This window comes from Rhodococcus sp. 14-1411-2a, from assembly GCF_002259485.1.
Taxonomy (GTDB): domain Bacteria; phylum Actinomycetota; class Actinomycetes; order Mycobacteriales; family Mycobacteriaceae; genus Rhodococcoides.
This window is the reverse complement of record NZ_NPGA01000022.1, coordinates 57,672-168,908: the sequence shown is the minus strand read 5'-3', so window position 1 is coordinate 168,908 and position 111,237 is coordinate 57,672. Positions and strand designations below refer to the sequence as shown.

General features: G+C 63.6%; 124 protein-coding genes and 1 pseudogene (1 of these 125 cut by a window edge). 65 read left to right on the top strand and 60 right to left on the bottom strand.

Features of this window, described 5'->3' with window-relative positions; genetic code table 11:
* The first annotated feature begins 195 nt into the window (after positions 1-195).
* The 8 genes from CH291_RS27015 to CH291_RS26395 all read left to right on the top strand — a co-directional run bounded on the left by CH291_RS27015 (position 196) and on the right by CH291_RS26395 (position 5,099).
* Complete coding sequence (locus CH291_RS27015) at positions 196-369, top strand: hypothetical protein (RefSeq protein ID WP_179276683.1); 174 nt, start codon at positions 196-198, stop codon at positions 367-369.
* Between the two features lie 77 nt (positions 370-446).
* A complete protein-coding gene (locus CH291_RS26420; RefSeq protein WP_094689065.1) occupies positions 447-1,301 on the top strand; it encodes a hypothetical protein in 855 nt (284 codons plus the stop codon).
* The gene (locus CH291_RS26415; protein WP_094689064.1) at positions 1,298-1,642 is read left to right on the top strand and encodes a hypothetical protein; all 345 of its coding nucleotides are present in this window, start codon (positions 1,298-1,300) and stop codon (positions 1,640-1,642) included. The genes CH291_RS26420 and CH291_RS26415 overlap by 4 nt, the downstream gene beginning before the upstream one ends.
* Positions 1,639-1,887 carry a hypothetical protein gene (locus CH291_RS26410; RefSeq protein ID WP_094689063.1) on the top strand — a complete coding sequence of 83 codons (249 nt, stop codon included), beginning with the start codon at positions 1,639-1,641 and terminating at the stop codon, positions 1,885-1,887. Before CH291_RS26415 ends, CH291_RS26410 begins: the two co-directional genes overlap by 4 nt.
* Before the next feature lie 357 nt (positions 1,888-2,244).
* Positions 2,245-3,081: a restriction endonuclease gene (locus CH291_RS26405; protein WP_094689062.1), complete on the top strand. Its 837-nt coding sequence runs from the start codon at positions 2,245-2,247 to the stop codon at positions 3,079-3,081.
* Positions 3,082-3,582: 501 nt separating this feature from the next.
* The gene (locus CH291_RS26400) at positions 3,583-3,861 is read left to right on the top strand and encodes a hypothetical protein (RefSeq protein ID WP_032382539.1); all 279 of its coding nucleotides are present in this window, start codon (positions 3,583-3,585) and stop codon (positions 3,859-3,861) included.
* Between the two features lie 35 nt (positions 3,862-3,896).
* Complete coding sequence (locus CH291_RS27010) at positions 3,897-4,037, top strand: hypothetical protein (protein ID WP_155289018.1); 141 nt, start codon at positions 3,897-3,899, stop codon at positions 4,035-4,037.
* A gap of 51 nt (positions 4,038-4,088) precedes the next feature.
* Positions 4,089-5,099 carry a DUF4192 domain-containing protein gene (locus CH291_RS26395; protein WP_094689061.1) on the top strand — a complete coding sequence of 337 codons (1,011 nt, stop codon included), beginning with the start codon at positions 4,089-4,091 and terminating at the stop codon, positions 5,097-5,099.
* A 185-nt stretch (positions 5,100-5,284) separates the two neighbouring features.
* Here the strand turns inward: CH291_RS26395 and CH291_RS27005 are convergent, their stop codons facing one another.
* Entirely contained in the window at positions 5,285-5,455 is a 171-nt protein-coding gene (locus tag CH291_RS27005) for a hypothetical protein (RefSeq protein WP_179276682.1), read from the bottom strand.
* 480 nt (positions 5,456-5,935) lie between these two features.
* Here CH291_RS27005 and CH291_RS26390 point away from each other — a divergent pair, with 480 nt between their 5' ends.
* The 4 genes from CH291_RS26390 to CH291_RS26380 all read left to right on the top strand — a co-directional run bounded on the left by CH291_RS26390 (position 5,936) and on the right by CH291_RS26380 (position 7,962).
* The gene (locus CH291_RS26390; RefSeq protein ID WP_008719967.1) at positions 5,936-6,178 is read left to right on the top strand and encodes a glutaredoxin domain-containing protein; all 243 of its coding nucleotides are present in this window, start codon (positions 5,936-5,938) and stop codon (positions 6,176-6,178) included.
* A gap of 27 nt (positions 6,179-6,205) precedes the next feature.
* A complete protein-coding gene (locus CH291_RS27315) occupies positions 6,206-6,337 on the top strand; it encodes a hypothetical protein (protein ID WP_256980986.1) in 132 nt (43 codons plus the stop codon).
* An 87-nt stretch (positions 6,338-6,424) separates the two neighbouring features.
* Positions 6,425-7,021, top strand: coding sequence for a DnaB-like helicase N-terminal domain-containing protein (locus CH291_RS26385; RefSeq protein ID WP_094689060.1), 597 nt, complete (start codon positions 6,425-6,427; stop codon positions 7,019-7,021).
* Between the two features lie 86 nt (positions 7,022-7,107).
* Complete coding sequence (locus CH291_RS26380; RefSeq protein ID WP_094689059.1) at positions 7,108-7,962, top strand: hypothetical protein; 855 nt, start codon at positions 7,108-7,110, stop codon at positions 7,960-7,962.
* A gap of 85 nt (positions 7,963-8,047) precedes the next feature.
* Here CH291_RS26380 and CH291_RS26375 read toward each other — a convergent pair whose 3' ends face one another.
* Genes CH291_RS26375 through CH291_RS26355 form a run of 5 tightly spaced genes read right to left on the bottom strand, consistent with a single transcriptional unit; the run spans position 8,048 to position 10,245 of the window.
* Positions 8,048-8,377 (bottom strand): hypothetical protein, encoded by a 330-nt coding sequence (locus tag CH291_RS26375; protein ID WP_094689058.1) that lies wholly within the window; start codon positions 8,375-8,377, stop codon positions 8,048-8,050.
* Positions 8,374-8,793 carry a hypothetical protein gene (locus CH291_RS26370; protein ID WP_094689057.1) on the bottom strand — a complete coding sequence of 140 codons (420 nt, stop codon included), beginning with the start codon at positions 8,791-8,793 and terminating at the stop codon, positions 8,374-8,376. The genes CH291_RS26375 and CH291_RS26370 overlap by 4 nt, the downstream gene beginning before the upstream one ends.
* Positions 8,790-9,602 (bottom strand): methyltransferase, encoded by an 813-nt coding sequence (locus CH291_RS26365; protein WP_094689056.1) that lies wholly within the window; start codon positions 9,600-9,602, stop codon positions 8,790-8,792. The genes CH291_RS26370 and CH291_RS26365 overlap by 4 nt, the downstream gene beginning before the upstream one ends.
* A gap of 37 nt (positions 9,603-9,639) precedes the next feature.
* Entirely contained in the window at positions 9,640-9,822 is a 183-nt protein-coding gene (locus tag CH291_RS26360; protein WP_042940224.1) for a hypothetical protein, read from the bottom strand.
* A 3-nt stretch (positions 9,823-9,825) separates the two neighbouring features.
* On the bottom strand, positions 9,826-10,245 hold the full coding sequence (locus CH291_RS26355; RefSeq protein WP_094689055.1) for a hypothetical protein: 420 nt from the start codon (positions 10,243-10,245) through the stop codon (positions 9,826-9,828).
* Between the two features lie 192 nt (positions 10,246-10,437).
* Here CH291_RS26355 and CH291_RS26350 point away from each other — a divergent pair, with 192 nt between their 5' ends.
* Together CH291_RS26350 and CH291_RS26345 are read left to right on the top strand one after the other, a co-directional pair.
* Positions 10,438-10,833 carry a hypothetical protein gene (locus CH291_RS26350; protein ID WP_094622086.1) on the top strand — a complete coding sequence of 132 codons (396 nt, stop codon included), beginning with the start codon at positions 10,438-10,440 and terminating at the stop codon, positions 10,831-10,833.
* Entirely contained in the window at positions 10,833-11,186 is a 354-nt protein-coding gene (locus CH291_RS26345; RefSeq protein WP_094653182.1) for a helix-turn-helix domain-containing protein, read from the top strand. Before CH291_RS26350 ends, CH291_RS26345 begins: the two co-directional genes overlap by 1 nt.
* A 35-nt stretch (positions 11,187-11,221) precedes the next feature.
* On the opposite strand, the gene CH291_RS26340 is transcribed toward CH291_RS26345, so the two are convergent.
* The gene (locus CH291_RS26340; protein WP_094662916.1) at positions 11,222-12,562 is read right to left on the bottom strand and encodes a pentapeptide repeat-containing protein; all 1,341 of its coding nucleotides are present in this window, start codon (positions 12,560-12,562) and stop codon (positions 11,222-11,224) included.
* Positions 12,563-12,949: 387 nt separating this feature from the next.
* On the opposite strand from CH291_RS26340, the gene CH291_RS26335 reads away from it, so the two are divergent.
* From CH291_RS26335 to CH291_RS26325, 3 genes are all read left to right on the top strand, one after another.
* Positions 12,950-13,330, top strand: a complete 381-nt coding sequence (locus tag CH291_RS26335) for a plasmid mobilization protein (RefSeq protein WP_032393565.1) — start codon at positions 12,950-12,952, stop codon at positions 13,328-13,330.
* A 26-nt stretch (positions 13,331-13,356) separates the two neighbouring features.
* Positions 13,357-15,057, top strand: a complete 1,701-nt coding sequence (locus CH291_RS26330) for a relaxase/mobilization nuclease domain-containing protein (RefSeq protein ID WP_179276681.1) — start codon at positions 13,357-13,359, stop codon at positions 15,055-15,057.
* Positions 15,058-15,157: 100 nt separating this feature from the next.
* The gene (locus tag CH291_RS26325; protein WP_179276680.1) at positions 15,158-17,917 is read left to right on the top strand and encodes an SEFIR domain-containing protein; all 2,760 of its coding nucleotides are present in this window, start codon (positions 15,158-15,160) and stop codon (positions 17,915-17,917) included.
* Here the strand turns inward: CH291_RS26325 and CH291_RS26320 are convergent.
* The 22 genes from CH291_RS26320 to CH291_RS26210 all read right to left on the bottom strand — a co-directional run bounded on the left by CH291_RS26320 (position 17,909) and on the right by CH291_RS26210 (position 38,616).
* A complete protein-coding gene (locus CH291_RS26320) occupies positions 17,909-19,009 on the bottom strand; it encodes a hypothetical protein (RefSeq protein WP_094689053.1) in 1,101 nt (366 codons plus the stop codon). The genes CH291_RS26325 and CH291_RS26320 overlap by 9 nt on opposite strands.
* 138 nt (positions 19,010-19,147) lie before the next feature.
* A complete protein-coding gene (locus CH291_RS26315) occupies positions 19,148-19,585 on the bottom strand; it encodes a hypothetical protein (RefSeq protein WP_094689052.1) in 438 nt (145 codons plus the stop codon).
* Between the two features lie 40 nt (positions 19,586-19,625).
* Positions 19,626-20,492: a hypothetical protein gene (locus tag CH291_RS26310; protein ID WP_094653187.1), complete on the bottom strand. Its 867-nt coding sequence runs from the start codon at positions 20,490-20,492 to the stop codon at positions 19,626-19,628.
* A gap of 50 nt (positions 20,493-20,542) precedes the next feature.
* The gene (locus tag CH291_RS26305; RefSeq protein WP_256980985.1) at positions 20,543-21,154 is read right to left on the bottom strand and encodes a DUF4913 domain-containing protein; all 612 of its coding nucleotides are present in this window, start codon (positions 21,152-21,154) and stop codon (positions 20,543-20,545) included.
* On the bottom strand, positions 21,151-23,058 hold the full coding sequence (locus CH291_RS26300) for a type IV secretory system conjugative DNA transfer family protein (RefSeq protein WP_094689051.1): 1,908 nt from the start codon (positions 23,056-23,058) through the stop codon (positions 21,151-21,153). The genes CH291_RS26305 and CH291_RS26300 overlap by 4 nt, the downstream gene beginning before the upstream one ends.
* A gap of 33 nt (positions 23,059-23,091) precedes the next feature.
* On the bottom strand, positions 23,092-23,331 hold the full coding sequence (locus CH291_RS26295) for a hypothetical protein (protein WP_094653189.1): 240 nt from the start codon (positions 23,329-23,331) through the stop codon (positions 23,092-23,094).
* Entirely contained in the window at positions 23,328-23,921 is a 594-nt protein-coding gene (locus tag CH291_RS26290; RefSeq protein WP_094653190.1) for a hypothetical protein, read from the bottom strand. The genes CH291_RS26295 and CH291_RS26290 overlap by 4 nt, the downstream gene beginning before the upstream one ends.
* The gene (locus CH291_RS26285; RefSeq protein WP_094689050.1) at positions 23,918-25,576 is read right to left on the bottom strand and encodes a peptidoglycan DD-metalloendopeptidase family protein; all 1,659 of its coding nucleotides are present in this window, start codon (positions 25,574-25,576) and stop codon (positions 23,918-23,920) included. Before CH291_RS26285 ends, CH291_RS26290 begins: the two co-directional genes overlap by 4 nt.
* A 4-nt stretch (positions 25,577-25,580) precedes the next feature.
* Positions 25,581-25,889, bottom strand: coding sequence for a transposase (locus CH291_RS26280; protein WP_094689049.1), 309 nt, complete (start codon positions 25,887-25,889; stop codon positions 25,581-25,583).
* On the bottom strand, positions 25,886-27,595 hold the full coding sequence (locus CH291_RS26275) for a hypothetical protein (protein ID WP_179276679.1): 1,710 nt from the start codon (positions 27,593-27,595) through the stop codon (positions 25,886-25,888). The genes CH291_RS26280 and CH291_RS26275 overlap by 4 nt, the downstream gene beginning before the upstream one ends.
* Positions 27,596-27,623: 28 nt before the next feature.
* The gene (locus CH291_RS26270) at positions 27,624-29,111 is read right to left on the bottom strand and encodes an SCO6880 family protein (RefSeq protein WP_094689048.1); all 1,488 of its coding nucleotides are present in this window, start codon (positions 29,109-29,111) and stop codon (positions 27,624-27,626) included.
* Between the two features lie 68 nt (positions 29,112-29,179).
* A complete protein-coding gene (locus CH291_RS27000; RefSeq protein ID WP_094689047.1) occupies positions 29,180-30,751 on the bottom strand; it encodes a hypothetical protein in 1,572 nt (523 codons plus the stop codon).
* Entirely contained in the window at positions 30,748-31,617 is an 870-nt protein-coding gene (locus CH291_RS26260; protein WP_094689075.1) for a hypothetical protein, read from the bottom strand. Before CH291_RS26260 ends, CH291_RS27000 begins: the two co-directional genes overlap by 4 nt.
* Positions 31,617-32,291: a hypothetical protein gene (locus CH291_RS26255; protein WP_094689046.1), complete on the bottom strand. Its 675-nt coding sequence runs from the start codon at positions 32,289-32,291 to the stop codon at positions 31,617-31,619. Before CH291_RS26255 ends, CH291_RS26260 begins: the two co-directional genes overlap by 1 nt.
* Positions 32,292-32,338: 47 nt before the next feature.
* The gene (locus tag CH291_RS26250) at positions 32,339-32,575 is read right to left on the bottom strand and encodes a hypothetical protein (protein WP_094622026.1); all 237 of its coding nucleotides are present in this window, start codon (positions 32,573-32,575) and stop codon (positions 32,339-32,341) included.
* A gap of 10 nt (positions 32,576-32,585) precedes the next feature.
* Entirely contained in the window at positions 32,586-32,870 is a 285-nt protein-coding gene (locus CH291_RS26245; protein ID WP_094622027.1) for a hypothetical protein, read from the bottom strand.
* Positions 32,867-33,517: a DUF6668 family protein gene (locus CH291_RS26240; protein WP_256980984.1), complete on the bottom strand. Its 651-nt coding sequence runs from the start codon at positions 33,515-33,517 to the stop codon at positions 32,867-32,869. The genes CH291_RS26245 and CH291_RS26240 overlap by 4 nt, the downstream gene beginning before the upstream one ends.
* A complete protein-coding gene (locus CH291_RS26235; RefSeq protein ID WP_094689045.1) occupies positions 33,514-34,401 on the bottom strand; it encodes a MinD/ParA family ATP-binding protein in 888 nt (295 codons plus the stop codon). Before CH291_RS26235 ends, CH291_RS26240 begins: the two co-directional genes overlap by 4 nt.
* Entirely contained in the window at positions 34,398-35,174 is a 777-nt protein-coding gene (locus tag CH291_RS26230) for a hypothetical protein (protein ID WP_094689044.1), read from the bottom strand. Before CH291_RS26230 ends, CH291_RS26235 begins: the two co-directional genes overlap by 4 nt.
* Before the next feature lie 58 nt (positions 35,175-35,232).
* Entirely contained in the window at positions 35,233-36,795 is a 1,563-nt protein-coding gene (locus tag CH291_RS26225; protein ID WP_256980983.1) for a cutinase family protein, read from the bottom strand.
* A complete protein-coding gene (locus tag CH291_RS26995) occupies positions 36,792-37,874 on the bottom strand; it encodes a hypothetical protein (RefSeq protein ID WP_179276678.1) in 1,083 nt (360 codons plus the stop codon). Before CH291_RS26995 ends, CH291_RS26225 begins: the two co-directional genes overlap by 4 nt.
* Before the next feature lie 493 nt (positions 37,875-38,367).
* Positions 38,368-38,616: a hypothetical protein gene (locus CH291_RS26210; RefSeq protein WP_143545975.1), complete on the bottom strand. Its 249-nt coding sequence runs from the start codon at positions 38,614-38,616 to the stop codon at positions 38,368-38,370.
* A gap of 181 nt (positions 38,617-38,797) precedes the next feature.
* Between CH291_RS26210 and CH291_RS27310 the strand changes: the two genes are divergently transcribed.
* Together CH291_RS27310 and CH291_RS26205 are read left to right on the top strand one after the other, a co-directional pair.
* Entirely contained in the window at positions 38,798-38,920 is a 123-nt protein-coding gene (locus CH291_RS27310) for a hypothetical protein (protein ID WP_256980982.1), read from the top strand.
* A 225-nt stretch (positions 38,921-39,145) separates the two neighbouring features.
* The gene (locus tag CH291_RS26205) at positions 39,146-39,592 is read left to right on the top strand and encodes a helix-turn-helix transcriptional regulator (protein WP_094622034.1); all 447 of its coding nucleotides are present in this window, start codon (positions 39,146-39,148) and stop codon (positions 39,590-39,592) included.
* Between the two features lie 142 nt (positions 39,593-39,734).
* Here CH291_RS26205 and CH291_RS26200 read toward each other — a convergent pair whose 3' ends face one another.
* A complete protein-coding gene (locus CH291_RS26200; protein ID WP_094622035.1) occupies positions 39,735-40,754 on the bottom strand; it encodes a GAF domain-containing protein in 1,020 nt (339 codons plus the stop codon).
* 71 nt (positions 40,755-40,825) lie between these two features.
* On the opposite strand from CH291_RS26200, the gene CH291_RS26195 reads away from it, so the two are divergent.
* Positions 40,826-42,124 (top strand): cytochrome P450 family protein, encoded by a 1,299-nt coding sequence (locus CH291_RS26195; RefSeq protein ID WP_094689041.1) that lies wholly within the window; start codon positions 40,826-40,828, stop codon positions 42,122-42,124.
* Between the two features lie 94 nt (positions 42,125-42,218).
* Positions 42,219-42,440 carry a hypothetical protein gene (locus CH291_RS26190; RefSeq protein WP_143536251.1) on the top strand — a complete coding sequence of 74 codons (222 nt, stop codon included), beginning with the start codon at positions 42,219-42,221 and terminating at the stop codon, positions 42,438-42,440.
* A 1,545-nt stretch (positions 42,441-43,985) separates the two neighbouring features.
* Here the strand turns inward: CH291_RS26190 and CH291_RS26180 are convergent.
* On the bottom strand, positions 43,986-44,819 hold the full coding sequence (locus CH291_RS26180) for an SDR family NAD(P)-dependent oxidoreductase (protein ID WP_094689040.1): 834 nt from the start codon (positions 44,817-44,819) through the stop codon (positions 43,986-43,988).
* Positions 44,820-45,549: 730 nt separating this feature from the next.
* Between CH291_RS26180 and CH291_RS26175 the strand changes: the two genes are divergently transcribed.
* The 4 genes from CH291_RS26175 to CH291_RS26160 all read left to right on the top strand — a co-directional run bounded on the left by CH291_RS26175 (position 45,550) and on the right by CH291_RS26160 (position 48,624).
* Positions 45,550-46,464: a ParA family protein gene (locus tag CH291_RS26175; RefSeq protein ID WP_094689039.1), complete on the top strand. Its 915-nt coding sequence runs from the start codon at positions 45,550-45,552 to the stop codon at positions 46,462-46,464.
* Complete coding sequence (locus CH291_RS27480) at positions 46,461-46,859, top strand: ParB family protein (protein ID WP_094622039.1); 399 nt, start codon at positions 46,461-46,463, stop codon at positions 46,857-46,859. Before CH291_RS26175 ends, CH291_RS27480 begins: the two co-directional genes overlap by 4 nt.
* A gap of 111 nt (positions 46,860-46,970) precedes the next feature.
* Positions 46,971-47,897 carry a DUF2637 domain-containing protein gene (locus CH291_RS26165; RefSeq protein WP_094689038.1) on the top strand — a complete coding sequence of 309 codons (927 nt, stop codon included), beginning with the start codon at positions 46,971-46,973 and terminating at the stop codon, positions 47,895-47,897.
* Positions 47,898-48,384: 487 nt separating this feature from the next.
* Positions 48,385-48,624 carry a hypothetical protein gene (locus tag CH291_RS26160; protein ID WP_094689037.1) on the top strand — a complete coding sequence of 80 codons (240 nt, stop codon included), beginning with the start codon at positions 48,385-48,387 and terminating at the stop codon, positions 48,622-48,624.
* A gap of 310 nt (positions 48,625-48,934) precedes the next feature.
* Here CH291_RS26160 and CH291_RS26155 read toward each other — a convergent pair whose 3' ends face one another.
* Complete coding sequence (locus CH291_RS26155) at positions 48,935-49,222, bottom strand: hypothetical protein (protein ID WP_143545972.1); 288 nt, start codon at positions 49,220-49,222, stop codon at positions 48,935-48,937.
* Between the two features lie 200 nt (positions 49,223-49,422).
* Between CH291_RS26155 and CH291_RS26150 the strand changes: the two genes are divergently transcribed.
* A complete protein-coding gene (locus CH291_RS26150; RefSeq protein ID WP_094689035.1) occupies positions 49,423-50,619 on the top strand; it encodes a TRAFAC clade GTPase domain-containing protein in 1,197 nt (398 codons plus the stop codon).
* Positions 50,616-50,975 (top strand): hypothetical protein, encoded by a 360-nt coding sequence (locus CH291_RS26145; protein ID WP_094689034.1) that lies wholly within the window; start codon positions 50,616-50,618, stop codon positions 50,973-50,975. Before CH291_RS26150 ends, CH291_RS26145 begins: the two co-directional genes overlap by 4 nt.
* Positions 50,976-51,305: 330 nt before the next feature.
* On the opposite strand, the gene CH291_RS26140 is transcribed toward CH291_RS26145, so the two are convergent.
* Positions 51,306-51,563 carry a hypothetical protein gene (locus tag CH291_RS26140; protein WP_094689033.1) on the bottom strand — a complete coding sequence of 86 codons (258 nt, stop codon included), beginning with the start codon at positions 51,561-51,563 and terminating at the stop codon, positions 51,306-51,308.
* Positions 51,564-52,020: 457 nt separating this feature from the next.
* Between CH291_RS26140 and CH291_RS26135 the strand changes: the two genes are divergently transcribed.
* Positions 52,021-53,085 carry a GmrSD restriction endonuclease domain-containing protein gene (locus CH291_RS26135; RefSeq protein WP_094689032.1) on the top strand — a complete coding sequence of 355 codons (1,065 nt, stop codon included), beginning with the start codon at positions 52,021-52,023 and terminating at the stop codon, positions 53,083-53,085.
* 336 nt (positions 53,086-53,421) lie between these two features.
* On the opposite strand, the gene CH291_RS26125 is transcribed toward CH291_RS26135, so the two are convergent.
* The 3 genes from CH291_RS26125 to CH291_RS26115 form a co-directional block, all read right to left on the bottom strand.
* Positions 53,422-53,820, bottom strand: coding sequence for a hypothetical protein (locus CH291_RS26125; protein WP_094689030.1), 399 nt, complete (start codon positions 53,818-53,820; stop codon positions 53,422-53,424).
* A gap of 796 nt (positions 53,821-54,616) precedes the next feature.
* On the bottom strand, positions 54,617-56,542 hold the full coding sequence (locus CH291_RS26120) for an AAA family ATPase (protein ID WP_179276677.1): 1,926 nt from the start codon (positions 56,540-56,542) through the stop codon (positions 54,617-54,619).
* A gap of 240 nt (positions 56,543-56,782) precedes the next feature.
* Positions 56,783-57,688: a DUF5677 domain-containing protein gene (locus tag CH291_RS26115; protein ID WP_094689072.1), complete on the bottom strand. Its 906-nt coding sequence runs from the start codon at positions 57,686-57,688 to the stop codon at positions 56,783-56,785.
* 253 nt (positions 57,689-57,941) lie between these two features.
* Here CH291_RS26115 and CH291_RS26110 point away from each other — a divergent pair, with 253 nt between their 5' ends.
* Positions 57,942-58,541 (top strand): recombinase family protein, encoded by a 600-nt coding sequence (locus CH291_RS26110; protein ID WP_094689029.1) that lies wholly within the window; start codon positions 57,942-57,944, stop codon positions 58,539-58,541.
* A 24-nt stretch (positions 58,542-58,565) separates the two neighbouring features.
* Entirely contained in the window at positions 58,566-58,688 is a 123-nt protein-coding gene (locus CH291_RS27475) for a helix-turn-helix domain-containing protein (protein ID WP_143545977.1), read from the top strand.
* 14 nt (positions 58,689-58,702) lie between these two features.
* Here the strand turns inward: CH291_RS27475 and CH291_RS26100 are convergent, their stop codons facing one another.
* From CH291_RS26100 to CH291_RS26080, 6 genes are all read right to left on the bottom strand, one after another.
* A complete protein-coding gene (locus CH291_RS26100) occupies positions 58,703-59,368 on the bottom strand; it encodes a DUF4357 domain-containing protein (RefSeq protein WP_256980981.1) in 666 nt (221 codons plus the stop codon).
* The gene (locus CH291_RS27305; protein WP_256980980.1) at positions 59,350-59,634 is read right to left on the bottom strand and encodes a hypothetical protein; all 285 of its coding nucleotides are present in this window, start codon (positions 59,632-59,634) and stop codon (positions 59,350-59,352) included. Before CH291_RS27305 ends, CH291_RS26100 begins: the two co-directional genes overlap by 19 nt.
* On the bottom strand, positions 59,634-64,604 hold the full coding sequence (locus tag CH291_RS26095; protein WP_094689028.1) for a DEAD/DEAH box helicase: 4,971 nt from the start codon (positions 64,602-64,604) through the stop codon (positions 59,634-59,636). Before CH291_RS26095 ends, CH291_RS27305 begins: the two co-directional genes overlap by 1 nt.
* Before the next feature lie 217 nt (positions 64,605-64,821).
* Positions 64,822-65,490: a hypothetical protein gene (locus tag CH291_RS26090; RefSeq protein ID WP_094689027.1), complete on the bottom strand. Its 669-nt coding sequence runs from the start codon at positions 65,488-65,490 to the stop codon at positions 64,822-64,824.
* 81 nt (positions 65,491-65,571) lie between these two features.
* Positions 65,572-66,213, bottom strand: a complete 642-nt coding sequence (locus CH291_RS26085; protein WP_094689026.1) for a hypothetical protein — start codon at positions 66,211-66,213, stop codon at positions 65,572-65,574.
* Positions 66,214-66,375: 162 nt separating this feature from the next.
* Complete coding sequence (locus tag CH291_RS26080; RefSeq protein WP_094689025.1) at positions 66,376-66,885, bottom strand: hypothetical protein; 510 nt, start codon at positions 66,883-66,885, stop codon at positions 66,376-66,378.
* Positions 66,886-67,449: 564 nt separating this feature from the next.
* On the opposite strand from CH291_RS26080, the gene CH291_RS26075 reads away from it, so the two are divergent.
* The 7 genes from CH291_RS26075 (at position 67,450) to CH291_RS26980 (ending at position 70,335) form a co-directional block, all read left to right on the top strand.
* Entirely contained in the window at positions 67,450-67,686 is a 237-nt protein-coding gene (locus CH291_RS26075) for a hypothetical protein (RefSeq protein ID WP_094689024.1), read from the top strand.
* Between the two features lie 54 nt (positions 67,687-67,740).
* The gene (locus tag CH291_RS26070; protein ID WP_032393543.1) at positions 67,741-68,040 is read left to right on the top strand and encodes a hypothetical protein; all 300 of its coding nucleotides are present in this window, start codon (positions 67,741-67,743) and stop codon (positions 68,038-68,040) included.
* A 66-nt stretch (positions 68,041-68,106) separates the two neighbouring features.
* Positions 68,107-68,436 (top strand): hypothetical protein, encoded by a 330-nt coding sequence (locus CH291_RS26065; protein ID WP_032401360.1) that lies wholly within the window; start codon positions 68,107-68,109, stop codon positions 68,434-68,436.
* The gene (locus tag CH291_RS26985; RefSeq protein WP_179276676.1) at positions 68,433-68,597 is read left to right on the top strand and encodes a hypothetical protein; all 165 of its coding nucleotides are present in this window, start codon (positions 68,433-68,435) and stop codon (positions 68,595-68,597) included. Before CH291_RS26065 ends, CH291_RS26985 begins: the two co-directional genes overlap by 4 nt.
* Positions 68,598-68,994: 397 nt before the next feature.
* On the top strand, positions 68,995-69,603 hold the full coding sequence (locus CH291_RS26060; RefSeq protein ID WP_094689023.1) for a hypothetical protein: 609 nt from the start codon (positions 68,995-68,997) through the stop codon (positions 69,601-69,603).
* A 196-nt stretch (positions 69,604-69,799) separates the two neighbouring features.
* Entirely contained in the window at positions 69,800-70,105 is a 306-nt protein-coding gene (locus CH291_RS27350) for a hypothetical protein (protein ID WP_094689022.1), read from the top strand.
* A gap of 74 nt (positions 70,106-70,179) precedes the next feature.
* Positions 70,180-70,335 carry a hypothetical protein gene (locus CH291_RS26980; RefSeq protein WP_179276675.1) on the top strand — a complete coding sequence of 52 codons (156 nt, stop codon included), beginning with the start codon at positions 70,180-70,182 and terminating at the stop codon, positions 70,333-70,335.
* A gap of 1,214 nt (positions 70,336-71,549) precedes the next feature.
* Here the strand turns inward: CH291_RS26980 and CH291_RS26045 are convergent.
* Together CH291_RS26045 and CH291_RS26040 are read right to left on the bottom strand one after the other, a co-directional pair.
* Positions 71,550-72,014 carry a VOC family protein gene (locus tag CH291_RS26045; protein WP_094689020.1) on the bottom strand — a complete coding sequence of 155 codons (465 nt, stop codon included), beginning with the start codon at positions 72,012-72,014 and terminating at the stop codon, positions 71,550-71,552.
* 147 nt (positions 72,015-72,161) lie between these two features.
* Positions 72,162-72,485, bottom strand: coding sequence for an alkylmercury lyase (locus CH291_RS26040; RefSeq protein ID WP_094689071.1), 324 nt, complete (start codon positions 72,483-72,485; stop codon positions 72,162-72,164).
* 145 nt (positions 72,486-72,630) lie between these two features.
* Between CH291_RS26040 and CH291_RS26035 the strand changes: the two genes are divergently transcribed.
* The 3 genes from CH291_RS26035 (at position 72,631) to CH291_RS26025 (ending at position 75,856) form a co-directional block, all read left to right on the top strand.
* Positions 72,631-73,380 carry an ImmA/IrrE family metallo-endopeptidase gene (locus CH291_RS26035; protein WP_256980979.1) on the top strand — a complete coding sequence of 250 codons (750 nt, stop codon included), beginning with the start codon at positions 72,631-72,633 and terminating at the stop codon, positions 73,378-73,380.
* Between the two features lie 364 nt (positions 73,381-73,744).
* Entirely contained in the window at positions 73,745-74,032 is a 288-nt protein-coding gene (locus CH291_RS26030) for a hypothetical protein (RefSeq protein ID WP_037106629.1), read from the top strand.
* A 99-nt stretch (positions 74,033-74,131) separates the two neighbouring features.
* On the top strand, positions 74,132-75,856 hold the full coding sequence (locus CH291_RS26025; protein ID WP_094689019.1) for a ParB/RepB/Spo0J family partition protein: 1,725 nt from the start codon (positions 74,132-74,134) through the stop codon (positions 75,854-75,856).
* Positions 75,857-75,894: 38 nt separating this feature from the next.
* Here the strand turns inward: CH291_RS26025 and CH291_RS26020 are convergent, their stop codons facing one another.
* Positions 75,895-76,080, bottom strand: coding sequence for a hypothetical protein (locus CH291_RS26020; protein ID WP_032382549.1), 186 nt, complete (start codon positions 76,078-76,080; stop codon positions 75,895-75,897).
* Positions 76,081-76,242: 162 nt separating this feature from the next.
* Between CH291_RS26020 and CH291_RS26015 the strand changes: the two genes are divergently transcribed.
* The 3 genes from CH291_RS26015 to CH291_RS26005 all read left to right on the top strand — a co-directional run bounded on the left by CH291_RS26015 (position 76,243) and on the right by CH291_RS26005 (position 79,360).
* Positions 76,243-76,755, top strand: a complete 513-nt coding sequence (locus CH291_RS26015; protein WP_143545969.1) for a hypothetical protein — start codon at positions 76,243-76,245, stop codon at positions 76,753-76,755.
* Between the two features lie 156 nt (positions 76,756-76,911).
* The gene (locus tag CH291_RS26010; RefSeq protein WP_027494143.1) at positions 76,912-77,142 is read left to right on the top strand and encodes a heavy-metal-associated domain-containing protein; all 231 of its coding nucleotides are present in this window, start codon (positions 76,912-76,914) and stop codon (positions 77,140-77,142) included.
* Between the two features lie 34 nt (positions 77,143-77,176).
* Complete coding sequence (locus CH291_RS26005) at positions 77,177-79,360, top strand: heavy metal translocating P-type ATPase (RefSeq protein WP_094662895.1); 2,184 nt, start codon at positions 77,177-77,179, stop codon at positions 79,358-79,360.
* Between the two features lie 106 nt (positions 79,361-79,466).
* Here the strand turns inward: CH291_RS26005 and CH291_RS26000 are convergent, their stop codons facing one another.
* Positions 79,467-80,093, bottom strand: coding sequence for a DUF305 domain-containing protein (locus CH291_RS26000; protein WP_094689017.1), 627 nt, complete (start codon positions 80,091-80,093; stop codon positions 79,467-79,469).
* An 85-nt stretch (positions 80,094-80,178) separates the two neighbouring features.
* The gene (locus CH291_RS25995; RefSeq protein ID WP_032370903.1) at positions 80,179-80,601 is read right to left on the bottom strand and encodes a hypothetical protein; all 423 of its coding nucleotides are present in this window, start codon (positions 80,599-80,601) and stop codon (positions 80,179-80,181) included.
* 296 nt (positions 80,602-80,897) lie between these two features.
* On the opposite strand from CH291_RS25995, the gene CH291_RS25990 reads away from it, so the two are divergent.
* From CH291_RS25990 to CH291_RS25970, 5 genes are all read left to right on the top strand, one after another.
* Positions 80,898-82,577 carry a Mu transposase C-terminal domain-containing protein gene (locus tag CH291_RS25990; RefSeq protein ID WP_032386874.1) on the top strand — a complete coding sequence of 560 codons (1,680 nt, stop codon included), beginning with the start codon at positions 80,898-80,900 and terminating at the stop codon, positions 82,575-82,577.
* A 138-nt stretch (positions 82,578-82,715) separates the two neighbouring features.
* Positions 82,716-83,519 (top strand): TniB family NTP-binding protein, encoded by an 804-nt coding sequence (locus tag CH291_RS25985; protein ID WP_255122989.1) that lies wholly within the window; start codon positions 82,716-82,718, stop codon positions 83,517-83,519.
* Entirely contained in the window at positions 83,516-84,748 is a 1,233-nt protein-coding gene (locus CH291_RS25980) for a TniQ family protein (RefSeq protein WP_176456963.1), read from the top strand. The genes CH291_RS25985 and CH291_RS25980 overlap by 4 nt, the downstream gene beginning before the upstream one ends.
* Before the next feature lie 205 nt (positions 84,749-84,953).
* The gene (locus CH291_RS25975; protein ID WP_094689016.1) at positions 84,954-86,120 is read left to right on the top strand and encodes a site-specific integrase; all 1,167 of its coding nucleotides are present in this window, start codon (positions 84,954-84,956) and stop codon (positions 86,118-86,120) included.
* 368 nt (positions 86,121-86,488) lie between these two features.
* Positions 86,489-87,232 (top strand): recombinase, encoded by a 744-nt coding sequence (locus tag CH291_RS25970; RefSeq protein WP_255175797.1) that lies wholly within the window; start codon positions 86,489-86,491, stop codon positions 87,230-87,232.
* Between the two features lie 137 nt (positions 87,233-87,369).
* On the opposite strand, the gene CH291_RS25965 is transcribed toward CH291_RS25970, so the two are convergent.
* Complete coding sequence (locus CH291_RS25965) at positions 87,370-88,395, bottom strand: helix-turn-helix domain-containing protein (RefSeq protein ID WP_094689015.1); 1,026 nt, start codon at positions 88,393-88,395, stop codon at positions 87,370-87,372.
* A gap of 109 nt (positions 88,396-88,504) precedes the next feature.
* Here CH291_RS25965 and CH291_RS25960 point away from each other — a divergent pair, with 109 nt between their 5' ends.
* The 6 genes from CH291_RS25960 (at position 88,505) to CH291_RS25935 (ending at position 94,595) form a co-directional block, all read left to right on the top strand.
* Positions 88,505-88,825 carry a 2Fe-2S iron-sulfur cluster-binding protein gene (locus tag CH291_RS25960; protein ID WP_024793405.1) on the top strand — a complete coding sequence of 107 codons (321 nt, stop codon included), beginning with the start codon at positions 88,505-88,507 and terminating at the stop codon, positions 88,823-88,825.
* A 24-nt stretch (positions 88,826-88,849) separates the two neighbouring features.
* Positions 88,850-90,238: a cytochrome P450 gene (locus tag CH291_RS25955; protein ID WP_032370839.1), complete on the top strand. Its 1,389-nt coding sequence runs from the start codon at positions 88,850-88,852 to the stop codon at positions 90,236-90,238.
* Positions 90,235-91,443 (top strand): NAD(P)/FAD-dependent oxidoreductase, encoded by a 1,209-nt coding sequence (locus tag CH291_RS25950; protein ID WP_094689014.1) that lies wholly within the window; start codon positions 90,235-90,237, stop codon positions 91,441-91,443. The genes CH291_RS25955 and CH291_RS25950 overlap by 4 nt, the downstream gene beginning before the upstream one ends.
* Positions 91,444-91,512: 69 nt before the next feature.
* Entirely contained in the window at positions 91,513-92,253 is a 741-nt protein-coding gene (locus tag CH291_RS25945; protein ID WP_094689069.1) for a transglutaminase-like domain-containing protein, read from the top strand.
* Positions 92,254-92,647: 394 nt separating this feature from the next.
* Entirely contained in the window at positions 92,648-93,484 is an 837-nt protein-coding gene (locus CH291_RS25940; protein ID WP_027498262.1) for an SDR family oxidoreductase, read from the top strand.
* A gap of 46 nt (positions 93,485-93,530) precedes the next feature.
* On the top strand, positions 93,531-94,595 hold the full coding sequence (locus CH291_RS25935) for a BtrH N-terminal domain-containing protein (protein WP_032382558.1): 1,065 nt from the start codon (positions 93,531-93,533) through the stop codon (positions 94,593-94,595).
* Between the two features lie 55 nt (positions 94,596-94,650).
* Here CH291_RS25935 and CH291_RS27295 read toward each other — a convergent pair.
* Positions 94,651-94,770, bottom strand: a pseudogene (locus tag CH291_RS27295) (transposase); the annotation flags it as partial.
* Between the two features lie 242 nt (positions 94,771-95,012).
* On the opposite strand from CH291_RS27295, the gene CH291_RS25925 reads away from it, so the two are divergent.
* Positions 95,013-95,567, top strand: coding sequence for a PaaI family thioesterase (locus tag CH291_RS25925; protein WP_032364186.1), 555 nt, complete (start codon positions 95,013-95,015; stop codon positions 95,565-95,567).
* A gap of 16 nt (positions 95,568-95,583) precedes the next feature.
* Here CH291_RS25925 and CH291_RS25920 read toward each other — a convergent pair whose 3' ends face one another.
* Positions 95,584-97,059 (bottom strand): MFS transporter, encoded by a 1,476-nt coding sequence (locus CH291_RS25920; protein ID WP_373455169.1) that lies wholly within the window; start codon positions 97,057-97,059, stop codon positions 95,584-95,586.
* A 203-nt stretch (positions 97,060-97,262) separates the two neighbouring features.
* Between CH291_RS25920 and CH291_RS25915 the strand changes: the two genes are divergently transcribed.
* Positions 97,263-97,967: a TetR/AcrR family transcriptional regulator gene (locus CH291_RS25915; protein WP_032364248.1), complete on the top strand. Its 705-nt coding sequence runs from the start codon at positions 97,263-97,265 to the stop codon at positions 97,965-97,967.
* Between the two features lie 38 nt (positions 97,968-98,005).
* Here the strand turns inward: CH291_RS25915 and CH291_RS25910 are convergent, their stop codons facing one another.
* The 3 genes from CH291_RS25910 to msrB all read right to left on the bottom strand — a co-directional run bounded on the left by CH291_RS25910 (position 98,006) and on the right by msrB (position 99,468).
* Entirely contained in the window at positions 98,006-98,350 is a 345-nt protein-coding gene (locus tag CH291_RS25910) for a TetR/AcrR family transcriptional regulator (RefSeq protein WP_170949169.1), read from the bottom strand.
* Between the two features lie 87 nt (positions 98,351-98,437).
* Entirely contained in the window at positions 98,438-98,998 is a 561-nt protein-coding gene (gene msrA / locus CH291_RS25905) for a peptide-methionine (S)-S-oxide reductase MsrA (RefSeq protein ID WP_032385464.1), read from the bottom strand.
* On the bottom strand, positions 98,995-99,468 hold the full coding sequence (gene msrB, locus CH291_RS25900) for a peptide-methionine (R)-S-oxide reductase MsrB (protein WP_032385463.1): 474 nt from the start codon (positions 99,466-99,468) through the stop codon (positions 98,995-98,997). Before msrB ends, msrA begins: the two co-directional genes overlap by 4 nt.
* A gap of 409 nt (positions 99,469-99,877) precedes the next feature.
* Here msrB and CH291_RS25895 point away from each other — a divergent pair, with 409 nt between their 5' ends.
* Complete coding sequence (locus CH291_RS25895) at positions 99,878-100,471, top strand: molybdopterin-dependent oxidoreductase (protein ID WP_032385462.1); 594 nt, start codon at positions 99,878-99,880, stop codon at positions 100,469-100,471.
* A complete protein-coding gene (locus CH291_RS25890) occupies positions 100,468-101,199 on the top strand; it encodes an FAD-binding oxidoreductase (protein ID WP_170949168.1) in 732 nt (243 codons plus the stop codon). Before CH291_RS25895 ends, CH291_RS25890 begins: the two co-directional genes overlap by 4 nt.
* Here CH291_RS25890 and CH291_RS27470 read toward each other — a convergent pair.
* Both CH291_RS27470 and CH291_RS26975 read right to left on the bottom strand, forming a co-directional pair.
* Positions 101,126-101,374 carry a hypothetical protein gene (locus CH291_RS27470; RefSeq protein ID WP_371828738.1) on the bottom strand — a complete coding sequence of 83 codons (249 nt, stop codon included), beginning with the start codon at positions 101,372-101,374 and terminating at the stop codon, positions 101,126-101,128. The genes CH291_RS25890 and CH291_RS27470 overlap by 74 nt on opposite strands.
* A 27-nt stretch (positions 101,375-101,401) precedes the next feature.
* Positions 101,402-101,731, bottom strand: coding sequence for a DUF1003 domain-containing protein (locus CH291_RS26975; RefSeq protein ID WP_176456964.1), 330 nt, complete (start codon positions 101,729-101,731; stop codon positions 101,402-101,404).
* Between CH291_RS26975 and CH291_RS26970 the strand changes: the two genes are divergently transcribed.
* Positions 101,730-101,873 (top strand): hypothetical protein, encoded by a 144-nt coding sequence (locus CH291_RS26970; protein ID WP_176456965.1) that lies wholly within the window; start codon positions 101,730-101,732, stop codon positions 101,871-101,873. The two genes, CH291_RS26975 and CH291_RS26970, sit on opposite strands and share 2 nt — an antisense overlap.
* Before the next feature lie 471 nt (positions 101,874-102,344).
* The gene (locus tag CH291_RS25875; RefSeq protein ID WP_052056700.1) at positions 102,345-102,974 is read left to right on the top strand and encodes a hypothetical protein; all 630 of its coding nucleotides are present in this window, start codon (positions 102,345-102,347) and stop codon (positions 102,972-102,974) included.
* A 202-nt stretch (positions 102,975-103,176) separates the two neighbouring features.
* On the opposite strand, the gene CH291_RS25870 is transcribed toward CH291_RS25875, so the two are convergent.
* Entirely contained in the window at positions 103,177-103,548 is a 372-nt protein-coding gene (locus tag CH291_RS25870; protein ID WP_032385460.1) for a histone-like nucleoid-structuring protein Lsr2, read from the bottom strand.
* Between the two features lie 198 nt (positions 103,549-103,746).
* Between CH291_RS25870 and CH291_RS25865 the strand changes: the two genes are divergently transcribed.
* The 5 genes from CH291_RS25865 (at position 103,747) to CH291_RS25845 (ending at position 106,495) form a co-directional block, all read left to right on the top strand.
* Positions 103,747-103,947 (top strand): type II toxin-antitoxin system HicA family toxin, encoded by a 201-nt coding sequence (locus tag CH291_RS25865; protein WP_008720157.1) that lies wholly within the window; start codon positions 103,747-103,749, stop codon positions 103,945-103,947.
* Positions 103,944-104,330: a hypothetical protein gene (locus CH291_RS25860; RefSeq protein ID WP_032385459.1), complete on the top strand. Its 387-nt coding sequence runs from the start codon at positions 103,944-103,946 to the stop codon at positions 104,328-104,330. Before CH291_RS25865 ends, CH291_RS25860 begins: the two co-directional genes overlap by 4 nt.
* A 71-nt stretch (positions 104,331-104,401) precedes the next feature.
* Positions 104,402-105,181 (top strand): DUF6924 domain-containing protein, encoded by a 780-nt coding sequence (locus tag CH291_RS25855; protein WP_052056699.1) that lies wholly within the window; start codon positions 104,402-104,404, stop codon positions 105,179-105,181.
* Positions 105,182-105,377: 196 nt separating this feature from the next.
* The gene (locus CH291_RS25850) at positions 105,378-105,578 is read left to right on the top strand and encodes a hypothetical protein (protein ID WP_094689011.1); all 201 of its coding nucleotides are present in this window, start codon (positions 105,378-105,380) and stop codon (positions 105,576-105,578) included.
* 65 nt (positions 105,579-105,643) lie between these two features.
* Positions 105,644-106,495 carry a hypothetical protein gene (locus tag CH291_RS25845; protein ID WP_052056697.1) on the top strand — a complete coding sequence of 284 codons (852 nt, stop codon included), beginning with the start codon at positions 105,644-105,646 and terminating at the stop codon, positions 106,493-106,495.
* A gap of 359 nt (positions 106,496-106,854) precedes the next feature.
* On the opposite strand, the gene CH291_RS25840 is transcribed toward CH291_RS25845, so the two are convergent.
* The 4 genes from CH291_RS25840 to CH291_RS25825 all read right to left on the bottom strand — a co-directional run.
* Positions 106,855-107,352 (bottom strand): hypothetical protein, encoded by a 498-nt coding sequence (locus tag CH291_RS25840; RefSeq protein ID WP_008720607.1) that lies wholly within the window; start codon positions 107,350-107,352, stop codon positions 106,855-106,857.
* A 160-nt stretch (positions 107,353-107,512) separates the two neighbouring features.
* Positions 107,513-108,622, bottom strand: coding sequence for a matrixin family metalloprotease (locus tag CH291_RS25835; protein WP_094610794.1), 1,110 nt, complete (start codon positions 108,620-108,622; stop codon positions 107,513-107,515).
* A 711-nt stretch (positions 108,623-109,333) separates the two neighbouring features.
* Positions 109,334-109,768: a hypothetical protein gene (locus tag CH291_RS25830; protein ID WP_094610795.1), complete on the bottom strand. Its 435-nt coding sequence runs from the start codon at positions 109,766-109,768 to the stop codon at positions 109,334-109,336.
* Positions 109,765-111,237, bottom strand: the 3' portion of a protein-coding gene (locus CH291_RS25825; RefSeq protein ID WP_032386825.1) for a hypothetical protein. The gene runs 621 nt beyond the window's last position; 1,473 of the gene's 2,094 nt are visible here — the last part of the coding sequence; the start codon falls outside the window, past its right edge — the gene reads right to left on this strand; the stop codon is at positions 109,765-109,767. The genes CH291_RS25830 and CH291_RS25825 overlap by 4 nt, the downstream gene beginning before the upstream one ends.

Genomic DNA, 111,237 nt, shown 5'->3' with positions numbered 1-111,237 from the left:
ACCTGCCGAGAGGCGCACTGGCGAACACCGTCACCCAACATCGAACAGGGCCACGCATCACAGATGCGTGGCCCTGGCTCGTTCGAAACGACCCGTCGACGCGGCCACCGCCGCGCCTCCGAACCTTCTCGTCCAGTCATTCGAGTAAATGACTGTTGCCGGAACCGCCGAGCTGCCCCGTGCGTCCAATAAGACATGGACGACGACGAGCGCGCAGCCATCCGATCGGAAGGCCACGACCCCGACCACCCGGCCGTCTCGCACGCCCTCGACCAGGTCAAACACGTCCTCCACAGGTACCGGCACCTCGCCTGGACCTTCACCAAGGATGACCTCGACGGAGTCTCCGTTCCCCGCCGAAAGAGCTGACCAGCACATTCGACAGTCGAACACACGTTCGATACGCTGGCGGTAGTTCCTACCGGCACGGCGAAAGGTCGATCCCCATGGCCACCGCCGACGCCATCCCCGACCTCACCGGACTCGACAAAGCCACCCAACTCGATGTCCTGCGCCGCCGTATGGCCACCGTCCCCGGCGGCCGCCGCGACCACGCACCCACAGACCTCCCCACCATCACCGCACCCGAACCAGCGGCACCCGCCACGGGCAGTACGGACCTCGCGGGCGAGCCCGACGACTCGGACCCGCTCAACGCGGCTGTACGCGGCAAAACCCTCCGCACCATGCCCGTACCGCCACCGCTCGCCGCGCTGCTCCCACGCCGAGCCCTGGCCCGCGGAACCGCCGTCACCGTCACCGGCGCCGGGTCCATGCTCATCGCGCTCGTCGCCGAAGCATCCGCCGCCGGCCACCACGTCGCCCTCATCGGCCAACCCCGCCTGAGCCTGCTCGCCGTCCACGAACACGGCGGCGACCTCGCGAAAGTCCACCTCGTCGATCCAGGGGCAGGGGACCCGCTCGACGCCGCCTCGATCTGTCTCGACGGGCTGGATCTGGTCGTCACCACCGTGCACGGCCGAGACGTACCCCCAACGCGCGCAAGGGCTTTGCTCGCACGCAACCGTCGCCACGCCAGTGTGCTGCTGCTGACGGATGGACACATGCCCGGTACCGATCTCACGATCGCCTCCACCGTCTGCGGTTACGGCGGAATCGAACAGGGCCGAGGGCGCATCAAATCGATCACCCTCGAAACCACCGTCCACGGCCGCGGAACACCGCACCGCACCGGCCGCTACACCCTCACCGCCCCCACCTTCGGCGAGACAGGCCTGCGCTGGACACCCGAACCCGCCGACGACCTCACCGTCCACCGGCCCGTCGCCGTCGCGCAATGACCACCGACAACGAGGCCGGCATCTTCGATGCCTGGCCCACCACCTTCGAGCCACCCACCCGCCGCATCGTCGAACCACCCAAATCGGTGAACGTCAATATCGCGCTCGCCATCGGACGATCCGGAGGCGGAGGATTCCGCGACACCACACCCCTGAAAGTCCGGGCCGAGGGCCTGGCCATGGACAGCATCGTCGAGGGAACCCTGTACGCATGGGCACGGACCGGGACCGGCGATTGGCTTGCGCGCGTGTCGTTCTCGATCCCCACCGGCAACAAGAAAGGCCGACTCGACCTCGACCGGCAATGGTGCCCCGCCGCCGCCATCACACCCATCACATGACCGACACCACCACCGCAGTGGCCACCCGACAGATGGCCGATCACCGACAATCAACACACACCCGCAGCACAGGAGACACCGTGAACGTCGGCGACCGCTACCACCTCGCACCCGGCGCACCCGGCATCGTCGTCGTACGCGAAATCCAACCCGAGGGCCTCATCCTCGTCGAAAACGAAACACCAGGCCCCGGCGTCTACCCCTACCTCGTCAAACCCGACACCCTCGTACCCGCCACCACCTGACCGCTCTAACCACGACGCCGACGGAGCCGCCGAAGGTTCGCAGCATGAAGCCTCGCCGCCCGCTCCTCCGAATCGACCCGCAACGGATACCTACACTGAGAACAGAAGTTGTCCAGCGGCAACGGAATCGGGTTACTGCACCGAGGACAGTCATCGAAATGCGACCGATTCGTCAGCGCCGCGACAGTGGAGTCTTTTTCCATGAACCGCGACCCTGCCACAGGCCACCGACACCAACCGAACCCATCGCAAGCCGCCACCGCCGCACAGTCCGATACGGTGACCAGCGCCAGTAAGCTGCCGCGCAACGGGGCGCGCCTTGCGGGTCCTTGAACGGCCGAAAAGGAGCGTAGACCGGTGGCAGGCTTCATCAAGAATGCGCGCGACGCCGAACACGCTGCCGCCCGGTCAATGAAGTCGCTCGGATTCACCGACGCCACGGTCACACCCATCGGCCCCGACGCCGGAATCGACGTCACCTCCCGCACCGCCCTCGCCCAGGTCAAGTGGAAGGGCGGTGCCGCCGGCCGCCCAGACCTGCAACGCCTATACGGAGCATCCGCAGGCCAACACCACAAAACCATGCTGTTCTACTCCGCCTCCGGATACAGCAAATCAGCCGTCGAATACGCAGACCAATTCAAAATCGCACTCTTCGACTACGACCCCCACGGCACAGCCGAACCCCAAAACTCAGTCGCCGCGAACCTCGTATCCAAGCCGCCCCAGACCGAACCCGCCGAACAATCCAAACCCACAACGCCACCCTTCCGCCCCAAATCCACACGGGCGCAAAACAGCACTGGAGAGCCCCGCCTCTGGACGTCCCCAGCAAGCGCACTCATCACCCCGAAAGCGAAAGACGAACGGCCAGGCGGCTGGAATGGCAACCGTCCGCAGCGAATCACCGGACCGAAGAAGCCAGTGGAGAGCTGGCGCGATGAGGTCAAAATGCGGAACGCTGAACCACCAGGACCCATCGCGAGCATGGTCCTGGGTGCCGCAACGATTGTGCTCTTCCTGAGTCTCGCCGTGCTTGCAGGATGGCTATCGTTTGAGCTCTACAGCAGCACATTCCCCACGGCAGTGAAAATCATCCTTGGAACAATCCTTGCACTGGGCGGCCTGACCTCGTTCGCGATCGCGTGCGTAGGAGTCCGCGAAATCCGCACCCCGGCGACGCCATCGGCCTGACCACGACAAACTGCAACACCAGCGCTACCGCGACACCGAGCGGCGTCACCCTCCGTCGCTCCCGCACAATCACCAACCAGCCGTACCCCACTACCGCGCCGCCGTAGAGCGCCAGCTCCGGCGGCGTTCCGCGTCCCACCACCCGAAGCCGCCACGTACACAGGCAGGCCCTTGGCGGGCCACACGCACCCCTACGGGCTACACCGAAACGAACTCCGCAGCGCTCCGCACTCAAAAGAGCGAAAAGAATCAATTTCTTTGTGACGTAGGTGGCTTCTCCGAGCATTCATCACCCGTGACCTCCGCATCAACCGCCGGCGTCCGCTGCGCTCCCGGCCCAAGGGCTCCGAAAACTTTTCAAAACGCCTCCGGCTGAAAACTTTTCGGCCCGACCCTTGACACTCCGGCCCCGTGCGCTGACTTCTCTCCCCAGCCACCACGGCACAAAGAAATTGGCAGGGCAGCAGGTCCGGCCACCAGTCGAGAGGGAAGAGGCCCGTCATGCACGAGGACTACTACGCAGCAATCAAGAACAACCGGCTCTACGCAGGCGCGCTATGCGACTGCCGCGACTACAACTGCCCCGCAGGTGCCATCCCCGACCTCCCGTGCATCAACGAAGACACACGCGGCGCTCCCGACAGCTCGCCATGCGAAGACCACGACTGCCCCACCTGCTACGAGCACACCATCGACTGGTTCGACGTAACCGTCCCCGGCCCGCCGTCCATCACCGAAAGAATCCGCCGCTTCCTGCGCAACCTCACCCGCACACGGTGAGACCCAGCAGCAACCAACCACAGGGAAGGACCGTCATGCGAGCACAACACCCCACCACCGCCGACGAAATCGACATCATCGTCCACCGCCACGGCAGCCGGAAAGTTCGCCGCACCGTCAAACGCGCCAGTGCACGGCGCGACCGCCGCACCGCACGCCGCGAACTCCGCCACTGAAAACCGCGCTACCCCAACCCATCCCGCACACACTCTCGAAAGGCTTTCGCCATGACCCAACACCGCATGTCCCTCACCACCGCCGCCGACACCCTCGCAGCCATCCCCGCCCTGCTCGGTTTCACCCCCGACAACTCCGTCGTCATCATCGCCCTGGCCGACGACGGCAACGGCTCCCACCTCGTCGCGCCCACCGCCCGCGTCGACGCCCACCAGGCCGAAGCCGCCGCAGGCATCATCACCGACGCGCTCACCCGGCAGGACACCCCCGTCACCGCCGTCATCCTCGCCGCCATCGCAGACACCACCCACGCAGGCGCAGCCCTGATCGGACTCGACGCCATCCGCGACGCGCTCGCCGCCGCCGGAATCCGCACCATCCGCGCCCTGCACACCTACAGTCTCACCGCAGGAACGACCTTCACCGACCTCGACCGCTTCACCGACGGCACCATCCCCGACCCCGCCACCACCGCACTCGCGACCGCCCGCACCGCAGACGGAGCCGTCATCGCCGCATCACGCGCCGACCTCGAGGACCGATACGCCCCCAGCACGGAGATTCCCGAATCCCTCGCCCTCGCCGCCGCCGCCACGATGGGTACCGACTTCCTGCCCGTCACCTTCGACGAGCTCGCCGCCGTCATCCACGCCCGCGAAATACCCAGCGCCGACCTCACCGCCCGCGTCGGCCTGGCACTGGCCACCGGGCACCTCGAAGTCCGAGACGCGTTCCTGGCCATGTCCATCCACGGAGACGCCGACGCAGCCGACGCGTTCACCCGCATCGCTGCCCCGCTACGCGGCACCGCCCGCGCGAACGCCCTCACCATCGCCGCCTACTTCGTGTACTGCACAGGCGACGGCGCAGCAGCTCACGCAGCACTACAGGCCGCCGAACGCACCGCCGAACGAGCCAACGTCCCGCTGCCGAGCCTGACGGGAATTCTCCTCCGCGTCCTCAACGCCGGAATGCCACCGGAAGAGGTCAAGGGGATCGGCGCAGTCATCACCCCCGACTACATCGCCGCCCACATCGGCACAGTGCAGAGCTACACCTGACAGCCGCCGCCGAGCGTGGCCACCGGTTCGAGGTGGCCACGCCCGGCAATCGCAGGTCGCGGGCGCGGGGCCGGTGCATCGGGCATCGAGCCCTCACACCGACAAACGCGCCACCCGCAGCAACGACAGAAGAGCAGGCGGGTGGCGGTGAGGTCAGGCGTGGCAGAGAAAGAGCGGAACAGCGCTCAGAGGGACGTCGGATCGGCCGGCCACGCCATATCGACGTCGGCGGCGGGTGGACGAGTGTCCTCGACCGGAACACCGGCGACGATCGCATCGAGCGCCAGCTCCGACGGCGGCGGCTCAGCGTTCACCACAGCTTTGGACAAGACATGTTCGATCCGCGAGCGCTCCATACCGCAGCACCCTACCGACCAGCACGAACACAGCCACCGCTACGAGTGCAGCGACACCGAGAGGGAGAGGTTCTTTTCGATCCGTCTGACTGCGCAACGAGAATGCATCACCCGCCCTCTCCCGGATCAACCCCTGACTCCACTCACGCTTCGGCCCACAGGGCCCAGCACGACTGTTCGCCCGACCCGCACTCGCTGCGCTCCCCGGCGAACACTCGCACAGGCCAGGCATTGACCGTCGACGCCGTGCGCCGCCGTCTCTTCTCCGCGCCACCCGGAAGCGAAAAGAACGCAATAAAGGCAGCCCGATACACGTATCCACACCCGTTTTCGAGGGGCCCGTCGGGCACAGTGCTGAGTAAGTACAAAACACCGAAAACCGTTATAGCGCAACATAAAGGAAAGTATTTACGCCTGGTGCAAAAGCTATTTGTGACGTAGAATAGAAGCCAATAGAACAATTCCGAGAAGGAGGCAACCATGTCCATCACCGTGTACACAAAACCGAATTGCGACCAATGCGATGCAACGAAACGACGGCTCGACAAGCACGGTCTCCAATACCGAATCGTCGACATCACCGAAGACGACACCGCCCGCCACTTCGTCACCTCCGAGCTCGGCTACCTCCAAGCACCCGTCGTGGTCGTCGACCGAAGCGACGGTGACCGCGAAGACTGGTCCGGTTTCCGAATCGGCCGACTCGACGCACTCGCAGCCTGACACCCCCACCGACACAGGAGAACCACCATGCACCTCGTCCCCGCCTACATCCCCGACGCCGACTACATCGACCGCCAGATCGATGCCGAACTCGCAGCAGAGCGCGACACCGAACAGAACGACACCCCGTACGGCGACCCCGAGCAAGTCGCATCGTGACCACCCCCGAAGGCGCGGCCGCCAGCAATCCCGCACCCGTTCACGACGACTTCTGACCCGACACCGACACGAACGCGAGGCCCGACGATGAACGCACTACGCGCAGTCCCCACACCCGGCGACGACCCGGCAGCGCAGGCACGCGCGGACCTCGCACCCGTCGAGGACCTCGACACAGCGGTCGAACCCGGCTACGACCCGGCCACCGACCCCGAAGCGATGCTCCTGTGCGCACTGATGGACGTCCGTAACCAGAGCGCCAACGGAACCGACATCGAACGGATCACCAGCACGCTCACCACGGCGGACTTCGAGGATCCCGCGCACGCACGCATGTACGGCCACATCGTCGACCTCATCGCCGCCGGCCAACCCCACGACTTCGCCTCCGTCACCGGCGCACTCATCCGATCCGGAGCCGACGGAGCCAAAGACGCTCCGCTACGCAAACGCCTCATGGGCATCGTCACCGCCGGCGCGCACTCCGTCGCCGCCGTGCACTACGCCGACAACGTCCTGTCCCAGTCCTACCGCCGTAGCTTCCATGTCGCCGGCCAACGACTGACCCAGGCCGCCGAAGAGGCACCCGAAGCTGATCTGTTCGACTACATGGTCGAACTAGGCACCCGGCAGCGTGCAGCATTCAACCGGCTCAACAGCTTTCGGCAACCACCGACCTCCTGAACAAACCCGCAGGGACACCGGTGAGCGCGTCGACGACGCCCAGGGCACTACGGTGCACTGCGGGCCACAATCGAAAGACGAGGACAGTGACAGAGACAGGTGAGCATGCCGGACGGCCGCCACACGACGCGCCGGACCGCACGACCGCACCGACGACCGGTGCCGCTGTCGATGCGGGTCTGCCCGTGCACGTCCGCGAGCAGATCGCTGCTGTCGTCGACGCGTCCGGCGACCTCGAGCGCGTCCCGACCGGTAGCGGCGCACTGACTGTGCAGGTGTGCTCGGCATCGGAAACCTCGTACGACGCCGCGACGTGGAGCACCCTGGGCACCTACCGCGCCGCTGACGCCGCAACCCTGGCCGAACGACTGCTCGACGCTCTCGGGGACAGTGCGAACATCGGCACCGACCTCGGTGTCCTCATCGTCACCCACACCCACACCGACACCCTGGAGGCACCGGCCATGACCGCACCCACCGCCGACGGAACCCGCGCGCCGGCCGCCCCGCTACTCACCCTCGACCTCGCCAAAGCCGACGTGCTCGACGACGACTTCGAGTGGCCCGAACCCGGTACCCCACAAGCACTGTGGACACCGCACTGGCTGCTGCAGGCCGCGATCAACTCCGGGGCCGTCACCTACGACCGGCGACTATGGGGCGAGCTCGCACTGTCGGCCGAGTTCACCGCCCCGAACCGGCACGAGCTCCAATTCGTGATCACCTACGAAATCGACGGCGCACCGAACATCGTCGACGGCGACACCACCGACTACCCCGCCGACTTCAACGAACTCTCCGACGAGGAACAGAACGCCGTCCCCTCCACACTGGTCCCAAACCCGGAGACCGCCACCTCGTGGCTGACATACCTCGTCGACGCCTTCAACGCCGTGCACGCGAGCACCGACAAGCTCGTCCGCGGCTGGCCCCAGCACTAGTTACCCGCCGAACAGCAGAAAGCCCCGACCATCATGCGTGGTCGGGGCTTTCTGATGTCTCGCGGACCGATGCAGGTGGCGTAGGTCAGTCCTGGCGGATGGTGCGCAACAGCTGAGCGAGCGCGAGCGCGGTGATCGGATCGTCGAGCGTGGGCGCGGCCGCGACGACCAACGCGAGGTCGCCCGAGTCCTGCACCGCGTCGAGCAGGTTCAACGATGCCTCGACGGAAAAGTTCGGGCCCGAGATGTCGTTGATGATCGCCAGCAGCTCGGCGAACCGCGACCCGGTCTCCACCGGAACGGCGGCGTGCAGCATCTCGAACGCGGCCACCGCTTCCGGTGAGCGCAGTTCGGCGAGGATCGCGAGTTCGATGCTGCCCAGGTCGGACAGGGCGGGGGAGTCGGGTGTGCTCATGGTGTGGGTCCTTCGGTCGGTGCGTCGCCGGTGGGCGGCGAGGTGGGAGGGACGAGAGACAGTAGGGCCACCGCGGCTTCGGCGATCCCGAGATGTCCGGCGACGGTGTCTATGGGGTGGGTGGCCACCAACCCGGTGATCAGATCGCGATGGATCAGGGCAGCGAGGCGGTGCTGATGGGACAGGTAGGCGAGCAGTTCGGCGGTGAGCAGTGCCGCACCGGTAGGTCCGCCGTAATCGTGCGCCCAGTCCTCGCCGTCGCGTTCGGGGGCGTACAGCAGCGAGTCCGGGGCGCTGAGAACCTTGTCGAGGATCTCCGAGGTGATCCCGCACGCCTGCAGGCGCTCGATCACACCGGGGATCTCGGCGGCGGTTCGGTGCCCGACCAGGCTGAGGTGCCACTGGATATCGATCACGCCACTGCGCCCGATTCGTCGTCGAACGACCGGCGGGTATGGCTTTCCAGGACATGCAGCTCGGCAGTGAGGCCGACTGCGCATTCGGCGTCAGCCACCGGATCGAGGGCCGCGATGTTCGCCCGCAGTTGCGTGATCCTGGTGTAGCGGGCGACAGCGGCGGCATCGGCGTCGTCGACCTCCACCGGGTGTTCGACGACGAGCCTGCGTTGCCCGGGCACTGTCTTCACGGTCGCGTCGCTGTGGCCACCGCTGCGCATCGTGATCTCGCGGGCGAGAGCGCCGGCGAAGATGTGCGCCGAGTGGGCGGGGAAGTCGCCGGCCACCGTGTTCGAGTCCGGCAACGGATCGGGCCGGGTCGAGCGGACGGTGACGTCGATCAGGTCGGCCGGGTCGACGCCGGGAAGCGGCTCGATCGGTGTGGCGGTCCAGACCTTGATTGCGGTGGTGACGTAGCCCGGTGGCGGCAGTTCCGCCGAGCGGACACCCGCTGCGTAGGCCGGCATCGACGCCAGAGCACACGCAATCTCGCCGGGGGTCCCGATGAGGCAGAGCGAGTCGTCGACGGTCTGGGTGAACGTCGCGGCGACGGTATCGACCTGGTGGAGGTCCGCGACGGTTTCGGCTTGGCTCACCGCGAACCGTGCCGCCGTGGAGGGGGAATGGAAGTGCCCGCGGGTGTGTACGAACCCGGGATCGCCGTGCTGGTCGAGAGTCGAGATCTCGACCTCGATCAGCGTACGAGTCGAGGGCGCGGCTGAGGGGGACTCTGCGGCCGGCTGGAGTGAGTGGGGATCGGTGGTGTCCATGAAGGTCTGCCTTCGAGAGGTCCGGGCAAGGAAGCGGTTATGCGAGGGCGACGAGCGCGGGTGCAGCGAGTCCGCACACCGCAGCGGCCGCAGACAGGGCGGTGGTGGTTCGATCCATCGGCTCGCAGCTATCGGCGAGAGCCAGTCGTAGCCCGGCTGCTCCTGCTGCGATGACACCGACGAACACCAGAACCCAGGTAGAGCCGACCAGGTACGTCATCGGTCAGCTCGCGTTCGGGTAGCTCTCACCCGGCGAGTTCTGCTCGGCGTCCGTACCGGTCGACTCGGCAGCGTCGGGCTCGAGCTTCGCCGGTGACGACGGCTGCAGCCGCGGGGGCCGAGGCGACGTCTTGGTAGCCGCAGTGGTGGCGGTCTTCTTGCCGGCGACGGCGGAGGTGGGGACTTTCAGTCCGGCCTTGCGGAGCTCGGGGGCGGACCAGCCGCCGTCGAGCGCGGCTTTGATCGCGGCAAGCTCAGTCGCGGCAGCGGTGCGTTCGGCGGCTTGCGCTTCGGCGACCTTCGCGGCGGCGACGGCTCGCTCGTTCTGCGCTTGGACAATCGCGTCGATCAAACCGAGACGGGCATCGAGAGCAGCCTGTGCAGCGGCGCGAACAGTGTTGGGATCGAGAGGGGTGAGCGACATGTGCGGGACCTTTCGGAGACGGCGTGCAGCGCGCGCGAGAGAGTGGCGCAGCGCTGAGTGACAACGCGGTCTCGGGCGGCCCACACGCCGTCCGATATCCGAGGGCAACGTTATCGAATCGGCCCGACAGATGCACGCCACAGACGGCGCTATACCTTGCGCGGTATATGCCGTGCGCGGTATACTCGGGTGGTGGATGTTGATGCACCGGAAGAGTTCTTCGACTGGCTCGATCGAGTGGAGGCGAAGGCCGACGCCGGGGATGCTGCGTCGGTGCGGGTCCTCGCTCGGGTGACCGATGCATTGGTGCAGTTGCGTGAGCTCGACGGCGTTCCGGTGGAGGATCGGCCGGACCTCAAGCGGGTGCGGCAGTCGAAGAAGTTTCCGGTGTGGCGGACGGCGCATCCGTTCGATGCGCAGATCGCGCTCAGGTTGATCTGTTGGTTCCCGCCCGGCAGTAGCTCGGTGGTGGTGGCGTTGTTCGCGGCCGACAAGGCGCGGATGGGTGATGTGTTCTACGACGGTGTCGGCGCGAGGGCCGATGTCGCGATCGAGCGTTGGTTGCGCGAGACAGAAGGGGAGCAGTGATGAGCGAGAGCGAGAAGAAGTCGTTCCGGCGTGCGAACGACCGGATCGAGCAGTTGCGTACCAAGCCTGCGATTGCGGAGACGGTGCGTGAGTTCGCGGCCGAGCGGGAGACGATGAACCGGGTGTACGCCGAGGGGTTGGCGGACATTCGTAAGGCCGGCAACCTCACGCAGGTTCAGATGGCTGCGTTGCTCGGGACCAATCAGGGTGCGGTGTCGCGGATCGAGGGCCGCGACGATCTGTTGCTCTCGACGTTGCGGCAGTACCTCGCTGCGACCGGTGCTGTGCACCCGAAGATCGTTGTGGAGAAAGATGGCGTCGAAATCGCGTTGGACCTCGACGCCTTCGCCTGACGGCTGCGGTGCTCGACCAGGCTCGGGGTCGGCGGTCAGTCTCCCGGTGTGGTGTCTGCTCGTAGCGTGACGAAGCCGGGGAGGTTATTGCTCCCGTCGGGCCACGTTGTTTCGGCATCGACCTGCACGTCATGGAATGTCGTCGTGTCCGTGAATCGAGCGCGGGAAAAGTTGGTGCCACGTAGGTCCGCGTTGTCGAAGCAGACCTCGTTGAGGTTGCATCCGGAGAAGTCTGCTCCGCCCAGTCGTGCGCCGGCGAAGTCCGCGAAGTCGAGGTCGGCTCCGACGAACTTTGCACCGATCAGCCGCGCCCGATGGAACACCGCTGCGCCGCAGGTTGTGCCGCGAAAATCAAGGTCCCTCATCCGAGCGCCAGCAAAGTTGACGCCGTCGAGGTGCGCACCGGTAAGGGTGGCTCCGATTAGGTTCGCGGTTGTCAGGCGTGCGCTGTTCAGCCACGCATTTGTGAGTACTGCATCGCTCAGATCGGCGCTGTGCAGCCGGATGCCCTTGAGGTCAGCGTCGATCAGGTCGGTGCCGACGAGGAACGCTCCAGCGAGGTCGACTGAACCCAGCGATGCGTTGGGGAGTTTGGCTGCGGAGAGGTCGAATTTCGATCCCTGCCAGGTTGGGTTGTTCTGATACTCGGGAAGGAACGTTGTGTGTGTCTGGATGAGCTCCACGATCGCCGTGCGGACACGCACCTCTTCGTCTCGCAAGACATCGGCGAGGGCGGGAAGGTCCTCCGGCGAAATACGCGAGAGCATGGTGAGTTCGTTCGCGGTGTCGTTGCGTAGGTAGGCGCACAGCAGGTCGATGCAGACCTGCCGTTCGGTGATCGCGGCGGTGAGCGGGTGAAGGGCGGCCCAGTCGTCTGCGAGTGATCCGAGTGAGAACACACCTGCCAGCCGTACAGGTGCGGCGGCGTCAGCGAGTTGCGCGGCGGCCGTGGCGAAGCGGGCGCGGAGGTCGTGGATCGTCTCCCGGAGATGGGCTTGTTCGCGTGCAGTAAGCAGTTCATCCATGCGGGCGCGTTCGGCATCCGACGTCGCGATTCGTGAGGTGGTCAGTTCATCGAGTCGAGCTAGCTCGTATTTGTCGGTCTGCTTGCGGTCGAGCGCTGCATCGTCTCGTCTGTCGCGTTCGATCGCGATGTTGTGCTTGCGTTCGAGATGACCGTTGAGAAAGGCGAGCCCTGCGCTGAACAGAACGGCCGCCCCGCCGAGGCCGGCGACTGTCCCCGGTTGGGGTGAGGCAAGCGCGATCCAGAGCACCAGGCCGACTGCGATCGATATAGCGGCGATGACCACGGCGACGGGAAACGTCGCTCCTGCCGGCGATGGCCGGCGATCGGGATCGGTGGGCTCGATGCTCATCTGTTCATCATGCTCGGATTTCAGGCGCGGTTGCCCCCAACTGTGGATCGGACTTTCGTCCTCATGTGGATGTCCGAGAGTTCCCAGGCCGCTCCGCTCGATCTCAGGCACCCACAATCGGGTCCGAGTCCACAACCGGGGACAACCGCCGGCCGCGCACCGTCGGCGCGGGAAATCGGAACTCGCGGCGCTCGTCCTGAGCGTCTTTGCTGGTGACCCACTGCGCAGGCTCCGCGAGCCACCAGCGTGCCTTCGGCGGAGCAAGCTATAACTTAGGTGCCCTAAGTGTGGATTTCCTGACGGAAATCTGACACGCTGATCGCGTGGTCCCCAGGTCTGGGGTCGCTGCGCTGGGCCGAGGTGAGGTACGGACGGGAGGAGCGGGTGATGGCAGAACGCAAAGCGGGGTGGCTGCGCACCCGTCAGTCGAACGTCGTCGGCGGCCGGGAGTACCGGCACGTGGTGAAGCTGACCGCCGAGCAGGAGATGGCGGTCCAGGCGGCTGCCCGCGTGCAGGGTGTGACGGTGGCCCGTCTGTTGATCGACTCCGCTCTCAAAGCCCCACGTTCGACTGTGTCGCGTGAGGATCTGACGGAGTTGTTCGCCGCGACCAAGCTCATCGCAGCTCTCGGACGGAACCTGAACCAGCTCGCGAAAGTAGCGAACGCGACGGGAGAGGTGCCACCGGAAACGACGGCGGCGATCGCGGCTGTGCGGCAGGTGTTCGATCGGGTCAACCGGTTGCCGCGCGATCTGGTGGGACGTTGATACCGAACATCACTCGGGGCGCGAAGATGACCGGGCTGGTGGTGTATCTCGCCGGTCCTGGCAAGTCGAACGAGCACGAGAACCCGCACGTGGTAGCCGGGCACGAGAGCATCGTGTTCGCCGCGCCGGCGGGCGAGCTGTCGCACGAGGACGCCATCGCGTTGGCGGGTGAACTGGACACTGCGCGTGTGGTGTTCGGTACCGAGGTGTCGGTGACGAGTCGACGCAAGATGAACGCTGCCATCGACGACGGTGTCCCGCGATCGGTGGCGTTGGCCGACGCGACATCGGATCAGAACGTGTGGCACTGCTCCCTCTCACTCAGTCCCGAGGAGGGCGAGCTCTCGGACGAAAAGTGGGCGACGATTGCGGCCGACTTCATGAAGGAAATGGACTTCGACAATGCGGACTCACCGCGCGCACCGGCTCGCTGGGTGGCGATCCGCCACGGCAAGACCACAGCCGGCGGAGACCACATCCACATCGCGGCATCCGCTGTCCGCGAGGACGGTACGAAGGTCAACACGTTCAACGACTTCAAGCGTGCCCAGGCTGCGTGCAACACCCTCGAACACCGGTACGGTCTGGACGTTCTGCAATCCCGCGAACAGCAACTCGGCGGGCGTGGAACCAAGCCTGCTGAGCAGGGTCGTGCTGACCGCGCGCACCTGCCAGAGACCGGTCGTGATGTGTTGGAGCGTCGCGTGCGTGCTGCGGCTACCGCGTCGAAGACCGAAGCCGAGTTCGTGCGTCGACTACGGGGCAGTGGAGTGTTGGTGCGGCCACGTTTCACCAAGGGAACCACCGACACTGTCGAGGGCTATTCGGTGGCGTTGCGACCCAATCAAGGCGAAGGCCCGGTCGCCCCTGTTTGGTACGGCGGAGGAAAGCTGTCGAAGGATCTGACGCTTCCACGTCTGCGCAGCGAATGGGATACCTCCACCGAAGAATCGGCGAACGCCGTAGACGAATGGACTGCGGCCAAGACCGGGAATCCTGCAAAACGGAGCGGACCGGAAGCTGTCGTGGCCGATCCGAAATTGCTCGCGCGAGCAGCAAAAGACCTCGAACGGTGGAACGACTACCTCACGAGCATTCCGGTCACCGATCGCGCGCAATGGGCGCGCGCGGCCGGCCGCACTTCGGGGGTGTTCGCGGCGTGGTCGGCGAAGGTCGAGACTCGTCCGGGGCCGCTCGCGCACGCGTCGAAGCAGCTCGCCCGCGCGGCGCAATTGCCGGCGTATCAGCGCGCCGCAAAGCCAGCCGGTGTGGTGTCGGCCGGCGGCGCGGCACTGATCGTCATGGCGTGCAAACCAGGCCTGGACGCCACCACCGGATACGTCCTGTTGCTGCGGCAGTTGATGAAAGCAACCGAAGCGATCGCGGCAGCGTCACGCGCGGCCGGTGACGCCGCGTACGCGCACGATCTCGAAGTCGTCACCCGGGAACGGCTCAGTGCGGTGCACGCCCGACTCGAAGCGGCGCAGTCGCCCTCAATGACGCAGACATCGGCAATCGTTGGCGATCGCGATGCTCATGTAGCAAGTGAGTCGTCGGGGTACACCGCGGCTGAACTCGCTGATGCTGAAGAGGCCGCACACGTGGCTGAGACGATGCGGCCAGCTCAGACATCGAGGAATCAGATCGAGGATCCAAATGGTGGACTTAATCGAGTCGCGCACCCGAAAGCGCCTCATCGCAGCCGCGACGGCAAAGGCGGTCGTTGATCCGGCGTGGCTTCCCGATTAGCTCTCGGTGTTCTTGCGTAAGTCACTGTCGAAGGCTTGTTGTTAGTGTTGCTCCGTGCCTGCCCCTGACTCCCCGAAGGTGTTCATCACCTGGGCGCACGAGAATACTGACTGGAAGCCCGAGCAAGTGCGGGAATGGAAACACCTAGTTGGGCAGTTCGCCGATGTGTTGATGACCGGGTGCGGCATCGACACCGAAATCGATCTGTGGCAGTCAGAGCCAACCGATTGGACCCGCTGGGGGCCGTCCGAGATTCGGAAGGCCGACTACGTCATTATCGTGACGAGCACTGCTTGGAAAGAACGATTCGACGGAGAGAACAAGCCCACAGAAGGTGCCGGTGCAGCAGCCGAGGCCGATGAGCTCCTGGGTATCTACAACACCAGCCAAGCGGTATTTCGAAGCAAGGTCGTCCTGGTGCAACTTCCAGGTGTGGACAAGGCCGCCATCCCCGGCCGACTCCACGGAATCAGTAGATTTCGAATTAGCGATGTGACTGTCTCGGGCCTCGAGGAGCTTGTTCGTCACCTCACCGGCCAACCACGGTATCTGCGGCCCACCCGCGGGCGTGTACCTACTCTGCCTGCAGAACAGCTCAGCCCGACCGTCGAAAGTCCGCGCGATCAAGCGGACACACCGCAGGCTGTGTACGACACGCTCACACGCGGTGCGTACCTAGAACGAAGCCAGTCCACGTCCGACGCGCGTCATCGCTTTCGCCGACGTGGTGTCGGACTGGACGACGCTCAGATAGAGAGGACCCTCGCACACCCCGCGACGGTCCCGGCCGACATCATCGACTGCGCGGCGGGCGAAATGAGATTGCTGACCGCGGCTCTAGGTGCAGGAAAGTCTGATGTGGCCGAACAGTGGCACCAGGCGAATATCGAACGAGCCCTGGACGACCCAGACGCAGCTATTCCGGTGTGGTTCTCCGTGGACGATCTCACCGAGCCGCTCGAACGAGCAGTAGTCGATGAGGTCGGACGACCCACGCTCGCTCGCCTAGGCGTCGACGTCGTGATCGACGGTCTCGACGAACGAACTGACAGGGCCCCGAATGCCCTGAGACAGGCAACGGAGTTCTTAGCTCGATGGCCTCTCTCTCGGATCGTCCTGACCTCCAGAGCGACGCTCGCCGCCAAATCTTCAGACGTCGTCAGGTTGGGGCCGATCACACCCGATGACGGTCTCGCCCTCGCCAGCACCGTCGCCGGGCGATCTCTTTATGGCGCAAACATCGACCAAACTTTGCTGCAACGTCCCTTGTTCGCGTTGCTCGTCGGACAACACATCGACATCGACGACGGCGTGGCCGGGGTTGCGGAACTCATAGACACTGTCGTGGGCCGAGTCGTCGAATCCGATTCCTTCGACCTCTACGTCGAGCTCAAACGACTCGCTGTTGAGACGACTCGTAACGGTGGACCGGTCGATCCATCGACGTTCACGACCGCCGCCGCAGCAGCACAGATCCGCAAGTCGCCCATGATCACCGTTTCCGACCGTGCCTGCGCTTTCTCACTTGCAACGTTCGAGCAATGGTTTGCGTCAAAAGCTTTGCTCGAAGGGGACATCGACACCGCAGAGTTGCTGAGTTCCTTGGTGTCTTTCAACCGCTGGAAGTACGTGTTTGCGAGCGTGTTCGCCGCAGGCGACCCGGTCAAGGTCGACCCGATCATGACCACATTGGTCGGGTGGAACCCGGGTGCTGCGGCGTGGGTGATCAAGGAGGCGCGCGACAGCGGCTTAATTCGGCCTCGCCCTGTGCTTGATGCGGATGATTGGGAGCGGGTTGGCTGGCGGCTGCGTACAGCAACATCAGGATGGTTGAAAGGTCTAGGACCCCTGTCATCTGCGTTCTGTATGTTTGCGCACGGTGCCGCTAGCACGTTCGACGACACTGCCCTTGCAGTGGACATCGACAAGAATTTCCTTCATGTCACTTGGCTCGGTGCGTCGCAGGTTCCGGATGCGTTGCTGCCACCCGTATTGAGAGAAGTGCCTAGTGGTCCCGATGGGCAGTACAACAGAACTCTTTTACGGCGTTCGGGTCCGCTGCCGGTCGGAGTTAATTGGGTCTGGGAAACGGCACAAAAATTCTTGGCCGACGACCTGAAGGATCGCTTCAAGGCGCTCGTCGATCAATCGGGCATCTCGAACGAGGGAGTAGTCCGAGACGAGTTCGTTGACGATCGTCGACAAAGATTCAACACGTTCGGTGCAGGGGACGGTAAGGCAGACCCGGACAACGTGGCTCTGTATCCGGGTCCGGATCGGCCCCCGACTGCCACCGCACCGTTCGGTGCGTACTCGAGCGCTGGAATGAAACACCGAGTCGAGCTAATCCTGAGCGCGGCAATGAAGTGCTATGTCGAACTGACCGAGCTACTCACTCCATCTTTCGGTAAGACTCTTGCCCACCGGGGGATGATGCCACTGGAGTTCTACGGTGTCATGTTTCATGATCCTGATACCGTTGCCACCGGCCACAACTGGGGTTACGGGGAGCCAGGTTTTCGCTGGCTGCTGAAACCGATCGCCACGGCAACTCCGAGCGAAGCTGTCGAGCCTTCGAATCGAGTTTCTCTCGCACTCAACGACAACAGCCGTTCAGAAGAGATCAATGATCAGCGCGCGTCGCTTTACCGCGAGTTCCGATCGTACGTGGAAGCCAACCCGGCCTACGAACCCTTCGCCGGCAGTTTCACCACAACCTCGGGGCAAATCGATGTGTTGAAGCAGCGGCCAGCAACACGGATCGCGGCCGGCTGGTTAGCGGAAGATCTTGCGCGCCTTGGTTTTCTGCCGGAGTCTTTGCGCACCACTTCATGGTGACTTGGGCGATTCGCCCGTCTTAGGCGGCGGTGGCACTATGTTGACGCGACGTCGCACGACAAGCGGTGCGCCGTCAGGGCCTTTGAAGTGGGACTCGACCCAGCGCCGTCGTCGCTCCTGCCGGTCCGGCCCGTAGCGGTAGGTGTGCCAGTGGCCGCGAACAATGTGTCGATTCTTGAGTCGGCTTCCCTGTCCGACCGAGTCGGCAGTAGTGGCCGATCCGCGGTAGCTGAGGTGGCGTACGACTGTTTCTACTCTGCGCCTTCGACTGTGGGTGCGTTTGGACAGAACGGTTTCGTCGCTGATGGTCAGGTTGGATCGTTCCATCCGAAGTAGGTCCGTGAACGCCATCAGGACGCGGATGAACAGAGCTGGATCGTCCCAGCAGAAGGTGTTTCGGAAGCCTTCGGGGGCTTGGGGAACATGCGGTGGCTGGGTGAGGAACCCCCAGCCTGCGCTCAGACCGGGCGGAGCATCGTCGGCAGGCTCACCGATGTCCATGGTCATGGATTGAAGGGGCATGTGGAGAGCGCGATCGGTGCCCCACCCTGCTTCACCGTTCTGGAGCAGGAATGCTTCGAGGCCGGCGGCCGTGGCCATCTGGATGCCGACGCTGTTGGAGGACGTGGGATCACTGTCTGTGTGCCAGAGCAGGTAGAACGATTCCTCGGGTACGGCCGCACCGAAATACGTGAACCCGCTGGGGGACGGTAGATCGGCCACTGTCGCGGGGACGAGGTCGGCAGGCTGTGCCGATGCCTCCTGCACGAGGGCCGACGCTTCAGGCGATGCGTAAAAAGTCTCGCCACTGACTGCGCCGGAGGTAACCGAAAGCGCCAGCCGTACAGCGAAGTTGCTGTACCGCTCGAATCGTTCTTCCTCGCTCAGCTGTGGTTGCGGGTGGTCCCATCTGGGTGCCATCTGCTGGTGGTAGCGCAGCACATCGTCCAGCCGCGGTCGTACAACCGCGTCGAGGCCGTCGAGTAGTGCCGGCACGTGCTTGGGCAGCGGCGATCGAACCGCCCGCACGGCAGCTTGGGGCGGGGACGGGAACACATCATCGTTCGGACGACCGATGAAGTAGCCGGTCATGGTGGTACCTCCGCTGGTGAGCAGTCGAACCGAGAGTTGATACGCGCGTTGCGATGAAGATTGTGGCAAAGCGCTCTGACACGAGACTGCCCACTTCGAAGCTCGAAGTGGGCAGTCGTGTTCGTTCCGAGTTCGCGTCTACGGAGCGATCCAGATGTAGTTCGATACGGCGAATGCTCGCTGGGGGAGTACGGAGACGGTCACCCAGCTTGCGCCGAGTCCGGCGTCGACGGTGATGGTGGCGGGGCCTCCGTCGAGGGGGAGTTGTGCGGAGTGGGTGAACGGGGCGATGCCGTTGACCCAGTCGACCTGGATAGTTGTTCCGCAGCCCGGACGTGCTCCGAGGTCTCCGCGGGGTGTGGCGGTGATGGTCAGCTGGCCTGGGTGGGCTCGGTCGGTGGTGCGCTCGATGTGGATGGGTCCGTTGCAGCCGGCGTTGTCTCCGACGGTGACGATGTCGTCGCCAGTCAGGCTCGGGGTTGCAGGTGGCACGTCCGCTGCTGCGAGACCGGTCCCGCCGATCAATGCTGCGGCGGTGATGGCTGCGGTGGCGACAGTGCGGGTGATGGAGTTCATGGGTTCTCCTGTGTTGGATGGGTGTTGGGCGTGAAGAGGGTCAGCGGCCGGAACGTTCGCGGTCGGTGTGCTTTCCGTTGCCGGGACGTCCTTTGCGCGCTCGAGGTGATTTCGACGAAGGCACTGTAATGGCACCGGCGGGTGCGCCCTGGCAGATGTCTGCGGAGATCCGCGCGGCTATCGCTTCGTCGTCGACGCCGGCCGCGCGCATGTCTGAGGCGAACTGCTCGCGGCGTGCGGCGCTGTCGTAGCTGTGATCGGCCTCAGCACGTCCGTTTGTTTCCTGCGATCGCTCAGCGTGCTCTGAGCTCTGGTCCCGGGCCTCACGTTCGTTCGTCGGCTGGGCCTCTGCGTCTTCTATACCAGGGCCGGATCCGTAGCCGTCCTGTGCGAGCCGCTGCGTTTCGGCGTCCTGGTGCTCGGCGTCCGCGATGAGTGCTGCGGCTTGGGCGCGATCGAGTCCTGCCGCTCTGTCGGAGTTCTGGGCGAGGGCATGTTTACGCTGGCCGTCGTCGATGAACGCTCGGGCCCCGCGGTCATCGGTGATGTCGACGCCGTATCGACGATGAACTTCGCTGCGGACCGTTGCTGCGGCTTGCGTGGCGATCTCCGACTCGCTTTCCCATGCCTTGGCCTGCTCGTAGACGGTCGTGATGTCGTGAGGTGTCGCCCGGTCCCACCACTGAGGGTCGAGAGGCCTGCGGAGCTGGGTTTCGGCGACGATCCGTTCGGTGCGGAGCCGTTCGCTGTATTCGCGCGCAGCTTGGTTGCTGTGCTGTTCGGCCTCGCGTGACTGCTGTTCACGTCGGCGGGCGCTCTGTTCGGCGAAACGGGATGCGAGCTGCATCCCGACGCGGAACACCATCCCCACTTCTCTACTGGCGGAGCCGAGCTCGTCATCGGACATGGGTGTCACCTTTCAATTGACGGTCCGGCTCGTTACCGGATCGGTGGGGGTCAGCGCTGTCGTTGGTCGGGGAACATCGCTGGCGGCGCGGGGTCCACGGGCAGCGGATGCAGCCGGTCGGAGTGTCCGGTGCGGGTATCGCAGTTCTGGAAGGGGCCGTCGGAGGCGAAGAGCTTTTCCATGTGGTGGTCGGCGTGATCGCGCAGCCACACGCTCATGCCGGTGTGTGGGTCCTTGCGCAGGTGCTCGAACGATCGCCACAGCGCTTCGAGGCGGGCGACGGCTTCGGCGTGCCGCCACCACTGCGGGCACCAGCACCGGTGCGGTACGTCTTCGACCTCGCGGCGGTAGAGGACGGCGAGGTGGTCGCGCACGAACTCCTCGACCGACCCGAACTTGAGCGGTTCGGGCTCGTTGCCGGCCGCGTCTATCGCGGCGTCGAGCTCGGCTTCCATCCGAGCCCGTGTCGCCTCGGCGAGCTGGTGGTGCAGCTCGGGGGTCAGGAGCTCCTCGAACTGTGCGGCGGCGATCGCGTCGACTTCGGCGCTCAGACGTCGGTCGACGCCCGCCTGGACCCGGGCCCGCATCGGCTCGCTCAACGATCCGGTGGCAGCTTCGGTGGCGGTGTCGTCGAGGCCGTCGAAGCTGAAATCCTCGCTCACGCTGCACCTTCCTTGGTCAGGTCGACGCTCCCGACGAGGGTGACTGCGCCGGCGAGGGTGCGATCGGCCTCGGGGTCGTGGACTCTGATGGACGCGACGACGGCGGCCTGGTTCGGTCCTTCCCACCACGGCACGGTCCGCACGAGAACCGGTGTGTTCCCCGATGACCGGACGATGGCGCGTCCGCGGGGGAGGGCTTCGAGTTCGGCTTCGGTGAAGGTGCGTTGTTTGGTGCGCGAGCGTGAGACGCTGCGGCCGTGATCGCTCGTGGAGACCGATCCGCTGATTTCCCAGTGATCACCGATCGCGGTGGACATGTTGCGGAGGAATTCGCCGTCGTCGATCGCGACGCCGCCGCCGTAGACCCGGACGTTGGCAGCGGACCAGAGCTTGCGCATTCCTTCTGTGCCCCAAACATTTACACCTTGGGACCAGGACTGGAGGACGGCCATGATGATGATGCCGCGGGAGCCGTAGTGGCTGTAGAGGCCGGGTAGTTTCGCCCAGCGCACGACGTTGGCGACCTCGTCGAGCGGTGCGAGGAGAGGGACGGGGAGACGGCCTTTGGGGGAGGTGGTGGCGAGCTGTTCGGCGGCGTCGATGATGGCCACGGTCAGGGCGGTGACCAGGGGACCGGCGGAGCCGTTTCCTTCGCGGGAGAGGCTGTACATCGTGCCGCCCTCGGCGACGAACGCCCGCGGGTCGAAGTGCGGGCGAGTATCGCCGGGTCCGCTCGCACGGATCCACGGGTGCACTGCGGAGAGCTTGAGCGATCGAATCATCTTCTTGGCGGTGGTGAAGACGCCGGATCGTTGCTTCTCGGTCTGGTTGTACTGTGCGGCAAGGCCATCCGCTTGCAAGCGGTATCGGCCGTCGGCGGTGCCTCGGAGGATCTCGACGGGCTCCTTGTTCTTTTCCTGCGTTGCCCAGGTGTAGACGTCGGTGATCGGGCGCCCCGCCACCGCGGCGGCGAGGATCAGCCCGGCGAGCAGGTCCTGGCCCTCGGGGTCGAAGAACGGGTCCTTCTTGGCTTCGACCCCGTCGTCGCCGGAGGCGAAGTGTTCGGCGAGGTCGGCGGCCTTGACTTCGTCGGTGACCCAGGTCAGCGGGTTCCACCACCAGCTGGGCTGTTCGTCGGCGACCTGCTGCGGGTCGAACACCCACACCGGGCGCCGCTCGAGGGACTCGACGGACACCATGCCCTTTGCCGGGACGGCCTTACTGTCGCCGTAGGTGCTCCAGTCCACCGCCGCGGCCTTGACCGGTTCCCCGGTGACGCGGTCGAGAAGACGCACGCTGCGCCAGAGCCGCGTCGCGTCGACGACGTCGCGTTTGTTGGAGGTGGTGATCACCCCGCCCGGGGCGTCGAGAATCGCCGGGATGACCCGCGAGGAGGACTTACCGGTCCGCGGCCCCCAGATGTCGCAGTGCAGGTCCTCGTAACTGCCGCGCAGCATCTGCTTGGAGAGCAGGTGACGGCCGACCTGGACGCCGGGTACCTGTGTGGGTGTCAGCTCGATCGCCAGGTCCGCTGCTTTGCGTCTGCATCCTTTCTCGCTGAGCGATTCGATGTCGCGGCCACGGCCGAGGTGGCGGGCCTTGTCGTCGACGCGGGTTTTCTTGCTCCGGTAGCGACCGAGCAGCACCAGCGCTCCGACCGCCGCCGCGAGCAGCACCAGTGCGGCGAGGACGACGACGATCGTCGAGCCGGTCTGCCATACGAGATCGCCGCGGAAGAGGCGTTTGGCGATGGCGATGGGATTGTCCGGGGCGGGTTGGTCGGTGCCCAGGTGAATGCCGGCCCACAGTCCGCCTCCGGCGAGGGCGGCGACGGCGGCACCGAAGCCGAGCAGGACCAGGGAGCCGTCGGTGGTGGCGGGGTCTTTGACGCTGCGAGTGCTCATGTGTGGAGTCCTTCTCGTTCGTGGGCGGGTGTGTCAGGAGACTTCGACGATGGCGGTGATGGTGACGGTGAAACCGGGGGCGGTGCGCGATCCCGGTGGATCGGCTACCTGGAGCGGTGTCACGGCGTGCGAATGGCCCTGTACGGCAACGAATGTGTGGTCTCGTTCGAGCTCGTCGATGTAGCCGATCATGCTGTCGGCTGCGATCTGCAGGGCGGGGGCGGGAGAAGGTCCGGCGGCGGTGCCGTGGCCGTAGAGGACCAGGAAGCTCATCGCACAGCCACCGCGTTGATGCGCCACACGCCGAGTTTGGTGGCGGTGAAGTAGGCCGCGAAGGTGTTGGTTCCCAGTGTCTTTCCGTCGGGGGTCGTGGCGTTTTGGTTGACGGTGACTACACGTGAGATTCGGCCGCTCTGATCGGCGGGATGGTCGTCGCCGCCGATCGCGGCGACCGCGGTGATGCGGGCACCTGCCTGTGCCCAGTCCTGCCACTGGTTGCCGGTGATCGGGGCGAGGGCGATGAACGAAGCGGCGTTGTCGGCGTAGTAGCGCTCGTCGAACAGCGGCTGCGCCCGCTTCGCTGCGGCGAGCTGGTTGGGCTCGTCTGCCGGGGTGTAGGAGAACAGAGTGGTCGCGGCGGCGAGCATGACCTGCTCGGGATCGGTCTGGTCGACCCCGGCGAAGGCTTGTGGCAGGTCCGGGGTCGAGGGCGCGGGTAGCGAGGTCGTCGGTCCGCCGGAATCGAGAGGATGGTCGCCGGTGTCCTGACCGGAGTCGTCGCTGCCGCAGCCACCGATGACCAAGGTGAGGGCCGCCAGCAGGGCCAAAGCGGCGCGTCGGTGGGTGCGTGGTGTGGTGTTCATCCGAATCTCCTGACGTACATGTCTTCTCCGGCCCAGCCGGAGAGCGGCATGATCGAGACGGTTTGGCCGGACTGAGGGGCGTTGAGGAGCATGTCCTGGCCGCCTTCGGTGCCGGTGTAGATACCGACGTGGTGGGTGTTGCCTCCGGAGCCGAAGTAGATGAGATCTCCGGGTTGCTTGTCCTCGAACGGGATCTGTTGTCCCCGTGGATCGCCTAGCTGTCCGGGGTTGGAGGTGTCGCCGGTGTAGTGCGGGAGCGTGATCTTTCCGCCCGATGCTTGGAAGACGGCGTAGAGGGTCAATCCGGAGCAGTCGAACCCGGTTTTGGAGGTGTCGCCGTTCGCGTCGGCTGCGCCTCCGCCGTCGCTGATTCCTCGGGTCGGACCGCTCGAATCTCCGCCTCCCCATGCGTAGGGTGTGCCGATCCATCTCGACGCTGCGGCAATGACATTGGCTCCGAATGGGCCGCCGGGGACGAAGGTCGGTCCTCCGCTCGTTCCGCTGGCAGGAGGGGTGCAGGCACCGGGGGCGGTGCCGCCGTCGACGACGGCGGTGGCCACCGCGCCGGTGCCGTTGTTGGCGATCGCTGCGAGGTCGTCGGCGGTCAGGTCGGCGCGGGCACCTTTGAACTGTGCGTAGAGCTGGCGGGCGAGTGGTTCGTCGTCGGCGTAGGCCCCGGGGTGGCCAGACCCTTGCACTGCTTGGGCGGCGTCGGTGACAGCCATCGACTGCCAGCCGGGGATCTTGAGCAGGGCGGTGTAGAACTTGATGTTCGCGGTCACTGGATTCATCAGCTCTTCCGTCGTGCCCCAGATCGTGACTTGTTGCTGAAATTGGTTGACCGACAGGTGATCCGATCCAATGCCGTCGTGGGGGTAGTTCGTGGAGTCCGGGACGTTCGAGCTGGCGAGCATCCGATAGGTCGACTCCTGGCCTTCGGTGGCGAGCGCGACGACGATGCCCTGTTCGGGTACCCCCATTGCCTCGCCGATGGCTACGGTCTGTTTCGCCAGTGCGAGTTGTGCGGCATTGAGGCCGCCCGTTCCTGCACCGGGGGAGCTCGAGGTCTGTGGTTGGGCGGCGGTGCCGGGCTCGGCGGCCTTGGCGACCCACGGCGCGGGGTCGACTGCGGTTCCAGCACCGTCGGGGAGCCGCGCGCCCTCCCACACCTCGAAATGTAGGTGTGCGCCCGTCGATTCGCCGTCGTTGCCGATCTTTCCGATCTCCTGGCCGGCCGAGACGTGCTGGCCGGCAGAGACGAGGACACCGTCGGCGAACATGTGACCGTAGACGGTGGAGTAGGTCCGGCCGTCGATCTCGTGGTCGAGGATGATCCAGTGCCCGAATCCGGCGGCCTCCCCGGCTTCGGCGACACGTCCGTCTGTGAAGGCGTAGATCGGGGTGCCGACCGGGCCGGCGCGGTCGATCCCCTGGTGGACGGTGCCCCACCGGGGGCCGAAACCGGAGCTGTCGGTGGTGGTGTCGCTGGCGGTGGGCTTGACCAGCGTCCCGGCCGGCGCGATCGCGCCGGCCGCGGCACCGGACGGGGGAGCGCAGGCGATGGTCGTCGACGCCGGAGCGAGGATGACCACCACGATCAGGACCAGCCCGAGAAGTGTCGCGGCGGTGGCGACGAGGAGTTTCTTGGCGTCCACGTCGCTATGCGCGCCGACCGGTGTGCGGGCCGATTCCTGCGGTCAGGGTGGCGATCAGCTCCGTCGCGGCCGCGAGCTGGACTTTGTGTTCGCGGGCGCGGCGCTCGGCTTCTTCGGTGGTGACGGGGGCGGCGTCGCGGCCGGCGGCTACGACCCAGTTGCGCAGGGTGTTCGGGTGGACCTCGAGGGTTTCGGCGACGAGCTCGATCGCTCTCCACCGGGAGGACACCTCGGTGGCGACCTTGGCGACGGTCTGTACTGCTGCTGCCCGCAGTTCCGGGGTGAGGCGCTTGTACTTGCGTTCGGCGATCATGCGGGCGCTCCTGCTTGCTCAGGGGCGGCGATGTCGGCTTCGATGACCTCGCGGACGAGGTTCGCGTCGGCGAACTCACTGAACCGGGAGTTGGTGTCGTGGATGCCGGCGTCGATCTCGGCGGCGGAGAAGATCAGCTGTACCGGGATGCCGGGGCTCAATTCGCTCTCGCCGATCTTGATCAAGAACTTGCCGAGTCCGGATGGGGGCTCGATCGGCTCATCGTGTTTGCGGCGATCTCCGGTCATGGGCGGCGGCGCGGACCATCCGCTGACCATGTCGGATTCGGTGGCCGTGAACTTGACGATGCCGGCCAGGCGTTCGACTTCTTTTTCCGGGATCGGGCCGATGACCTTGACGCGGGCGCGTTCGAGGAAGCCCAGGGCTTTGTTCGCCGATCCGGTCGTCGACTGCGATTCGAGGTCGGTGATGGTGTGGGTGATCATCCACAGCGCGGTGGCGATGGCTCGGTTCAAGCGGGTGAGGGCGTTGACGCGGTCGACCATGAAGTCGCCCAGTCCCAGGACCTGCCAGAGCTCGTCCATGATGGCCTGGAAGTAGCGCTGCGGTCCCAGCCCCGCGTCGGCGAGGGCGTGTGCGGCTTCGATGGCGGCGAAGCCGTCGGACCAGCACACGAGCATCACGGCCGCTTTGAGTTTGGTGTCGCCTTCGGCAATGTGCGAGACATCTATGCAGATGGCGACGGCGTCGATATCGATCTCGGTGGTGGTGTGTCCGTTGAACACTTCACCGAACCGGCCTTTGATCAGCCCGCGAAGTGATTGCCGGAGGCGTTTGGTCGAGCGCCGGTACTCCTCGACGGTGTCTTCGCCGGCGTCGGCGATCAGTTCGGGGTGTCCGTCGATGACGAGGGCGAGCAGGTCGCCGAGCAGGGGCGGGCGATCGGGGGTGTAGCCCATCTCGCCGTAGAGCAGGTTCAGCGAGGTCGCGAGGATGGTTTCCTCGAAGTCCTGCACGGGGCCGCCGCGGGAGAGTTCGATCAGTCCCGAGACGACCTGGACCTGGCGGCCGCGGAGCTCGGCGAGCATGCGGCGCTGCAGGTCGGGGAATGCCGAGAGCGTGGGGATCACCGATCCCAGGACCCCACCGGCGAGCGGGTTGATGCGTCCGTATCCGTAGCCGAGGTCGATCACCTGGCCCCCGACGGCTTCGATTTCCTTGCGGTAGTCGGGCTTGACGTCGGCCAGGACGAGGGTGGTGACGTTCTGTGCGATACCGCCCAGGACCACGCGTCGTACGAACGAGGACTTGCCGTAACCGTTGAGTCCGAGCACGAAGCCCACCGGTGCGGTGATCAGCCCTTCGATGAACCAGTTGAGCAGGTCGAAGCAGACCGCGGCGCGGGTGAGCAGGTGTTGCCCGATCGGGGTCCCGATCAGTGGGGCTCCGGCACCGACCGACCACGGCCACAGTCCGGCAGCTTGGACGGAGGTGGCGCGGTACTCGATCTGTCGGCCGACGGTGTTGGTGCGCCCGCCCCCTGGACCGGCGAATCCGCGGTCGGTCAGGCGCAGGGTGGAGCGGGCGAAGCCGTCGGCCGAGGACGAGTAGTCCGCGGCGTCGCGGTTGCGGCGGCGGCGGTCGTCGGTGGCGAGCTTGTGTTTGGCCCACATGCTGCGGACGCCGGGACGGTTCGCGGCGACGACCAGGGCCGCGCGGGCTGTGTCGTCGAGGATCTTGACCATGGACGGGTCCTCTTCTCGTCTCGGGTGCTTATCCGGCGAGTGCGCCGGGGAGGGTGGCGTGTTCGGGCAGCACTGCCCCGATGCCGAGGGAGCCGTAGAACCCCGCGGCCTGCCAGCGGTAGGCGCGGCGGATCTTGAGACGGCACTGCACCGACAGATCGCGGACGATGGCTTCGATGGCCGGGATGTCGCCGGTGAGGGGCTCGGTGACGGTGATGAGCACCCCGAAGCGCACCAGTCCGTGGCCACGGGCCTGCTCTTCGCGGGCGCGGGAGGTCGATTCGACCTTGATCGAGGCGGTCACCGATCCGATGCCGCGCCCGCCTTGCTCGGCGATGAGTGCGTTCTTGTAGTCGGTGTCGACGATCTTGACCGCATCCGCCGCGGTGTGCGGTCGGTAGACGATCGCGACACGTTTGCGAGGCACGTCGGGATTGGGAGCGAGGATGCGCCGCAGGACGCCCTCGTCGACGGCGCTGGCGGGAGCGGCATCCATTTCCCAGGTCACCGACCGGCCACCGTCGTGGACGTACTGGTCGAACTTCTCCTCGTGCGAGACCGGTCCGGCGTCGTCCCAGTGAAGTCCGTGTCCGGCCGAGCTCGACGACGCGCGTTCGAGATCTGCCTGTGAAGCGGGATCGGTGGAGCGCCGGACGAAGGCGACGATGTCGGCCGCAGGCATGGGCCGGACCATCACCGACGCCGATTTGAGGGCCGCGCACAGCCCGGGTAGTCGACGGCTGATCTCGACGGCCTGCTCGGAGGGGTCCTTCTTGCGGGCATCGGTGGTGGCGCGGAAGGTCACTGCGATCCGGGCTTCGAGCTGGACCTGTTCGGTGGGCAGCGACTCGGCGAGGTCGTACATCGAATGCTGAGCCAGGGCAGGTGCATTCGGTGCGGTGTTGCGGTCGACTTCGGCGAGCAACCGGTTGCCGGTTTCGGGGACGGTGTCGATGACCGGGACGACGGCCACGATGTCGGAGGTCTGGCCCATCGCGGCGAGTACGACTCCCCATTCGCCGACCCAGTTGTTGATCAGGGACTGATCGACTGCTTCGTCGCCCTGCGGCCAGGCGCGCAGCACCACGGTGTAGCAGTGCTTGGCGGGCATGTGGATCATCCCGAACCGGAACCCGGCGGCGTCTTCGCCTTCGTAGAGTTTGGTCGGGGCCATGATGCCCGGGAGGAACGCTTTGCCTCCGGGTAGTTCGGAGAACAGCCCGCCTCGGTAGATGTTCTCTTTCCTGCGTCGTGCTCGTATCCACTGCATTCTCAGCACCGTCATTTCGTATCCGGATCGGCCATCTCTGCTCCACACCAGCGGTGCGGCAACAACTGTCGCGATTGATGCGACGACCACGCCTGTGCCGAAACCGGCGAACATCATGGTCACCATCACCGAGATCACCAGGACGAACCCGATGATCGTCGCTGCCCATGTCGCACCGAACAATCCGGTGTTTCGGGGCTTGGTCCACCCGTGGTAGAGCAGACCTGCTTCGGTTCTCGTCGCCATCTACTCACTCCTCGGATAGGGGAAACTGCGTTGCGCCACAACCGGTGTGGCCGATGTCGGGGGGGGGGTCATCGTGGTATTGCGTGTCGGTTACCGCTGCTGCTGTTGTTCGAGGTTCGGCCACCGGCGAGGTCGTCGGCCGAACGTCCTGCGCCCGCAGCTCCGGACCCCACCGCCTTGGCTGCCTTCGATCCCGATCCGCCGCCCGAGCCTCCGCGAGATCCGTTGGCGCTCTGACTCTGTCGGCCTGATGCCGAAGACGGCGAACCGCCTGGCGAGGGTGGGGGCAGGTTCGGTCGTGGGCTCGGGCGACTTCCGCCGCCACCACCACCGCCGCCACCGCCACCGGCACCGCCACCGCCACCGCCGGCGAGTCGTCCGACACCACCGGCCCCTCCGGAGAACGCTGCCGCGCCTGCGCTGCCGCCACCGACTGCTTTGCCTGCGGCCATGGACTTTCCGCCCGTGGCGACCGCAGCTCCGGCCATCAGAGCTGTTCCTGCTGCGGCGGCACCGGATCCACCCGAGCCGACGGCCGCGACCGCCGGCACCAACAGGCGCATCATCGCGGGCAGAACCGCCGCGGCCATGGTGAGCATGACGATGCCCAACAGTGATTGTTGGAGCTGGTCGATGTCGGGGATCTCGCCCTCGGTGACGTTCGCCGAGTTCTGTGCGGTCAGGAACGCCATCGCGTAGACCAGTGCGCCGACGGGCTTGAAGAGCAGGAACGCAATGATCCAGGCCACGATCTTGTCGTAGGACTGTGAGCCGACCGAGGTACCTCCGGCTGCGGCCGCGAGCGGTGCCGCCGCGACAGCGGCAATGAGAAGCACCTGGCGGGCCACGAGCATCACTGCCTGCGCGATCGCGCCGAGAAGGCCGACCAATCCGATGATCAGCATCAACCCCGGGGTGGCGCTGCCGTAGGAGTTGATCGAGAGCATCGAGTCGACCATGCCCACCGGGTCACGGTTGGAGGTATCGGTGATCAGCCAGTCCGAGAACGCGTCCCCGGCACGGGTTCCCGCAGCGACGACGACGGAGAACATCGTGGCTGCAATGACGGTGCGGGAGAGGGCCTTGTAGGTTTCTTCGGCTTCGTTGAGCAGTGCGTGACGCCGCGCAGCCGCCAGACGCAAGGCCAGGAAAATGATCGTCGCGACCAGCAGTGCCAGTTGTATCCAGCCCGTGTACTCCGAGATCGTCTGCAGCGGAGTGAAATTCTGCAGATCCGGGTTCGGGATCTTGATCCACCAGGTCATCGCCATGGTCAGTACCTGCGCCATGCCGGTGAGGATCGACTGCACGATCTCCCCGAACTGCGATTCCCACATCTCCGCGAACTGACTGGTAGCGAAGTTCTTGGCTGCGTCGAGGGGGTTGCCGTCCGCGGCGCACAGTGCGCCGCTCGCGCCGCCGATCAGATCGCCGATGACCGGCAACTGCGTGCCCAACACGTCCCCGACGACGTCGCCGGCGGTGTCGCACGCGGTGGTCTGCGCCGAGTCCGTCCGTGCCGCGTCGTCGGGGGTGGGTTCCTGCGCGGCCGCGATCGCACTGCCGGTCAGCATCACCGCAAGCACGATCACCAGTGCCACTGCGGTCGAGCGGAGGCACCGGAGGGCGAGGGTCGTCATTTGCCGGGCCATTGCGTCCACCCCGCCAACGTCGGGGTGTTGCCGACCTTGCCCGCCTCGGCGAGCTTGAGGGACCAGTCGCCGCCGCGCCAGAGCAGCTCGATCGGCACCGTGGTCCAGCCGTTGCCGGAGACGTTCTTGCCGGCGTATTCGATCACCGCATAGTCCGAGGAGTAATAGGTCAGGCGGTAGGCCTCCTGCCTGAACAGGGGCTTGGCCGGCGGCGCGGTGTTGCCGGCCGCGATCTGACGTTGGGCGTTGGCGAGATTGCGGTCGAGCTCGGTCTGCAGCTCGGGGGTCGAGGCGACCGCTCGGGTACCCATCACTGCCGCTGCACCCTCGAACGTGGATTGGCTGCGGTTCACCAGCTGCAGTCCCGCCAGTGCCGCGCCTTGTGGGGTTCGAGCAAAGCCGGTGGCGAGGGCACCGTCGACTGCGGTGGGCCCGTCGGAAGCGGAGAACGGGAGGGGATAGTTCTGCACTTTCTGCCACATCACCCCGGCGGGCGGGGCGCTCTGGTAGTCGGCGGAGCTGGGATCGGTGCGAGTGCCGGGGTCTTGGTCGAGGGCGATGCCGTTCGGGTTCGGGGGCACCTCGACGCGGAAGCCGAGTTCGTCGAGGTAGGGCAGTCCCCAGTCGGCGCGGTTGCTCTGGGTCGGCTGCGGCGCGGCGGAACTGGCGGCGTCGGGTTGCGGCGCGGGGATCTCGCGGGCGCTGCGGTTGATCAGGACGGCCGCGGTGCCGCCGACGACGACGAGAACGATCACGACCACCGACAGCACCAACGTCCACCGGCGTCCGCCCAGCACCTGTCCGTCGTCATCCGGAGACGACGGCACTGGATTGTGTCGCGGTGCTGTGCTCATCACGATTTCTCCAAAGGTGTTGCCTCTTCCGGTACTTCGGTGATCGAGCGCACTCTGACGGTGGCGTCGCCAGGCTCGGGAAGTAGTAGCCGCCAGTCCTCGCCCGACCACACGACGGCGGTGTCGGATGCGGCGATCGAATCGTCCGGGAAGGTGGTGTAGATCGTCAGAACCGCCCGCTCGGCGGTGTAGTCGGTGATCCGGTACCCGGCGATCGAGGGACGCTCATCGGCGGCAGGAGGTGCGATGATCGAGATCAGCTGCCGGTTGACGGCGAACGAGTCACGCGCAGGTCCGGGAGCGACCGCAGCATTGACCACCGATGGCCATTGGTAGTCGGGAGCGACCGAGATCCGCACGGTCTGTTGCAGTGCTGCCAGGGCCGCACCCTGCGGGTCGTGAGTGAATCCGCCGACCGGGCCGCTTCCCGGATTACGGGCCGGGCCCTGATCGCCGACAGGCAGTGCGATGCCTTGGTAGTCCTGCCAGCGCACTCCGGTCGGTGGTGCGGACGGATCCGGGGCCGTCGAGGTGGTCGGAGCCGCCGGATCGGTGGCCTGGATGTCGCCGGAGCTGCAGGCCGTGGCCAGTGCCGCTGCGAGCAGCCCGACGGCTATCCATGCTCGTGCCCCGCGGGTGCGGGGTGCCCCGTCGCCGGGTGTGGATGCGGTCATGGTCGGAGATACCTCTTTCATTACGCGATGCTCGTGCGCTCGCATGGTCAGAACGTCAACAGGGCTGCGGCGATACCGGTTGCGGCAGACGCGAACACTGCCGAGATGAGCGTGACCACGATCGACTGACCGGCATCGGTCTCGTGGGGAGATTGGTTGCGGGCGTAGGCCAAACGTCCTGCAGCCCAGATCAATCGGACGGTGAATATCGCGAAGGCGAACCAGAGCAGATACTGCAGCAACTGCACCAATGGTTCGGTGACCTCGGTCGGTGGTGTCTTCACATGTCCTCGCTCACGAGAGGACGACGGTGTTCATGATGGTGCCGGCGCTGGTGGCGATGACACCGCCGATCAGGGCACCGACGACGATCTTCGGCGACTCCAACGACCCGCCGTTGTACTTCTCCCAGCCGAACTTTCCGCCGCCGTAGACCAGTGCGCACACCCCGGCAAGGACGACGAACCAGAGCAGCCAGCGACCCAGGCGGAGGAAGCCGTCGGACTTCGGGGGCGCTTCGGGGGTGAGCTCGATCTGGGCGAGGATGTCGATTCCGGTGTGCAGGCTGTGCAGGATCATGGCTTTCCTTCTGTCGGGGTGGTGGAGCGCTGAACGTCGAGGAGGATGGCCTCGCGTAGTTCCGATCCGACGGCGGCGATGTCGGCGGGAACGTCTGTGGCACTGCGCTTTTTCTCCGGTTGCGGATCGAACGGTGACCAGACCGCCAGGCCGCTGGGATCTCGCGCGAGTGGGTACTGCTCGACCCAGCCGATGCGCCAGTCGCGGCCGACGAGTGCGGTGACGACGTCGCGGGTCTGCTGGATCTGTTTGGGCAGCTTTCGACCCGGTCGGTCGGCCACGGTGATCAGGCCGATGATCGTGGAGGGTCCGCCGTGGCCTGCGGTGTGTTGACGAAGCAGTTCACCCGCTTTGACCAGTCCCGAGACGGTCTCGCGGGCAACGATCGCGACGTAGGGACTTTGCTTTCCGTACCCGCCGGGCCAGCGGTCACCGCAGTCGCCGGCGGGAGCGAGGACGTGGGCGAGGGTGCTCACGCCCGCGCCGCCGTGTGCACCGAGCAGCCAGAGCATCGGGGACGGGGAACGATCTGGTAGTGGTATCGGCCTGTCCCAGATCGGGAGCTCGCGTTCGGGTAGGCGCATCGAGAGATCTCCCGACTTGCGGGGTGTCTGGTCGCTGGAGGTCGCGAGTTGGGGAATGCTCACCGGTCCTGCCCTCCGGCGGCAGCGCGGACGGTGTTTGCCCGCAGCTCCTCGTAGGCGGCGGACGTCGCTGGGTTCAGCTCGTCGGCCGTAATCGGCAGCCCGGTGGCCAGGTGAGGGTCGTAGGGGATGTCGAGGACGGCGAACACTTTGCCGTGCAGGTGGTTTCGGAGTTCGTTGAGGTCGATTCCCGGTGTTCCCGGGAGCTGGTGGGATATCGCGACGATGGTGCGCAGTGGGCCTGCATCCGTGGCGGTGTAGCGGATGGTTTCCAGTGCCGCGCGCATCCGATTGACGGCGTCGGCGCGGGCATGGACGACCAGGACTATCGCCGCCCAGGGCTCGGACCGCAGTGGATCGGCTGCGGCGCGGCCGAACCCGCGGTGTCCGAGGTCGTAGATCGAGGTGTCGACTTGGCTGCGGAGGTAGCGATCGATGCCCCGGTATGCCGGCTCGACCGACTGCAGCCAGGCGCGCCCGAGTATGTGTGCTCCTGCCGAGGTCGCGGAGGTGCAGTCGGCGACCGAGGCCGGCACGTTGTCGGGGTCGGAGCTGTCGAAGGCGGTTTCGATGACGGTGTCGCTGACCATGGAATCTGCGCCGCGTTCGACCAGATCACCGCCTGCAGGTGTGGCGTCGACGACGACCACGTCGTGGCCGCGGGCAGACCATGCGTTGCCGAGTCCGAGTGCTGTGGTGCTCGCTCCTGCGCCCCCGCAGGCACCGAGGACCAGAGTCATCGGTGGTATCGGTTCGGGGGCGGGCACCGGTTCGGGGTGAGCACGTAGGGGAAGGACCTGTGCGCCCTGGTCCGCGGGGTCGGGTAACGGGCTCTCTGGGGGCGGGTTGAGCCATTCGCTCATCCATTCGGCGCGCTCTTCGGTCACTGTGCTGCTCCGATCGACGTGATGAAGGTGCGGCCACCGGCGTCGGTGGTGCTGATGGTCTGTTTGTCCGTGGTGCGAGTGCCGTCGCTGTATCGCTGCTCGAGGGTCACGGCGTAGGTGTTCGGGGCGGCGGCCCGGATGTTCACGCAGTGCTCGGTACCGGCGGGGATGGTGTCGATGCCGCGTTGGAGCTCGTCGGCGGTTGCAGACTTCAACTGCGCGTTCGGGGCGAGGATCTCGCGGGCGGCCGCGCCGCTGCGTTCGACGTAGTAGGCGTGCTCGAACGCCAGGATTGCTGCGCTTCCCGAGGTGGTACCGCCCGGGCCCGCGCCGGTCACCACGCCGTCGGTCACCGATTCGGGGCACCAGGATTGGGCGGGCGCAGCGGTGGTGGTCGTGGGTGCGGGCAGCTCGGATGTCGGGGCGGGAGTCGACACGGCCTCGATCTCGGGCGTGGTGTCCGGGTCGGAGGTGAAGGCAGAAACCGCAAGTGCTCCGACACCGATCGTCATCGCGACGGCCGCCGCGGTGATGCCGAGCGCGCGGGCGTTGACGGAGCGACGTCGAGCGGGGCGTGGGGTATCGGTCGAGACGGGCTGTGGGGGCGCGAGAAGCCAGTGCGACCCGTCGTCGGCGGAGCGGGTGTCATCGGTCTTGTCTGCTGGAACGTCCTGTGGCGGTGCGGGATCAGCCACCGGGGTGGCGTCGAGGGGATCGAAGGGCGGAAACCAAGAGTCGAGGGAGGTCGATGCTTCGTTGTTGTATGTCATCATCTTTGGTTCCTCTCTTCGAGAGTCCCTGGCGCACAGCAGGTGTGCGCCAGGGGCTTTCTCAATTCGGCAGAGCGGCCGGGGTCGTCGTGGTCGGCCTGCTGCTGGCCGGTGGTGTGACGACGGCGGTGGTGGTGATCGCAGTGCTCGGGAGCGGGGAGCTGGGGTCGGCGTCGATGCCGCCCGTATCGGTCGACCCGTTAGCCAGGTCCTTGGCAAGCGCGACGAACCAGTCGGTCACGAACGCCGTCGCCGATTCACCTGTCGGGGTGGTCGGCGTCGACCCGTAGGAGCCGTGTTGAGCGATGGTCGACGAGTACTTCGTCAGGGTCGCCAGGTTCAACAGGTCCTTGTTGTCGGTGATGTTGTCTTTGACAGCGGTGAAGGCCTGGTTGGTCAACCGCGACGTCGTGGCCGGGGGAACGAGCTTGGCGGCCGCGCCGAGGAGCTTGGTTCCGAGCAACCCGACCGCGGCGACGGGGTTGGACATCCCGACTGTGGCGAGTTCGGCGATATTCGCCGGCGTCAGGATCTCTTTCGCGACCGTTTTCACGGCGTTGAACCCGATCGTCCCCACCTTGAGCAGAGCCGAGATCGCCTGGTCGGCAGTCGGTAGCGGGGTATTGGGATCCGATGCCACCGCGAGACGCTCGGACAGGGACTTCTTCGGAGCGATCGACAGGTTCGCCAGCGTCGTTCCCTTGATGTCCTCGTTGACCACCGTCACTGCCGTCTTGATCGAGGTCATCGCCAACGCTTCCGCGACCGAGGACAGGGACCGAACCGGGTCACCGGCCGAGAGCTCGGACTGACCGGCGATGTTGGTCACCACCCGCAGGATCGGTGAATCCGACGGTGCGTCACACGCGAGATCTCCGGACTGGCAGAAGCTCGCGACCCGGCCGGTCAACGCGCCGTAGTTGCTCACCGTGTCCGACGTGGGCGCGATACCTCCACCGGTCGGCGCGTTCTGGTCGAGGGCTTCGATCTTCGAGACCTCTGTCCCTGCGGTGCCCGGTGCAGGCTTTGGGGTCGTCTGCCCTGGTGCACCGGGAAACAGCGGTGCACCCACGGCCCGAGTCGGGTCGCCGAAGGTGGCGACCCCGACGAGCTTGGCGGCCGGAATCGACCCCTGACCGGCTCCGACTTTCTGTGCCCACGTCGAGACCGCGTGAGCGCCCTGGCTGTAGCCGGCGGCGGTAAATTTCGTTTCCGGGCATGCGGCCGCGACCTCCGCAGCCATGGCGTCGATGCTGGTCTCCGCACCCTCGACCGACTGTGTGTAGGGGACGTTGCCGCCGGGCACCGCGCCGCCGAACCCGGCGTCGTACGGCACGTACGCCCGCCCGGCGAGCTCGGTACCACCGGATACGGCTTTGGCGAGCAGAGGCATGAAGACCTGCGAGAGCATCCCGGTGTCGGTCGTCGGCGCGGCATCGGGGGCGGACTCCCCGGTCCCTTGCACGCCGAGGGCGAATAGCGCCGGGCACGGCCCTGTGATGAGGTCCGTGCCCGATTCGCTCGGAGCAGCCAACGCCGGCGACGTGGCATTGACCACGACCGCCACAGTGGCGGCCGCAGCCAACGCCACGCGAGCAACGCGGAGTCGAGGACGCGAGGTCACAGGTGCCATCCAGCAGGGGCAACCGAATCCAGGAACGATCCCGCCTGCGCTGCAACGTTGTCGGCAGCGGCGAGTGCATCGGCACCGCCCGGCTGCGCAGCGACGATCTCCCGCACCTCCAACGGATGCGCGGGTGCGATGCTCGCTGCCTCCGGAGGAGTCCACACCGGGGCCGCGAGTGGCGCGGGAGTAGGGGCTGGCGTGGGTGCCGGGGCAGGTGCTGGGGCGGGCGAAGGTGCTTCACCAAGGTTTTCGCCCGCACCGTATGCGCCGCCGACGACACCGCCGATGACCGCTCCAGCTGCGCCGACACCGGCCGCTGGAATTAGCGCTGCAGCAGCGCCGACCGCTGCACCGATCGCTGCACCGCCCGCTGTGGCGGCGACACCCACCGGGACAGCTCCGACTCCGGGAATCAGAACCGACCCGACTCCTGCGCCGGTGATGCCGCCGATGGTGCCGCCGATCAGGCCACCGGCCAAGATCGCCGCCGGTGCTACGACTGCGTAGGTCGTGACCGCGGAGGTCGTTCCTCCGATGAGCACGCCCGCCGTGGTGCCGGCCGCCATCCGGTCCGAGCGTGTCGTCGGAATGCCGAGGTTGTTGAAGTACGTCGCGCCCTGGGCTTCGAGCACAGCGGCGGTGTTGTTGACACGGTCCGCGTCGTCCTGGCTCAACCAACCTGGCTTCTCACCGGAGATAGCGCCGAAACGAACGGTGTTGTCCGGAGCCTGAATCGGAGCAACCGGCGTACCCGGTGCTACGACCGTCTCGTCCTTGGAAGGTTCAGGTACAGCGTCGGTGGAGGGCTGTGGGCCAGGTTTCGACGGCGTCTGCTCGACGGTGGGTTCGCTGTAATAGACCGGGGCGTTGTAGTTGGGAACCGAACGGGTCGGTGCGTTGCGGTACTCCGCCGGAGGCACGTACGGGCCGACGTACTGCCAGTCCGTTGTAGTGCCCGAATCCTGCTGCGGCACCGACGGAGACGGTGCAGTGACGCTCGGCTGGCCGCCGGGAACTTCAGTGGTCACCCCAGGCTGCCCTGGCGCGGCAACGGCGAATCCAGCACCGGTGAACATCGCGGCCACCGTCAAAGTGAGCGCTGCTGTCGCTGACGCTGCGACAGGTCGAGGGATCGCACGGTGGCGTGCTTTAGTCGAAGAGTGAATCGGCATGGTGGTGTAGCCCCTTTTGAGAATTGTTGTTCTACAACAAGTTTGGTTTTTTGGTCGATTGACCGCTTCGGCTAATGACCAGCAGGGAGTTGTGTGGGCAATCGGATCGGCATGTGTGGATGTCGATCCGAATGCCCACGTCCTCGTTCAGAGCCAGCCGAATATGAGCGGCCAGAACCAAGGCTGAGTGAAAAGCCACATCGGGTATCGGAATCCTTTCTGTGAGAACGGGTGTGAGTTCGAGGGGTGATGTCCCGGCGGGGCCGCGCAGTACCGAACATGATGAAATGCGCTTACTGCGCGACCCTCGCGCCGGTCCACCGGTCGAGCTGCAGGGCGTCGGGGAGCTCCCGCAGCTCACGACTGGGGTCGGGGTGACCCCAGTCGAGATTGGGGGTCAGGCGACGTCGCTGAACTCGATGGTTCGTCGGGGTTCGTTGGCGGGCTCGCGGAACGTCGTGTCCGCGTCGGTCCATTCGCCAAGGAGCTCGCCGGTGTCCTCGCACCGCAACTGATGCACGTCGTGAGTGTCATAGCGCAGCGAGCAGATCGCGAAGCCGAACGCTTCGGTGATCATCGCCGGGCAGAGGAGCGGGTTACGGTCAGAATCGAGGTGTAACACCGAGTCGAGATGAGAAGATGTCATTGTCGTCCTCCGAACCGATTGCAGTTCGCCTTGCGGCAATGAAACGGGTTGCACCCCGGTTCACGCCTAGATCGGTAATTGGTTGTGGAGCTCGATGGAGAAGAGGCCCTCAGCGCCGCCAGAGACGTCCAATCAACGATGGCGCTGAGGGTTTCCGTAATTTTTCGCGTGAGTCGCCACCGTGATCGCGCATGGGCGAGCGAGAAGGCAACGAAAGATGCGCGGCGGCGAGAAGCCGGTCCGGCACAACCTCGCCCTCGCCGCCGCACCGATGCTGCCGTCCCGTGCGGCAGCGGCATTCTGACGCAATCTGTGCCCTGAGTTCTGGCCCGTCGATGCGTCAAGTTCGATTTCGTCTCGACAGGGGCCAGCCGCAATTGCTCAATCAGCACTGCGCTCCCCCTTCGTCTCGACGTCCGTATTCAATCTATACCCTACTATTATCGCCATATTTATCAACCCCATGCGGGGACTGTATGGAACGGATTCGGGCACAGTTATGGGTCATGAGGAACGAGGAGCTCCGCGAGTGAGTCGACGCATATTGCGCGGCTTCTCGCGGGAGGCCTTTGTCGAGCAACGCGACAAGGCGAAATGCAGTCGCGCCGACCTCGCCCGACTGGCCGACATAAGCGTGGGTGCTGTGTTCGCGTGGGAGACCGGTGCCGCTACCCCGCAGGTCGACACGTTGCTCAAAGTGGCTGAGGCGCTGTCTGTTCCGATCGGAACGTTCATCGACTTGGATGAGAACGACCGCTACCTGGGTGACCTCAGGGTGCTGGCCGGATTGACGCAGCCGCAACTCGCGCAGCAAGTTGGAATGTCGACTACGTCGCTGGGCACCCTCGAACGAGGAGAGGCGCGGCTGAAGGACGACGTGGCGCAAAGGTTGGCAGAAGCATTGGGGTGCACGGTCGACCAGGTGGAGGCGGCGTACCAACGTACGCGGCAGCGGCCGCCCGGCGTCGCGCCCTGACACTGACCTCAACATCGACTCCCCGAATCTGCACAGCTCAAAATAGGCCTTGCGCATATGCAGCCGTCTCGACCAGCGAGAGCGGGGAGATCCCCCTGTGGGGGGCGCGTCTAGGGATGGTACAGAACCGGCTTTTGGGTGTCTACGCTTCGAGTCGAATTAACACGAACGCTGCGTGGACGCCTCCTTCGAGGGTGACGGGCTCGATCACCACGTCGGCCGAGAGATACTCGCCGTCGATCCCCATCACCCTCACTTGCCCCTCGCTGCGCCCGATACTTTCTGCCCGGCGCATCAGGAGGATCGCTTCGCCGAGATCGTCCGGGTGGATGGCTGGGGCAGGCTCGCCGGCAACGCCCTTCCAGGCAATGCGATCCGAGGCCGCCGTGACCCAGCGGATGAAGTTCAGTGTCCGGAGGCTCACAATGGCGGCGTGTTCGCCCTCTGCGCGGGCCATACGCAGATAGTGGCCTTCAAGGTGCACCAGTGATTGGGGCCCGTCCTGGACGACCTCGCCCAAATTCTGGCTGACTCCGACCGAGCAACGATGAACTTCTCCTCCACGCTCGACGTCGAGAATGCGGAGTGAGAAGTGAGCACGCCATTGCGAACCGTCGCGACGCTCGACGATCCAGTCACCCTGGTAGCCGGCACCGACAGTCTTCGTTTCGATCAGGCTCAGAGCACGGGATTCCCCACCATCCTTCATCACCACCTGATCGAACATGGCTCCGATGTGTCGCTCCTGCCCACGATGCTCGGGTGGGAGGTCGGCCATCGCGGCCCATTCCTGGCTGCCCAGAGCGGTGTAGGTGGTCAGATCGATGATCCACGCGCCTGCATCGTTGTGGACGGGCGGGGGTTCCATGCCCAACGGCACCGACACGAGCCACACTGCATGCATCCGCCCCTCGACGACAAGGGGATGAGCAATGATTCGGCGGTCACCGTATTCCGTGTCGAGAGGCTCCTTGGTTCGACGAAGCCCGGTGATCACAGAGCGAATCGTGGCGAGACGATCGTCGCTGAACATTCTGCTGAGCTTCATGAATGGCTTAGGGGACTTCCCCTCAGACACGATCGTGGGATCTCGGTTCTCGTCGAACGTTTCGATCAACAGCCAATGCCGCGTCTTCTGACCGTTTGCCTGGTTGTTTGTCACAATCTAACCTCCCCGTTGGGACCCCCGACAGGTCACCTGTATCGACATCTCGAAGCCCGCAGTATGTCACTGTGGCTCGCGTCATCGGCGCGGATGACCTGTCATTCCGATCAACAGAACGGACACTCTTGCCGATGCCGCAGCACGTGACCTTCGACAGCGCATTCTTCCAAGAACCACAACACCTCTACCGGGCGTTGCGCAATGATGGTCCGCTGCACAGGTTTACATCGCCCACCGGAGTGACCGGATGGATGATCACCGACTACGACGTAGCCCGCCGCATTCTCAATGACCGATCTGTGATCAAAACCCAGGACACGATGGCCGGGGCGGATCCAAGTGCGCAGCCGCGCGAGCTGTCCGCTCGCCTACGGTCGTGGTTGAGGGAACGAACATCACCGTGGATGGTCAGCCATATGCTCGCTGCGGAGCCACCCGATCACACAAGGTTGCGGGGCGTCGTTCAGAGCGCGTTCTCCCCCGCGGCTCTCAGAGCGCTGGAACCCGCTATCGACCAATACGCCACCGATTTGATTACCAAGCTGGAATCTGAATCCGGTTCGGAGCCAATTGATCTGGTGGAAAATTATGCGTTCGCGCTCCCCGTGCAGGTCATCTGCCGAATCCTTGGTGTTCCCGACCGACACATGGGGGCCATCGGTGAGGCATCGAGAGTGTTGTCCGACGTGATCGTGGCAGATCCCGATGACCTCCGACGAGCCGCTCTGACGCTCGCCAAGATCATCTACCCGCTGATGCGTAAGCGCCGCCGGAACCCGACGGACGACGTTCTGTCCCTGTTGATGCAGGCCAACCGAGCGAAGCAACTCTCTCTGCAGGAAGCGATGTCCACAGTCGCACTGCTCTTGATCGCAGGCCACGAGACCACCGTGAACCTGATCGCAAACACGACGCACCTTCTGCTCAAAGACCGCACTGCTTTGATGCGTCTGCAGGCCGGCGACAGCCGCTTGCGTGACGTCATCGAAGAGTCCCTTCGATTCGAACCCCCGCTGCCGACAACGACTTTGCGGCAGGCAAGCATCGACCTCGACATCGACGGAACTCTCATCGCCGCCGGCGACATTGTGATGATCAGCTTGGCGGCAGCGAACCGAGACCCCGCCAAGTTCGACCAACCGGACACATTCGATCCTGCCCGTGCAACTCGAGGAAGCCTGGCATTCGGCCACGGGATACACCACTGCATCGGGGCACCGCTTGCTCGGCTCGAGGCCGAAATTGCGCTCAAGAGGCTGGTCGCGGCCTATCCCGACATGCACCTCGACACCGATGTCGGAGACGCTGTGTGGCGCGAGAGCATCGTGTTCCGTGGACTTCGATCTCTGCCGGTACGTCTCCACTAGTCGTTACGTGGCCCAGGGCCTCTTTCCCAACTAACCGGAGACCGTGCGGCGTGTCGTCGCCCCGTCTCGAGTTTCGGGTACCAGAATCGCAGCCATGACCGATATGTCACCGCGACATCCCGGCCGCCCCAGCAAAGGCGATCGGCTCGTTGCAAAGATGCGGCTGGCTCCTGAGCTCAAGAGCGCAGCCGAACAGGCAGCAAAACGCAAAGGGATGACCGCGAACGACTACTACGCGGCGTTGGTCGCGGCAGACACCGGTCTCACACACCTTGCTCCGATGTCTCGTCAGGAGGTGCTACCCGACGCGAGTTGATGAGAGCTAACCAGCAACTTCATATTCGCTCGCAGTAGCGCAAACAGACAAAAGCCCTGGTACTCGTGCCGGAGTAACCAGGGCCCAGTCTGTGTCGAGAGAGTTCGCTGCTCACTCGATCTGTTGTACTGCATTCCCCGAAGGGAACTGTCTTGCGGGACATGTTCCAGGGTACCTTGCGCCCTGACACAGTTTCAATCAATTCTGAGCGTGTCGTTTCGCGACTTCACGCACCACAGCTTCAGCACCCTCCGCGCTATCGCGGCAGCACTTGCACCAACCGTCGCCGCGGTACTGCACGTGCCCCCTACACTGCCCCCGGCCATGTTTGTGGACATCAATGCGGGTCGCTGACACCTTCATTCATAAGAGCGCTAGGAGGCCGCGAGGCCGCCTGCCGACGGTATTGCAGCGTCAGCCTCGACCTCGGGGATGGGGCGCACGGCGGCATCGCACTATGGCGCGGTGCTCAACAATGGGTAGAGATCGTGGTTCGGTGCGCTTACAGCACCGACTACATGAGGATTCGTCCCATTCTCGTGCGGAGCAGTGCGAGCTCCACCGGTGGTGGCGTCAGTCTCAAGAGTGTTCTGGCTGTCGCTGGGGCGATGGCGAACGCCGCCGATTACGACACTGGCCGGAACTCGCGGCTGTCCGTCCAATCCATAGCCCTGACTACCGGCCTGGGTGAGAGGACCGTCCAGCGAGCCCGACAAGCCCTCAAGCTGCTACGCGTAGCCACAGAAGTCCTGCGGGGTCGGCAACGGACAAAGCACGAGAGGTTGGCGTCCTGGAGGGTGGGCGACCGCAGCCGAGGGTGGGCATCGGTATGGGCACTTCATCCAGCCAAGCCTGTGGATAGAACTCGTGTCGTCGACGCCGGTTCCATCAAAATGGCACCCCACCCCCGCAGGGGTCTCTTTTCCTCTCCTAACTCTCGTAGAGAGTTAGTTAATACAAAAAAACCTGTGGAAAAACGCGCCGCTCCGCGGCCAGCCACGACCAAAAGAGGGATCGCCAAGCGTGAGCGCGAACGTCAGGGGGCACTCTTAGCGGCCAGATGGCTCGGTGACGCTCGAACACCGCGCTGGGCTCGGCGACACACCTCACGAGGCTGGGCCCCGGTACTGCGCGCAGCAGCGGAACACGGGTGGACACCCGACGATCTCAACACCATCGTCGACGAGTGGGCGCGAGCGAACAGGGTTTCGCCCATGCCTCACACGCCGATGGCGTTCGTCAGATGGCTTCTCAACCAGCAGGACCTGGCGTTTCCCCCTCACCTACTCGTCGATATTGCGCGTGCCCAAGACGCAGAAGACCGGAAGCGGCAGGCCCGAGTACGCGAAGCCGAACGCCACCACCGGAATGCTGCTGCTGCTCCCCCGGACAGCGCAGCCAGAACCACGGCGCGTGCAGTAGTACAACAAGCAGCGGCAAGAGCTCGGCAACGGCGATCGCTGGATCGTTCCCAGGACCTATCTCATCTGACAACGATTGTTGAGAGAGCTCGACGGTGGTGAAGCATCAATGTGCAGACGGATTTCAGAGACGCTGGCGAACCCACGGGATGACCCGCATATAGCCAGGGCCGAACGACCTCGTTGCGATATCAACAGCTCGTGCATCTGCCCCCACAAGCACACGCGGTGATCCTTTCGCGACCCCGCGCAGTATCTGGCCGGCAGCAGCCTCGGGCGTAGTCCGGGCGAGTCGATCGAAGGTGTCGGCCACAGAACGGTGGTCGACACCCGGTGCGACCTGCGCGGTGCGAGCTATTGGTGTCTTGACGCCACCGGGATATACGCACGTCACACGCACGCGATCGCCGTATTCAGCGTTCATCTCCTGCGCCAATGCCTCGGTGAACCCCCGAACAGCGAACTTGGACGCGTTGTATGCGGATGAGTTGGGAGATGCCATCAGACCGAAGGCCGACGAGACGTTGCAGATGCGGCCCGCAGTTGACGTGTCGGCTATCACGGGCAGGAAGGCTTTCGACCCGTTCACCACTCCCCCGAGATTCGTAGCCACCACGCGATTGAAGTCGTCGACGGGCGTCGACATGACGCTGCCCGAGTACAGGACTCCGGCAACGTTGAATATTGCGTCTACCGACCCGAACCGCGTCTTTGCCGATCCCGCAAACTCTTGCAAGGCAGCGTAATCCGTCACGTCGAGTACTTGAGCGTGCACTTCACCCGCCCCGCCCCTCTCAAGAGCTTGCACCGTTTCGAGGAGGCCAGCTTCCGACAGATCCGTCACCGCTAAGTTTGCGCCAGCCGAGGCGGCCTGCATCGCTATCTGTCGACCAATCCCACTGCCGGCACCCGTTACGGCAACCACGCGGCCGTCGTAGAACTTAGTGGCACGAGTCATCACAACCCCTTTCGGCGAGATTGAACGGTATCTGAGTGTCCGCGACACGGCCCCGATCGGTTCCGATCAGACTATTTCGGGACGTCACCGTCGACGGAGGTTTTGCCCGGCCGGGAGTCCGTCCGAACGTCTCTCGCTGCCCGGTCTCAAGTGGTGTCGCGGGGTGTTGACTTCGAGGGCGCGCCATCAATAGCGGTAATGCTGCTATTAATGGCGTTTCTCAAAGCCGGGCCGCTTTGAGGGCACGGGCATGGGGTGTTCGGGGTCATATAGGCGCGGCCCGCCGCCTTCATCTCCTAACTCCTGACCCTCGCTGGTCCTTGTGGCTGGGGCCCAGCTGTTGCGCGCTGCGGTAGAGGGGCCTCGCGATACGCGTACGACAGTTTGCGGCTAGGGAGCCAGGTGCTATTGCCAGCAATGCTGGTAATAGCACCTGAGCTGCGAATATTCGCGCCTGCTCAGCTCCCCCACGCGTGGATCGAGTTCGTAATGGCAGTAATACTGCTAATGGTGTACGCTGGTGGCAGCAATGCTGGCAACACTGCTAATGGCGTTTGTGCGGGTATTAGTGGTAATAATGGCAATACCATGAATACCGGTGACACCAGTATTCATGTTTATAACAGTAATGCTGGTATATCTCGTGCAATAGCAGCATTACTGTCAAAAGCGGGAATGTCAGCGTTCTTGCCAAAGCCGTCGTGTCTTAGCCGAGAGGGGCCACCAAATCATGAGCGCAGATGCAGCTTATGACCGCGAGCGAGTTATCGCCTTCATCAACGGCAAGGGAGGTGTCATGAAGACGACACTGTCGGCCAACGTGGGAGGCCTGGCAGCGGCCTCCGGCTATCGCGTCCTCATCGTCGACTTCGATCCTCAGGGAAATCTCGCAGAAGATCTCGGCTACACCGAAACCGAGAGCGACGACCACGGTCGCGCCCTCGCTGCCGCTCTTACCTTTGGGGGAGTGGTCGAGCCGGTGCGAGGCGTGCGTGAAAACCTCGACGTACTGACAGGTGGCGTCCATTTGGAGCAGGCCACAGCAGCCCTGGCATCCAAGGCGGCCAAGGACCCACACGGAGCAAAGCTCGCACTTGCAGCCCTCCTGAAGCCGCTGGCCAGCGACTACGACCTCATCATCATCGACTGCCCGCCCGGTGACGAGACACTGCAGAACGCTGCTCTCGCCGCAGCTCGATGGGCAGTCGTACCCATCAAGAGCGATGCCTCAAGCCGTAAAGGGCTCGCAGCCGTCGCTCATCGTCTCGACGCCGTCCTAGAGATCAACCCCACTCTCGACCTTCTCGGTGTCGTTCTGGTGGGCGTCGGCAAGTCAGCGACTGCAGTTCAAGAGCGTGCGCGCAAGCTCGTCGCCGAGGCATTCCAGGACGACAGCGTCCTCTTCACCGGGGTCGTGCGTCATTCCGAAGCCACCGCGCAAGCAACCAGGGAACGTGGGCTCCTGGTGCACGAACTAGACGATGCAGTTCGCAAAGGGCCGAAGTGGTACGAGGTCATCCGCGGGGAGGCGCAGGCACAATCCCTTGCGCCGAAGTCCTCAGGGTCCGTCGCAGACGATCTCCTCGCAATCACACAGGAAATGATCGCCCGCATCACCGCTGCAGAACAGAAAGCGAACGCATGACCGAGCCCACGCAGAATCGCATCGTTTCAGGACTGGCTCCACGTCGACCACAGGTCACGGGCGACCTTTCAAGACTTCAAGCGAAGAATCGAACACCGGTACCGCCGCCACCATCGACGTCGACCCCAACCGAGACACCGTCAGGACCGACAGCAACCACGGACGACAACGCAGGTAAGAAGCGAATCACCGTCTATATCGACAACGAGATCTTCACCCGTGCCCGCGGTGTCCACAAAGCGACGGCGCACCTCGAAGACGACCGATCGTGGTCACAGTTCATCGAGAAAGCCCTGCTCCGCGAGGTCGAAGCGCGCGAACGCTCACACAACAACGGAAAGCGGTACAGCGGATCCGACACCCCTCTGTCACCCGGTCGACCACTTTCGTCGTAACCCAAAGCCGCGTTCCCTCATCGAATTACAAACAAACCCGACACGGGGCCCCGGCAGTGCTGACACACCACCGGGGCCGTCGGCCACAGACAACTCAAGGAGCTGTGACCTATGACCAACCGTAACGCCGACCAACCCACCGAAGCATCAGGCCCCGACTCTCTCCCAATCGGTCAGCCAGCCGAAATCCACCCGGCCATCATCAAGTGGGCACTCGGCATCGGCCTCGTCGTCGCCATCGCAGTGACCGCGTCGAGCTTCAAGCTCAGCTTCTCCACCCTCTACGACCTCGCCACCATGGCCAACCTGGGTGACTCCGCCTGGGTGATCCCAGTCGTCCTCGACGGCCCGATCCTCGTAGCCGGCATCTTCCGCGTCGCACTGTCACAACACACCGACAGGGCCACGGTCATCGGCCGGCGCTTCATCATCGCCGTCTACACGCTCGCCGGACTGGCCAGCATGGCCGGCAACGCCTACCACGCGGTCCTCACCGTCACCGACCTCAACGCCGGAGTCGCTGCCGCACTCGGAGCGCTCGCACCTCTGATGGTGATGACCATGTGCGAAATGATGTCCATCGGGATCAGCGCCCCGCGACACCGCCGATCAACACCCGCAAATGGCAACGCAAGCGATTCAACCAACTCCGACACCGCATCCGCAGACACCACCGATGGGCAGCTCGCCGCCGTGGGGACCCCCAGCGATGCTGAGCAGCTCGAGGCATACATAGACGAACAAGGGAATCTTGCACAGGTCGTCTGGGACACCGCTGACGTCTACCTCAACAACCCAAAGGCCATGGGAAAGTTCAACAAAACTGCTGAGGTACTTGGCGTTTCGCCGTCCGCGGTTGCGTCGCGGTACGACAGATGGGTCGAATTCCAACAAAGATTCGCAGCCACCAAAGCGGCCCCGCGGTCGATGTCGACCACGGAAAACCAGGCGATTGCAGAAGATTCAGACGATTCATCCCCGGTCCATGCCAAATCCGACGGTGCGGCCCCTGTCGCCTACGCGGGGGCGGCGCAATGATGCAGCAGCAAGCCCGCCAAAACCCCGTCTGGGTGTGGGGTCGTGGTGTTAACATGAGCATCCCCATCCGGCGAGTCTGGATGGTTCGACTACGCGCTCGTCATTCACAGTTATGGCTGCGACGGGTGCAGGTCAATGGAGGCGTGGCAGAGCGGCTTATTGCGGGCACCTCATAAGTGTCTGATGCCCATAAAGCATCCGAGGGTTCGAATCCCTCCGCCTAGGCGACTCGTTAGCGAGAGTCATTAATTCGGTTCGACGGGGTTCGCCAAAAACGAACGTTTCTGTCACCCCCTCCCGCACTCGATCAACTGTCAGTTTCAGAAGTGGGCTGCACGATTTGCTGGGATTTCACCAGTGATTGCAGCCGTCTTCTGACAATCTGAGTGCAGAAGTGGAGTGCACAATCGGGGCATCGCAGGTCTCGGGTTGTCGGGGCTGCGGTGGGAGTGTGTGGACGGTCGATAGGTCGGCGAGAATTGTCGGCATGACGGACGAGCGGTCGGCAGAGACTTTTGTGGGGTTCGCGGTGCGCTGGGAACCGTACGGTGGTGCCGACGATGAAGACATCTTCGTCGCGTTCGGAATTTCGGGTGCGGAGTATCGGCGCCGGTTGTGGTGGGCCTTGAATCTGCCGGGCGGCCCGGACCTGGACGACGATGTCCGGGATCGACTCCGTGAGTACGCCCACGCTTACCACGCGCCTACACCGTCGTCCGGGCTGTAGCGAAGTTCGCGATGCCCTCAGTGGCGTGTGGGAATGGGGTGATTCCTACGGTGATCGCGACGTGAATCGACTTCCCGCCAGCGAGGGCGATCAACGCGAGGATCAGTAGTGTCGATGACGTTTGTCAGTGTCAGAAGTCGGCTGCTCTTCGTGCTGACGCCGGGGGTTGGCTTGGGGAACCTTCGGTGCGGTTTCGCAGCGCCCGCGTGATGTCGATGATCGTCATGACCAGCAGGACTGGTATGACAATGCCCAGTACGGCCGCGGACCCGATGACCGAGGCAACCAGAATTGGGTAGATGTCCACCGGTCAGGTCTTGTGGCTTACGTCGTTCGGTGTCGCCGTTGTCGTCGACGGTTCGGATTTGTGGTGCTCGATGATGTCGGCGTCGTCGGCGAAGATCAGCGTTCCGCTGTTCGTTGCGACGGCCCATCGATGGGGCATCGCCCAGTCTCGGCCGGCGACGGGGACGGTCAGCAAGTAGTCGGCGAAGTCCTCGACTACGGTCCCGGTAACGAAGCCGCCTTCTAGGCGTCGCACTTGGACTGTGTCACCAACGGTGGGTGTTGTCGTTGTGATGTCTACCGGATCGGTCATGACGGAATTGAAGCAGATGAACCCTCTTGGCTGATCATGCGTCCATCGATTTTCAAAGTCGTCGATGTGCCTGAGACCGGTAGGTTGCGGCCGAGGAGGTGCAGCTCTGGGTTCGAAGGTGACGGCACTGCTTGCACGTTTCACCTGCGGTCTCTTGTCGCAGCGGAGGCGCTCACGCCGTGTGTTGTACCTTCCCTGCCATGGCCAAATTTCCCAGGGTTCGAGAGCAACACATCGCCGTGTTCGGCGAGAGTGGTTCGGGCAAGACTGTTTTGTTGTCGTCTTTTTTCGGACCGACGCAGGATGGGGGATACGCGAACGATCTCTGGGACCTTGTTGCCGACGACATCGGCCAAGGGCATCGGCTCTACAGGAACTACCTCCGCATGCGGGACCTCGCGACGGCACCGAAACAAGACCGATACAAGGCGACGACTCATTACTTCTCGGTGAAACTCAAAGGCGCAGACACCGACGCAGCCAAGAAGCGGCCCTTCGACGTCCTCCGACTCGCATGGCACGACTATCCAGGCGAATGGTTCGAAACCGAGCCCAGCAGCGCGACGGAGCGCGAGCGGCGCACCGACACCTTCCGTTCTCTACTTCGGTCCGACGTCGCTTTCCTGCTGGTCGACGGACAGAAATTACTCGACCACCGAGGCGACGAAGAGCTGTACCTGAAGTCGTTGATGTTCAGCTTTCGTCAGGGGCTCTTACGAATCAAGGACGACTTGCTCGAGGACGGGCCTATCGTCGAGTTCCCTCGGGTGTGGATCCTGGCGCTCTCGAAAGCCGATCTGTTCCCGGACTGGGACGTCGACACTTTCCGCGATCTGATCATCGTCAATGCAGCAGCAGACATCGAACAGCTCCGATCGACCATCGCCGAACTCATCGACACCCCCGCTGCCCTGTCCATCGGGGAAGACTTCTTGCTGCTGTCCTCCGCCAAGTTCGAGCGCGAGTCCACTGGTCCACAGACGCTCGACATCGACTTGACCCGGCGTATCGGTCTCGATCTCGTCCTTCCGGTGGCGTCGATTCTTCCGCTTCAGCGTCGTGTGCAATGGCAGGAGAAGCACGACATTCCTGGCAAAGTGCTCGACTCGCTCGCCGACGGCGCAGAGTTGCTGGCAGCAGGCCTGACGGGTGAAAAATTTGCGGCGATCGAAAAGCTTCTAGCACTGGTCAACCCAGGTAAGGGCGGAAAGGCAAGAAAGATCGCCGCCGTCGCGCTGCCCATCCTGGCGGACGCGGCGCGGTTGGTGGGACCGAAACTCAGGGAGATGAACGCGCAGGCCCGCGCTCAGCACGACTACCTGCGAGCGACACTGACGCAGTTCAAGTTGGACCTCGAGCAGGGCGTCGACGACAAGGTGATCAGGAACCCGAAGTGAGCACCAGTTCCGGACCCTCGGACATCATCTGGTCCACTCGGGGCCGTAATTGGGGTTTTCGTTTTCTTCTCGACGCCGGACTCGGCGACCCGCTCCCGGACTACGAACGTGCTTTCGACGACGCTGGAGACGCGCTGACTGCGTGGCACCGCCAGGATGGACATGTTGCGCTTCGCATCGAGGATCCGCTCGGACGCCGAGACTCGGCTGGCCGTGTGATTCCCCACGAGTTCGTGATCTTCGGCGACCTCGCCACCGTCGTCGACTCCGTCGAGGACGGTCTTCGCCAGGTGTGGCCGTTGGTAGCCGAGATGTATGCGGGAATCTGGGATACTCCCACCCCTCCAGATAGCTGACAGAGTGCGCCGGACCCGCCGCGACGCCAACCTACCGAGATGCCATCCCATTACGTTGCCAGCGCACCCAGTTAGAAACCGCACGCGTCCTCCCGGCACGGCTTCGTTCAGGCGTGTTCGATCGGTGGTCTGAAGTCTCCGGACACAGTCGGTACTCATAGCGACAATGCGCACTCCGACCGGGGAGCAGCACCCCATTGCCCACCCAATTGGTGACCACGTGGACTGAAGACAACTGACCGGGTAAACGATCAACAGAAAACCCGACGACAACCTACGCTCAAGTTTCAGCCGCTCCCCCGGAGGCGACGCCGAGAATTCTCAAATCGGTTACACCTCCGGCGGGAACCGTCCGAACATTCCCACCTCTGACCCTCGCATGTACGCCTCGTGCTCGGCCTGTGCCCGTGCCGACAGTGCCGCGTTCTCTGCGCGCTGCGCCTTGGCCCGCTGGATTCCGAAATAGCCGCCGACACCGACAACGGCGAGCGGCACGAACATATACCAGAAGTTGATGACAACACCGAGGGCGATGAAGGCCATGATCGCGTAGGTCAGCGTCCCGACGATAGGGTGTTGGCGCCACACAGAGCGCGTGTCGACGGGCGGCGGATCGGGTTGACGTTCAACACCTCTCGTCCCACCATGGTAATGGTGGTGAACGCCGCCGTAAAAGTTGTTCCCCATGCGCGTAACGGTACTCTGCAGGGCAGCAGCCTCGGACGATATCTGACCTGTCAACTCTCGGGCCTGTGCATGTGGGACAACGGCTTGCATCGGGACGTGTCGATGACCAGGTCCTATACCCTGCTTTTTCGTCTGTTGCCGACTACGGCCGCCTGATGTGGGCTCATTCCGGGTGAAACCGCTACCTCCTTGGCAGTGATGTTCTTCGCTAATCGCACTCGAAACTGCGAAACGGTAGCAGTCGCCGAATGATTCCACTGCGTCGGTTGCTGATCAGCTGCCCAACTACGATGTCGCCTGACTCGTTCACCAACGATCCTGGAGCACCACTGTGTCTTTTTCCGGCTATTCGCCGCCTATGTCATCCGCATCGAAGAGTGTGCGGACGTGGCCGTGGATCGCCGGAGTGGCATTGTCCGGTCTGCTCGTCGTCGGTTGCGTGGATCCGTCGGGGGAGAGGGACGCAACGTCGCAAACCGATGCTGCGTCGTCGGCCGCCGATACGACAATCGACATCTCACGCGAAGCGGCTACTACCGAGGCCACGCCCACGCTTCCGGTCGATCCGCCGGCCATACCCGAACCGGTGGATCCATCCGTACCTGCCGCGGCGGTGGTCACCAACGCGGACAGCGCACAAACAGCCCTGACTATGCTGGCAACCGTGCCGATCAAGGGGCGAGCCCCGAAGACCGGCTACGACCGGGACCTGTTCGGGCAGGCCTGGACCGACAACGTAACCGTTGAGTACGGCCGCAACGGCTGCGACACCCGCAACGACGTACTTCGACGGGATCTCACCGCAATCACTGTGAAACTGGGATCCAACGGATGCGCAATACAAACAGGCACCCTGGTTGACGAATACACCGGGGCCACCATCGACTTCATCCGTGGTGCCGATACCTCGATGACCGTGCAGGTCGATCACGTCGTTGCTCTGAGCAACGCCTGGCAGACAGGTGCGCAGCAGCTTGACGAGCTCACGTTGCGGAATCTGGCGAACGACCCGCGCAATCTGCAGGCCGTGGACGGCCCGGCGAATCAGCAGAAAGGCGACGGCGATGCCGCGACATGGCTGCCGAGCAACAAGCCGTACCGGTGTACCTACGTCTCACGGCAGGTCGAGGTCAAAGCCGCGTACGGACTTTGGGTCACCCCGCCCGAACACGATGCCATCGTTCGCATACTCGGGGAGTGCGGCGCTACCGCCTCAATCCGCCCCGCCGAGTCAGCGCCCGCGTTGACACCAGCTCAGCAACCCGCTGCGCCAGCGCCGGTGGGTATGGCACCGGCGCTGGCGAGCGTGATCTACGCGAACTGCGCCGCAGTTCGCGCCGCCGGTGCAGCCCCCATCCGAGTCGGAGACCCCGGATTCAGTACCGAGTTCGACGGTGACGGAGACGGCGTCGGCTGCGAGTGACGACGACACACGTCAGGGGCAACTGTGGTGGGTGTGCGTTGCCCTGACAACCATCGCCGAACGCGAGTGCGCACCGCGTCCATATCGAGCTCGGCATCGTGACAACCGCACGCGACCGAATGGGTGCATCGGACAGCTACTCTGACCGAGAGCACATCGGTCCCTCGGCGAACGGATTGTGGGATCGATTCGCCAACGCCATCAACAATTGGCACTCTCGCATCGCGCCCAACCTGATCGCGCGGCTCGACGACACTTTTGCGGTCGAGTCCTGCGCAACATGCCCCGACATGCCACTCATCTTCGTAATCAATCGTCCAGTCGGAGAGGCCGTTGCTATCCCGTGATGTCAATCATGTTGGCCTTGAGTACTAACGCGGTTTCGCTCGTGCCCAATGTGGTTTCATAGCTCCGACTTCCGGCGACCTCTGCGTAGAGCGTCACCACATCGCCATCAATGATTTCGCGTCCAATGACCGGATCGAAGTTCACTATGGTGTTGTGGTCGAACTCGTACCACTGGTTGCCTTCCACTGCAGAGGTGTCTGCCCGAAACATAGAGGTCCCGGTGACCGAGTCAAACTGGGTCACATACCCGTACACGACAACTCTTCTTCCCCGTTCGGCATCTGGATCGCGGACCAACACGCCGAATTCGCGTTCGCCAATTGCTGGGTAAGTTTGTCGGTCCAGCCGTGTTGCTTGAGCGTCGGCCGCTGCCTGTTGAGAATCCATAGCAACGCGATTTGCTTCGATTGCAGCCGCGTTCGGATCTGTCGTTACCGCAGCGGCCGGTGAGGGCGATACGGTTGGGACGGTGGTCGCTCGTTCGGCACCACTCGGAGCCGAACCTCCCGGGGGCGAAGGCGGAAGCGTGCGTGTGGTCGTCTGAATGGCGCGCGTAGAGTTCTCATCATTGTCGGCGTTGCCGAGAGCGACTCCTAGGAGGAGCACGCTTACCAACGCAGCACCTGCAACCACTGACTGAGGCGTCGTCAACGGCCACTTGTGCGGCTTCTTATGTTTCTGGTCGTCTATCCGCCGCCAGGTGCGACCGTCCCAGTAGCATTCGCCTGATTCGTATCGACCGGTTTTGGGGTTTAGCGAACCCGACCCTGGTGGCGGTTCCATTTATAGGGCTTCCTCTCCTCACGGGATTTCCGTTGCAGATTACTCGCGGACCGCTGCAACTCTGCCAATGGCGGCCAACAGCAGAAGCGTGGCAGTCATCGACGTCGGGGGGCACTGGTCGGGTTGTGCATAAACAGGCCGCGTCGGTAGCGTGCCGTCAATCGTCCGCCTCGGAAACCGCACTCCACGGTCTCTCGCACGGCGCGGGCTTCTTGAGATCACCTCGGCAGGCTCATCGCGATTTGTCTCGCGGGTCCGGGTTGAGCGGCTTCCTGCGGGTTTGGGTGTGCGTTTTGACCATCGACATATCGCACGGGCGGTGTGCGCGTGGACGCCGATGACCTCACAGAGCTGATGGATAACGGCCGGGCGCGCCTGTGCTGCTGCGCAAACTCGTTGCTCAGTCCGTCTTGACGTGAGCGTTGATCGCCGCAAAGAGCTCTTCGAAGCGGGTAAGGGTCTTTTCGCTTAATTTTGGGACGTATTTGGCTTGACTTCTATTGAGAACCGCGGCCGGCGAGTAGTGGTTAAGTCGACCTTTGTTGATCGCCCTGTCGGCGAAAGCGCGTTCCACACGGCGCACAAGGCGCTTGTCGTCCGGCAGGTCTTTGACCATCAGTTTCGCGGCACTCAGCTGTCCTTGGTAGGCGTCGTTGATGAGGTCGATGTAGAAACCCGGCTCAAATAGATCTTCTATGTCGGCGTCGGGCTCTCCGACGGTGTCACCGATCCGCACAAGACCACCCGTTCCTAGCCTGCCTGCCTCTTTTAGCCGAGCTATTGGGGCTACGTCGGTGCTCGATGAATCGACCAGCACGATGGTATTGAGCTTGTTGGCACCGAGCAGAGTGACGAAGGCGGGCAACTTGGCAATGCCTCCTGCAGGCGTAACGACGAGCCTGTCATCCAGTCCTACCCTGCCGGCGGCTTTGAGGGTCTGAGACAGCACTTCTAGGTAGAGCACGTCGCCGGGGCCCTCTACTAGCAGCACGTTAGGTCCCACGAAAAGTGTCTGGCTCAGTTCGATGCCGAGAGCCGCATGCAACGGAAAGGCTGTCTCGGCGTCCGCGTGCAGGATGTTCGAAGACACCAGCGTGCCACGTTGTCGGTCGTCAGTGACCGTCCGAACCCGGCCAAATTTATGCGCGTCAACCATGAACGGTGAGTGCGTGGAGAACAGCACTTGATGAGAGGGAGCGAGCCGCTCGTCGATGAATCGGAGCAAGTCGGCCTGGGCGGTCGCGTGGAGATTAAGGCCCGGTTCGTCGAGGAGAAGTATCAGGGGTTGTCTTGAGTTCTCCTCAAGGTGGGTGAAGTAGGCCAAGAACGAGAAGAACCAGACGAATCCGCGTGAACGTTCGTCAAACGGCACGCTGACATCGTGGCGCTTGTTCACGACGCGGATTTGGAGGAGTGGCGGCTCGTTGAACGGGGCCATGGCCCCGGACTCTGCGCGTCCGATGATTTCTAGTCGGACTGCGAGTTCGGTATTCTGGGTCCAATATTCGAACACTTCGCTGCTGATGCTGTTAGAGGCGTTCTCCAAGTCGCGGATCAGGTGTTCGTGTGATTCGGGGTCTTGAAATTCTTCGAGACCGACGCTGGCCATGTCCAGCAGCGCGAGAACAGCTTGCTCTCCGCGGGAGAGTGTTTGGTCGTCACGTTTCCGCATTAGGTCGGGGATCGCAACTTTGCCTGGCATCGAATCGTAGTCGCCGAAGTAGACGAACTTAGGTCGACGACCTTCCAAAACGTCGATGATCGCGAGAACCAGTCGTCGTTTGCGCCACGACTGTATTGTCGTTACAACTTCTGTGACTGCAGCTGTGGGTGCCTCCATCTCTTCCAGTGCTGCAACTAGCTCTTTGATGCCGGTGGCACTGTCCACTTTGGTCTGGGTGGTCGGCGGCAGCTCTAGGCCTGTGCGCAGGTGGTCGACGGCGGCGCTCTCCTTGTGCGAGACCGCCCACGTGCTGCCGCTGTATCGGTATCCAGTGGTAACTGTGATTGTCTTGCCGGTGAGGACGCCCACCCCGAACGCTTCCTCAACGGCGGCGACATCATCGGCATCTAGTGAGTACGTAAGCACAGACACCGGGATCGCGTCCTCGGTCCTTCGACGTTCGCGGGTCAAGCGGCTAGGGAAGTCCAAGCCTTCATCGAACGGGGCTGCGCTGATGGGATGCGATTTGTACATCGCTTGAAGAACTGCCGTTTTTCCGGACTCGTTTTTGCCGACCAGGCACGTCACATCACCCTCGACGTCAAGCACCCCTGCGTCTTCGATGCTTCGGTACCTGCGCAACTGTGCCGATGTGAGCTTCACGAGTCCCCCGATCAATCAGAAATATGACGTGGATGTGGTGGTGACGTTATCGGGTGGGGCCGACATTCGGGTTCGACTCTCGCTAAAACCCCCACGCCCGGCGGTCCGCATCATGACAAATTTCCAACGTATAGGTCTCAGCGGCCACCTGCGCGTGTAGGTATGCGTTTTGACCATGGTGATATTGGATGAATGTTCGCGGCAAGTGGGCTGGCCGATCGCGGTCGAGACAGATGGAGTTCAACCTCGTCCTTCAAGATCAAGCGGTCCGTCTGGAGTCAGGTTCCACTCGCGCGCGTGGACTAGTGGAACTTTGCCGGCTGCTCCAAGACGGTCGAGGGCCGGCTTGATCACGTCGAAGGTTAGCTCTTCGTCGCTGCTGATCCCCGACGCCTCGAGCAGCGGCTCGCTTGCTTGCCATGTCTCTAGATGAAGCCGCCAAAGTTGATCGAGAGCAAAGTGCGCGAGGTGATCCCTGAACTCAGCTTTGTCCGTGGACAGCTTTCCAGAGGGTTGCCCCCAACCCCGGCGCAAGATCTCTCCGGCCGAGAAGTGGAGCGCGCGGCTGGTGGCCGCATGCAGGTAGTCGTACAGCCCCTGCTTGCCAGCCCGATCTGCGATCCAGTCGCCAGAGGGCAACATTCCTCCGCTCCATTTGTACTGTTTCTGCAGAGCTTTCAACTCGGTCTTGATCTTCTCCTTGTCGGCGATCCTTGAGTCGAGGAACGCCTTGGGGTACCAAAGTTGTGCCATCTCCTCATCGCCGATGTAGTTGCGCTGCGCGATAAGTGACCGCAGAGAATCCCAGATGCCGAGCAACGTGAACAGCTTCTGCGAGTCGTCTAAGTCGAGCGACAAGAAGAACTCCAGGTACATTACGTCCTCAAGCGAGGCGCGAACGAAGGCCACCGCTAAGTGACCCAAATCCTGCCGGGCAAGCAGAACAGCAGCTTGCATCGTCTCTTGCTGGCGACGAAGCGCATTGTTGATGGCGAGCAGACGAAAGTCTGCCTCCATGTCAGCCCACTTCATGTCACCCACAACCAGCAAACGACCTGTGACCTCAGCGAACTCTTCCACCGCCTCGATCCGTTCAATTAGAGACGTGGAGCGATCAACGGGCCCGTTGCCTTCGGTCACAGACATGGAGCTCATGCTGCCAGTGGGCTGCTATCGCTGCATCCGACATCGGCCGATTCATCTGTGCGCTCTGAGTCGCTCCCTGCGGGTTCGGGTGTGCATTTTGACCATCGTCATACCGGACGAATGCGAACGGGCCACTGAGAGTGATTGACCGCGACGTTCTCTCGGCCAAACCGTCCGCTGGAAGTGTCCACTCGATTGGTCCAGCTTCCCGTAGTCTCTACCGGACAGATCGAGTCCAGCAGGCCGGAGGGGTATGAAAATCGGGTACGCGCGGTGCAGCACCGCCAGACAGGACACCTCCGTCCAAATTGGACTGCTCGCCAAGATCGGTGTCGAACGCGACCGGGTCTATATCGACCATGCAGTCAGCGGCCGTCAGGCAAAACGTCCCGGACTCGAAAACGCCATCAACGCCAGCCGCGAAGGCGACGAATTCTGCGTCACCAAACTCGACCGACTCTCCCGATCAGCCGGAGACCTCCACGAAACCGTGAACCGCCTCGCCGCTAGGGGAGTAGCACTATTGATCGACGGCAAGGTTTACGACCCAGCGGATCCCATGGGCAAAATGTTCATCGGCATGCTCGGTCTGATGGCCGAATTCGAGTCCGACCTGATCCGAGCCCGCACGCGCGACGCCATCGCCGCGGCCGCAGCCGCCGGCAAGATGAAAGGACGGCCCCATACGCTTACCCAGGAAGAGCGGGCCTATCTGCTTCAGGTGTACGAAACTCGTCAGTTCAAGATCGAAACACTCTGCAAGAACACCGGATTGAAACGATCCGCGCTCTACAGCAACCTCACCCTCGCCAGGGAAGAACGAGACGCTCTAGCAGTCGCGAGAGGTGAGTAGTGCAGTCCACTTCGGCCACCCGCACTGTCGACTGCCAAGAAACGTGAAGCCACCCGAATGCGCAACCAGGGCAGCACTATCGGCGACATAGCTGAAATCCTCGGAGTGAGTCGGCGAACCCTGTACCGCCATTTTGCGCAATCCTAGAGCTGAGGGGACAGCTACGCGGTTGGCACTCCCGCTCCGACCTCGACGGAATCACTCGCCGGTGCCGCCTCGCGCTGCGCCTGAGCGCGGGCTAGATCACGGGCCTCAAGTACGTTCAGATCTTCGCCGGTGTCGTTCTTCCAGCTGATACGTCCGTTGTTGCTTCCACCGACGAGTACTGCGCCGGCAGCGGATGGACTGTCGAAGAGCTCGTCGTCGCGAAATACGAAAGCGCCATCTTCGATCGCCGCGCGGCCGCTGGTAATGAGCGATTCGCGGGTAGCTCTGACACGCTCGGTAGCTGCACCACGCAGGTCCGGTCGCCCACGGGAACCGCGTTGCACGACAATACCTTCGGGAGTCAGATACCCCTGCGCGTCGCATCCGGACTCACGGAAGAAGAGACCCTCGTTTGGTGATTCGTCACCTGGTCTGGATTCACCCTCCGTTGGACGGATCGAATCGAGGATCGGTGCACCGAGGGTGGTCAGCAGGACGGAAATCGTGTCCAAAAATTCGTGGCAGTCTGCCTCGAGCGGTGCTGGTGTGAACGGGTTGCTCGCATCGTTGCCGTTGGTCAGCGTGTACCGATCTGCGCGTTGGGCGGTTCGGATCGACAGCCACTCCAGGTAGGAGACGTGCGTGGATGTCCATTCGTTGGTCAACGACACTGCAACCATCGCGCGGGTCCAGTTTTATCGCCGTGCTCACCTAGGCGTTTGCCGACGTTCCCTGTCTGGCCGATGTATGCGGTCCGTTCGTCGTCACTACCTCCGAACAGGTAGTACACCCCGACCTGCGTCGATGCCGGTAGCTTCGCAAATTCGCTCAGCAGCGATCGTGGGATGTCGAAGACGCGGACCGTCCTGGTGGTCAGGCTCGCGACCCGAATGCCGACGGGATCCCCACCGGGTAGATAGATCTGGATGGTCTGAGCCCGGACCATCAGGCAGCCTTCTCGATGTCGAGTTCACGAATGATGCGCATCGTTTCGACGGCGACGGTGGTGACTTTCTTGATCAGTTCAACTATGTAAGTAGGGTTGTCGTGTTCGTCGCACCACAGATTCGGATCGTTCATAATGCCCGATGGTTTATCGGTCTTGACCTGGTAGCGGTCGATGATCCATGCCAGTGCTGACCTCGACCCGAGCATGTACTCCTCGGCTTCGGGTGGAATTCCGGTGATGGTGACCTTCGAGTTGTAGACGATCGCGGAGTGGTCGTCTTTGCTGCGCCACTTCATCCTCTGAACCCGCCACGTCTCGCGATCGCTCCCATTAACGCCAGACTTGAGTGACACCTCGAGCGGGTACGGCTCGACGCCCTCGTACCCCATGTGGAGCGCACCGAGCTCCTCGCCGGCGGCGGCGAGCTGCGTGAACCGCTCCAGCGAGCCCGGGGTAGGGATGTGGGGGAGCATCTTCTTCAGATCCGACGCGTAGCTCTCCCGGTAGGCCGGGACGTGCAGTTGCCCGTACACCGACCAAAAGATCTGATCCTTCGTAACGGGTTTGCCGAGCGCAGCCTGGTACACCGACAGGATTTCGCCGGTGATGTTGTCTATTCGTCGATATCCCCACTCGTCGGCACCGGAATCGGAAGCTGTCGAGCTGAAGTCGAACCCACCTGCGTCGGCAGCATGGACCTTTTCGAAGGTAAAACGAGGAAAATATTGACCATTCTGTCCTGCGCCTAGCAACTGAACGTCAGGAATCCCGCTTGTCGCCAAAAGTGAGAAGTCTGCCGTTGCTCCCACCCCAATTGCATAGAAGCCGTAGTTGTCGTGGTGGGGTGTCGGGAACATCGACGGGAGCTGCGACCGCTCGTGGTTCAGATATTGATCGAAGTAGGTGTTCTGCCGGTTGAACGGCCTGTAGCTCGATGCGCGGAAGCCGTGCTCGCTCAGCTTGATTGTGCGGCCGCGGGCCAGATGGGTGCGTAAGCTGCGTGACCATTTGATGTGATCACCCGCCGCTGCAGTGGGGGTAGAACCGAGGAACGTTGTGACGTCCGCTTCGCGTGGTCTCGTGATGCTATGACTGGCGCAGAACGCTGCAAACGGCGCGAGCTGCGCGTTGTAGTTGACGATCAGCCGACGGACGTTCTGCTCGAGGTCGGCGCGCGAGTAGTCATACACCCACGCATCGCGATTGGTTTGAAGGCCGGCCGAATACCGCGCGAAAACACGGGTACCCGGTGACTGATGTCGATCGCCGATGGCCGGCCAGGTGCCGAAGGTGGTGTCGCGTTGGCTGATCCAGTCGCCGTCCGTGTTTGGTTCGATGGTGCGCCAGTCGGTGGTGTCTAGGGTGCTGTTGTCGATAAGGCGGAGTTTCGCGTTGCGGTCGAGGTAGTCGCCGATATCGCGGTAATGGATTAGCACCGGCCCGGTGTGGGCGGGGTCTTTAACGCCGACGAACACCGCGATGGTGGCCTGCGAACCTGCGCCGAAAATTTGTCCGCCTTCCTCTTTCCAATTGGGCTTTCTCATGTTGCCGCGCAAGTTATAGATCCAGAGGTGCGCAAATTCGTCTGCAAAGCTCAAACGGACACCATCGCCGCTGTTTGAGTCGATCCAACCGCCGTTGGAGACGAACGCGACGATTCCGGTGTCGCCGACGCGGTCGGTGGCCCACCGAAAAGCGCGATAGTAAGAGTCGTAGAGGCTGTTCTTGTTCGTTCCTGTCGACCGCGCGGCATACGTCGCGGCGATGCGGGCGTCGAGGGTGGGGTATGTCATGTTGGCGTTATTGTCGTTGGCGCTGCCCTGACCCACCGAGTACGGCGGGTTCCCGACGACCACGTTGATCGGCACCCCGAGCTGTTTGACGATCCGATTGTTGTTCTGAGGGAACATGACCGAGTCCATCGTGTCACCGTCTTCGGTGATTTGGAACGTGTCGGCGAGGACGACCCCCTCGAACGACTCGTACCGACCTTCCTCACCGCTCGGGGTCGTCAACGCGTGGTAGGTGGTCTCGATATTGACGGCAGCGATGTAGTACGCAAGGAGCATTATCTCGTTGGCGTGCAATTCTTCCCGATACTTGCGCGCCATGTCGTCCGGGAGTATCAGCCCGGATTGCAGAAGTCGGGTGAGGAAGGTGCCCGTGCCGGTGAACGGGTCGAGGATATGGACTCCGGTGTCGGTGAGCCCCTTGCCGAAATGTTCCTTCGACACGTGGTCTGCGGCGCGGAGGATGAAGTCGACGATCTCGACCGGGGTGTAGACGATGCCCAGGGCATCGGACTGCTTCTTGAACGCGACACGGAAGAACCGTTCGTACAACTCGGCGATGACCTGCTGTTTGCCTTCGGCGCTGGTCACTTCCGAGGCCCGGATGCGCACCGAGTCGTAGAACGAGTCGAGACCGGTGGTCTCCGACTCAAGATTGGCGTCGCCGAGAGTGTCGAGCATCTGCTGCATGACAATCGAGACCGGGTTGTGCGCGGCGAAGTCGTGGCCGGCGAACAGCGCATCGAACACAGGTTTGGTGATGAGGTGTTGGCTGAGCATGCTGATCGCGTCGTCGCGGCTGATGGAGTCGTTGAGGTTGTCACGTAGCCCGGTGAGGAACTTCTCGAACTGCTCGGCTGTCTCCGGGGAGGCACCGGTGAGGAGAGCGTTGATGCGGGCGATCTGGGCGGCAGCGATGTCGGCGACGTCGGCGGCCCACTGTTCCCAGTAGACGCGGGTGCCGACCTTGTCGACGATGCGGGCATAGATTGCCTCCTGCCACTCCGAGAGTGCGAACAACGCCATCTGCGACGCCACCCCACCGCTCCCACCTTCGCCGTTGTCAGGCTTCGGATCCGTGTCCGGGGTGGGGTGTCCGTCGCCGATCGTTTCATCGGAGTCGGTGGTCGGGCCGATGTGCCCGCCGAGGAGACGATCATTACCCTGACCGGCCTTGGCTTGCTTGGTGGTGGCGTTGAGGGCGATGGAGTTGACCATCGCGTTGAACCGATCATCATGCGCCCGTAAGGCGTTGAGGACCTGCCACACCACCTTGAAGCGGCGGTTGTCGGAAAGGGCCTGCGACGGTGACACTCCGGCGGGCACGGCGACGGGCAGGATGATGTACCCGTAGTCCTTGCCGGGGGAGAGGCGCATGACGCGGCCTACGGATTGGACGACGTCGACGACGGAGTTGCGGGGGTGCAGGAACAACACGGCATCGAGGGCCGGGACGTCGACGCCCTCGGACAGGCAGCGTGCGTTGGACAGGATGCGGCATTCACCCTCGGGGACGGGTGCTTTGAGCCAGGACAGTTGCTCGTTGCGCTTGAGAGCGTTGAATGTGCCGTCGACGTGGCGTGCGGAGACGACGAGGTCTCGGTTGGTGGCGTCGACCTGTTCGCCGTCGTTCTCGTTTTCGTCGAGGAGGGCGCGGTAGGCGTCGACGACGTCGGGGAACACTTCGGCGACCTGCTTGGAGGCGGCGATGTCTTTGGCGAACGCGACGGCCCGCTTCATCGGAGGTGCGCCGATAGCGAACCCGTCTCCGTCGGGGGAGCGGCCTGCGCGTTTGGCGAGACCGTTCCAGCAGCCGACGATCTTGGAGGCGTCGTCGAGTTGGAGTTCGGAGTAGGTTCCGGCGAGCTGTTTCTGCATAGGGGCGGCGACGAGGTCCTCGTCGACGGTGAGCACGATGACCTTGTAGTCGGTGAGCAGCCCCCGTTCGACGGCGTCACCGAAGGACAAGCGGTGCAGCTCCGGCCCGAAGATGTCGACATCGTCCATGGACGACAGCTCGGCGGAGTGGTCGGCGGCCTTCTCCTTGACTGCGTCGTCGAAGATTCGGGGCGTGGCCGTCATGTACAGCCGCCGTGACGCTTTCAGGAACTCGGCGTCGTGGACGCGGACGAAGTTCGATTCGTCCGCACCGGCGACGGTGACGCCGGTGGTGCGGTGTGCTTCGTCGCAGATCACCAAATCGAACGCATCCACCCCCAGCCCTTGCGCCGCAGCGACCGTCGGCAGGGACTGGTAGGTGGTGAACACCACGGTCAGTCCTTTGGAGCGCTTCCGGTGCGCCATATGCGATGCGAGGTTGTCGGGGTCGGTGGTCACCGGGATCGCGACGTCGACGGTGCTGTAGTCCTCGGCGGAGCGGGAGACCTTCGAATCCGAGCACACGGCGAACGCGCGGATGTCGAGCTGGGTTTGCGCGGTCCACTCTCGCAGTGTCTGCGAAAGCAAGGAGATGGAAGGGACCGCGAACAGGATGCGTGCACTGCCGCCGGCCTCGGCAGCCGTGCGTTCGGCGATCTTCAGAGCGGTGAACGTCTTTCCCGTTCCGCAGGCCATGATCAGTTTCCCGCGGTCGTTGCCGGCGGAGAACCCGGCGAAGACCGCGTCGATTGCCTCGACCTGGTGCGGGCGGGGCTCGTTGCGGACCGCTTCACTCAACTCGACCGTCAGCTCACCCTGCGGCCATGCGATGTCCCAGTCGATAGGAGCCTCGGCGATCTCGGCCAGACCGATCCGTTGGACAGGGATGGTCTGGTGATTGATCGCGTCTTCGGCGTTCTTCCCCCAGCGGTCGGTGGTGGAGATGATCACGCGGTTGGTGAACGACCGATCCCCATCGTCGGTGGGAAATGTTTGTCCCGAGGCGGTGAAGAACGAGTCGAGATCGCCTTTGCTCAACGTGGTGGTCGGTTCGTAGAACTTGCACTGGATCGCGGTGTAGTCGCCGGTGTCGCGTTCGCGGGCGACCAGGTCGATACCGGTGTCGGCCTTACCTTGACGGTCGGGCCAGTCGATCCATCGCCACACCTGCTCGTACTGCTGCGACAGCGTCGGATCGAGCTCGAAGTACCGAACCATCAGCTGCTCGAACTTGGTGCCCCGCTCCGAATTCGACGGCTCACCGCGGAACGCTTCGATAACCTCGTGCACACTCGCCATGACCTACCGAAACCACCTCAACGTCGGGGACAATCAGACCGAGTATGCCGCTTACATCGACGACAACCGCCATTCATGAGGACTCTTCGGCGTTTCGGTGACTGAAGAGGTCGTGGCCCAGCAGAGTCTCCCTGGTAGAGCCCCAGACGCGTAAAGCTCCGGTGTCGCATCCTCGAGTGCGAAGGGGCGTGCCGCCACGAAGCCTGCACGGTCGAAGTCAGGATTGTTCGCGCGCCGCAGACTGGACAGCACTGGCGAGTCCGGAGAACGAACATTCGACGGGATCGTGCGAGAGCAGACTGCTCAACACAATCGACTTCTGCTCCCCGAACGTGGAGTTGAGGCGCTGGGTGGACACCACGTAGAAGTCCCACTGGTCTAGGTCGAGCGGGTCGGCGGCGGCCCGATCGGTCTGTTTGAAGACACAAAAGACATAGACGTCGGCCTGCCGCTTCCGTTGCGCGGCAATTGTGTTCGTCGTCGCGTCCCAGCCGTTCGTCGGCTGGATCCCGAAGCTGATCGTCGACAACCTCTTCTGCTTCCAACTTTGCAGGTATGCAGACGATTTCACCTCGACGCGAATTCCCCCTTCGGTCAGTAGATCAGAAGCATCCCACTCCACTCGGACTCCATCGGCTACGCATCCGAGTGCGAGTCCGACAATGTATTCGGCGAGAACACCGCGTTGGGCGTTCCCGATGAGATCCGAGCACGCCCAACGCCAGAACTGGCGAAGGTCCGATCCGATCGACTGCCCCTGCTGTGTGAAGGGCTCGTCGCCAGTCTTCGGTGCTGTCACGAGCGGGTCGCGGTGGTTCGTGAGCTCGATCGACGAGCATTCGGCCACGTCGGCCGCATACCGGGTCCCGTGGTGGTCGTGCAGCATCGCACTCGATGGGTCGAGATGCCGATGAACTCGGAATCGATGGCCATGGAAATTCTCCCTCGATCGGACAGGTGAACGGAACTAGCTCTTCCGAGGTCTACTCATGTGCCGCCAGATCGAGTGGTCGAGTGCCGACACCGGCATGTCCATCCGCCTCGCAGCGTCGGTCACCAGCCGTGAGACTTCTTCGCTCCCGAGTCTGCGACCCAACGCCTCCACCACGAATCGAGTGACGAGAGTGTCGGCTTTGACGCCGTCATGGCCGACCAGCATGAGGAAGTAGTCCCACGTCACCGGGCCCAAGCCGCGAGTTCCGCAGTACGCGGCTCGCTGCGCTGCCGAGTCCCGATCGATGTCGGATGCGTGGCGTGCGCCCGACGCTGCGAGCCGGCTGGCAGCAGAGATGATCGCCTCAGCCTTCGGCACACCTCCGGTCTTCTGCTTGTTGCCGAGCACCGTCTGAATCCACTGCGGGTCGGTTTCGCCCAGTACACCGAGGTCGTCCCAACTTTGCCTGCCGGACTCGGCCTTGTACCGCTTGATCGCGCCGCGTACGCCCGTGTCGGCAGAGACTCCGTAGACCGCTCTGATCGACAGGACCGCATCGATCAACGCCAGTTCCACATGCCCCGGCCATCCGTCCGGGGCAGCGTGCATCTCAGTGATCTCAGCCGTGAGGTACTCGACGAGCACCTCGATATCGCCTGCGTCAGTCGTCGCCATTGCGGTGGATCCCTTCTGGGTCGATGAGAGCGGACGTTACCGGCCAGTGCCGACCTATTTGCACAGATCTCGTCCTCGACGACCACAGTTCGTCGTACGGGCGAGGGTAAGGCAGTCGACACACCTTCCGGTGCTGCCTGCGACAGTCAGGCAGACGTTCGACTATCCGCGGATGACGATCTCGATGGCGTCGACATCGACGTCGTACGTCTTCGCCAGACCGGCCTTCGCTTCCCGGATCGTCAACGCGGCGACCTCCGTCGTCGGTGCTTGCGTGCTCGTGGACTGATCGTCGAATTTCTCGAACTTTGCATCGGTCAGGTCGATCCCCAGATCGTCCAGCGTGGTGTACCGCACCGGATTTCGGTCACCTGTCCACACGTCGGGGACGTTGACCCGGGCGAATTCGCTGAACTGAATCTTCCACCGGGCGGGGTCGCCGGCCGTTGCGGGAACGATCCGAGAGATCCGCCCGACCAGGAAGGCGCTGCCGTGATCTTCGGTGCCGTCCGCGTACGCCTCGACGTTGTGTGCGTTCTGCGTGCACACCACGTACTGGCACTTCCTGGCTCGCGCTGCATCCAGTTTCCACGACTGAGACCCGCCCTCACCCAGGATCGAGTCGAGGCTTTTGCCGGTGAACACGGCCACTGTGTCTTCGTTTGTCGTCATGCAGAGACCGTAGCAAACTATCTAGCTTGGTGCAACGAACTATAGATAGTTTTATTTATACTTTGACGCGTAGGGCCTGCTGGTGCACGCAGAAGTATGCTGCGCAAGCAGGCACCGTCTGGCGCTACCGCGACATCGAGCGTGGTCGGTCCCCGTCGCTCCCGCGCAGTTACCCGAAGTGCTCCACAGGTGGAAGGTGGCCATCTGACGACATCGACGAGCGGTCGCGCATTCCGCCTGCCGGCGGTGCCGGCCACCTGCGGTGTCCCCTGAGTGGAGCTCCGCTGCGCTCCGCACCGTAGACGAGCATCGTTCTTCCGGGCATCTGGCTGCCATCGAGTCTGCGTCACCCGTGCCCGCCTTACCCACCCCTGACTCCGCGATGCTCCGGCCCTGCGGGCGCCGAAAACTTTTCACGAACGCCTCCGGCTGAAAACTTCCCGGCCCAGGGGCAGGACGCCGTTCCCGTGCGCCGCCTACTCTCCCCACGCCAGATGACGGCGAAAGAACGCAGGGGAGGACGCAACACCGACCCGGCACGAGTTCCGAAGGGCAGCAACAGCTATGACCGAGACCACGAACACCGACTCCAGCACCTGCATCGCGGACGGCCCCGACTGCACCGGCGACATCGAATACCGGGACGCACTGTCCGGAACCGGGGTATCGCATCCGAGGTGCGACAAGCACTGGCAAGACCGTCTCGACCTCGAGGACGACATCCGCCGCCGCTACCCGGCCCACGCACCCGCCGACTTCGACCCCACCTACGCAGGCGAGCACTGGGACGAGGACTACTGACCCAGCACACGCTCACCACCCCAACCGAACCGCACCGACCGAGGAGCACAAGCCATGACCACCAACGACATCGACGACTACTGGACCACCTACGACAAGGCCCTCGACGCAGCCGCAGAATGCCGCAGCGTCGAAACCCTGATCGACACCCTGAACCGTTACTACCCGCCCTCGTCCGGAGTCGCGTTCTTCCCCAACGGAGCCGACCGCGACCTACTCGGCACCCTCACCGACGCCGGACACTTCGATACCGTCTGGATTCACGCGGACTACCACTTCGCGCTCCGTGACGGCCGCGGAGACGGATTCACCTACATCGAAGGCGACATCGTCCGCGGAACCTCACGCCGGTAACCCACCGCCCCGGTGCCAGACGGCACCGGGGCCACCAACCCGCACCACCTGGAAGGAACGCCCCTGATGCCCGCTCAAGCATGGGTCACCCTGATCGTCGGCGTCCTCGCCGTCGTCGGCGTCGCCCTGACCGTCCGCCAACGCACCGTGGCCGACAAACGCGCCCAAGCCTGGCAACGGATCACCTGGTGCCTCGAACGCACCACCAGCGACAACGAGGCCGAAGCCGCCCTGGGCTGGGACATCTACACACCGGTGACCGACTCGCCGCTCATCACCCGAACCGAACGAGACGTACTGCGCGCCGTCGCGACCCGGGCGTTGTGGCGAGCACTGGCGTCACCGGCACAAACCGAGGACACTGACAACCAGAACGAGCAGGAGGACCCACGATGACCACCACCGAGAAGCGCACCAACGCCGCCCGACCACAGGTCGCACGGGCCGCAGCACGGGCATCGGTCGCGTTGTACGAACGTGACGGCCTCGAGGTACCCCAGTGGATCCGCGACGCTGCCGAAGGGCGCCCGACCACGCCACCGGCAGAACAGCCCTGACACAGGCACCAGCCGCAGACCGACAAGGCCCGCACCCGACACAGGGTGCGGGCCTTCTCTGTTGCAGGGAAGGGTCGGCGGCTCGCGTAGGACCGGGCCACCCTGCGGGCGTCCACCGCATCGAACTCCGCTGCGCTCCGTCCTGTGAAAAAAATTCTTGTTTTCCCCTTCTGGCCTTCCGATTTTGACCGGCGGTGACCTCCGCGCAACCGCCGGCGTCCGCTGCGCTCCCGGCCCGAAAGGCTCCAGAAACTTTTCACAGACGCCTCCGGCTGAAAACTTTCCGGCCCGACCATTGCACTCCGGCCCCCTCATGCCGGTCCAACTCTCCCCTGCCAGAACGGCAAAAAAATTGGCGGGCCACCGAGGTTCGTCACGTTGAGCAGAGGAGCGCGAGATGCCGAAGACCACCGCCCAGAAAGCCCACAGCAGCACCGACACCGACAACTACGGCGCAGTGGTCACCCACACCACCGCCACCATCGTCGGACGCCAGAAAGCCGTGGTCAACGTCCACGCCGCCGCCACCGACGACGCCCAGATGATCGTCACCTTCAACCGACTGATGATGACCTTCCGCTCCGCCGCCGCCGTCCACGCCTTCATCGCCGGACTCGCCGACGCCCGAACCCTCATCGGCCGCATCGACAACCAGGCACCCCAGCCCGGGGGACCGGGCGACGACTACGCCCGCGCCGCAATGTCCGTTGTATGGATCGCGCCACCGGAAACCGCCGTCACCCCACGCGAGCAGTACGTCCCAGCCCGGCGACGCACCATGCACTGGGTCGAGGTCCACATGGGACCGGTCACCTGGCGCATCATCGACCGCCTCGGCTACGTCACCATGCTCGACGAGCTCCGCAACGTGCACCGCATGGCCGTCGCGATCTTCACCGACGGCGACCAGTACACGAGCGACCCGACCACCCTCACCGACGCATTCGACGACGCCGAACGCGAACACCAGGAAGACATGGCTGCACCCTGGCGTCGACGCCTCTAAGACGCTCTCAGGCCCCCGGCCCCGGACCCGACACGGTTCCGGGGCCGAGTCATCTCCATCCACAGGCGAATCTTCTGTCCCCAGATTCCGGAAAATGCCTGCGCATCGCGGACCTCGCTGGCGCTCGGTACGCGATGCTGGAAGAACCACGCATCACAGGCCGCCCGGCTCACCCACCCGAAGGAACACAACACCGATGATCACCTGGACCGTCACCACCCGCGCCGACCGCCGACCCGAAACCATCACCACCGCAGGAGCAGAACCCAGCCTCGACGCAGCGAAACGAGCCGCCGCCGACGCCGTCCGCTACGCCCTCCTCGACGCCCAGGCCCACGCCGACATCAGCCCCACCAACACCCCACCGACGTACCTCGTCACCATCGACGGCGAATGCGCCCTCATCGTCAGCCTCGGAGCGTGCCGACCCGGCAACTACACCGGCCTACTCGACAAACTCGAGCACTTCGACGGCACCGCCACCCACCTGCTCTACCTATAGACAGACCGAGGGGAGTAGACCTGAAAGCGTTGCGCGAGAACAACTCTGTCGGTACGTACTGCAATACTTTCCCTATGCGCATCAGAACACTCACCGGCCCACCGCTACCAGCCGAAATCGCAGCGGACACAGCACGACTCCTCGCACTCGTGGAACTGAACAACGCCCGGCCCCAACCGGAACCGAACGCCACGGCCAACGACCGCGGCCCCCGCGCGCGATACTCCTGAATTCGCCAAACCCCTACAACCAAAAGCGCGGTGACCGCGAACGGCCACCGGCTCCTGGTGCTTCTACTTATCAGCCTTAGAACAGCTGCAACACAGCAATCAGCACGTCAACGGCCCTGTGAACCCACGGACCCGCCCCATCCCAGACCGCCAGCAGCACTGCCCACACAGGAGACCAAACCTCGTCACCTGGCCCCGGCATCTCGACACCGAACACCTGACCCACCAGCTTCACCAGTGAGTTCACCTGCCCTAGTGTCAACAAGGTCCTCACGGGTCGTGAACCTCTGAACCTGGTGAACCATCCTCTCCAGCCTGCTCGCCCGGTCTCGGACCCATCATTCTTCTCTGCAGCCATAATACTTTCCCTTCGTAGTGAAATTCCGTCCCGTTGTCGGGGTGATTTGCGCACACGTGTGGCATATCGGCCTTTCGGTTGGATTCACGATATCTTGGCTCAGCGGTTGCTTCGCCTCCATTAGAGTCCCATATTGAGGGCCTTTCCGCAACCCTCTCGAAGAGTGCACGATGGCCACGTATCGCCAGGTCAAGGCCGGTATATAAGTTTAATCGCGTACTTATCAAGCGCGAATTATTACCGGAATAAAGCAGCGGATATCTCTGATTCTTTTCCGGATATTCGTCGATTAATTGCGCGGAATAGATAAATGTTCGACAAAAGAATGTATCCAGGGTCTACGAGCTGCCGCGACACCGAGCGTGGCCGGTCTCCGTCGCTCCCGCACAGTCACCGGCGAGCTCCTCAGGTGGAGGTGGTCACCTGCCGACGTTCGACGAGCGGTCTCGCATTCCGCCTGCCAGGCGGTGCCGGCCACCCTGCGGGCGTCCACCGAACCGAACTCCGCTGCGCTCCGCACCGCGAAAGACATCGATTTCTTGTCGCACATCTGGCTCCCGGCGATACTGCATCACCCGGGCCCGCCGCCTCAACCCCGCGCTCCGCTGCGCTACGGCCGAAGGCTCCGAACACTTTTCGTCCCGTACTCGCTGCGCTCCCACGAAAAGTGTCCTGCCGCGGGGTTGCCCCGTCGTTCCCGTGCGCTGCTGTCTCTCCTCACGCCAGATGACGGCGACAAGAAATTGGCAGAGCAGGCCGGGGGACCGGTCACGAGGGAGAGGGGCCAGTCATGGCATCACGGACCAAGACCAGCACAGCGGACAAGGCCGAAGCACGCCGCGAGCTGCTCCGTCGGTCAGGAAGTAGTGACAGCGTCACCGTCACCGTCGACGACCGCGCTTTCGGTTCGAATAGTGTTCGTGGAGAACGTGATCAGGTTGCCGTCGCCGTCGACGGTCGCGAACTCCGTCGTTCCCCAGTCCGTCGCGACGGGGTGGCCGGCGTCTGCTGGGTGCAGGACGCCCGCGCGCGAGAGTTCGTCGTACAGTTCCGTGATCTCGTCGACGGTGATGCGGCAGCTGGCCGTTCCGGCGAGGAAGGTCTCCGCTCCGCTGCACACCGGCCACGGCGCAGGGTCGGTGCGGGTGGTCCAGCTGTCGTCGTCGGAGGCCCACAGGTGGATCTCGACGTCGTCTCGAGTGAGCTTGGCGAAGGTGGGATCGGAGTACTGCGCCGTGAAGCCGAAGGCGCGGGTGTAGACGGCGATCGCGGTCTCGATGTGCCGTACCGGCAGCGCGGGGACCGCTCTGGACATAGCCATGGGCAACACTAACGCCGGTGAACGACACGAGGGAGTGAACGCTGCGTGCCTTCGGTGAGTGCGTGCGGGTCGAGGTGCGCTGGTCGACGCGCGGGCGCTACCGCTCAGTGTTCGACCGGGGCGGCGTGACGTGACCCTTTTCTGCGTTCATCGTTGCAGCGCTTCGCCTTTCGATTGCAGCGACGCGGCGAGTTGGTCGACGGTCGGGAGGCCGGCCAGGCCGCGGTCGGTCGAGTAGACGCGGCAGGCGAGTTCGGTCAGTTGCACGGCATCGTCGAAGGCATCGACGCCGTCGATGAGGATGGTCGGTGAGCCGGCGAAGGCCGACGCCGCTGCCTCGGCGTCGGAGGAGATCAGCCGGTGACCGATGTCGATGTCTGACTGTTCGATCAGGCTGGCTGCAGCGCGAACCCGGTCCGCAGCTTCCTGCCAGTTCGGGCACCCGTCGAAGTACAAAATTTCCACCTTCATACGAGCGAGTCTGCCCTCGAATCGGTTGGCGTGCCGGTGCGGCCACAACGGGCGGCGGTTCATGGTGAGATCGTGTCGGCTGCAACGGGCGGGGCGGCGATCGTACATCTGATGCTATTCCGCATCCTTTTTCAACAACGTCCTGTTGATCCTCAGTCAGAAACCAGAGGCAACGCAGGTCGCCGGATTCCGTGCCTGGCAGCAGCGCGGGCGGCAGGTTCTCAAGGGCGAGAAAGCGATCCGGATCTACGGCTACAGCTCCCGCACCGTCACCGAGACCGACCCCGCCACCGGCGACGAAGAAACCCGCAAGGTGCCCACGTTCCCGATTCTGTCGGTGTTCGACCACTCCCAAACCGACCCGATCGAGGGACACCCCCAGCCCGAGGAAATCGGCCAGCTTCTCACCGGCGCCGATCCGGACGCGATCTACGACCGCGTGGCCGCGATCATGACCGGGCGCGGCTGGACCGTCACCCGCGAGGCGATCGCCAGCAGCGCGAACGGCTATACCACCACCGACGGCTCCCACCGGATCGTCGTCGATGCAGCCCTCGAACCCGCAGCGGCCGCGAAAACGATGATCCACGAGGCAGCGCACGCGATCATGCACGCACCCGACCTCATCGGCCCCGAAGCCCGCAAGGACCTGCACCGGGGCCGGATGGAAGTCGAAGCCGAATCCGTCGCCTACGTCCTGGCCGGGATGCTCGGACTCGACACCAGCGCCTACAGCGTCGGCTACATCGCCGGATGGGCAGCAGGAGACCTCGAGCAGGTCACCGCCACCGCGAAAGCAGTACTGACCGCAGTCCACGAGCTGGCCGACGCACTTGACACCGCCGCCGCCGCGTCGGACGCCGGCGAGGACACCGAGACCGGGGAAGCCGCGTAGCTCGGTGGGGGTAGGTACGCCGGCCGAGAGTTCCGGCCGGCGGATCAGGCCACCTGGCGGTGTCCACCGAATCGAGCTCCGCTTCGCTCCGCACTCGAAAGAGCAAAAACGTTTTCACTCCGGTTCTGGCTACCGGCGAGCATCCATCACCCGTGACCGCCGACTCAACCCCTCGCTCCGCTGCGCTACGGCCAAGGCTCCGAACACTTTTCGTCGAGCAGTCGCTGCGCTCCCACGAAAACTGCCCGGCCGAAGGGTTGCCCCGTCGTCCCCGTGCGCTGATTTCTCTCCTCACGCCAGAAACGGCGAAAAAACGTGGCAGGGCAACAGGGTCCGGCCATCAGTTGAGAAGGGACGTAGCGACATGCACGACACCATCACAGGACCGAGGACGGTGGGACTGCACACCGCCGTCATGACCGCGATCCGTCAGGTACCGGCGCAGGTCAAGACCCACGCACTCGCGCAGGTCACCGCCTACACCGAGCAGGTCAACCGAGCTGCTGAGGATGCAAATTCGACCACCGTCGATGCGCACCTCGAGCGGGCCGCGTTCTGGGCATGCACCGCCCGCGAAAACGGAGCCAGTGAGGCCGAAATCCACGCCGCACGCCAGGCAGGCCACCACCAGGCAGCCACCGCTCAGCAATAACCCCCGGGCCCGTACAGGCCCGGAAAACAAGAAAACACCGGACAGCTCTTACCTGCCCGGTGTCTCCAACCGAAGAATCTACCAGGGAGAGACACCACCATGACCGCAAGCATCGAAACCACCACCGCCGCAACCGAAGCCCCCACGACCGGCACCACGCCGGTCGTGGGGGCGGGCGAGGAGTTCGCCCGCCTGCACCCCACCGCCCTCGAAGTCGGCCCCAACGTCCGCGACGAGGTCGACACCGACTCGGATGAGTTCCGCGCCGTCGTCGCCTCCATCACCGAACACGGTGTGCTCCTGCCGATCCTCGCGCGCCGCGACGGCGACCGCATCGTGGTCATCGACGGCCAGGTCCGCACCCTCGCCGCTCTCGAAGCCGGGGTCGACAGTGTTCCGGTACTGATTCGGCCGACTGCGAGCAAGGCCAAGGACCGCGAAATCGAACGCCTCACCCAGCAGGTGAACACCAACGACCGCCGTATCGCCCTCACCGACGGTCAACGCGCGAAAGCGGTGACCGAGATGTTCGAGCTGGGTCTGTCGGCTACCAAGATCGCCAAGACGATGCAGTACGACAGCCGGGAGACCGCCAAAGCAGCAGGAACAGCGGGTCGCTCGCAGACCGCCCGCGAGGCGCTCGACGCCGGACAGCTCGACCTCGAGCAGGCGGCAGTGGTCGCGGTGTTCGACGCCGACGGCGACACCGAGGCTGTCGAGGAACTGCTCAACGCCGGATCACGGTTCCGCTCCGTCGCGCAGGAGTTGATCGCGGACCGCGCCGAACGCAAGGCCCGCGCCGAAGCCGGTACCCCGTACGCGGACAAGGGCCTGACGGTCCTGGCAGACGAGCCGTTCTACGACAGCCCCTACGTCGCCGCTGAGGACTTGGTGACCGCAGACGGAGACCCGATCACCGAGGCCGTCATCGACGGCGCGGCCGAGCACTGGGCGGTGTGGCTGACCCCGAACGAGCAGATCACCCTCACCGCCAGCGGCGAGGTGATCGAGTCCGAGTCGATCGACTGGGCGACCGAAGGAGCCCCGAAGGCTGTTGCCACCGAGGGCTACCACCACCACAAGGACGTCACCGTCGCCCAGGTGTGGGTGCCGGAGTACTTCACCGCCGACCCCGACGCGGCCGGTGTGAAGCTGGGGCCGATCCTGGCCGCAGCGTCGAGTGAACCCGACGCGTCCGACGACCAGGCCGTAGCCGAGAGGAAGGCACGCGAGAAGAAGGCAGCGCAGGCAGCGCTCGCGGAGAAGGAAGCCGAGAAGGCCACTCGGCGGCGCACCGTCGCACTGAACAAGGCCAGCGCCGCCGCGACGATCGTCCGCAAGGAATGGCTGACGAAGTTCCTCACCCGCAAGACCCTGCCGAAGGGGGCAGGGAAGTGGATCACCGAAACCCTCGTCGACGAGCCGGGACTGTTGACCGAGAACAAAGCGCCGCAGTACCTCGCAGAGCTGCTCGGTGTGACCGTGCCCGCCGACACCAGCCCCAGCGCCGGATACCCCGGTGTCGCGGACAAAGCCGCGCGGCGAGCGCTCGTCGCCATGATCGACAAGACGCCCAGCGAGACCCGCGCGCAGGTGATCCTGCTCGCGCAGATCCTCGCCGCCTACGAAGCACGAGTGAGCGGCAAGGGCAACGACTCCTGGCGTCGCACGTCCTGGGGCAACCAGGACAACTACCTGGGCTTCCTCGACCAGCACGGCCACGTGCTGACCGTGGTCGAGCAGGCCGCAGCCGGAATGGTCACCCCCGAGCAGGCGTACGACGCGCTCACCGCGCCCAGTGAGGACAACGCCGCCGACCAGTAATGGAGCAGGGGTGGCGGGCATCATGTGCCCGCCACCCCTCATCCGTCGCTGCGGTTGGTGCGAGTACTGCCGAGGCTGAGCACCGCCGCGATGGCGGCACCGACGAGCAGCAGCATCACTGCGCTCTCGCTGCGTTCGGACGCGCTGAGCTCACCCCAGGTCAACAGCCGGGCGACAACAGCGAGCCCGTACAGGCCGAGGGCGGCACTTCGGTATCTGTCCATCGCCGGACAGTATCGGCCCCGCAGCGCAGGTGGGGGAGCGTCCCCGGCCCGGGTCGAGGGGGCCTGCGGCAGCCCCTCGAGCTCCCCCGCTCGACGCCCCACCACCGGACTGCTCACGACGGGCAGGCGGCTGACGAAAGCAGCCGCAGGATCCTCAGACCGTTGCCGTCCGACCGCGTGCATGGGCTGTTCGATCAGCTGAGCAGGCCCGATGACCGGGTGATTCTGGCGCTCGTCGCGGTCCACGCGCTGACGATCGAAGAGGTCATCGGCTTCCGACTCGACCATCTCGACCGTTCGGCAGGACGAGCAACCGTCACCCGTACGCACACCCGCCACACGTTCTGGTTGGACGAGTTCACCGCTGAGGTGCTCCGCGACTGGCTGATCTACCGTCAGCTGCGGTGGCCGACCAGCACGAATCCGTACTTGCTGATCACCCGGATAACTGCGCCTACCGCACTGCCGGGCAGTCGCCACTACATCACCCGGCCATTCCGTGACCTCGGCATCACCGCCCGCGAACTGCGTGTCGATCGCATCCTCGACGAGGCCGCCCACAGTGGCGACCCAGTTGCCCTGATGACCGTGTTCGGTATCGGCACCACCACTGCGGTCCGCTATGTCAGGACTGCGCACCCAGGCCGATTCGACGTAGACCCCACCGCACCATGACTCGATCCGAAGTTCGGCCAACGGACTGGTCTTCGCCGCAGGTTCGTAAGCCACTCGACGCAGCCAACGGCCTTCCGAAACATACGGGGAGGGGGTATGGTCGACATGTCATCGAGATACCCCCAGGGGGTATCTAAGCAGCCAGAGGAGCGCGACATGATCACCACGGTTTACAAAGTCACGGGCATGACCTGCGGTCACTGCGAAGCGGCAGTCCGGGAGGAAGTAAGCACCGTTGCAGGAGTCGACACGGTCGAGGCATCTGCAGCTGCGGGAACTCTGACGGTGACAAGTGCTGACGTGCCCGACCACGCCGGTGTCATCGCAGCTGTCCGCGAGGCTGGATACACAGTCGAACCGCAACCCAAAGATTCGCGCACCGCGTAACCGCTGAACCTGGTGGAGAGAAGGATTTCCCGCGATGAACAACCACACACATGCCGACGCTGGCGGAGCCGAGACAGCGGGCACGCTGCCGGGCCACGATGCATCCGAACACAGCGCAGCCCACTCCGGCCATGGCGAGAAGGAACACGAAGGCCATACCGGTCACGAAGGCCATACCGGTCACGGTGGCCACGCCGGTCATGGGGACCACGTCGGCATGTTCCGTCGTCTGTTCTGGATCATGCTGGTCCTCGCCCTTCCGGTGATCGTTGCCTCGAACATGTTCGCGATGCTCCTCGGATACTCACTGCCCGACTCATCGTGGATCGCCTGGGTCTCCCCGGTGCTCGGAACGGTGATGTATGCCTGGGGCGGTTCCCCGTTCCTCTCCGGAGCAGTCAGCGAAATCCGTTCACGTGCACCGGGAATGATGCTGCTCATCGCCCTCGCGATCACCGTCGCATTCGTCGCGTCGATGGGAGCAAGCCTCGGCCTGCTCGATCATCAGCTCGACTTCTGGTGGGAACTGGCGCTGCTGATCGTGATCATGCTGCTCGGGCACTGGATCGAAATGCGATCCCTCGCGCAGACCACCTCCGCTCTGGACTCGTTGGCGGCGCTGCTTCCGGACACCGCCGAACGCGTCGACGGCGACGATGTGGTGCCGGTGCCCCCGTCCGAGCTGCAGCTCGGTGATGTCGTCGTCGTGCGCCCCGGTGGCCGCGTACCGGCCGACGGCACCATCGTCTCCGGATCGGCGAGCATGGACGAATCGATGATCACCGGCGAATCACGCACCGTCCGCCGCAGCGACGGCGACCAAGTCGTCGCCGGCACTGTCGCCACCGACTCCGGTCTCCGCATCAAGGTCACCGCAGTAGGGGAGGACACCGCCCTCGCCGGCATCGGCCGCCTGGTCGCCGACGCCCAGAACTCGACCTCGCGGGCCCAGCGCATCGCCGACACCGCCGCCGGCTGGCTGTTCTGGTTCGCTCTCGGATCTGCGATCATCACCGCGTTGGTGTGGACGCTATTCGGGATGCCCGACGACGCCGTCATCCGCACCATCACCGTGTTGGTCATCGCCTGCCCGCACGCACTCGGGCTCGCGATCCCGCTGGTGGTCTCCATCGCCACCGAACGTGCCGCCCGCGGCGGGGTTCTGGTCAAGGACCGGCTCGCACTCGAAACCATGCGCACGGTGGACACCGTGCTCTTCGACAAGACCGGGACCCTCACCAAGGGTGAACCCACCGTCACCGCAATCGAGGTGACGAACGGGCGCACCGCCGACAATGTCCTCGCTTTGGCTGCTGCCGCAGAAGCCGACTCAGAGCACCCACTCGCACGGGCCATCGTTGCGGCCGCACGCGCGCGGAACCTGACCGTCCCGGCTGCAGCAGACTTCCAGTCGTCTCCCGCCGTCGGGGTCTCTGCGGACGTCGACGGCACCCGCGTGCAGGTCGGCGGGCCCGCGCTGCTCGAGCAGGAACACGGATCCGAACTTGCTGTCGCCGACCGGTGGCGGGGCGACGGGGCGATCATCCTGCACGTCCTCGCCGACGGTGCCGTGATCGGTGCCCTTGCGCTCGCCGACGAGATCCGGCCCGAATCACGCACGGCAATCGACGCGCTCCACGCCCGCGGAGTCGCGGTGGTGATGATCACCGGTGATGCCGATGCCGTCGCGAAGTCCGTCGCCACCGAGCTCGGTGTGGACCGCTACTTCGCCGGGGTGAAACCGGAAGACAAGTCCCACAACGTCGCTGAACTGCAGAGTGAAGGACGCACGGTGGCGATGGTCGGCGACGGAGTCAACGACGCCCCAGCGTTGGCACAGGCCGATGTCGGTATCGCGATCGGGGCCGGCACCGACGTCGCTATCGCGTCGGCAGGGGTGATCCTCGCCAGCGACGATCCGAGGTCGGTGTTGTCGGTGATCGAACTCTCGCGCGCCTCGTACCGGAAGATGAAGCAAAACCTCTGGTGGGCAGCGGGATACAACCTCATCTCAGTTCCGCTCGCGGCAGGAGTGCTCGCGCCGGTCGGGTTCGTGCTGCCCATGTCGATCGGCGCGATCCTGATGTCGCTGTCGACGATCATCGTCGCCGCGAACGCGCAGCTGCTTCGGCGACTCGACCTCACGCCCGACACCATCACCGGAGCGGTGAACGAGGGGAGTTCCAATTCTCCGTCGCAGCGCACACCGTCACTGTGAGAGCTGATCTCGTACCGGAAACGCAGCCCTGACGACTGCGAAGCGCTGATGGCCGCACCCTCTCCGCCGGAGAGGATGCGGCCATCGTTGTGTATAGCGGACCAGGTCAGCCGAGCAGCCGCTGCATGGTCTCGATTTCCTGCTGCTGGGTGGCGACGATGGTGCGGGCCATCTCCAGGGCGTCAGGGTTGGAACCGTCTGCGATTTCGGTGTTGGCCATCTCGATGGCACCGGTGTGGTGGGCGATCATCATCGTCAACCACTGGCGGTCGAATTCGGGTCCCGACGCTGCCATCAACGCGTCCATGTCCTGAGCGGTCATCATGCCGCTGTCGGAGCTGTGGTCCATCCCGCCCATCTGACTCATGTCAGCCGAGGGCGCGGGCTGGCCCCACTCGGTGAGCCAGGTGGTCATCTGGTCCATCTCGGGCTGCTGTGCGCCGGCGATCGCCGATGCCAGCGACAGCACGTCCGGGTTGTCGGTGCGGCCGTTCGCCATGTCGGCCATCTCGACTGCTTGGGCGTGGTGCGGATACATCATCTGCGCGAACATCACGTCGGCATCGTTGAACTCTGCGGACGCGCTTGCTTGGGCCGAGGACATCGGTGCCGAGGACATCGAGCCCATGGAATGCCCGTCCATCGACGACTCGGTCGAGTCGTTGCTACAGCCGACGACGAGGAACGCGCTGGCGGCGGCAGCAGCGAGTGAAGCCATGACTTTGGTACGCATGTGGAATCTCCTTGCAAGAGTGGACAATCAGGGGTGTGTGACGTGTTTCGGTCCGCCGGTCGACGCGCGTCTACCGGGCTCCCTGTCACACTCGCAAGGTCACCGATCTGTCCAACTCCCACAACGTCCACGGCGGTGCACGTTCGAGCGTGGAATCGGTGCATCCGACGGTCCGGTTGAGTAGCGTCGGTACTGGATCGATGGCTGCGCTCAACGCCGGGACCGTCAGCGCGGGCGACGACACCGTCGTGCCCACACAAGGGTGCATCATTTGGTGGGCCGTCGGGCAGTCGTGCTCCCCGGCCATCACCGGAACCGACATAGTTTCGGACATATGAAGCGGCGTCGCCATCGAGGCACGGCCGCCGTTCAACGACATCGAGCCGGTTACGGACATCGACATCGGTGTCACCGAATGCATCAACAGGACACCGAACACCGTCAGTGCAATTAGCAGACCGGTCACCGAGGCCGTGCCCCGTCGACCACGTCTGACTGCCAATTGCATGCCCTTGACGGTAGCAGAGATACCCCCCAGGGGTAATGGCGAACCAGGGGATCGCCCGCCCTCCGCTGTCGGGCAGAGGCCGAATCTCTGGGAAACGCCGCCCCAGTTAAGGAGCTGTGCACTCGACTTCTGAACCAGTGCAGCTCACTTCTGAATCTGACAATCTGTCAGTTTCAGAAGACGGCTGCACTCATTGCAGGCGTTACGAGGGTGAGTGCACGTGTCTTCTGACATTCTGATGTCAAAAGTGCGGTGCACGGTCGCATGTTCGGCTCTCGGTGACAGGGAGGCTTGTGATGGACCCCGACAAGCTCGACGTCGTGGAGACCGGTGTGCTGACAGCGTCGGGGGAGCGGTGGTCCCAGGCCGAGACCCGTTTCGCTGTCCTGGCTCCCTTGCTGGAGATGCATCCGGTGCGTTCGGAAGCGGTCGACGCTGCAGCGCAGCGCTTGGGACTGTCCAGGCGGCAGGTCTACACGTTGGTCGGCAGGCTCAGGAACGGGACGGGGACGGTCACCGATCTTCTGACGAAGGTCTCGTCGGGTGGGCGTGGCCGCAGCCGAGTATCCGCTGAGGTCGAGGAAGTGATCGCCGACCATCTGACTCGATACTTTCTTCACCGTCAGAAGCTCAGTGTCGCTGCGCTGCATAGACGTATCGCATTGGCCTGTCACCGTGCGGGTCTGCCTGTGCCGGCCAGGAACACCGTCACCGCGCGTATCGCCGGCCTCCATCCGGCGTCGGTGGCCAGGTCACGCGGGGGACCCGATGCCGCCCGGCCGCGTCAGTCCGCCGGCGACGTTCCACCGGCGGTTGCGGGGATTCTCGATCAGGTCCAGATCGACCACACCGTCGTCGATGTGATGATCGTCGACGAGTACGAGCGTCAAACGATAGGTCGCCCCTACTTGACGATCGCCATCGATGTCTTCAGCCGTACCGTCCTCGGGTTCGTCGTCACTCTGGAGGCACCGTCAGCCGTATCTGCTGGGTTGTGCCTGGGCCGGGTGTGCAGCGAGAAGCAGACGTGGCTCGAAGCATGCGAGCTGGCCGAACAGGTGCAATGGCCGATGGCAGGCAAGCCGAAGCGGTTATACCTCGACAATGCCGCCGAGTTCAAAAGCGAAGCGTTACGCCGCGGATGCGCCCAGCACGCGATCACCCTCGAATACCGTCCACCGGGCCGGCCGCATTACGGCGGGATCGTCGAACGCATTCTCGGAACGGCGATGACGGCTGTGCACGAGCTACCCGGGACCACTTTTTCGAACCCCGCGGACCGAGGAAATTACGACTCGGACAAGCACGCCGCGTTGACATTGCGCGAGTTGGAGCGCTGGCTGGTTCTGGCGATAGCCTCGTATCACGCGAGCGTGCATTCAGGGATCGGGAACACTCCGGCCGCCGTGTGGGCCGGCGGTGTCGCCGCAGCTGGTCATGCCCATCGTGTGGTGCTCGGCGAGACCGCGTTCCTGGTGGACTTTCTTCCCGTCATCCGGCGACGTCTGACGCGCACGGGCTTCGTTCTCGATCACGTGCACTACTTCTCGAACGCGCTCAAACCGTGGGTTGCGCGGCGAGAGGAGTTGGGGCGGTTCGTGATAAGACGTGACCCACGCGATCTGAGCAGAATCTGGGTCCTCGAACCAGACGGTGCAGGCTATGTCGAGGTGCCGTACCGGACGATGTCACATCCCGCGGTGACACTGTGGGAGCACAGAGCTGCTATCGCCCGTCTCCGCGAACAAGGTCGGTCGAACGTTGATGAGAGCGCACTGTTTTCGATGATCGAGCAGATGCGTGAGGTCACCGACCGCTCGCAGAAAGCCACCCGCAAAGCCCGGCGCAACCGTGCCCGCCGCACGCATCTCACCGGCGCCGCGTCTGCACCGATCCCGGCGATCCACCCGCCGGTGGAGCCTGAAACGGACGGCGGCACCGCAACGCCGGTCTTCAGCGACATCGAGGAATGGTGAGCCGATGACCGCATCGAAAGGAAGCAGCAACGAACCCACCGAGTCGTCCAGCGAGGATTTGGGGCACCTGCGGGAGTCGGTTCGACCGCTCACCGCACTCGACGACGCGGAGCGGATCCGGTTGATCCGGTCGGAGAGATGGACGGGTATCCGCAGGCCCGTACGGTCATCGACCATCTGGAGACGTTGCTGTCGTGGCCGGACCGACAGCGTATGCCGAACCTACTGTTGCTCGGTCCGACGAACAACGGCAAGTCGATGATCATCGAAAAGTTCCGGCGCACTCATCCGCCGATCAGCTTGTCCGACCGCGAGCAGATACCGGTGTTGTGCATGCAGATGCCCCCGGACCCGTCACCCGGCCGGTTCTACCTCGCACTGCTCACAGCGTTGGGAACACCGACCAGGCCCCGCAATCGGGTCCACGAACTCGAACAGCAAGCATTGATGCTGCTCCGCGCCACCGGCGTGAAGATGTTGATCATCGACGAGCTCCACAATGTTCTCGCCGGCCGCGACAACGTCCGCCGCGAATTCTTGAACGTGCTGCGATTCCTGGGCAACGAACTACGCATTCCTCTTGTCGCTGTCGGAACCCGCGACGCCTACCTCGCCATCCGGACCGATCCCCAGCTGGAGAACCGATTCCACCCCATGACTTTGCCGGTCTGTACCAACACTGCCGACACCAGATCACTGCTGGCCAGCTTCACCACGAGCTTCCCCCTCCGTAAACCCTCGCACCTGACATCACCGGAGATGACCGACTACCTCCTCACTCGCTCCGAGGGCACCATCGGTGAACTGACAACGCTGCTCACTGCCGCAGCAGTGACCGCCGTCGACAGCGGAGAGGAAGCGATCACCTCATCGGTGCTCACGCGCACTCTGTACCTCGGTCCCACCGAGCGGCGCCGCCAGTTCGAGCGCCACCTCGCGTGAACGCGCGGCTCGCACCGATGCCCGGTGATGCGTACGTTCGCCCGTGGCCGCTGCATCCGCAGCCACTGCCAGGTGAGGCCCTCTCGTCCTGGGTGGCCCGGATATGCGAGCTGTATCCGCACATCAAGCCTTCTGACCTGCTTGCAGACCTCGATATCGATTGTGCTGTCGAGGATCTCGACCGCTACACACCGGAGCCGATACTTATCGAGCTGGCCGGTCGCGGCGCAGTCCCGGTAGAGAGGGTGCGGATGATGACGTTGGCGGGGTGGACACCGTGGTTGCTCGACAGCACCGACCCCGCCGACTGCGACTTCGACACCTACGTCCACCAGTTCTCGATCCTGCTACCGGCCGACCTCGCGAGGGAGGATCGACGACGTCGCACACCCACGAGCGAGGCATGGTTGCCGTGGGCGAGCACTCCGCGTAGTCGGGCATGCCCGGCATGTGTCGACAGCCTCGAATCCACTGCTGGTATCAACATGGCTCTGCTGCAGCAATATCCGGTGCTGAGCAGCTGCCTCGACCACCGTTGTCGACTCGAACCCTGCTCTGTTTTCCCTGGTCATGCGATCTTCTGGGATCAGGTCCGGTTCGGTTCGGACGAACGGGTCTCGCCCGTTCCGGTTCCCTCGGCGGTCACGGACCTCGATCGGCGCAGCACCGAGGCCCTGACGACGGGATGGGTGGAACTCGGCCCAGGCCGGGTACATGCCGCAGTCTGGTTCCGACTGCTGCGCACCGTCGTCGACGAAGTGTCCTCACCACTGGTTCGCACCGGACGGTGGGCGACGAGACTCGTTGCGATCTGGAAGGCCGCCGGTCGTTCCCGCCCGCTCCGGACCGCGTGGGTTCCGTTCGAGGACCTGCACTGGGACGAGCAGGCGAAAGTCCTCGAGGCCGCAGCGATCGGCATTGCGATGGTCGAGAGCGGTGAGATCGACGCCGGCGGTGCGCACGCATCTCTGCTGAGCCCACGACCGTATGAGCCGGTCGATCCCGGGACAGCTCCGACGCGCTCGTCTTATCCCGCACCCGAGCGCGATTTATGGGCTGACGCGCACGCTGCGGCCGAGGCCGCCATCGCGGCAGCGCGCGTCGATCCCGCATCCGCCAGTTCGTTGTACAACTTCCTGCGCTGGGGGTGCCGCACCGCAGCGGAGCTGGATGAGACGGTGCAACTGTTCCTCGACCACGGGATCCCGCTGCACCATCCGCCGACATAGCTATCGCCCGATGGAGCGGGGTCGTCCGCGGCGCACACGCGGCGACAGCCGAGAAGCCCGTTTTCGCGCCCGGGTCATAGTCACCAACGTTATCTGTGCGGTGACCGACGAGAATTTTCCTTCCCGCACCATCATCGCGAAAAGGCCTGCTCAGCGTGTTTTCGGCTTGAGAGGTCTGTCGGAGGTGCTCGCTACAGTGCTTGTCATGGCAGATCGGCAGCTCGGTAAGGTCGGGGACGCGGATTCACTCGTCTCGGTGAGTGGTGTGGCAGTGTTCCCGGACCTACCGGTCGAGGTCGCTGCTCGGATAGAACAGTCGATCGCAGCTTCTCGTTCGGCCGGAACACGCCGTGCCTATGCCTCGGCGTGGAGGCGATTCGAGAACTGGTGCATCGTCCTCGGGCACCAGGCTTTGCCGGCGCATCCCGCAACGGTGGCGGCGTACCTCGTCGGCGCTGCCGACACGCTCACCGTCGACGGGACGCGGGCGTATGCGCCGTCGACGTTCGACAAATGGATCGCGGCGGTCACGGACCGCCACCGCGCTACTGGACACGACAACCCGTGCGGGCACGAGATGGTCCGCGCCACCCTCTCGGGTATCCGGCGGGATTACGCGTCTGCGGGGGAGCGGCCCCGCAGGCCCCGTGCCCCGCTCCTCACCGCTGACATCACTACGATCGTCGACCACGCCCGACGCACTGCAGCGGGCTGGGCGTCGGAGGTCCTCGAACGCCGCGACACCGCGCTACTGCTGATGGGCTACACCGGCGCATTCCGCCGCAGCGAACTCGTAGCGCTCGAATGCCGCGATGTCCACCGCGACCGCCTCGACGGTGCGCACGTACGTATCCGGAAGTCGAAGACCGACCAGGACGGCACCGGAACCGTGAAAGCACTCCCGTTCACCGACCGCCACGAGTCATGTCCGGTCTGCGCGTGGGTGCGATGGCTGCAGATCGTCGCAGCGTTCGACACCGGCGGCAGAGTTGCTGTCATCCGAATACTTTCCCGCGCAGTGGAATTCGACTCCCATATCTGCCGCGGCACCCTTCCTGTGGTCGAGAAACGGTCCCCTCTGTTTCGGTCCGTCCGTAAGAACGGCAACCTCTCCGACACAGCCCTGTCCGGAGCCGCGGTGCACGCGGCGATCCGCCGCCGCGCTACTCGAGCTGGATACGGCCCCGTCACCGTCGCTCAGCTCGGCGGGCATTCCCTCCGTTCCGGCTTCGTCACGCAGGCCTTCCGCAACGGAGCTGACGCGCATGCGATCATGCGCCAAACCGGGCACACCACACCCGCAATGGTCGAAACATACGCTCACGAGAATGCGCCACTGGTCGGCAACGCCGTCACCGAGCTCGGCTTATGACCAGGCACCCGACCGAGCCAGTGAGCGGCGACGGGACGACCGGGGTAGATGCTGACCACGACGACCGCCCTTGTCCGATACGTGCATCGGACATCACGAACACGTCGATACCGAGGCGGGATCGGCACACGTGGTCACTGTTCGAGGACTGGTGCACCGCCCATGGCGAACCCCCATTGGCGGCCTCTCCTGAGTCACTTGCTCGGTTCCTGTATGCGCACCCCGCCGCGCCGACGACCCAACGCCGTCGGATCGCGGTGATCGACTCCGCTCATCATCGGCATCTATTACCTCCTCCAGGGCGCGCTGAGACCGTCCGGGCTGCGCTGGATGGGGCCCGCACGTCGCGCCTGCAGGAGGTGGCAGCCGTGATCGGCGGAATCATCGCACGGCTTCCCGAATACGGTTGGCCGTCAGCGTTGTTTGCACGCAGAGACGTACTGATCCTCACGCTCGCTACGACAGGTCTGCCGTACACGCAGATCGCGGCCCTGCGGGCATGCGATGTCACCGCCGATGCGGGTCTCGACGCCCTTCGCGTCGAGACAGGCCGCGGCGTTCATACCCTCACCTCCCTCGCGCTGGCGGGGACGGGCATTTCTCCGCGCACGGTGTACCAGCGCTGGTGTGAGGTGCTCGGCCATCAGGCCCGGTATCCGAGCACCCGAATGCTCGCCGACGCTTTCGATGCCGTGGACGGCACCGGGCTCGGCGGATACGACCGGTATTTCGACCCGGCCGGTCAACATCCGCTGTCGACTGCGATCGACCGGTGGGGCCACACCCCGTTGGCTGCGACCCCGCTGACCGCCCGTGCGGTAGCGGGCATCGTGCGAATGCACTGGGACGGAAGGGCACCCACCCACCTGCAGCCCACTGCGCGGTCACAACATCCGGAGCAGATCGCGGCACCGGATCCAGTACCGCGGGTTCTACTCGACCCCGGCTACTACGAACGCGGAACGCTTGCGCGTAGACACGCCCACGGTCTTCTCGACGACGTGGACTCTGTCCTGGCCGATGTCGAAACCCGCGCGGACAGCCTGTTGGAAGCTCTCGTCGACTTTCTCGAATCGGAGACCGCACGCGTGCCGGCCGACACCGTCGAGTGACTAGTGGTTGGTACTCGGGTTTGCACACACTCTTCTTCTCACGGCAGGGAGGCGGTGACGTCTCAGAAATCTCCGAGATGAAGATCGATCAGGCCGCGAACGAACGAGGCATCGATCTCGACCCCGTTCTGCGGGGTCTACGTCGAATCCGGGTCGTCTGAGAGTCGGGGATTTCGGAAATCTTTCGGAGAGCGTCCGGTCCAGCGTTTGAAGGCGTGAGAGAAGTTGGCGAGGTCGCTGTATCCGAGTTCGGTAGCGATCTCGCTGACCGAAACCGATCGGTCGAGGAGCCGTAGCATCGCGCGTTCGTACAGCAGCGAGTGGCGCACCTTGCTATAGGTGGTTCCTTCTTCGGCAAGCCGCCGTTTCAACGTGCTACTCGACATCGACAATGCTTGTGCAACATCATGGTTGGTTCGCTGTCCGAGGTCCTTTTCCAACTGTTGCCTCACCTTCTCGGCGGATGACATGGACCCACTCCGCTGGGCGAGTGTTCGCTGCAGATCAGTGATAGCGAGACGATATGCGAGGGGGTCCGAGAAGCGACAAGCCTTGTTTAGTGTGTCCTCGGGTACGTGGACGAAGGAAATCGGAGCGTCGAAGAACCGGCGATTCGCCGGACCTTTGTCGTGGCTCACCTCGGTCGGCTCCGGCCAGCTCAGATGGAGTGTCACCGGCGATATGTCACCGGCGAGCATGTCCAGCAGTCGTAGTAACGCCGACCCGCCGTAGGTGATGACCAAGCAGTCCAGTGCGGAATCGCCTGTGTGCGCAGTGAGCCCGACGATCAGACCGTAGTCGCCGGTGTGGAACTGCGATTTCAACGCCGTGGAGATCAATGGTAGGTATGTCAGGAGATCGACGATCTCGGCGACCGAACCAGCGCTGATCAAAGGTGAACTCAGGGGCCCGAACGATGTCAACTGGGCCTGCTCGGCAAACGCAAATCCGAGTCGAGTGGCCTGGGCGATATCGAGTTCGGGATAGACCTCCCGAAACCACCGTATCGGCGCCTGGACGTCATGCTGAATGAGCGTCGCTTCACTGGTTCCTTCGCGGTGCATGATCGCGCGAAGCCGCGCGGCGGCGTCAGGGTCGAGTGCGCGGCGTTCGAGCAGCTGCACGAACGCAAGCGGTGGCACGCCCTCGTCGCTCAGCTTCACGGTGACCCCTTTGACCCGAATTCACAAGTTTATGACTCCACCGAACATAGCCGTCACCCGCGTTTGCGACGACACTTTCGTCAATCACGCCGGAAAACGAGGAGTTGACATGGCAGCTGTAATTTTCGTCGCCCACGATGGTGAGAAGCACGAGGCGGCTCTGGTCGAAGGTCGCTCGCTGATGCAGATTGCAACCGACAATGCTGTGCCGGGGATCGATGGAGACTGTGGGGGCGAAACGGCCTGTGGCACCTGCCATGTGATCGTCGACCCGCAGTGGTCAGGAGAGGTGGGTCTGTCCGGCGCCGACGAGGAGGAGATGCTGGCGATGAACCCCGAGCGTGAACCCACGTCTCGGTTGTCGTGCCAGATGGTGGCCTCGGAAGCGTGGGATGGCCTGATCGTTCGAACACCTGAATTCCAATTGTGATGTGCGAAAGGCAGGCACGACAGCATGAAAGTTTCTGAGTCGATCGCCGACAAGGTCCAGTCGACCATCCCGATAGGGCTGCAGATCCAGGGCGCTCATTTGTACGACAAGACCCGACGGTGGGTGACTGGCACGAATGGCAAGAAGATCTTCGTCGAAAGTCCCATTCCACCGGTCGAGGATGTCGAGCTCGCCGACATCGACCTCAGTAACCCCTTTCTTTACAGACAAGGGCGGTGGCAGTCGTACTTCGAGCGCGTGCGGAACGAGGCACCGGTTCATTACCAACCCAATAGTCCGTTCGGCCCGTTCTGGTCGGTCACGCGCCATGCCGATATCGTGGCCGTCGACAAGAATCACGCTGTGTTCTCGGCCGAACCGTTCATCGTCATCGGCGTTCCGCCCCGGTTTCTCGATATCGAGATGTTCATCGCGATGGACCCGCCACGCCACGACAAGCAGCGCGCTGCCGTCCAGGGGGTTGTCGCACCGAAGAACCTCCGGGAGATGGAGGGACTGATCCGATCGCGGGTACGGGAGGTATTGGACGACCTCCCCTTGAACGAGCCGTTCGACTGGGTGCAGAATGTCTCGATCGAGTTGACAGCTCGGATGCTCGCAACTCTTCTGGATTTCCCCTACGAACAACGCCGCAAACTCGTCTACTGGTCCGATTTGGCAACCTCGATGGAGCAAGCCAACGGTGGGCCCTCGGACAACGACGAGGTGTTCGAGGGCATGCGTGACATGGCGCGTGGCCTCAGCGCTCTCTGGCATGACAAAGCAGCCAGGAGGTCTGCAGGGGAAGAGTCCGGTTTCGATCTGATCACCATGTTGCAGAGCAACGAGGACACCAAGGATCTGATCGATCGTCCGATGGAATTTCTGGGCAACCTCGTCCTGCTGATCGTCGGTGGGAACGACACGACGCGTAACTCGATGAGCGGTGGCGTTCTTGCGTTGAACCAATTCCCCGACCAGTTCGAGAAATTGAAGGCCAATCCCGATTTGATCCCCAACATGAACTCGGAAATCATCCGATGGCAAACACCCTTGGCGTACATGCGCCGAATCGCCAAAGCCGACACCGTTCTGAACGGACAATTCATCCGCAAGGGTGACAAATTGGTGATGTGGTATGCCTCGGGTAACCGCGACGAACGCGTTTTCGAGAATCCTGATGATTTCATCATCGATCGTGCCAATGCGCGCAATCACATCGCGTTCGGATTCGGTGTGCACCGGTGTATGGGCAATCGGCTGGCCGAAATGCAGCTGCGGATTCTGTGGGAGGAGTTGCTTCCCCGCTTCGAGAACATCGAGGTCGTCGGCGACCCCGAGTATGTTCAGTCGAATTTCGTGCGGGGCATCAGCAAGATGATGGTGCGCCTGACGCCTACTTCCAGCGTATGACATCGCAACGGGCGATCATCGTCGGCGCAAGCCATGCTGGGGCACAACTGGCAGCTAGTTTGCGCCAAGAAGGTTGGACAGGCGACATCGTCCTCATCGGTAACGAGTCTGCCGCTCCCTATCAACGCCCCCCGCTGTCGAAGGCATATCTGGCGGGCAAATGCGTACTCGACGATATCGCCATTCGCAGCACGGACTTCTACTCCAAGCAAGGTATTCAGCTCCTGAACGCGCAGGTGGAGGCCATCGTTCGGTCGGAAGGCAACGTCGTTCTCGACACCGGGGAGAAGCTGGCCTACGACAAGCTCGCGCTGTGCACGGGAGCCCGCCCTCGTCGGCTCACCGTTCCCGGGGCCGATCTCCACGGGGTCTACTACCTGCGCACCGCAGCGGACGTCGAGAGGATACGTATGGCCACCGGCCCTGGCCGGCGGGTGGTGATCGTCGGAGGCGGCTACATCGGACTCGAGACAGCGGCATCGCTGCGCGCACTGGGCGTGCAGGTCACAGTTCTCGAGGCAACTGGGCGTGTGCTCGAGCGGGTCACTGCTCCCGAGGTTTCGACGTTCTTCGAGCGGATACATCGCGAGCAGGGAGTCGACATCAGAACGAACGCGATGGTTCAGGGCCTGTCCGGTGACCGTGAGGTTCGTGAAGTCAGTTTGGCCAGCGGGGAATCGATCCTCGCAGATCTGGTCATCGTCGGTGTCGGCGTCGAGCCGAACACCGACCTCGCCGCCGATGCGGGTCTTGTCATCGACAACGGCATCGTGATCGACGATCACACTCGGACCAACGACCCCGACATCATGGCGGCGGGGGACTGCGCGAGCCACGACATGGCCCGTTACGGCCGTCGACTACGGTTGGAGTCCGTCTCGAGCGCAGGAGAGCAGGCCAAAGTCGCTGCGTCGACCGCCTGCGGGAAGTCCAGAAAAATCGAAGCGTTGCCGTGGTTCTGGTCGGATCAGTATCACTTCAAGCTGCAGATCGCCGGCCTCAACACTGGATACGACGAAGTGGTTCTCAGTGGTGACCCCACCCGCGACAGTGATTTCAGTTGCTTCTATCTCCAGGCCGGTGAGCTCATTGCCGCCGACTGCATAGGTCGCCCGCGCGAGTTCATGTACAGCAAACGGGTGATCGCCCAGCGACTCCCCGTCCAACGCGAAGACCTGATGCTCGGCGCACTCGCGCGCAACTGACCGATCCTTCGGTCGTTGTGCACACAACAGCAACCGGTTTGCTCAGAGAAGGGAACATCGGCGATGACCATGACAGACCGCCCGCCCGGGGCACATACTACGCAGCCACCACACGCGTACCTGGGAGCAACGGACTTCCTCGACATCGAGCACGAATCCGTGCGGGCGTTCACCGCCGCGGTAATCGGGGATGCGAGCAGCGACCGTGACAAGGCCAGACGCCTCTTCGCCGCCGTCCGCGACCGGATCTGGTACGACCCGTACACCGTGTCGGACGATCCGGCCCACTATCGGGCGAGCTTCGTCCTCGAGGCCGGGCGCGCTTATTGCGTCCCGAAGGCGGTGCTGTTGACCGCAGTGTGCCGGGCGGCGGGTATCCCGGCACTGCTCGGCTTCGCCGACGTCCGAAATCACCTGCAGACCGAGACGTTGCGCGCGCTGATGGGCGGCACCGATCTGTTCGTCTACCACGGCTACAGTCGCCTCTACATCGAGGGCCGGTGGTTGAAGGCCACGCCGGCATTCAATGTCGAGTTGTGCGCTCGTTTCGGCGTGCCGCCAGTGGAATTCGACGGCGATCGCGATGCTCTCATGCATGCCTTCACCGCAGACGGAGCTCAGCACATGGAGTATGTCCGCGAGCGAGGAGTCTTCGACGACCTACCCTTGAACGCGATCTTGACGGTGCTTCGGCACGCCTACGGCCCCACGATCTTCACGGGCGCTCACCCACTCGATGATGTTTTCACCGGCCGCACCCGGCCGGACGAAACTCCCGGGGATCGAAACTCGCCGCGGGAGTCTCGATGAACACAAGCGGTGAGAACATACGCGCCGAACCCCGTATCGCGGCCGACTGCCGATCGGTCGGAGCTCTCTCCGCGAACAATCGCGATCGTGAACACTCGGACCGCCTCGGACACCTTCGAATCGGGTGAGCCGATACCTGCTGGCAGAGCTGTGCCACATGACTGTCTCGTCGGCGCGGCCGTGGTAAGGCCGACACCGGAAGTTGCACCGAACAGACGAGACCCGTTCTGCCGCTGGGGTTGCGGCTGCGGGCGATGAACGACCGATCCGAACGCCTCCCCGGGCACGAGACGACGCGCGATACCCATATCCCTCTCCCGTGTGCGCAGCCGCTACCGCGAGAGCGGGCCGACAGGCGTCTACCGATGTCTCTCATCTATGCAAGGAGCGCAGCATGACGAACAACGCACCTCACACCCCCGCCAGGACCGTGGCGATCACAGGTGGAGCTCGCGGCATCGGCTATCAGACAGCGAAGGAGTTGATTCGACGAGGCCACCGGGTCGCCATCGGCGACATCGACGAGGCACGTGCGAAGGAGGCCGCCGCCGAACTCGGGGTGAAGGTCGTCACCCGACTCGACGTCACCGAACCTGACTCGTTCACAACGTTTCTGGACCTGGTCGAACGTGAACTCGGACCCCTCGACATCCTGATCAACAACGCGGGCATCATGCCTACCGGCCACGCCCACGAAGAGGACGATGCAGTAACCCGGCGTCAAGTCGAGATCAACGTCCTGGGTGTCATCTTCGGGACCAAACTGGCTCTTCAGCGCATGCTGCCGCGCCGCACCGGACACATCATCAACACTGCGTCATTGGCCGGCGAGCTCGCGGTACCTGGTTTGGCGACCTACTGCGCTACCAAGTTCGCAGTCATCGGATTCACAGAGGCCGCACGACTGGAGTACCGCAAGTCAGGGGTTCGACTGTCCACAGTCCGCCCGACGTTCACCAACACCGAACTCGTCGCCGGAACCGCCGGCGCAAAGGGATTACGCAACGCCGAGCCGGAGGAGATCGCCCGCGCGACAGCAGATCTGATCGAGAATCCACGCCCCTTCGTCCGCGTCACCCGTCTCGCAGGCGCAATGGTCGCGGCGGTGAAATTCGTCCCCCGGCGGCTGGCGACCGGACTGGGTGCGGCCCTGAACACAGATTCGGTGTTCCTCGCGGACGTCGACATGGCTGCTCGCCGAACGTATCTCGACAGAATCCGGAACAGCTGAGCGTGCCGACACGCGCGCTCGACCAGCAACCCGAAAGGCAGTCACAGTGACCCCCACGACTCTGATCGAGAACTATCCCCACCGGATGGGAGGGCACTGCGGGTCGGGTGCAATGCGAGACCTTCTCCAGTGGCACGGTCTGGGATGGGACGGACCACCCGACGAGGGGTTGGTGTTCGCACTGGGTGGTGATCTGGGTTTGTCCTACCTGCGATCGGACGACCTGGTCCCACCGATGTACCTGGTCGGCCGCGGTGCCGACTTCGAGATCGACTTACCGCGCAGGCTCGGCGGACAAGTCGAGGTTCTCACGACCGACGATCCCGGTGAGGGATGGTCATGGGTTCGCGACGACATCGATGCGGGAAGACCCAGTCTGGTCTGGGCCGATATCGCTGAGCTGCCCTACTTACGGGTGAAACTGCAGATGAGTCGCCACGACATCGTGGTGATCGGCTACGACGAGATCGGGGGGACTGCCTCGGTCGTCGACAACGATCGGGCCGACGTGCAGAAGATCCCGCTCGACGCGCTGGCTCGGGCGCGATCTTCCACCTCGTTCCCGCAACCGACACGTCACTGCACGTACCGAATCACGTGGCCGCAGACACTGCCGCCCGTGTCGACTGCCGCGGCCGCGGCCTTCGCCCGATCCGCCGCCAGCATGCACGCCCCATCGACACCGGGAATAGCCGACCACATACCAGCAGCCGGTGCCGACGGTTTGGCCGCGGTCGACCAGCTGGCAACCGACGTCAAGAGCTGGGTCGACCTTCCGCCCGATGACCTCGAGACGCTGCTGTTCAGTCTCGGTATCTTCATCGAAAAGGCCGGAACCGGAGGCGGGCTCTTTCGTCGGCTTCTCGCCGACGGCTGTACCGAGATTGCACGTCTGACCGGTGATCCCGCTACCGCAGACCTCGCGGTGGCCGCCGATCACTGCGCCCAGGCCTGGACCGAAACTGCCCGCGCCGGAACACAACGCGGTCTCGATGTACGAACACGCGCAGCTGCGGTGGCCGTGTCGGCTGCCAGACTGTCGGAACTCGAGCTGATCCTGGTGGAGTCCCTGGAGTCTGCTTCACGCTCGCTGTCCGCCATCACGAGATGATGCCCACCGTCGTTCGATGGCGCGCGGTACACGGGGCGCATCGCACTGTGCTGCAGCTGTCGTCGCCGACACCGTACGCCCTGGCGACCTCACTGATCGGCTTGGAAGAGTCGATGACCTCTCGGCACAGTTCGTCTTTGAACTCGGTGCTGAAAGATCGACGCGATCTGCTCATGCTTGTAGATCCCTATTCCAAGCGGGTCTAGTGTCCGAATCCCTGGGCCGATCAGATCACGACGCCAGCCACTGGGCTGCGGGGTGGATGACCCTCATCTGCAACCTCGCCGACGTTTTCAACGCGCGGTTCACTTCTGACATAGTGCAGTTTATCTATCGAAACTAACAGCGGTGCAGGCCGAGCGCACGATGACGCGACAGACTCGGCACAATTTTTTTTCACGACAGAGAGGTCCGACCATGAAAAGAGTTCCGGACGAGGTCAGCGGGTCGGCCGGCCCGGCTGTCGAGAACTGGGCGCGCTCGTTCTGGAGCACGAGTTTCGACTCGCCTGATCTACCGCCCCACCACCCCGACTGTCTTGGTTGTGGGCCGCAGAACCCGCACGGCCACGCCCTGTCGGTCCAGCGTGACGAGAACGGCGTGGTGGCTCACCATGTGTTCGATCAACGTCATGTCGGGGCACCCGGGATAGCACACGGAGGCGCGGTGGCGACCGTTCTCGACGATCTGTTCGGCTTCCTGCTCTACACAGTGGGTGAGCTCGCCGTGACGCGGCGTCTCGAGCTCGACTACCTGGCGCCGGTTCTGCTCGGCACTCCATACGTATTGCGTGCTGCCGTTCGGTCTCGTGATGGGCGCAAACTGGATCTCACGGCCACGATGGACGATGCGCAGGGCCGCTCGGTAGCCACCGCTACTGCCCTGTTCGTGGTGGTCGAGGTCGAACACTTCATGCAGTCCCAAGCCCGAGCCCAACTCCGGGCCACGGACACGAATCACACCGAAGAATAGACACCCTGGCCGACCTTCACCGACGTCCATCACCCGCGGTGGCTGTCGTACGGCTGCGTCTACCTGGCGCAAAGACGGCGAGGACGAGTGCCCCAGCGGCGGTCAGCGCCGCCAACGACAGTGTCGCCTGACCACTTCCGTGTACGAATGCGGCGCTGGCGAACTCGGCCAGCGGCTGACCAGCTGGTCCTGCGCGGTCGGCGACCTGTAACGCGGCGGCCAGAGAATCGGCCACCGGACCACGGGCAGGCTCGGGTAGCTGGGGCAGAGCCGGCTGAATGTGCTGAACGTAACCGGCCGCGAGCACGCTACCGGCTACCGCAATCCCAATCGCGGCACCGATTTCGCGAGCTGCGTCGTTGACCGCGGCAGCCACCCCGTGCTTGGCCTCAGGAGTGTCCGAGACGATGGCGAAAGTCGCAGGGGCGGTACACAACCCCAAACCCGCACTCATGATGAGCAAGGGCCACAGCAGGTCAGGGTAAGTCGCCGCGACGGTCAGTCTGCTCACCATCACCAGTCCCGCCGCGATGGTGAGCAGACCTACAGTGGTCATCACCCGCAGCCCAACAATGTTCGACAGCCAGGGTGCAATCACCGAGATCACGATGAGCGGCACGACCATAGGGGTCAACGCCAACGCGGCGGTGAGCGGTCCATAACCGAGAATCAACTGCAGATACTGCACCAACAGCAAGAACACCCCGAAGGTCACCAGAAATTGGATACAGACAGACAGCGCGCCGGCACCGAAACCACGGCGGGCGAACAACCGGACATCGAGTAGGGGTGCCGAGGAACGTAGTTCTACGACGACGAACACCGCAACCGCAAACAAGCCCACCGCAGTGCTGATGGCGACGAGCGAATCCGACCAGCCACGGGCCGGAACCTCGATCACAGCGAAGACGATCGCCCCGACCGCGACAACTACGGTCACCGCGCCCACCCAATCGACCGGTGGATGCTCCTGCTGGCGGGACTCCGCGATACTGCATGCCAACCCGGCCAGAACCGCTCCGGCGACGGTCAACCCGACGAACACCGAGGTCCACGACCACTGCTCGAGCAGCACACCAGCCCCGAGGATGCCCAGGACCGCCCCGGATCCAGCAACCCCGGCCCACACACCTACAGCGCGGCCGCGATGCGCCGGTGGAAATCCCGCGGTCAGTATCGACAGCGTCGAGGGCATGACCAGCGCCGCACCCGCCCCAGCCAACGCGCGAGCAGCGATCAGCCACGCCGGGTCGGCGAGAAACAAGGGCAATGCCGACGCGAAAGCGAACAACGCCAACCCCGCCACGAGCACCCCCCGGCGACCGTACCGGTCACCGATCGCACCGGCAGGCAGAACGAAGCACGCCAAAACCAACGTATAACCGTCGACTATCCAGGTCAGTTGGGCTTGCGTCGCCCCTGTCGCGACCGCGATCTGGGGCAACGCTGAATACAATGCTGCCATTGCGGCCACCACCAACGCGACTGCCATGCACGACACAATCAACATCCACCACTGGGCACCGCTCCATCGAGCGACGCTGGCAGAGTCGGATCTACGTTCGTTCAACGGCCAGCCTCCCAGTTCGAGACTGATCGTCTCGGTTCGAGACTATTAGTATCACAACTCTGCGGGTGTGACAGAATGATCAATCGAGGACATGTCTTGTCAGTCAAATGGAGCGGAGCCCGTTCATGGTCGACCCTCTCGTTGCAACCGAGGGCTCGGCCGACCCCCGGCTGGCGCGCTCACGTAACCGGTTACTCGAAGCGGCCGGTCAGCTGCTGTCCACCGGCGGTGTGGAGGCGGTCACCGTGGAGGCGGTCACCCGCATGTCGAAGGTTGCACGTGCCACTCTGTACCGACATTTCGGAAGTACCACTGACCTGCTCGCTGCAACCTTCGAGCGACTATTACCCCCAGTCGACACCGATATCGATACCGGTCCGCTACGTGAACGTCTGATTTCGTTGCTCACCACCCAAGCCGACCTCATCGACCAAGCTCCGGTGCAGATGACCACGCTGGCCTGGCTGGCAATGGGGCCCGTCAACAGCGGCGACGCCAGCCGGCGCGATCTCGATCCTGGCGCGGTGGTCTCGCTTCGGGCCCGTGTCATAGAGCAATACCGCAGGTCCCTGGATCAGATCCTGACGGCGCCTGACGCTCGCGCTGTGCTCGGCGAGATCGACACCACCTTCGCCCTCATTCAGCTCCTCGGACCGATAGTGTTCGCTCGCCTCACAGGACTGCGCCACATCCACGCCGACGACTGCATCCAAATCGTCGACAACTTTCTCGCCGCCCATGCCGCAAGTGTCCGATCGAGCACTTCGCGCGACAACAGCCGTCCATGGCCGGCCGCGGCGCTAGACCCGCAGCTCACCGACGGCCAGTAAAACTTGATGGGAAATTTCACCATCAATGCGCTATCCAGTCAGGGATCGCAGCGCTCACTGGATAAGGCCGGACGTGTGCTCGAGAACTCGGAGTTGCACTGCAGTGCACTTCTGACATCGTGCAGCCGTCTTCTGAAACTGACAGACAGCACTGCGTCGGCGCGGACCTCGACGACTGCCAACACAAGTGCGCGCTTTCCGGCGAAGTGCTGGTAGAGCTGTGACTTCGAGGTTTCGCTCGCGGCCCGGACGTCGGCCAGGGTCGTGGAAGCAACACCGCGCTCGTACATCAACTGATCGGCCGCATCGACGATTCGTGCCTTCGTTGCGGCACCGCGCGTGGTCAAGCGGCGCGGGCGAGAGCCGCTAACGCTGTCGGTCATCTCCCCAGGCTAACTACACCGGTGTCGAGATCAGGGCTTCGCGGCCGGGCCGGGCCGAAAGATGGCCCGCGCCCGACCGGACGACCGCTACGCTCCCGCGCCCGACGAACTCCGATCAGGCAGCACCCAACCATCGCGGGGGAAGTGGCAGGTGTAGCCGTTCGGATATTTCTGCAGGTAATCCTGATGCTCGGGCTCAGCCTCCCAGAAAGGGCCGATCGGCTCGATCGTGGTGACCGCCTTACCTGGCCACAAACCCGACGCGTCCACATCGGCGATCGTGTCGCGGGCGATCCGCTCCTGTTCCGGTGTGACGGGGAAGATCGCGGACCGGTAGCTGGTGCCGCGGTCGCCTCGCTGTCGGTTCAGCGTGGTGGGATCGTGGATCTGGAAGAAGAGCGCCAGGATGTCGCGATAGGTCGTCTCTGAGGGGGCGAACACGATCTCGATGGCTTCGGCGTGGCCCGGGTGGTTGCGATACGTCGGATGCTCGTTATGTCCGCCGGTGTATCCGACGCGGGTCCCGAGTACCCCGGGATGACGGCGGATCAGGTCCTGCATCCCCCAGAAGCACCCGCCGGCCAGGACGGCCGTTTCCGCTGTCGCGCCGCTCGTGATCGTCTCGGTGTTGTTGATCTCGTTGGTCATGAGGCCGCTCCGTTCGAGGAATTTTGGTCGGTGTCGAACAACGTGGCGAAGTCGCCGTACCCTTCTTCGACCAGCCTGGAAGCGGGTACGAAGCGCATTGCGGCCGAGTTCATGCAGTACCTCTGGCCGCCGGGTTTCGGTCCGTCAGGGAACACGTGCCCGAGGTGGCTGTCGGCACCTGCCGAGCGCACCTCTGTGCGGCTCATCCCGTATGTCCGATCCACCTCGGTCGTAACGGCGGCGGCGTCGATGGGGGCGGTGAAACTGGGCCATCCTGTGCCGCTGTCGTATTTGGCGGTGGACGAGAACAGCGGCTGACCCGAGACGATGTCGACGTAGATGCCCGGTTCGTGGTGGTCCCAGTACTCGTTGCGGAACGCCGGCTCGGTCCCGCCCTGCTGCGTCACCCGAAGTTGCATGTCGTTGAGGCGGCTGACCGACTCAGGAGTCTTGCGGTAGTCGTTCGTCATCACGTGGGCTCCTCCTTGCGAATGGCGCGGCGGCCGCGCCATCGTATCGTTTAACGGACCTATGGGTCCAGATATTCCTGGCTATCTGCCGTAAGCTCCAGGCTGGATCGAAAGTGAGAAACCCGTTGGAAAAGCAATATTCGCCGCGAAAGTCCTAGGTTTTCCGATATATTCCAGTCACAAAACTGGACCCCAAAGTCCATATTTGGGTACTTAAACAGGAAGGGGACCGTGAGCTGCGCGAGGACCCGCGCCGAGGGCGTTCGCCGAGGAGCTCAACCGTTCCCCGACACGGCTGTCGGAGCACGACTCCAGACTTCCGGTCCAACTCGACGCTCGGTGATATGAAACAGTTTTCGGTTCCGTTCGCGTAGGCCGCGGTAGTGAATGCCCGAGGAAAGGTGCAGTCGTGGGAGTTATCAACAGTGGTTTCGGAAATCAGCGAAGGTCCACCGACGCTCGACTGCCCCCCGGGCAGACCCTCGCCCACGACTGGCCGGTGCTCTCGATAGAACCGACGCCGGCAATCGACGAGAGCCAATGGAGCTTTACGATCACGACCGAGGACAAAGTCGCACACCGGTGGAACTGGCATGAGCTGCAGAAGGTGGGCGTCGAGAACATCGTCACCGATATTCACTGCGTCACTCACTGGACCAAGCTGGACATGGCCTGGCGGGGTGTTTCGTTGGACCTGTTGTTCGACGATGTCGAGACCAGCTGCGACTACGTGATGGTTCATAGCTCCGGCGGTTACACCACGAACCTGCCGCTCGAAGATCTCCTCGATGGGCAGGCCTGGATAGCCACCGAGGCGGAAGGAGAACCACTCACACCCGAACATGGCGGTCCGGCCCGACTCCTGGTGCCCCACCTCTACTTCTGGAAGAGCGCGAAGTGGGTTCTCGGAATGGAGATGTTGCCCTCGGACGAACCGGGGTTCTGGGAACAGAACGGCTACCACCTTCGGGGCGACCCATGGCGGGAAGAGCGCTACTCGTGACAACCTCGAGCGGCGTCCAGTGGCATCTCGGGCGGGTGATCAGTCGGCGTTTCGAGAATCCATCGGCCGTGCGCCTCGAATTGGATGTGCCGACGTGGCCCGGTAACGACGCCGGAGCTCATGTGGATGTCCGGCTCACGGCACCGGACGGATACCAGGCGTCTCGGTCCTACTCTCTTGCGTCCTCGGGTGAGTCAACTCGCGTGGTTCTGATGGTCCAGGAACTGCCCACGGGCGAGGTGTCACCGTTTCTCGTACGTCACCTCGCGGAGGGTGAGGATGTCGAGGTGCAAGGACCTCTCGGACGCTTTTTCGTCTGGTCCCGCTCCGATACCGACCGCTCTCCTATCCAGCTCATCGCGGGCGGATCCGGAGTCGTGCCGTTGTTCGCGATTGCGTCCGCACGCGAACGCGAGGCGGACAGCTCCGACTGTCGGTTGTTGTACTCGGTCCGCAGTCCGCGAGACGAGATGTTCGCCGACGAGCTCGTAGGGTTGACACGAACTACCGTCGACATCGTGCACACCCGACAGTCCGCACCTGGATTCCAGGAGGGCGGGCGGTTGACCCGGAATACGATCGCCGAGCGGACGTTCGCCGCATCACGGTCTCCGCGCGTATTCGTTTGCGGGCCATCGCCGTTCGTGGAAGCCGTCACCGGGTGGCTTGTCGACCTCGGCCACGATGCAGCGCGGATCCGTACCGAACGATTCGGCGGCAGTTCGTGACTCGAGTCGATGCAAACAGGCACGTCGCCGGGTCGTCGGTATCGGCCTCCTGCCTCAGTTCACCGGAGCGCTGCATTCGCTGCAGACCGTCGGAGAAGTGGCGCTGCCACGCGTCGAAGCCGTCGGCCAGATCCTGCCGGGCCGTCTCCGGAGGGACCGGCGGCTCGTTGGCCATTGATCCGGAAGGGCAACTGTCCGTCTCCTATTTGCAGTCATCACCTTCACAAGTGCGTTCAGGCTCGACCGAAGCATGTAAGGCTCGATCTCGTTCCCATTGTTCGAGGGCGGTGGTGACCGCGGAACCGATCGAGTGCAGGTCGGCCTCGGTGTTCTGTGAAATCACGAAGGTCTCGATGTCTCGCGCGCGGTCACGATCGGACTCGCGGCGTTGAGAAAGCAGGATCAGCGGTCCTTGCAAGGCAGCAATGATCGCCAGAACCGTTCCCAGATAGTCGAGCATGGCTGACGACTCCGGATCGAAGATCGGCCGGATGGCGTTGATCACGAACCACGCAAAGATGGACAGCAACATGATCAGCAGGAAGGGCCAGGATCCGGCGACGCCGGCCACCCACGCCGCAGCCTTGTCTCCGGGGCTGGACCGCGACTCCCTGAACATGCTGAGTTGGTGCCCGCAGTGCGGACACGCGAACATCTCTCGGCCGACGGCATGACCGGAGTGCCCGGACATCTCGTGGCCGTGAATACCGGCAGTCTCAGCGGGGGTGACGGTTTCCGGTGACCGTCGGCCTGTTTCCTCTGGCCGCTCATCGCTCATCGTTGCAGTCCTTCCGGTGCGCTCTCGTCCGCAGTGAACGACTCTTCGACTGCCTGCACGCGGAAGCTACTGTGCCAGCTTTTTGTGGACCGTCAAGTCCAAATTCTGTTATGTTCGGCTTCGTGGCACCAAGTTTCTGTACTGTCTGCATCGCCTCGAAGATCTGCGGGCCGGAAGCCGGTAGGTCACTGCGCGGCGGCGTAACCTCATGACATTGCCCAGCGACCCTTGCCCGCGATCGCACGGTTGCCGCACTGAGCCGGGCAGGAAGCTGGCCTTCGATTCGACCTGTTAGGACGACATGAAGAACCCGGCTACGCCACCTTTTCCTGAGCCTCGACCAGTTGCGGATAGGGGCCCCGACGCCTTGAACGCCCAGATCCTCGGCGTCGAGCACTGGAGCCTTCTCGCCGCTCGGGGGGCACTCTGGCAGGAAATCTTCAGTCGCACGGGAACGTTCCTGGCGATTGTCTCGGCATCCGTCGTTGCCCTTTCGTTGATGGTCCAGGCAACTGGATTCGGGCAGAATTTCAGAGTCATTGCCTCGCTCGTTCTACCGCTGGTTTTGTTAGTTGGGTTGTCGACGTACACGAGGTTGCTAGAAGCTGACCTCGAAGATCTTTGGTTAGTCATTGGTATGAACCGTCTGCGGCACGCGTACCTAGATCTGTTGCCTGGCCTCGAGCCGTACTTCGTCACCGGGTATCACGATGATTGGGCCAGTCTCCTCCAGACATACGGTTTCGGACGGCGCATCGGAGTCCTTCATCTGTTCGGCGGATCCGCCGTCATCGTCGGAGTCGTGAACTCCATGATCAGTGGCGTGATTGCAGTGGTGATTGCGACCATTTGTGGTGCCGCGGATTGGCTGCAGATCGTCACCGGTGTCATGGTCGCCGTCTTTGTTGCGTTTATTCTCATCTCGACATTTGTGAAGAGGCTGCGCCGATTCCGGCGGGAGTTTGTTCCCAGGTTCCCCAAGCCCGCGGCTGACTGATCGGTGAACTTCACCTCGTTTCGTCTGCTGGCATTCAAGCGGGGGTCTGCAGGAGCGGGGCCCGCAAATGACGGCGTATCCGTAGTTGCGAAGGAAGGAAGGCTCGAACATGACAACGCTCGGTGGTGTGCAAGTACAGCCTGTCGATCGACGGTCAGGCCGGATACACCGTCGAGTTCGCGCGGTGATCCTGAAGTAATGATCAGTGTGCAGCGTTGAATGCGTCTTCGATAGCAGCGGGAATGCGGCCGCGATCGCTGATCTCGTAACCGTTGTCTGCGGCCCACTGCCGGACAGCTCTGGTCTGAGCCGGATTACGTGTGGCCCCGCTGTTCGAGGGTGCAGCAGATGGAGCCGTGGAGGTGGGGGAGTGCCGACGCTTACGCCCGCCGACGCGGGTCGCGTGCTCGATGTAGTAGCCGATCTTGCGGTGAAACTCGCTGGCGTTCTTTGCCTTCAGGTCTACGAGGTAGTCGACGCCGTTGACGGAGAATTCGATTGTCTCGCCTGATTCGTCGTCGATGACCGAGCCGTCGATATCGTCGACCAATTGGGTGAATATTTTTTTCGCCACGGTTCTATGCGGCCTCTCTCGAATGGAAACACATTGCTGTCGACTGCCACTCTAACCAGACCGAACCCGCAGGCAGATGCACCAGATGAGGAAATGCGTAATAGGCACTTCCTCCCGTGTCGACCACGCCACCGCTACTCGACCTTATTTCGTCTAGTCGACTTGACTAGAAAATGTCCAATCGACTAGACTAAAGTCATGGTTACCGAGCAGCCCACGCGGAAAGTGGTCAAGGCCCTCAAAGCGGCCGGGTTCACCTCGGTCCGCACGGTCGGATCGCACAGCACGTGGGTCTCGGCCGACGGCGCAGTCAAAGTGACTGTGCCCGATGGGCACCGGACGATCTCGCCCGGTGTCTACCGCAAGATCCTCGCAGCCATGAAGGAGGCACAGCAGTGAGCAAAACTTACACGGTGTCGGTGACCCGAGACGGCAAGTGGTGGATGATCGCCGTCCCCGAACTCGACGCCCTCACTCAAGCCCGTCGCATCGACGATGTCCACACCGCAGCGAAAGAACTCATCGCCCTCGAAACCGGAGTCGCCCTCGCCGATGTCGAGATCGAGCAGCACATCCAGCTCGAACCCGGGGGAGAGGATCTCGCGGTCCACATCGCCGAGATCGCGACACAGCGAGCACGTCTGGCCGAGGACGAAGCCCGCGTCAAAGCCAGCACCGAGGCCTTCGCGAAGAAGCTCGCCACCGCTCAGGTACCCGTCCGAGATATCGGATCGCTTCTCGGCGTGACATTTCAGCGAGCCAGCCAACTCGTCAACAATTGACCTGAGCATCGAATGTTCGGTCCCTCGCAACTGCATCGGTTTCACGGTTGTGAACGACTAGAGTCGGTGCCATGCCAACTCTGCCAGAGGGCCAATCCCTGCTCATCCGTACGTACTTCGGCGATGACGGTGCCTGGGCGCAGGTTGCGCGAGATGCCCAGGCGTCGCACGTGCAAGACAGTGGTTATGAGGCTCAAGCCTTTCTGACGACGGTCGACGACCCGGAGTTTGCCGACATGTCGGTGTCACGCATTGTCGGCTTGGTGGAATCTCCGCCGCCGGACTATCTCTTCGTAGTCGACCAGCGGGCATGTGACGAGCCGGAACATCCAGTGCTCGTTGTGGATACAAGTGCCGATCCGGACGATGAGGCAGCTACTTTTCGGGTTGTACCGAGCAGGCTTGCGGTAATCGAGAACAACTTGTCTATCGCAAATCTGAGCTTCGACGACCTCCGTTCCGGCGCGGACCTGGATGGGGTGTACCGCGGTGCCGGAGCAGTGCAAACTATAGAAAAGCCGCAGGTCCGAAGCGAGGATTTGATCGCCGCAGCAGACAACGCAGACGACTCGCCGACGGTCCAGCAACTGCGAGAGGATCTGAGAAAAAGGTCAGTACCGGTTTGGCCGGCGATGGTCGTCACCGATCTGCGGGACAGGTACGACGCGATTGCAGGAGGGACCTACAACTCGGAACTGACCATCGGATACGACGAGACCCTTCAGGTTCTTGCTCGGGGCGGCTCGGGGTTGGGAATCCACTTCGCGCTCGTCGACAGCTACTGGTCCATCTACCTGGACTCGGACAGTCTGAGCTTGCTGGCCGCCATGAAAGTGATCTATCCGTCGTGACCGCCGCCCGCACGGGATTTTATGAGCGGCCATAAAGACACCAGGGGCGCGCCGGTCCCTGAATCTAGCCAGGGACCGGCTCGCCACGGCGAGCAGGATCAGGAAATGGTGAACTCGCGCGCCTCCGTTACGACGGCTCTGACGACCTGATCTACGACACGGGAACCGCGCCCGGCGCTGCTGCGTCGAACTAGACATGGACCCAGACGAACGCGCCGCCATCATCGACGAGGGCTACGACCCCGACGACCCGGCCGTGCGCGCGGACCTCGATCACGTCAGGCGTCTGTTCGCCGAACATCGCCACCTGACGGCCGACCCCGAACTCTCCCTCGACCACCTCGCGAACGCCGCTAGGGTTCGCGAACCAGGGCCAGCTTCGGGCACACGCAGGTAGTTCGACATCGAACGTATGTTCGCATAGATTGAGGGCACTGATCCGTTCGGCGAAAGGTCGCACTCATGGCCGGTATCGCCGACACGATTCCCGACCTGACCAGCCTGGACAAGGCTGCACAGCTCGCCGCTCTTCGCCGCAGCATGGCCGCGATCCCCGGACGCCGCGACCACGCACCCACCGACTCCGACGACTCGCCCGCATTCGCCCCCTCGCAGCCGAACGCGCAGGCCGCCGCGACCGACGGCGATGAACGGGCACTGAGCGGCCCCGTGCGCTCACGAACCCTCAAAACCCTGCCGGTGCCCATGCCGCTGTCGGAACTGCTGCCACGCGGCGCGCTGGCCCGCGGAACGGCCCTGTCGATCACCGGTGCCGGATCGATTCTCGTCGGACTCGTCGCCACCGCCACCGCGGCCGGCCACCACGTCGCACTGATCGGTCAACCCAAGTTCGGGCTCCTCGCCGTCCACGAACACGGCGGGGACTTGTCGAAGATCGCCCTGATCGACCCCGGTCAAGCAGACCCTCTCGACGCCGCCAATATCTGCATCGATGGGATCGATCTGGTCATCAGCACCGTCCACGGTCGCGACGTACCGCCGACCCGCGCACGTGCCCTGCTGGCCCGAAACCGAACTCACGCAGGGGTATTCGCAATCACGGACGGTCGAATGCCTGGTCTCGATCTGACGATTTTCTCTCGGCCGGTCGGCTACGGCGGCATCGAGCAAGGCAGGGGCCGCATCGGCTCGATCACCCTCGAGACCACCGTCCACGGACGCGGAATCACCCAGCGCACAGGCCGCTACACCCTCACCGCACCGATGTTCGGCGAACACGGCTTGCGCTGGGCCCCCGCGGTCACCGACGCAGTCGCCGAACATGGGCCGCACCGATTGGCGGTCGCACAATGACCCCCGACCTGTACGAGAACTGGCCCGTGAGCTTCGATCCCCCCACGCGCCGCATCGTCGATCCACCTCGGAGAGTCCTGGTCAACATATTGTAGACGGGGTTTGCCTCTGACCACTGTGCATCCGATTAGTCTCCCGCTGTTTCGGGCCATCACCAACGAGGTTCGATACCTGCCCGAATCAGGCTCGGACCATGAGCTGCCGCTGTAGCGGAGCCAACGCGGATGAGGATTTGGCCCGTCGACAGCCAAGACAGGCTAAAACGTCAGTGCAGTTCGGGAATAAGGCATACACCCCCGAACTGCACTGGTGGGACGTGAAGATCAGCTTCCGGTCCAGTCGACTGAAGTCACACACACCTACCTTGGTGGCACTGGCGGTTCGGAGCTGACGGGCTCCGATTCGCGGTTCGGATCGAACGGAATCTCGTTGTCGATGGCATCTCGCATTGTTGCGACCGGCGCTGGCTCATCGGTTGATCGCCGCGCAGTTCCATCGCTGACGGCAGCAACTTCCTCTGCTGACAACGTCACTTTGCCCGCGCGTGGAGCGACCGTGTACCAGTTTTCGGACGGCAAGAAGCCAGCCGACATAAGGTATGTTGCTCCCGGCTCGATCAGTGGGTCATCGTCCAGTAAGTACAACGTACCGTCGGTGCCATACCCGCCTTGCTGATTGACGAGTATTTGGCCCGCGACGTCACCCTTTAGGGTCTGAAGCACCTCAACAGAAAACTGCGTCTCGGGAAACGGCCCAACTGCCTTCGTACCGACTTGCTCAATCACTGTTCCGACGAAGACCGCGTCGGCCCAACCGGCAAGCTGCTGAGGGTCTGTCACATCGAAAGCCGAGTCCATTTCCACTGCTTGTGTGCGCGTAGTCACGCTGGCAGTCGCGCCAGCATCTCCAGGTTGCGTGCCTGCCGAAGTGCTGCAGCCAACTAATACAATGCAGGCGAATAAGCTCGCAACGCCCACCCTGCCGTACTTTGATCCTAAACTTCTGACCTTCATCATGTCATCCCCAGAGTTGACGGTAGGCGGCTTGATCCATGAACTGCGGCGCAAAAACCGATGAGTTTGAAATCGGATCCATCAGCTGACTTTTGCAGTTGTGCGCCAAACCGAGCGCATGACCCATCTCGTGTGTCATAACGTTCCGTTGATTACTGGCGTTACCGAGCTTCGCTGTATTCATTTGAATAGTGTCCACCCCAAAGTCGGTGTTGCTGTATAGCCCGGCCCATGTGACGTCCGGACGGTTGGCGTCGGAAATTTCCACATTAGTGAGCGTCGGGTTCACAGGGTCATAGGGGGTAACCTGGACGCTCCCAAGTGCATTCCAAGCAGTGGATGCCTGCGAAATTGCGGTCGTGTATTGGGAAGATGACTGATAGGTGAGTTTGGAGAAGAGGACCGAGCTGTAGCCCAATGTCGGCGGCTTGCGTCCTGACGTCAGATACTGGCCGTTCTGGAAGTTCTGTCCGGAAGCGCCATATGACTCGTAACCATCATTGGACGTTGTTCCATCTTGACACAGGTACTCATCACTGCTCGGGAAGCCCAAGGGTCCAAGCTCGTAATTCTGCGCAGCCCACTGATCGCGAATGTTCCCCCAGGTGGCATAGGCGGATGTGGCTCCGAACTTGTATGTAATCGCGCCGCCCTGGAAGTTGTTGTATCGCCCGCCCGAAGCAGGGCTCTCACGTGTGACCGGGTAGCCGAGTCGTCCACGTTCGTCGCTTCGCTTCTCGTATTGATACGGGCCGTTGACATACGTTCTGTACTGACGCGATGGCAAATTGAGCCACTTGTTCATGATCAAGCCGCCGATTTGACGACCTTTATTTGGGTCGACATTTGGCGACCAGTAAATGCGATTCGTGAACCCGAATTCCTGCCACCGCCCCTCGTTGCTGTTTCCTGCCCAGAGCTCGCCACTGGTGGGTTCTCCGATACTCGAGGTGCCGCCTTGGCCGTATTGGTTAGCGCCCGAAAGGAAATCGATAAATTCGCGTTCGATGGAGCCGAGGACCCACTGGTTGTTGCGAAATTGATCGGCGTTCGCAACGCCAGGTGTAGAAACTAGCAATGCAAGGGATGTAATTAACGCACCGATAAGTGACATTCTTCGAGCGACAATTTAGTTTCGCGTCCGATGCTGCCTGAAGCGGACATTGATCAATGGGCTTGGATCGCCAATATGCGACTTGAGAGGTAACCTGCTCGGTTTCATGGAGCTCCCACAGTGAAGGGCATCAAGGACGAACCGAACAGTACGGTCAGTTTGCCCACCGTTGGAGAGGCACGCGAACACGAGTTTGGTCACAATTCGGTCACCGTGACCGCCGCCAACTCGACGGCGGCTAGACTTCGAACGCATGAGCAATACAGGTTCTCGGTGGCTACGGCCAGCTGTCCTGCTGGTTCTAGTCGGCGTCTTGCTCGTTGGTGTTGCTTTTGGGGCGACCAGCCAGATTGGGCTCGGTCGCTCGGCCTCAGAGATTTGCGAGAATGCTTATCCGGGGGCTGTCGACGTCGAGTCCAGTCGTCCCCTTCTACCGCTGGTCGTCGTGCGTTGCGCTGCACAGGATTTTGACACGCGTGTGGAGACTCATGAATTTGACCCGCTGTCAACGCTTGTCCTCATGGCTGGGATCGCAAGCATTGTCGTTGGTGTATCTGCCGTCCGACGTCAAAAGCTGAACGAGTCATCTCAAAAAGGACAGCGGTGAACATACTCGGTGGTCTGGTCTGATTCGCTGTGTGAGAACTCGAATCAATTCTGGTCAGAGGATACTTCCTCCCCGACGCCAGTATCTTGCAGCTTTATCGAGGCTTAGCGGTCCTGCCGGCCACACGCGCCCACGACAGCGTCCGCGGAGTTCGAGCGTGACTGCAGGGAGATCACCCCTGACGTTGTTTCCAGTTCTTTCCGTAGGGCGTGGTTGTCGAGTGTTAGCCGCTGGATGACGGCCAGTGCGAGGGTGAGGTCTTGAGTCAGCGCCGCGTTGTCTCGTTGCACGCGCTTGTTGGAGGCAAGGAGTTCGGTCCGGTCGTCATGCCGTGTGGCGACGGGAGCTGCGACGGAAGCGGCTCTGAGTTCGGCAGCGATAGCGGGGTAGTGCCGCCAGAAGGTTGCGTTGGACAGACCCAGTCGACGGGCAAGGCCGATGACAGTGGCGCGGCCGCCGGCCGATGCTGCGTCTTCGAGGTGCTCTGTCATCACTCGACGGACGTCCTGCTCGCTCGGGAGGTCGATGCGTTTACTCATCGGATTGAGTTCGGATCGTGTCGGTCGACGAACTGATTTATCTGCTCACTCCGTTGCCGTAGTCGATGCTGCAGCAACGGAGGCAGCGACGGTGTTCGTTCGAGCTCGCGCTCGATATCGGAGCTCTCCGAACGCAACTCGTCGAGGTTGCCTGAGGTGAGCGCGACGTTGCGGCATTCGAGCGGTCGACAATCACCGAGCGTCGGCGCGTTCTGGCCCGAAAGGTTCTGTGCGCGTGTGCACAGTGCCTTGTCCGGATCGTAGACGCAGGTGGCGTATCGGCCTGGATAGATTGCTGGGTCGAATCGGCGTATCAAGCGGTCGTGCCGACGCCGGTCGGTGACGACCTGTCCTTGGTATCGGATATTCGACTCGAGCTCGCTCAGACGTCGGCGGGCTTCGTCGGCGGCGGGTCCAACGAGATCGGTGTGTTCATGGGTATCGATCATTGCCATCAGACCCTCCCCTCGGGCAAGGGCCACCTCTGACTCGACTTCGGCGCGGAAACCGCTATCCGATGTGCCGGCGTAGCCCTCGAACATCTGGACAGCTTGGTGGCGATATTGAATTGCTCCGGCAATGGATCCGCCGGGTTGGCGTGCGATGAACCAGGCGAGCGTTCGTCTGAACTGGCGGGTTGTCAGCCGCCAGGTTTGGGCATTCACAGCCGGTATGTTCTCTGCGAGACCATGTGCGCGACAATAGCCGTCGATCCAGGACACCAGATTGTTGATGTGGTCGTTCGTGGTCTTGGTCAAATTGACGTGGGCGGCGGTTTTGCCGATCCGCACTGCGGTGCCATGAGTTGAGGGTGCGAACAGCCGGGTTTCGTTACCGGGTTGGAGGAGTTCGAGGACCGCCACGGCGCGGGCGGCCGGAGCGCCGACAACCCAGGTCACTTGCACTCCGGTGGGGTCGCGTTCACCTTTGAACGCGAGGCTGGTCATCATCCACCGGTAGGGCCTGCCGTGAGGGTCACGTTTGACGCTGATGCAGCCCCGCTGCAGATGCTTGATCTCGCTGTCACGCATGCCGGACAGGAACGCAATAATGACGTAGCAGGCTGCGCTCAGCGCCGACAGCAGGTGCAAGATCCCGGCTTGACGATCACGTCGATTGAACAGGATGCGGTCGATCCAGGGGGACCCGTTGATCCGTCCGTTGATCACCACGTCACACGAGACGTCGTTGTCGACCCCGACCAGTCGAGCTGTGTCTTCGATGAGGTGGCGGTAGGTCCGCAAGGTCGTGCGATCGCATCCAAGCATGCGGGACAGGTGGCGAATGCTCGGTTGTCCGTTATGCCCCGGTAGTGGGCGGTCCGCGGCACGGTATTCAGCTATGAGTTGGTCCAGCTCCTCCTTGACCCATCGTCTCGTCTTGGGCGGAATTGACCCTTGTCCCAATCGAACTCGTCGCCACTCGCGGTCTGCCGCGAGAATGTCCGATGCAAACTCATCGACGAATCG

What these genes read in the sequence shown, in the direction of transcription:
- CH291_RS25830 (WP_094610795.1), bottom strand. Translation starts at nt 109,768, where the DNA reads ATGAGTAAACGCATCGACCTCCCGAGCGAGCAGGACGTCCGTCGAGTG.
- CH291_RS26030 (WP_037106629.1), top strand. Translation starts at nt 73,745, where the DNA reads ATGCACGACACCATCACAGGACCGAGGACGGTGGGACTGCACACCGCC.
- CH291_RS25955 (WP_032370839.1), top strand. Translation starts at nt 88,850, where the DNA reads ATGAAAGTTTCTGAGTCGATCGCCGACAAGGTCCAGTCGACCATCCCG.
- CH291_RS27470 (WP_371828738.1), bottom strand. Translation starts at nt 101,374, where the DNA reads ATGGCCAACGAGCCGCCGGTCCCTCCGGAGACGGCCCGGCAGGATCTG.
- CH291_RS26315 (WP_094689052.1), bottom strand. Translation starts at nt 19,585, where the DNA reads ATGAACTCCATCACCCGCACTGTCGCCACCGCAGCCATCACCGCCGCA.
- CH291_RS26160 (WP_094689037.1), top strand. Translation starts at nt 48,385, where the DNA reads ATGACGGACGAGCGGTCGGCAGAGACTTTTGTGGGGTTCGCGGTGCGC.
- CH291_RS26255 (WP_094689046.1), bottom strand. Translation starts at nt 32,291, where the DNA reads ATGACCGCATCCACACCCGGCGACGGGGCACCCCGCACCCGCGGGGCA.
- CH291_RS27005 (WP_179276682.1), bottom strand. Translation starts at nt 5,455, where the DNA reads ATGGAGCGCTCGCGGATCGAACATGTCTTGTCCAAAGCTGTGGTGAAC.
- CH291_RS26000 (WP_094689017.1), bottom strand. Translation starts at nt 80,093, where the DNA reads ATGCGTACCAAAGTCATGGCTTCACTCGCTGCTGCCGCCGCCAGCGCG.
- CH291_RS26155 (WP_143545972.1), bottom strand. Translation starts at nt 49,222, where the DNA reads ATGACCGATCCGGTAGACATCACAACGACAACACCCACCGTTGGTGAC.
- CH291_RS25960 (WP_024793405.1), top strand. Translation starts at nt 88,505, where the DNA reads ATGGCAGCTGTAATTTTCGTCGCCCACGATGGTGAGAAGCACGAGGCG.
- CH291_RS26290 (WP_094653190.1), bottom strand. Translation starts at nt 23,921, where the DNA reads ATGAACACCACACCACGCACCCACCGACGCGCCGCTTTGGCCCTGCTG.
- CH291_RS26085 (WP_094689026.1), bottom strand. Translation starts at nt 66,213, where the DNA reads ATGGCGACGACTGACGCAGGCGATATCGAGGTGCTCGTCGAGTACCTC.
- CH291_RS25925 (WP_032364186.1), top strand. Translation starts at nt 95,013, where the DNA reads ATGAAAAGAGTTCCGGACGAGGTCAGCGGGTCGGCCGGCCCGGCTGTC.
- CH291_RS26330 (WP_179276681.1), top strand. Translation starts at nt 13,357, where the DNA reads ATGACCGGGCTGGTGGTGTATCTCGCCGGTCCTGGCAAGTCGAACGAG.
- CH291_RS26275 (WP_179276679.1), bottom strand. Translation starts at nt 27,595, where the DNA reads ATGGTCAAGATCCTCGACGACACAGCCCGCGCGGCCCTGGTCGTCGCC.
- CH291_RS26335 (WP_032393565.1), top strand. Translation starts at nt 12,950, where the DNA reads ATGGCAGAACGCAAAGCGGGGTGGCTGCGCACCCGTCAGTCGAACGTC.
- CH291_RS26150 (WP_094689035.1), top strand. Translation starts at nt 49,423, where the DNA reads ATGGCCAAATTTCCCAGGGTTCGAGAGCAACACATCGCCGTGTTCGGC.
- CH291_RS26075 (WP_094689024.1), top strand. Translation starts at nt 67,450, where the DNA reads ATGACCGAGACCACGAACACCGACTCCAGCACCTGCATCGCGGACGGC.
- CH291_RS25975 (WP_094689016.1), top strand. Translation starts at nt 84,954, where the DNA reads ATGGCAGATCGGCAGCTCGGTAAGGTCGGGGACGCGGATTCACTCGTC.
- CH291_RS26125 (WP_094689030.1), bottom strand. Translation starts at nt 53,820, where the DNA reads ATGGATTCTCAACAGGCAGCGGCCGACGCTCAAGCAACACGGCTGGAC.
- CH291_RS26165 (WP_094689038.1), top strand. Translation starts at nt 46,971, where the DNA reads ATGACCAACCGTAACGCCGACCAACCCACCGAAGCATCAGGCCCCGAC.
- CH291_RS26410 (WP_094689063.1), top strand. Translation starts at nt 1,639, where the DNA reads ATGACCGACACCACCACCGCAGTGGCCACCCGACAGATGGCCGATCAC.
- CH291_RS25950 (WP_094689014.1), top strand. Translation starts at nt 90,235, where the DNA reads ATGACATCGCAACGGGCGATCATCGTCGGCGCAAGCCATGCTGGGGCA.
- CH291_RS26975 (WP_176456964.1), bottom strand. Translation starts at nt 101,731, where the DNA reads ATGTTGCTGTCCATCTTTGCGTGGTTCGTGATCAACGCCATCCGGCCG.
- CH291_RS26420 (WP_094689065.1), top strand. Translation starts at nt 447, where the DNA reads ATGGCCACCGCCGACGCCATCCCCGACCTCACCGGACTCGACAAAGCC.
- CH291_RS26100 (WP_256980981.1), bottom strand. Translation starts at nt 59,368, where the DNA reads ATGGTTGCAGTGTCGTTGACCAACGAATGGACATCCACGCACGTCTCC.
- CH291_RS27305 (WP_256980980.1), bottom strand. Translation starts at nt 59,634, where the DNA reads ATGGTCCGGGCTCAGACCATCCAGATCTATCTACCCGGTGGGGATCCC.
- CH291_RS26355 (WP_094689055.1), bottom strand. Translation starts at nt 10,245, where the DNA reads ATGTCGCTCACCCCTCTCGATCCCAACACTGTTCGCGCCGCTGCACAG.
- CH291_RS25845 (WP_052056697.1), top strand. Translation starts at nt 105,644, where the DNA reads ATGGCCGGTATCGCCGACACGATTCCCGACCTGACCAGCCTGGACAAG.
- CH291_RS26180 (WP_094689040.1), bottom strand. Translation starts at nt 44,819, where the DNA reads ATGACTCGTGCCACTAAGTTCTACGACGGCCGCGTGGTTGCCGTAACG.
- CH291_RS26090 (WP_094689027.1), bottom strand. Translation starts at nt 65,490, where the DNA reads ATGCTGCACGACCACCACGGGACCCGGTATGCGGCCGACGTGGCCGAA.
- CH291_RS26995 (WP_179276678.1), bottom strand. Translation starts at nt 37,874, where the DNA reads ATGTTCACCGGTGCTGGATTCGCCGTTGCCGCGCCAGGGCAGCCTGGG.
- CH291_RS25995 (WP_032370903.1), bottom strand. Translation starts at nt 80,601, where the DNA reads ATGCAATTGGCAGTCAGACGTGGTCGACGGGGCACGGCCTCGGTGACC.
- CH291_RS26985 (WP_179276676.1), top strand. Translation starts at nt 68,433, where the DNA reads ATGACCACCACCGAGAAGCGCACCAACGCCGCCCGACCACAGGTCGCA.
- CH291_RS26095 (WP_094689028.1), bottom strand. Translation starts at nt 64,604, where the DNA reads ATGGCGAGTGTGCACGAGGTTATCGAAGCGTTCCGCGGTGAGCCGTCG.
- CH291_RS26340 (WP_094662916.1), bottom strand. Translation starts at nt 12,562, where the DNA reads ATGAGCATCGAGCCCACCGATCCCGATCGCCGGCCATCGCCGGCAGGA.
- CH291_RS25985 (WP_255122989.1), top strand. Translation starts at nt 82,716, where the DNA reads ATGGACGGGTATCCGCAGGCCCGTACGGTCATCGACCATCTGGAGACG.
- CH291_RS26190 (WP_143536251.1), top strand. Translation starts at nt 42,219, where the DNA reads ATGACCGATATGTCACCGCGACATCCCGGCCGCCCCAGCAAAGGCGAT.
- CH291_RS26040 (WP_094689071.1), bottom strand. Translation starts at nt 72,485, where the DNA reads ATGAAGGTGGAAATTTTGTACTTCGACGGGTGCCCGAACTGGCAGGAA.
- CH291_RS26980 (WP_179276675.1), top strand. Translation starts at nt 70,180, where the DNA reads ATGCGCATCAGAACACTCACCGGCCCACCGCTACCAGCCGAAATCGCA.
- CH291_RS26245 (WP_094622027.1), bottom strand. Translation starts at nt 32,870, where the DNA reads ATGATCCTGCACAGCCTGCACACCGGAATCGACATCCTCGCCCAGATC.
- CH291_RS26395 (WP_094689061.1), top strand. Translation starts at nt 4,089, where the DNA reads ATGACCCAACACCGCATGTCCCTCACCACCGCCGCCGACACCCTCGCA.
- CH291_RS26115 (WP_094689072.1), bottom strand. Translation starts at nt 57,688, where the DNA reads ATGTCTGTGACCGAAGGCAACGGGCCCGTTGATCGCTCCACGTCTCTA.
- CH291_RS25940 (WP_027498262.1), top strand. Translation starts at nt 92,648, where the DNA reads ATGACGAACAACGCACCTCACACCCCCGCCAGGACCGTGGCGATCACA.
- CH291_RS26270 (WP_094689048.1), bottom strand. Translation starts at nt 29,111, where the DNA reads ATGGCGACGAGAACCGAAGCAGGTCTGCTCTACCACGGGTGGACCAAG.
- CH291_RS26375 (WP_094689058.1), bottom strand. Translation starts at nt 8,377, where the DNA reads ATGAGCACACCCGACTCCCCCGCCCTGTCCGACCTGGGCAGCATCGAA.
- CH291_RS27480 (WP_094622039.1), top strand. Translation starts at nt 46,461, where the DNA reads ATGACCGAGCCCACGCAGAATCGCATCGTTTCAGGACTGGCTCCACGT.
- CH291_RS27010 (WP_155289018.1), top strand. Translation starts at nt 3,897, where the DNA reads ATGCGAGCACAACACCCCACCACCGCCGACGAAATCGACATCATCGTC.
- CH291_RS25915 (WP_032364248.1), top strand. Translation starts at nt 97,263, where the DNA reads ATGGTCGACCCTCTCGTTGCAACCGAGGGCTCGGCCGACCCCCGGCTG.
- CH291_RS26300 (WP_094689051.1), bottom strand. Translation starts at nt 23,058, where the DNA reads ATGAGCACTCGCAGCGTCAAAGACCCCGCCACCACCGACGGCTCCCTG.
- CH291_RS26230 (WP_094689044.1), bottom strand. Translation starts at nt 35,174, where the DNA reads ATGATGACATACAACAACGAAGCATCGACCTCCCTCGACTCTTGGTTT.
- CH291_RS26260 (WP_094689075.1), bottom strand. Translation starts at nt 31,617, where the DNA reads ATGAGCACAGCACCGCGACACAATCCAGTGCCGTCGTCTCCGGATGAC.
- CH291_RS26365 (WP_094689056.1), bottom strand. Translation starts at nt 9,602, where the DNA reads ATGGACACCACCGATCCCCACTCACTCCAGCCGGCCGCAGAGTCCCCC.
- CH291_RS26320 (WP_094689053.1), bottom strand. Translation starts at nt 19,009, where the DNA reads ATGACCGGCTACTTCATCGGTCGTCCGAACGATGATGTGTTCCCGTCC.
- msrA (WP_032385464.1), bottom strand. Translation starts at nt 98,998, where the DNA reads ATGACCAACGAGATCAACAACACCGAGACGATCACGAGCGGCGCGACA.
- CH291_RS26970 (WP_176456965.1), top strand. Translation starts at nt 101,730, where the DNA reads ATGATCAGCAGGAAGGGCCAGGATCCGGCGACGCCGGCCACCCACGCC.
- msrB (WP_032385463.1), bottom strand. Translation starts at nt 99,468, where the DNA reads ATGACGAACGACTACCGCAAGACTCCTGAGTCGGTCAGCCGCCTCAAC.
- CH291_RS25910 (WP_170949169.1), bottom strand. Translation starts at nt 98,350, where the DNA reads ATGACCGACAGCGTTAGCGGCTCTCGCCCGCGCCGCTTGACCACGCGC.
- CH291_RS27015 (WP_179276683.1), top strand. Translation starts at nt 196, where the DNA reads ATGGACGACGACGAGCGCGCAGCCATCCGATCGGAAGGCCACGACCCC.
- CH291_RS26135 (WP_094689032.1), top strand. Translation starts at nt 52,021, where the DNA reads ATGTCATCCGCATCGAAGAGTGTGCGGACGTGGCCGTGGATCGCCGGA.
- CH291_RS26400 (WP_032382539.1), top strand. Translation starts at nt 3,583, where the DNA reads ATGCACGAGGACTACTACGCAGCAATCAAGAACAACCGGCTCTACGCA.
- CH291_RS26295 (WP_094653189.1), bottom strand. Translation starts at nt 23,331, where the DNA reads ATGAGCTTCCTGGTCCTCTACGGCCACGGCACCGCCGCCGGACCTTCT.
- CH291_RS26010 (WP_027494143.1), top strand. Translation starts at nt 76,912, where the DNA reads ATGATCACCACGGTTTACAAAGTCACGGGCATGACCTGCGGTCACTGC.
- CH291_RS25855 (WP_052056699.1), top strand. Translation starts at nt 104,402, where the DNA reads ATGCCAACTCTGCCAGAGGGCCAATCCCTGCTCATCCGTACGTACTTC.
- CH291_RS25850 (WP_094689011.1), top strand. Translation starts at nt 105,378, where the DNA reads ATGGACCCAGACGAACGCGCCGCCATCATCGACGAGGGCTACGACCCC.
- CH291_RS26070 (WP_032393543.1), top strand. Translation starts at nt 67,741, where the DNA reads ATGACCACCAACGACATCGACGACTACTGGACCACCTACGACAAGGCC.
- CH291_RS25920 (WP_373455169.1), bottom strand. Translation starts at nt 97,059, where the DNA reads ATGGCAGTCGCGTTGGTGGTGGCCGCAATGGCAGCATTGTATTCAGCG.
- CH291_RS26345 (WP_094653182.1), top strand. Translation starts at nt 10,833, where the DNA reads ATGAGCGAGAGCGAGAAGAAGTCGTTCCGGCGTGCGAACGACCGGATC.
- CH291_RS25835 (WP_094610794.1), bottom strand. Translation starts at nt 108,622, where the DNA reads ATGTCACTTATCGGTGCGTTAATTACATCCCTTGCATTGCTAGTTTCT.
- CH291_RS26280 (WP_094689049.1), bottom strand. Translation starts at nt 25,889, where the DNA reads ATGATCGCCGAACGCAAGTACAAGCGCCTCACCCCGGAACTGCGGGCA.
- CH291_RS26390 (WP_008719967.1), top strand. Translation starts at nt 5,936, where the DNA reads ATGTCCATCACCGTGTACACAAAACCGAATTGCGACCAATGCGATGCA.
- CH291_RS25840 (WP_008720607.1), bottom strand. Translation starts at nt 107,352, where the DNA reads ATGGACTCGGCTTTCGATGTGACAGACCCTCAGCAGCTTGCCGGTTGG.
- CH291_RS27315 (WP_256980986.1), top strand. Translation starts at nt 6,206, where the DNA reads ATGCACCTCGTCCCCGCCTACATCCCCGACGCCGACTACATCGACCGC.
- CH291_RS26065 (WP_032401360.1), top strand. Translation starts at nt 68,107, where the DNA reads ATGCCCGCTCAAGCATGGGTCACCCTGATCGTCGGCGTCCTCGCCGTC.
- CH291_RS26110 (WP_094689029.1), top strand. Translation starts at nt 57,942, where the DNA reads ATGAAAATCGGGTACGCGCGGTGCAGCACCGCCAGACAGGACACCTCC.
- CH291_RS26310 (WP_094653187.1), bottom strand. Translation starts at nt 20,492, where the DNA reads ATGTCCGATGACGAGCTCGGCTCCGCCAGTAGAGAAGTGGGGATGGTG.
- CH291_RS25865 (WP_008720157.1), top strand. Translation starts at nt 103,747, where the DNA reads ATGGTTACCGAGCAGCCCACGCGGAAAGTGGTCAAGGCCCTCAAAGCG.
- CH291_RS26020 (WP_032382549.1), bottom strand. Translation starts at nt 76,080, where the DNA reads ATGGACAGATACCGAAGTGCCGCCCTCGGCCTGTACGGGCTCGCTGTT.
- CH291_RS26385 (WP_094689060.1), top strand. Translation starts at nt 6,425, where the DNA reads ATGAACGCACTACGCGCAGTCCCCACACCCGGCGACGACCCGGCAGCG.
- CH291_RS27000 (WP_094689047.1), bottom strand. Translation starts at nt 30,751, where the DNA reads ATGACGACCCTCGCCCTCCGGTGCCTCCGCTCGACCGCAGTGGCACTG.
- CH291_RS26025 (WP_094689019.1), top strand. Translation starts at nt 74,132, where the DNA reads ATGACCGCAAGCATCGAAACCACCACCGCCGCAACCGAAGCCCCCACG.
- CH291_RS26005 (WP_094662895.1), top strand. Translation starts at nt 77,177, where the DNA reads ATGAACAACCACACACATGCCGACGCTGGCGGAGCCGAGACAGCGGGC.
- CH291_RS25945 (WP_094689069.1), top strand. Translation starts at nt 91,513, where the DNA reads ATGACAGACCGCCCGCCCGGGGCACATACTACGCAGCCACCACACGCG.
- CH291_RS26360 (WP_042940224.1), bottom strand. Translation starts at nt 9,822, where the DNA reads ATGACGTACCTGGTCGGCTCTACCTGGGTTCTGGTGTTCGTCGGTGTC.
- CH291_RS26415 (WP_094689064.1), top strand. Translation starts at nt 1,298, where the DNA reads ATGACCACCGACAACGAGGCCGGCATCTTCGATGCCTGGCCCACCACC.
- CH291_RS26175 (WP_094689039.1), top strand. Translation starts at nt 45,550, where the DNA reads ATGAGCGCAGATGCAGCTTATGACCGCGAGCGAGTTATCGCCTTCATC.
- CH291_RS26060 (WP_094689023.1), top strand. Translation starts at nt 68,995, where the DNA reads ATGCCGAAGACCACCGCCCAGAAAGCCCACAGCAGCACCGACACCGAC.
- CH291_RS26080 (WP_094689025.1), bottom strand. Translation starts at nt 66,885, where the DNA reads ATGACGACAAACGAAGACACAGTGGCCGTGTTCACCGGCAAAAGCCTC.
- CH291_RS25990 (WP_032386874.1), top strand. Translation starts at nt 80,898, where the DNA reads ATGGACCCCGACAAGCTCGACGTCGTGGAGACCGGTGTGCTGACAGCG.
- CH291_RS27350 (WP_094689022.1), top strand. Translation starts at nt 69,800, where the DNA reads ATGATCACCTGGACCGTCACCACCCGCGCCGACCGCCGACCCGAAACC.
- CH291_RS26045 (WP_094689020.1), bottom strand. Translation starts at nt 72,014, where the DNA reads ATGGCTATGTCCAGAGCGGTCCCCGCGCTGCCGGTACGGCACATCGAG.
- CH291_RS26210 (WP_143545975.1), bottom strand. Translation starts at nt 38,616, where the DNA reads ATGACATCTTCTCATCTCGACTCGGTGTTACACCTCGATTCTGACCGT.